This is a genomic window from Methylobacterium litchii (genome assembly GCF_038442315.1).
GTDB classification, from domain to species: Bacteria; Pseudomonadota; Alphaproteobacteria; order Rhizobiales; family Beijerinckiaceae; genus Methylobacterium; species Methylobacterium litchii.
Window position 1 is genome coordinate 165,534 of sequence record NZ_JBBXMY010000001.1, and the last position, 107,910, is coordinate 273,443.

Annotated in this window: 111 protein-coding genes and 3 tRNA genes (1 of these 114 cut by a window edge); 63 read left to right on the forward strand and 51 right to left on the reverse strand. The window is 70.5% G+C overall.

Going from position 1 to position 107,910, the window contains the following annotated elements; genetic code table 11:
* Positions 1-76 precede the first annotated feature (76 nt).
* Complete coding sequence (locus AAHF99_RS00845) at positions 77-799, forward strand: transglutaminase-like cysteine peptidase (protein ID WP_342162253.1); 723 nt, start codon at positions 77-79, stop codon at positions 797-799.
* Positions 800-805: 6 nt separating this feature from the next.
* Here the strand turns inward: AAHF99_RS00845 and AAHF99_RS00850 are convergent, their stop codons facing one another.
* The 6 genes from AAHF99_RS00850 to AAHF99_RS00875 all read right to left on the reverse strand — a co-directional run bounded on the left by AAHF99_RS00850 (position 806) and on the right by AAHF99_RS00875 (position 5,311).
* Positions 806-1,135, reverse strand: a complete 330-nt coding sequence (locus tag AAHF99_RS00850) for a DUF6949 family protein (protein ID WP_243957214.1) — start codon at positions 1,133-1,135, stop codon at positions 806-808.
* Between the two features lie 95 nt (positions 1,136-1,230).
* Entirely contained in the window at positions 1,231-1,443 is a 213-nt protein-coding gene (locus AAHF99_RS00855; RefSeq protein WP_243957216.1) for a DUF3126 family protein, read from the reverse strand.
* A gap of 89 nt (positions 1,444-1,532) precedes the next feature.
* Positions 1,533-2,378 carry a serine O-acetyltransferase gene (gene cysE / locus AAHF99_RS00860; protein WP_342162254.1) on the reverse strand — a complete coding sequence of 282 codons (846 nt, stop codon included), beginning with the start codon at positions 2,376-2,378 and terminating at the stop codon, positions 1,533-1,535.
* A 171-nt stretch (positions 2,379-2,549) separates the two neighbouring features.
* Positions 2,550-3,428, reverse strand: coding sequence for a helix-turn-helix transcriptional regulator (locus AAHF99_RS00865; protein WP_243957221.1), 879 nt, complete (start codon positions 3,426-3,428; stop codon positions 2,550-2,552).
* Positions 3,429-3,700: 272 nt separating this feature from the next.
* A complete protein-coding gene (locus AAHF99_RS00870; RefSeq protein ID WP_342162255.1) occupies positions 3,701-4,618 on the reverse strand; it encodes a lytic transglycosylase domain-containing protein in 918 nt (305 codons plus the stop codon).
* A gap of 180 nt (positions 4,619-4,798) precedes the next feature.
* Positions 4,799-5,311: a gluconokinase gene (locus tag AAHF99_RS00875; protein WP_342162256.1), complete on the reverse strand. Its 513-nt coding sequence runs from the start codon at positions 5,309-5,311 to the stop codon at positions 4,799-4,801.
* 128 nt (positions 5,312-5,439) lie between these two features.
* On the opposite strand from AAHF99_RS00875, the gene AAHF99_RS00880 reads away from it, so the two are divergent.
* The 4 genes from AAHF99_RS00880 (at position 5,440) to AAHF99_RS00895 (ending at position 8,560) form a co-directional block, all read left to right on the forward strand.
* The gene (locus AAHF99_RS00880; RefSeq protein WP_342162257.1) at positions 5,440-5,691 is read left to right on the forward strand and encodes a DUF3072 domain-containing protein; all 252 of its coding nucleotides are present in this window, start codon (positions 5,440-5,442) and stop codon (positions 5,689-5,691) included.
* 107 nt (positions 5,692-5,798) lie between these two features.
* The gene (locus AAHF99_RS00885; protein ID WP_342162258.1) at positions 5,799-5,999 is read left to right on the forward strand and encodes a Flp family type IVb pilin; all 201 of its coding nucleotides are present in this window, start codon (positions 5,799-5,801) and stop codon (positions 5,997-5,999) included.
* Positions 6,000-6,153: 154 nt separating this feature from the next.
* Positions 6,154-7,323 carry a polysaccharide biosynthesis/export family protein gene (locus AAHF99_RS00890; protein ID WP_342162259.1) on the forward strand — a complete coding sequence of 390 codons (1,170 nt, stop codon included), beginning with the start codon at positions 6,154-6,156 and terminating at the stop codon, positions 7,321-7,323.
* A gap of 112 nt (positions 7,324-7,435) precedes the next feature.
* On the forward strand, positions 7,436-8,560 hold the full coding sequence (locus AAHF99_RS00895; RefSeq protein WP_342162260.1) for a branched-chain amino acid ABC transporter substrate-binding protein: 1,125 nt from the start codon (positions 7,436-7,438) through the stop codon (positions 8,558-8,560).
* A 49-nt stretch (positions 8,561-8,609) separates the two neighbouring features.
* Here the strand turns inward: AAHF99_RS00895 and AAHF99_RS00900 are convergent, their stop codons facing one another.
* The 3 genes from AAHF99_RS00900 to AAHF99_RS00910 are packed head-to-tail and all read right to left on the reverse strand — an operon-like array spanning position 8,610 to position 9,764.
* Positions 8,610-9,197: a tyrosine phosphatase family protein gene (locus AAHF99_RS00900; protein WP_342162261.1), complete on the reverse strand. Its 588-nt coding sequence runs from the start codon at positions 9,195-9,197 to the stop codon at positions 8,610-8,612.
* Entirely contained in the window at positions 9,181-9,489 is a 309-nt protein-coding gene (locus tag AAHF99_RS00905; protein ID WP_342162262.1) for a type II toxin-antitoxin system RelE/ParE family toxin, read from the reverse strand. The genes AAHF99_RS00900 and AAHF99_RS00905 overlap by 17 nt, the downstream gene beginning before the upstream one ends.
* The gene (locus tag AAHF99_RS00910; RefSeq protein WP_342162263.1) at positions 9,486-9,764 is read right to left on the reverse strand and encodes an antitoxin of toxin-antitoxin stability system; all 279 of its coding nucleotides are present in this window, start codon (positions 9,762-9,764) and stop codon (positions 9,486-9,488) included. The genes AAHF99_RS00905 and AAHF99_RS00910 overlap by 4 nt, the downstream gene beginning before the upstream one ends.
* A 179-nt stretch (positions 9,765-9,943) precedes the next feature.
* Here AAHF99_RS00910 and AAHF99_RS00915 point away from each other — a divergent pair, with 179 nt between their 5' ends.
* The 6 genes from AAHF99_RS00915 (at position 9,944) to AAHF99_RS00940 (ending at position 16,987) form a co-directional block, all read left to right on the forward strand.
* Positions 9,944-11,074, forward strand: coding sequence for a TRAP transporter substrate-binding protein (locus AAHF99_RS00915; protein WP_342162264.1), 1,131 nt, complete (start codon positions 9,944-9,946; stop codon positions 11,072-11,074).
* Between the two features lie 60 nt (positions 11,075-11,134).
* Positions 11,135-12,550, forward strand: coding sequence for a phosphatase PAP2 family protein (locus tag AAHF99_RS00920; protein ID WP_342162265.1), 1,416 nt, complete (start codon positions 11,135-11,137; stop codon positions 12,548-12,550).
* 462 nt (positions 12,551-13,012) lie between these two features.
* Positions 13,013-14,401, forward strand: coding sequence for a deoxyribodipyrimidine photo-lyase (locus AAHF99_RS00925; protein ID WP_342162266.1), 1,389 nt, complete (start codon positions 13,013-13,015; stop codon positions 14,399-14,401).
* Between the two features lie 154 nt (positions 14,402-14,555).
* Entirely contained in the window at positions 14,556-15,836 is a 1,281-nt protein-coding gene (locus tag AAHF99_RS00930) for a chloride channel protein (RefSeq protein WP_409564754.1), read from the forward strand.
* A gap of 112 nt (positions 15,837-15,948) precedes the next feature.
* The gene (locus AAHF99_RS00935; protein WP_238247486.1) at positions 15,949-16,128 is read left to right on the forward strand and encodes a DUF1328 domain-containing protein; all 180 of its coding nucleotides are present in this window, start codon (positions 15,949-15,951) and stop codon (positions 16,126-16,128) included.
* Between the two features lie 4 nt (positions 16,129-16,132).
* A complete protein-coding gene (locus AAHF99_RS00940) occupies positions 16,133-16,987 on the forward strand; it encodes an SDR family oxidoreductase (protein ID WP_342162268.1) in 855 nt (284 codons plus the stop codon).
* A 10-nt stretch (positions 16,988-16,997) separates the two neighbouring features.
* On the opposite strand, the gene AAHF99_RS00945 is transcribed toward AAHF99_RS00940, so the two are convergent.
* Complete coding sequence (locus AAHF99_RS00945; protein ID WP_342162269.1) at positions 16,998-17,957, reverse strand: cation diffusion facilitator family transporter; 960 nt, start codon at positions 17,955-17,957, stop codon at positions 16,998-17,000.
* Between the two features lie 122 nt (positions 17,958-18,079).
* On the opposite strand from AAHF99_RS00945, the gene AAHF99_RS00950 reads away from it, so the two are divergent.
* A complete protein-coding gene (locus tag AAHF99_RS00950) occupies positions 18,080-18,511 on the forward strand; it encodes an HIT family protein (RefSeq protein WP_342162270.1) in 432 nt (143 codons plus the stop codon).
* Positions 18,512-18,527: 16 nt separating this feature from the next.
* On the opposite strand, the gene AAHF99_RS00955 is transcribed toward AAHF99_RS00950, so the two are convergent.
* From AAHF99_RS00955 to AAHF99_RS00965, 3 genes are all read right to left on the reverse strand, one after another.
* Positions 18,528-18,914: a PilZ domain-containing protein gene (locus AAHF99_RS00955; RefSeq protein WP_342162271.1), complete on the reverse strand. Its 387-nt coding sequence runs from the start codon at positions 18,912-18,914 to the stop codon at positions 18,528-18,530.
* Positions 18,915-18,994: 80 nt separating this feature from the next.
* The gene (locus AAHF99_RS00960; protein WP_243959693.1) at positions 18,995-19,225 is read right to left on the reverse strand and encodes a hypothetical protein; all 231 of its coding nucleotides are present in this window, start codon (positions 19,223-19,225) and stop codon (positions 18,995-18,997) included.
* 104 nt (positions 19,226-19,329) lie between these two features.
* Positions 19,330-21,393 carry an NAD(+) synthase gene (locus tag AAHF99_RS00965; protein ID WP_412759812.1) on the reverse strand — a complete coding sequence of 688 codons (2,064 nt, stop codon included), beginning with the start codon at positions 21,391-21,393 and terminating at the stop codon, positions 19,330-19,332.
* Positions 21,394-21,657: 264 nt separating this feature from the next.
* On the opposite strand from AAHF99_RS00965, the gene AAHF99_RS00970 reads away from it, so the two are divergent.
* The 9 genes from AAHF99_RS00970 (at position 21,658) to AAHF99_RS01010 (ending at position 29,708) form a co-directional block, all read left to right on the forward strand.
* Positions 21,658-24,738 carry a DNA translocase FtsK gene (locus AAHF99_RS00970; RefSeq protein WP_342162845.1) on the forward strand — a complete coding sequence of 1,027 codons (3,081 nt, stop codon included), beginning with the start codon at positions 21,658-21,660 and terminating at the stop codon, positions 24,736-24,738.
* Positions 24,739-24,836: 98 nt separating this feature from the next.
* A complete protein-coding gene (locus AAHF99_RS00975; protein WP_342162273.1) occupies positions 24,837-25,760 on the forward strand; it encodes an outer-membrane lipoprotein carrier protein LolA in 924 nt (307 codons plus the stop codon).
* 11 nt (positions 25,761-25,771) lie between these two features.
* The gene (locus tag AAHF99_RS00980; protein ID WP_342162274.1) at positions 25,772-26,581 is read left to right on the forward strand and encodes an exodeoxyribonuclease III; all 810 of its coding nucleotides are present in this window, start codon (positions 25,772-25,774) and stop codon (positions 26,579-26,581) included.
* Between the two features lie 182 nt (positions 26,582-26,763).
* The gene (locus tag AAHF99_RS00985; RefSeq protein ID WP_342162275.1) at positions 26,764-27,642 is read left to right on the forward strand and encodes an SDR family oxidoreductase; all 879 of its coding nucleotides are present in this window, start codon (positions 26,764-26,766) and stop codon (positions 27,640-27,642) included.
* Between the two features lie 69 nt (positions 27,643-27,711).
* Positions 27,712-27,788 (forward strand) — tRNA-His (locus AAHF99_RS00990).
* A gap of 80 nt (positions 27,789-27,868) precedes the next feature.
* Positions 27,869-28,438: a hypoxanthine phosphoribosyltransferase gene (gene hpt, locus AAHF99_RS00995; protein WP_342162276.1), complete on the forward strand. Its 570-nt coding sequence runs from the start codon at positions 27,869-27,871 to the stop codon at positions 28,436-28,438.
* A gap of 140 nt (positions 28,439-28,578) precedes the next feature.
* Positions 28,579-28,944: a response regulator gene (locus AAHF99_RS01000; protein WP_243928550.1), complete on the forward strand. Its 366-nt coding sequence runs from the start codon at positions 28,579-28,581 to the stop codon at positions 28,942-28,944.
* An 83-nt stretch (positions 28,945-29,027) separates the two neighbouring features.
* The gene (locus tag AAHF99_RS01005) at positions 29,028-29,327 is read left to right on the forward strand and encodes a hypothetical protein (protein WP_342162277.1); all 300 of its coding nucleotides are present in this window, start codon (positions 29,028-29,030) and stop codon (positions 29,325-29,327) included.
* Positions 29,328-29,339: 12 nt separating this feature from the next.
* Complete coding sequence (locus tag AAHF99_RS01010; RefSeq protein ID WP_342162278.1) at positions 29,340-29,708, forward strand: hypothetical protein; 369 nt, start codon at positions 29,340-29,342, stop codon at positions 29,706-29,708.
* A gap of 9 nt (positions 29,709-29,717) precedes the next feature.
* Here AAHF99_RS01010 and AAHF99_RS01015 read toward each other — a convergent pair whose 3' ends face one another.
* From AAHF99_RS01015 to AAHF99_RS01030, 4 genes are all read right to left on the reverse strand, one after another.
* The gene (locus tag AAHF99_RS01015) at positions 29,718-30,773 is read right to left on the reverse strand and encodes a sensor histidine kinase (RefSeq protein ID WP_342162279.1); all 1,056 of its coding nucleotides are present in this window, start codon (positions 30,771-30,773) and stop codon (positions 29,718-29,720) included.
* Positions 30,770-31,204, reverse strand: coding sequence for a response regulator (locus AAHF99_RS01020; protein ID WP_342162280.1), 435 nt, complete (start codon positions 31,202-31,204; stop codon positions 30,770-30,772). Before AAHF99_RS01020 ends, AAHF99_RS01015 begins: the two co-directional genes overlap by 4 nt.
* 14 nt (positions 31,205-31,218) lie before the next feature.
* Entirely contained in the window at positions 31,219-33,108 is a 1,890-nt protein-coding gene (locus AAHF99_RS01025; protein ID WP_342162281.1) for a sensor histidine kinase, read from the reverse strand.
* A 148-nt stretch (positions 33,109-33,256) separates the two neighbouring features.
* Positions 33,257-34,426, reverse strand: a complete 1,170-nt coding sequence (locus tag AAHF99_RS01030) for a zinc-dependent alcohol dehydrogenase (protein WP_342162282.1) — start codon at positions 34,424-34,426, stop codon at positions 33,257-33,259.
* Between the two features lie 248 nt (positions 34,427-34,674).
* Between AAHF99_RS01030 and AAHF99_RS01035 the strand changes: the two genes are divergently transcribed.
* Positions 34,675-34,902 (forward strand): hypothetical protein, encoded by a 228-nt coding sequence (locus AAHF99_RS01035; RefSeq protein ID WP_342162283.1) that lies wholly within the window; start codon positions 34,675-34,677, stop codon positions 34,900-34,902.
* 6 nt (positions 34,903-34,908) lie between these two features.
* On the opposite strand, the gene AAHF99_RS01040 is transcribed toward AAHF99_RS01035, so the two are convergent.
* Positions 34,909-35,445: a L,D-transpeptidase family protein gene (locus tag AAHF99_RS01040; RefSeq protein WP_342162284.1), complete on the reverse strand. Its 537-nt coding sequence runs from the start codon at positions 35,443-35,445 to the stop codon at positions 34,909-34,911.
* A gap of 216 nt (positions 35,446-35,661) precedes the next feature.
* On the opposite strand from AAHF99_RS01040, the gene AAHF99_RS01045 reads away from it, so the two are divergent.
* The 8 genes from AAHF99_RS01045 to holA all read left to right on the forward strand — a co-directional run bounded on the left by AAHF99_RS01045 (position 35,662) and on the right by holA (position 43,680).
* Entirely contained in the window at positions 35,662-36,348 is a 687-nt protein-coding gene (locus tag AAHF99_RS01045) for a response regulator transcription factor (RefSeq protein ID WP_243959664.1), read from the forward strand.
* A 65-nt stretch (positions 36,349-36,413) separates the two neighbouring features.
* Positions 36,414-36,860 carry a cyclic nucleotide-binding domain-containing protein gene (locus AAHF99_RS01050; protein WP_342162285.1) on the forward strand — a complete coding sequence of 149 codons (447 nt, stop codon included), beginning with the start codon at positions 36,414-36,416 and terminating at the stop codon, positions 36,858-36,860.
* A 93-nt stretch (positions 36,861-36,953) separates the two neighbouring features.
* Positions 36,954-37,796 carry a 2,3,4,5-tetrahydropyridine-2,6-dicarboxylate N-succinyltransferase gene (gene dapD, locus AAHF99_RS01055; protein ID WP_342162286.1) on the forward strand — a complete coding sequence of 281 codons (843 nt, stop codon included), beginning with the start codon at positions 36,954-36,956 and terminating at the stop codon, positions 37,794-37,796.
* A 13-nt stretch (positions 37,797-37,809) separates the two neighbouring features.
* A complete protein-coding gene (locus tag AAHF99_RS01060) occupies positions 37,810-38,667 on the forward strand; it encodes an alpha/beta fold hydrolase (protein ID WP_342162287.1) in 858 nt (285 codons plus the stop codon).
* A gap of 113 nt (positions 38,668-38,780) precedes the next feature.
* The gene (locus AAHF99_RS01065; protein ID WP_342162288.1) at positions 38,781-39,644 is read left to right on the forward strand and encodes an acid phosphatase; all 864 of its coding nucleotides are present in this window, start codon (positions 38,781-38,783) and stop codon (positions 39,642-39,644) included.
* A 128-nt stretch (positions 39,645-39,772) separates the two neighbouring features.
* Positions 39,773-41,977 carry a TonB-dependent siderophore receptor gene (locus AAHF99_RS01070; protein ID WP_342162289.1) on the forward strand — a complete coding sequence of 735 codons (2,205 nt, stop codon included), beginning with the start codon at positions 39,773-39,775 and terminating at the stop codon, positions 41,975-41,977.
* Positions 41,978-42,101: 124 nt separating this feature from the next.
* Positions 42,102-42,647 (forward strand): LPS assembly lipoprotein LptE, encoded by a 546-nt coding sequence (gene lptE / locus AAHF99_RS01075; RefSeq protein WP_342162290.1) that lies wholly within the window; start codon positions 42,102-42,104, stop codon positions 42,645-42,647.
* Between the two features lie 7 nt (positions 42,648-42,654).
* Positions 42,655-43,680: a DNA polymerase III subunit delta gene (gene holA, locus AAHF99_RS01080; protein ID WP_342162291.1), complete on the forward strand. Its 1,026-nt coding sequence runs from the start codon at positions 42,655-42,657 to the stop codon at positions 43,678-43,680.
* Between the two features lie 6 nt (positions 43,681-43,686).
* Here holA and AAHF99_RS01085 read toward each other — a convergent pair whose 3' ends face one another.
* Genes AAHF99_RS01085 through mnmG form a run of 4 tightly spaced genes read right to left on the reverse strand, consistent with a single transcriptional unit; the run spans position 43,687 to position 47,979 of the window.
* Entirely contained in the window at positions 43,687-44,583 is an 897-nt protein-coding gene (locus tag AAHF99_RS01085) for a ParB/RepB/Spo0J family partition protein (protein WP_342162292.1), read from the reverse strand.
* A gap of 23 nt (positions 44,584-44,606) precedes the next feature.
* Positions 44,607-45,464: a ParA family protein gene (locus AAHF99_RS01090; protein ID WP_342162293.1), complete on the reverse strand. Its 858-nt coding sequence runs from the start codon at positions 45,462-45,464 to the stop codon at positions 44,607-44,609.
* Positions 45,461-46,096 carry a 16S rRNA (guanine(527)-N(7))-methyltransferase RsmG gene (gene rsmG / locus AAHF99_RS01095; protein ID WP_342162294.1) on the reverse strand — a complete coding sequence of 212 codons (636 nt, stop codon included), beginning with the start codon at positions 46,094-46,096 and terminating at the stop codon, positions 45,461-45,463. Before rsmG ends, AAHF99_RS01090 begins: the two co-directional genes overlap by 4 nt.
* Positions 46,093-47,979, reverse strand: coding sequence for a tRNA uridine-5-carboxymethylaminomethyl(34) synthesis enzyme MnmG (gene mnmG, locus AAHF99_RS01100; RefSeq protein WP_342162295.1), 1,887 nt, complete (start codon positions 47,977-47,979; stop codon positions 46,093-46,095). Before mnmG ends, rsmG begins: the two co-directional genes overlap by 4 nt.
* A 282-nt stretch (positions 47,980-48,261) precedes the next feature.
* Between mnmG and AAHF99_RS01105 the strand changes: the two genes are divergently transcribed.
* Positions 48,262-48,411, forward strand: coding sequence for a hypothetical protein (locus AAHF99_RS01105; RefSeq protein WP_342162296.1), 150 nt, complete (start codon positions 48,262-48,264; stop codon positions 48,409-48,411).
* A 166-nt stretch (positions 48,412-48,577) separates the two neighbouring features.
* On the forward strand, positions 48,578-49,987 hold the full coding sequence (locus tag AAHF99_RS01110; RefSeq protein WP_342162297.1) for an EAL domain-containing protein: 1,410 nt from the start codon (positions 48,578-48,580) through the stop codon (positions 49,985-49,987).
* An 8-nt stretch (positions 49,988-49,995) separates the two neighbouring features.
* On the opposite strand, the gene panC is transcribed toward AAHF99_RS01110, so the two are convergent.
* The 4 genes from panC to bla all read right to left on the reverse strand — a co-directional run bounded on the left by panC (position 49,996) and on the right by bla (position 52,635).
* The gene (gene panC, locus AAHF99_RS01115; protein WP_342162298.1) at positions 49,996-50,844 is read right to left on the reverse strand and encodes a pantoate--beta-alanine ligase; all 849 of its coding nucleotides are present in this window, start codon (positions 50,842-50,844) and stop codon (positions 49,996-49,998) included.
* 48 nt (positions 50,845-50,892) lie between these two features.
* Positions 50,893-51,219, reverse strand: a complete 327-nt coding sequence (locus AAHF99_RS01120; protein ID WP_342162846.1) for a hypothetical protein — start codon at positions 51,217-51,219, stop codon at positions 50,893-50,895.
* Positions 51,220-51,297: 78 nt separating this feature from the next.
* Positions 51,298-51,786 (reverse strand): aminoacyl-tRNA deacylase, encoded by a 489-nt coding sequence (locus tag AAHF99_RS01125; RefSeq protein ID WP_342162299.1) that lies wholly within the window; start codon positions 51,784-51,786, stop codon positions 51,298-51,300.
* Between the two features lie 6 nt (positions 51,787-51,792).
* Positions 51,793-52,635 carry a class A beta-lactamase gene (gene bla, locus AAHF99_RS01130; protein ID WP_342162300.1) on the reverse strand — a complete coding sequence of 281 codons (843 nt, stop codon included), beginning with the start codon at positions 52,633-52,635 and terminating at the stop codon, positions 51,793-51,795.
* Positions 52,636-52,748: 113 nt separating this feature from the next.
* Here bla and mnmE point away from each other — a divergent pair, with 113 nt between their 5' ends.
* Complete coding sequence (gene mnmE / locus AAHF99_RS01135; protein ID WP_342162301.1) at positions 52,749-54,050, forward strand: tRNA uridine-5-carboxymethylaminomethyl(34) synthesis GTPase MnmE; 1,302 nt, start codon at positions 52,749-52,751, stop codon at positions 54,048-54,050.
* 6 nt (positions 54,051-54,056) lie between these two features.
* Here mnmE and AAHF99_RS01140 read toward each other — a convergent pair whose 3' ends face one another.
* Positions 54,057-55,049 (reverse strand): DUF2891 domain-containing protein, encoded by a 993-nt coding sequence (locus AAHF99_RS01140; RefSeq protein WP_342162302.1) that lies wholly within the window; start codon positions 55,047-55,049, stop codon positions 54,057-54,059.
* A 10-nt stretch (positions 55,050-55,059) separates the two neighbouring features.
* Positions 55,060-56,682: an ABC-F family ATP-binding cassette domain-containing protein gene (locus AAHF99_RS01145; protein WP_342162303.1), complete on the reverse strand. Its 1,623-nt coding sequence runs from the start codon at positions 56,680-56,682 to the stop codon at positions 55,060-55,062.
* Positions 56,683-56,821: 139 nt separating this feature from the next.
* Here AAHF99_RS01145 and AAHF99_RS01150 point away from each other — a divergent pair, with 139 nt between their 5' ends.
* Complete coding sequence (locus tag AAHF99_RS01150; RefSeq protein WP_243959807.1) at positions 56,822-57,085, forward strand: hypothetical protein; 264 nt, start codon at positions 56,822-56,824, stop codon at positions 57,083-57,085.
* A gap of 42 nt (positions 57,086-57,127) precedes the next feature.
* Here AAHF99_RS01150 and ypfJ read toward each other — a convergent pair whose 3' ends face one another.
* Positions 57,128-58,045, reverse strand: coding sequence for a KPN_02809 family neutral zinc metallopeptidase (ypfJ, locus tag AAHF99_RS01155; protein ID WP_342162304.1), 918 nt, complete (start codon positions 58,043-58,045; stop codon positions 57,128-57,130).
* A gap of 79 nt (positions 58,046-58,124) precedes the next feature.
* The gene (locus tag AAHF99_RS01160) at positions 58,125-58,982 is read right to left on the reverse strand and encodes a uracil-DNA glycosylase (protein ID WP_342162305.1); all 858 of its coding nucleotides are present in this window, start codon (positions 58,980-58,982) and stop codon (positions 58,125-58,127) included.
* Between the two features lie 147 nt (positions 58,983-59,129).
* On the opposite strand from AAHF99_RS01160, the gene AAHF99_RS01165 reads away from it, so the two are divergent.
* The 4 genes from AAHF99_RS01165 (at position 59,130) to AAHF99_RS01180 (ending at position 65,052) form a co-directional block, all read left to right on the forward strand.
* Complete coding sequence (locus tag AAHF99_RS01165) at positions 59,130-60,803, forward strand: electron transfer flavoprotein-ubiquinone oxidoreductase (protein ID WP_243959621.1); 1,674 nt, start codon at positions 59,130-59,132, stop codon at positions 60,801-60,803.
* 78 nt (positions 60,804-60,881) lie between these two features.
* Positions 60,882-61,142 (forward strand): flagellar protein, encoded by a 261-nt coding sequence (locus AAHF99_RS01170; RefSeq protein ID WP_243959619.1) that lies wholly within the window; start codon positions 60,882-60,884, stop codon positions 61,140-61,142.
* A 150-nt stretch (positions 61,143-61,292) separates the two neighbouring features.
* A complete protein-coding gene (locus tag AAHF99_RS01175; RefSeq protein WP_342162306.1) occupies positions 61,293-63,167 on the forward strand; it encodes a tetratricopeptide repeat protein in 1,875 nt (624 codons plus the stop codon).
* A 211-nt stretch (positions 63,168-63,378) separates the two neighbouring features.
* Complete coding sequence (locus AAHF99_RS01180; RefSeq protein WP_342162307.1) at positions 63,379-65,052, forward strand: formate--tetrahydrofolate ligase; 1,674 nt, start codon at positions 63,379-63,381, stop codon at positions 65,050-65,052.
* A 4-nt stretch (positions 65,053-65,056) separates the two neighbouring features.
* Here AAHF99_RS01180 and AAHF99_RS01185 read toward each other — a convergent pair whose 3' ends face one another.
* The gene (locus tag AAHF99_RS01185) at positions 65,057-65,479 is read right to left on the reverse strand and encodes a type II toxin-antitoxin system VapC family toxin (protein WP_342162847.1); all 423 of its coding nucleotides are present in this window, start codon (positions 65,477-65,479) and stop codon (positions 65,057-65,059) included.
* Positions 65,476-65,733, reverse strand: coding sequence for a type II toxin-antitoxin system Phd/YefM family antitoxin (locus AAHF99_RS01190; RefSeq protein WP_342162308.1), 258 nt, complete (start codon positions 65,731-65,733; stop codon positions 65,476-65,478). The genes AAHF99_RS01185 and AAHF99_RS01190 overlap by 4 nt, the downstream gene beginning before the upstream one ends.
* A gap of 173 nt (positions 65,734-65,906) precedes the next feature.
* Here AAHF99_RS01190 and AAHF99_RS01195 point away from each other — a divergent pair, with 173 nt between their 5' ends.
* The gene (locus AAHF99_RS01195; RefSeq protein WP_412759813.1) at positions 65,907-66,443 is read left to right on the forward strand and encodes a MarR family winged helix-turn-helix transcriptional regulator; all 537 of its coding nucleotides are present in this window, start codon (positions 65,907-65,909) and stop codon (positions 66,441-66,443) included.
* A complete protein-coding gene (locus tag AAHF99_RS01200; protein WP_243959609.1) occupies positions 66,443-67,162 on the forward strand; it encodes a response regulator in 720 nt (239 codons plus the stop codon). The genes AAHF99_RS01195 and AAHF99_RS01200 overlap by 1 nt, the downstream gene beginning before the upstream one ends.
* Here AAHF99_RS01200 and AAHF99_RS01205 read toward each other — a convergent pair.
* The gene (locus AAHF99_RS01205; RefSeq protein ID WP_342162309.1) at positions 67,152-67,886 is read right to left on the reverse strand and encodes a YggS family pyridoxal phosphate-dependent enzyme; all 735 of its coding nucleotides are present in this window, start codon (positions 67,884-67,886) and stop codon (positions 67,152-67,154) included. The two genes, AAHF99_RS01200 and AAHF99_RS01205, sit on opposite strands and share 11 nt — an antisense overlap.
* Positions 67,887-68,015: 129 nt before the next feature.
* On the opposite strand from AAHF99_RS01205, the gene leuS reads away from it, so the two are divergent.
* The 4 genes from leuS to AAHF99_RS01225 all read left to right on the forward strand — a co-directional run bounded on the left by leuS (position 68,016) and on the right by AAHF99_RS01225 (position 72,904).
* Complete coding sequence (gene leuS, locus AAHF99_RS01210) at positions 68,016-70,595, forward strand: leucine--tRNA ligase (RefSeq protein WP_342162310.1); 2,580 nt, start codon at positions 68,016-68,018, stop codon at positions 70,593-70,595.
* A gap of 102 nt (positions 70,596-70,697) precedes the next feature.
* Positions 70,698-71,285 carry a hypothetical protein gene (locus tag AAHF99_RS01215; protein ID WP_342162311.1) on the forward strand — a complete coding sequence of 196 codons (588 nt, stop codon included), beginning with the start codon at positions 70,698-70,700 and terminating at the stop codon, positions 71,283-71,285.
* A gap of 74 nt (positions 71,286-71,359) precedes the next feature.
* Entirely contained in the window at positions 71,360-72,361 is a 1,002-nt protein-coding gene (locus AAHF99_RS01220; protein ID WP_342162849.1) for an asparaginase, read from the forward strand.
* Between the two features lie 9 nt (positions 72,362-72,370).
* Positions 72,371-72,904 carry an isochorismatase family protein gene (locus tag AAHF99_RS01225; protein ID WP_342162312.1) on the forward strand — a complete coding sequence of 178 codons (534 nt, stop codon included), beginning with the start codon at positions 72,371-72,373 and terminating at the stop codon, positions 72,902-72,904.
* Between the two features lie 6 nt (positions 72,905-72,910).
* On the opposite strand, the gene AAHF99_RS01230 is transcribed toward AAHF99_RS01225, so the two are convergent.
* Together AAHF99_RS01230 and AAHF99_RS01235 are read right to left on the reverse strand one after the other, a co-directional pair.
* Positions 72,911-73,435 carry a sigma-70 family RNA polymerase sigma factor gene (locus AAHF99_RS01230; RefSeq protein WP_243959601.1) on the reverse strand — a complete coding sequence of 175 codons (525 nt, stop codon included), beginning with the start codon at positions 73,433-73,435 and terminating at the stop codon, positions 72,911-72,913.
* A gap of 59 nt (positions 73,436-73,494) precedes the next feature.
* A complete protein-coding gene (locus AAHF99_RS01235; RefSeq protein WP_342162313.1) occupies positions 73,495-73,734 on the reverse strand; it encodes a NepR family anti-sigma factor in 240 nt (79 codons plus the stop codon).
* Between the two features lie 342 nt (positions 73,735-74,076).
* Here AAHF99_RS01235 and AAHF99_RS01240 point away from each other — a divergent pair, with 342 nt between their 5' ends.
* Positions 74,077-75,480 (forward strand): ethanolamine ammonia-lyase subunit EutB, encoded by a 1,404-nt coding sequence (locus AAHF99_RS01240; RefSeq protein WP_342162314.1) that lies wholly within the window; start codon positions 74,077-74,079, stop codon positions 75,478-75,480.
* The gene (gene eutC / locus AAHF99_RS01245; protein ID WP_342162315.1) at positions 75,477-76,229 is read left to right on the forward strand and encodes an ethanolamine ammonia-lyase subunit EutC; all 753 of its coding nucleotides are present in this window, start codon (positions 75,477-75,479) and stop codon (positions 76,227-76,229) included. Before AAHF99_RS01240 ends, eutC begins: the two co-directional genes overlap by 4 nt.
* Here eutC and AAHF99_RS01250 read toward each other — a convergent pair.
* Positions 76,219-76,440, reverse strand: coding sequence for a hypothetical protein (locus AAHF99_RS01250; protein ID WP_342162316.1), 222 nt, complete (start codon positions 76,438-76,440; stop codon positions 76,219-76,221). The two genes, eutC and AAHF99_RS01250, sit on opposite strands and share 11 nt — an antisense overlap.
* Before the next feature lie 441 nt (positions 76,441-76,881).
* On the opposite strand from AAHF99_RS01250, the gene AAHF99_RS01255 reads away from it, so the two are divergent.
* The 3 genes from AAHF99_RS01255 (at position 76,882) to AAHF99_RS01265 (ending at position 78,255) form a co-directional block, all read left to right on the forward strand.
* Positions 76,882-77,115, forward strand: coding sequence for a hypothetical protein (locus tag AAHF99_RS01255; protein WP_243959592.1), 234 nt, complete (start codon positions 76,882-76,884; stop codon positions 77,113-77,115).
* 86 nt (positions 77,116-77,201) lie between these two features.
* Positions 77,202-77,399 (forward strand): hypothetical protein, encoded by a 198-nt coding sequence (locus tag AAHF99_RS01260; protein ID WP_342162317.1) that lies wholly within the window; start codon positions 77,202-77,204, stop codon positions 77,397-77,399.
* Positions 77,400-77,448: 49 nt separating this feature from the next.
* Positions 77,449-78,255 carry a universal stress protein gene (locus tag AAHF99_RS01265; protein ID WP_342162318.1) on the forward strand — a complete coding sequence of 269 codons (807 nt, stop codon included), beginning with the start codon at positions 77,449-77,451 and terminating at the stop codon, positions 78,253-78,255.
* A gap of 7 nt (positions 78,256-78,262) precedes the next feature.
* On the opposite strand, the gene AAHF99_RS01270 is transcribed toward AAHF99_RS01265, so the two are convergent.
* Together AAHF99_RS01270 and AAHF99_RS01275 are read right to left on the reverse strand one after the other, a co-directional pair.
* On the reverse strand, positions 78,263-78,985 hold the full coding sequence (locus tag AAHF99_RS01270) for a Crp/Fnr family transcriptional regulator (protein WP_342162850.1): 723 nt from the start codon (positions 78,983-78,985) through the stop codon (positions 78,263-78,265).
* A gap of 195 nt (positions 78,986-79,180) precedes the next feature.
* Entirely contained in the window at positions 79,181-79,996 is an 816-nt protein-coding gene (locus tag AAHF99_RS01275; RefSeq protein ID WP_342162851.1) for a universal stress protein, read from the reverse strand.
* Between the two features lie 308 nt (positions 79,997-80,304).
* Between AAHF99_RS01275 and AAHF99_RS01280 the strand changes: the two genes are divergently transcribed.
* Complete coding sequence (locus tag AAHF99_RS01280; protein ID WP_342162319.1) at positions 80,305-81,747, forward strand: mannose-1-phosphate guanylyltransferase/mannose-6-phosphate isomerase; 1,443 nt, start codon at positions 80,305-80,307, stop codon at positions 81,745-81,747.
* A 40-nt stretch (positions 81,748-81,787) separates the two neighbouring features.
* Here the strand turns inward: AAHF99_RS01280 and AAHF99_RS01285 are convergent.
* Positions 81,788-81,862 (reverse strand) — tRNA-Thr (locus AAHF99_RS01285).
* Between the two features lie 47 nt (positions 81,863-81,909).
* Entirely contained in the window at positions 81,910-84,030 is a 2,121-nt protein-coding gene (locus AAHF99_RS01290) for an FUSC family protein (RefSeq protein ID WP_342162320.1), read from the reverse strand.
* A gap of 135 nt (positions 84,031-84,165) precedes the next feature.
* Here AAHF99_RS01290 and AAHF99_RS01295 point away from each other — a divergent pair.
* Positions 84,166-84,242 (forward strand) — tRNA-Arg (locus AAHF99_RS01295).
* Between the two features lie 13 nt (positions 84,243-84,255).
* Here the strand turns inward: AAHF99_RS01295 and AAHF99_RS01300 are convergent.
* From AAHF99_RS01300 to AAHF99_RS01310, 3 genes are all read right to left on the reverse strand, one after another.
* Positions 84,256-84,453: a hypothetical protein gene (locus AAHF99_RS01300; RefSeq protein ID WP_342162321.1), complete on the reverse strand. Its 198-nt coding sequence runs from the start codon at positions 84,451-84,453 to the stop codon at positions 84,256-84,258.
* A 115-nt stretch (positions 84,454-84,568) separates the two neighbouring features.
* Complete coding sequence (zwf, locus tag AAHF99_RS01305; protein ID WP_342162322.1) at positions 84,569-86,047, reverse strand: glucose-6-phosphate dehydrogenase; 1,479 nt, start codon at positions 86,045-86,047, stop codon at positions 84,569-84,571.
* Between the two features lie 119 nt (positions 86,048-86,166).
* Positions 86,167-87,009 (reverse strand): SDR family NAD(P)-dependent oxidoreductase, encoded by an 843-nt coding sequence (locus AAHF99_RS01310; RefSeq protein ID WP_342162323.1) that lies wholly within the window; start codon positions 87,007-87,009, stop codon positions 86,167-86,169.
* Positions 87,010-87,102: 93 nt separating this feature from the next.
* On the opposite strand from AAHF99_RS01310, the gene AAHF99_RS01315 reads away from it, so the two are divergent.
* From AAHF99_RS01315 to AAHF99_RS01335, 5 genes are all read left to right on the forward strand, one after another.
* On the forward strand, positions 87,103-88,281 hold the full coding sequence (locus AAHF99_RS01315) for an endo-1,4-beta-xylanase (protein WP_342162324.1): 1,179 nt from the start codon (positions 87,103-87,105) through the stop codon (positions 88,279-88,281).
* Between the two features lie 88 nt (positions 88,282-88,369).
* Positions 88,370-89,875, forward strand: coding sequence for a L,D-transpeptidase family protein (locus AAHF99_RS01320; RefSeq protein WP_342162325.1), 1,506 nt, complete (start codon positions 88,370-88,372; stop codon positions 89,873-89,875).
* A gap of 136 nt (positions 89,876-90,011) precedes the next feature.
* Positions 90,012-90,545 (forward strand): Dps family protein, encoded by a 534-nt coding sequence (locus AAHF99_RS01325; RefSeq protein ID WP_243959569.1) that lies wholly within the window; start codon positions 90,012-90,014, stop codon positions 90,543-90,545.
* A 111-nt stretch (positions 90,546-90,656) separates the two neighbouring features.
* Complete coding sequence (locus AAHF99_RS01330; RefSeq protein WP_342162326.1) at positions 90,657-90,905, forward strand: AbrB/MazE/SpoVT family DNA-binding domain-containing protein; 249 nt, start codon at positions 90,657-90,659, stop codon at positions 90,903-90,905.
* Positions 90,889-91,290: a type II toxin-antitoxin system VapC family toxin gene (locus tag AAHF99_RS01335; RefSeq protein ID WP_342162327.1), complete on the forward strand. Its 402-nt coding sequence runs from the start codon at positions 90,889-90,891 to the stop codon at positions 91,288-91,290. Before AAHF99_RS01330 ends, AAHF99_RS01335 begins: the two co-directional genes overlap by 17 nt.
* Positions 91,291-91,302: 12 nt before the next feature.
* On the opposite strand, the gene AAHF99_RS01340 is transcribed toward AAHF99_RS01335, so the two are convergent.
* Positions 91,303-94,017 (reverse strand): bifunctional acetate--CoA ligase family protein/GNAT family N-acetyltransferase, encoded by a 2,715-nt coding sequence (locus AAHF99_RS01340; RefSeq protein ID WP_342162328.1) that lies wholly within the window; start codon positions 94,015-94,017, stop codon positions 91,303-91,305.
* Positions 94,018-94,129: 112 nt separating this feature from the next.
* Between AAHF99_RS01340 and AAHF99_RS01345 the strand changes: the two genes are divergently transcribed.
* Positions 94,130-94,918 carry a restriction endonuclease gene (locus tag AAHF99_RS01345; protein ID WP_342162852.1) on the forward strand — a complete coding sequence of 263 codons (789 nt, stop codon included), beginning with the start codon at positions 94,130-94,132 and terminating at the stop codon, positions 94,916-94,918.
* Between the two features lie 3 nt (positions 94,919-94,921).
* On the opposite strand, the gene AAHF99_RS01350 is transcribed toward AAHF99_RS01345, so the two are convergent.
* Both AAHF99_RS01350 and AAHF99_RS01355 read right to left on the reverse strand, forming a co-directional pair.
* Entirely contained in the window at positions 94,922-95,563 is a 642-nt protein-coding gene (locus tag AAHF99_RS01350; RefSeq protein WP_342162329.1) for a DedA family protein, read from the reverse strand.
* A 90-nt stretch (positions 95,564-95,653) separates the two neighbouring features.
* The gene (locus tag AAHF99_RS01355) at positions 95,654-96,133 is read right to left on the reverse strand and encodes a peroxiredoxin (protein ID WP_342162330.1); all 480 of its coding nucleotides are present in this window, start codon (positions 96,131-96,133) and stop codon (positions 95,654-95,656) included.
* A gap of 159 nt (positions 96,134-96,292) precedes the next feature.
* On the opposite strand from AAHF99_RS01355, the gene AAHF99_RS01360 reads away from it, so the two are divergent.
* The gene (locus AAHF99_RS01360; protein ID WP_243959553.1) at positions 96,293-96,913 is read left to right on the forward strand and encodes a YqgE/AlgH family protein; all 621 of its coding nucleotides are present in this window, start codon (positions 96,293-96,295) and stop codon (positions 96,911-96,913) included.
* A 21-nt stretch (positions 96,914-96,934) separates the two neighbouring features.
* On the opposite strand, the gene AAHF99_RS01365 is transcribed toward AAHF99_RS01360, so the two are convergent.
* A complete protein-coding gene (locus AAHF99_RS01365) occupies positions 96,935-97,930 on the reverse strand; it encodes a hypothetical protein (protein WP_342162331.1) in 996 nt (331 codons plus the stop codon).
* A 402-nt stretch (positions 97,931-98,332) separates the two neighbouring features.
* Here AAHF99_RS01365 and dnaK point away from each other — a divergent pair, with 402 nt between their 5' ends.
* From dnaK to AAHF99_RS01380, 3 genes are all read left to right on the forward strand, one after another.
* Positions 98,333-100,255 (forward strand): molecular chaperone DnaK, encoded by a 1,923-nt coding sequence (gene dnaK, locus AAHF99_RS01370; protein WP_243959549.1) that lies wholly within the window; start codon positions 98,333-98,335, stop codon positions 100,253-100,255.
* Positions 100,256-100,377: 122 nt separating this feature from the next.
* Complete coding sequence (dnaJ, locus tag AAHF99_RS01375) at positions 100,378-101,529, forward strand: molecular chaperone DnaJ (protein ID WP_342162332.1); 1,152 nt, start codon at positions 100,378-100,380, stop codon at positions 101,527-101,529.
* Between the two features lie 130 nt (positions 101,530-101,659).
* Positions 101,660-102,313, forward strand: a complete 654-nt coding sequence (locus AAHF99_RS01380) for a class I SAM-dependent methyltransferase (RefSeq protein ID WP_342162333.1) — start codon at positions 101,660-101,662, stop codon at positions 102,311-102,313.
* On the opposite strand, the gene AAHF99_RS01385 is transcribed toward AAHF99_RS01380, so the two are convergent.
* On the reverse strand, positions 102,310-103,074 hold the full coding sequence (locus AAHF99_RS01385; RefSeq protein WP_342162334.1) for an NAD kinase: 765 nt from the start codon (positions 103,072-103,074) through the stop codon (positions 102,310-102,312). The genes AAHF99_RS01380 and AAHF99_RS01385 overlap by 4 nt on opposite strands.
* A 129-nt stretch (positions 103,075-103,203) precedes the next feature.
* Between AAHF99_RS01385 and cutA the strand changes: the two genes are divergently transcribed.
* A complete protein-coding gene (cutA, locus tag AAHF99_RS01390; RefSeq protein WP_342162335.1) occupies positions 103,204-103,536 on the forward strand; it encodes a divalent-cation tolerance protein CutA in 333 nt (110 codons plus the stop codon).
* Here cutA and AAHF99_RS01395 read toward each other — a convergent pair.
* The 3 genes from AAHF99_RS01395 to AAHF99_RS01405 all read right to left on the reverse strand — a co-directional run bounded on the left by AAHF99_RS01395 (position 103,515) and on the right by AAHF99_RS01405 (position 107,010).
* On the reverse strand, positions 103,515-104,639 hold the full coding sequence (locus tag AAHF99_RS01395) for a glycosyltransferase family 2 protein (protein ID WP_342162336.1): 1,125 nt from the start codon (positions 104,637-104,639) through the stop codon (positions 103,515-103,517). The two genes, cutA and AAHF99_RS01395, sit on opposite strands and share 22 nt — an antisense overlap.
* An 8-nt stretch (positions 104,640-104,647) precedes the next feature.
* A complete protein-coding gene (locus AAHF99_RS01400; protein WP_342162853.1) occupies positions 104,648-105,391 on the reverse strand; it encodes a lysophospholipid acyltransferase family protein in 744 nt (247 codons plus the stop codon).
* A gap of 77 nt (positions 105,392-105,468) precedes the next feature.
* Entirely contained in the window at positions 105,469-107,010 is a 1,542-nt protein-coding gene (locus AAHF99_RS01405; RefSeq protein WP_342162337.1) for a phytoene desaturase family protein, read from the reverse strand.
* A 382-nt stretch (positions 107,011-107,392) separates the two neighbouring features.
* Between AAHF99_RS01405 and AAHF99_RS01410 the strand changes: the two genes are divergently transcribed.
* Positions 107,393-107,910, forward strand: partial view of a methyl-accepting chemotaxis protein gene (locus AAHF99_RS01410; protein WP_342162338.1) — the beginning only. Its footprint extends 1,162 nt past the window's final position; only the first 518 of its 1,680 coding nucleotides appear in the window; it begins with the start codon at positions 107,393-107,395; its stop codon lies beyond the right edge, outside the window.

Genomic DNA, 107,910 nt, shown 5'->3' on the forward strand with positions numbered 1-107,910 from the left:
ATCACGCCTTCATTTTTCGGTTGTGTGTGCAACCGCAGCGTGCCAGCCTCCCCTCATCACGCGACGCGGGATGAGCATGGGCGAAGGAGCGGCGGTTCCGGGCTTTCCCTTCGGCGACTGGGCTGCCGGGCGATGGCGCGCCGGCATCCTCCTCCGCCGGGTCCGCCAGGGGGCGAGCCTCGCCATCACCGGGCTGATCCTCACCCTCGGCAGCGCGACGACCCACGCCCATCGCGGCGTGGACCTCCCCGACAGCGCGACGGAGGCCAGCGGCGGGCCGACCCGCAGCATCGGCGGCTGGGCGGATTTCTGCCGCCGGATGCCGGACGAGTGCCACATCGATCCGACCCAGCCGAAGGTGATTCCCCTGACGCTCGCGGTCTGGCGGACGCTGCGCAGCGTCAACGCGCGGGTGAACGCCCGCATCAAGCCGATGACGGACAAAGCCCATTGGGGCGTCACCGACCGCTGGGACTTCCCGGATGACGGGTTCGGCGATTGCGAGGATTACCAGCTGCTCAAGCGGCGCATGCTCGCCGAGCGCGGCCTGCCCCGGCGGGCGCTGCTGATGACGGTGGTGATCGACGACATCAACGAGGGCCACGCGGTGCTGACGGTCCGCACCGACCGGGGCGACTTCATCCTCGACAACAAGACCGACGAGATCCGCCCGTGGAAGAGCGTGCCCTACGCCTTCATCAAGCGGGCGGGCCAGGAGAGCGCGGCCTGGGTATCGCTGGAGGAGGATGCCGGCGGGGGACGGGCGGAGGGCGCGCGGGTCGCGACCGCCGAGCCGTAGGGACGGTCAGACGCCGACGATCATCGCCGCGAGATCGAGGGCGACCCGGCCCGAGACGAGGCCCCAGCCGCAGGCGATCATCGTCGCCAGCATCACGAAGGGGAAGGGGCGGCCCTCGATCCGCCGTCCGCGCACGGTGTTGCGCAGGATGATGAAGGGCGCCGAGAAGGCCAGGAGCGGCAGGGCCGCCACCGCCAGGAGGCCGCCCCGCTCCAGCAGGTTGAAGCTCGCCCGCTTCGCGGCGAAGAGTTCGAAGGCGCTGGCGAGCAGCCCCGACAGAGCGAGGCCGATGCACAGGGTGCGCAGGGAATCGACGGCGGCGGGGCTGAGGGTCATGGAGCGCGGTCCCGGAATGGCCCGCGCAATCTGACTGATCGTTTACCGAACGTTAAGCAGAGAGTTTACTTAGCGTTAACCGCTGCACAGGCGGTTCAGACGTCCTCGAGGTCGATGTCGAGGATCGCCATGCGGAACACGAAGGAATCGTCGCCGTCCTCCTTGTCGTCCGCGACCACGCCGATCGACTCCTCGCCGATGAACACCTCGGCCGTGTCGCCGGTCTTCATGGCCTGGATGCGGATGTTGGTGTTCGCGAAGGTGCGGCGCATGTAGGCTTGCAGCTTCGCGATCTCGGATTTGGTCACGCTGTCTGTTCTCCGCTGGCGGCGTGGAGCGAGGCGCAGCGATTGCCACGCCCGATGCCCCACCGCAAGCGTGGCCGGACCCTCGCGCCCTAGATGCCCTCGCCCACATGGATGAAGGCGTCGAGGGCGACGAGCTGGTCCATCGCCCGGGCCGGGTCGTCGCAGCCGGCCGTGCCGACGACGCGGGCGGGCACGCCCACCACGGTCGTGTTCGCAGGCACGGGCCGCAGCACCACGGAGCCGGCGGCCACGCGGGCGCAGGCGCCGACCTCGATGTTGCCGAGGATCTTGGCGCCGGCCCCGATCATCACGCCCCGGCGGATCTTCGGATGGCGGTCGCCCCGCTGCTTGCCGGTGCCGCCCAGCGTCACGGCGTGCAGGATCGACACGTCGTCCTCGACCACCGCCGTGGAGCCGACTACGAGGCCGGTGGCATGGTCGAGGAACACGCCCCGGCCGATCCGCGCGGCGGGGTGGATGTCGCACTGGAACACCTCCGAGACCCGGCTCTGGAGGTAGAGGGCGAGGTCGCGCCGCCCCCGCGTCCAGACGTGGTGGGCGAGGCGGTGGGCCTGCAGGGCGTGGAAGCCCTTGAAATACAGCACCGGCTCCAGGGCGCGCAGGGTCGCCGGGTCGCGGTCGATCACCGCCCCGATATCCGCCCGGAAGGCGGCCCCGATGGAGGGATCCGCCTGGATCGCCTCGTGGAAGGCATGGGCGATCAGTTCCGCCGGCAGGGACGGATGCCCGAGCCGGGCGGCGACGCGGTGCGCGACGGCTCCCTCCAGGGTCGGATGGTTGAGGATCGTCGCCACCATCAGGGAGGCGAGCTGCGGCTCGGTGCGCAGCACCTCCTCGGCCTCGTCCCGCACCCGCGACCAGACGGGGTCGCAGACGGCGAGGTCCGTCTTGGTGAAGGCTGGACTTGCGCTCATGCTCCGCGCCCGTGCTGGATGGTCTCTCGGTGGATCGGGGTTTCGAAAGGGCGAGCCCTTTCGCGGGTGCAGGGCAGCGCCCTGCCCTGTCGCCCCGCCTACAGCGTGGTGCCCCACCCCGCCCCGATCAAGACCGGGACCGCTTCAGGTCTGGTCCGCGCCGGGCGCCTGTCACCCGGCGCGGACGAGGCCGAACCGGGTCTCGATGGCGGCCGTCAGCCGGTCGAGCATCACCGGCACGGGGATGTCCGAGGTGTCGACCTGGGCGGCGGCCCGCGCATAGAGCGGCTCGCGGCTCGCGAGCACGGCCCGCAATTCCTGCATCGCCGAGGCGTGATCGCCGGTAGTCGGCAGGTGCCCCTGCTCGCGCACGCGGTTCATGTGCTCCTCCGGCCGGGCGCGCAGCCAGACCGTGTAGAACGCCTGCAATAGCAAATCGTAGGTCAGCGGCTCGGCGACGATGCCGCCGCTGGTCGCGAGGATGAGCGGGCCGGGATGCTCGGTGAGCCGCCGCAGGGCGGCCTGCTCCAGGCGGCGATAGCCCTCCTGGCCGTAGATCGCGAAGATCTCCCGCACCGAGAGGGCGTTCTCGCGCTCGATCTCGGCGTTCAGCTCGACGAAGGTCCAGCCGAGCCGGTCGGCGACGAGCTTGCCCAGGGTCGATTTGCCCGCGCCGCGCAGGCCGATCAGCGCCACCCGCGCCGCCCCGGAGGCCTCGTTGCGGTTGCCGCCGGACAGGATGTCCTTGGCCGCCGCGATCTGGCTGGGATTCGCGTGGGAGAGGAGATCGCGGATGACGGGCCAATCGGGGCTGCTGTCGTCCCCGGTGATCAGGTCGTCGAGGCGCACGCCCATGGCGTTGGCGACCCGCCGCAGCAGGATGATGGAGACGTTGCCCTGCCCACCCTCGAGCTGGGCGATGTACCGCTCGGACAGGCCCGAGAGCTGGGACAGCACTTTTCGCGAGAGGCCCCGCACCGTGCGCGCATGGCGCACCCGGCGGCCGAGATCCGCGAGAAAGAGTGTCTCCTGTTCGATCACGCCGGCCATGGCGCCGTTCGCTTTCCTGCCGTTACGGGACGCCGTTCCGCCCGGACAGCCGCGGCAGCCAAGCCTCCCGACAGGGGTGGGCAGGCCCGCCACGGAGCATCCGTGCGAAGACCAGCGTACCCTACCCCAATGAATCTGATATTGACGCCGACGCCTCTCACGGGCGCATGGGCACCTGTTCGGCGCCAAGCACAGCGTGTTGCGTATGTGTTGCGGAACGTCCCGATGGTCAAGCCTCGCGACCGATGCCGTATGGGCAACGGTGCGTATCCTTATTGCGATGGCAGGGCCGCCGCTTCCTGCTGTACGGGCGCCGGGGCGGCCGGACGCGGCGCGGCGAACGCCAGGAGCTTCGGCGAGGGGCGGCGGGGCGGCAGCGGCACGGCGACGGCCTCCGCGACGACGGCCGTCGTCGGGGCGGCGGCGGCCTCGGCCGGGGCGGTGGGCGACAGGCGAAGCTCGGTGAAGGCGGCGGGCGTCGCGGCGGCGACCTGCACCGTGCCGGCGAGCGCGTCCGGGCGGCGGGGCGGCAACGGCACGTCCACCGTGGCGACCACGGCCTGCGGCGCCTCGGTGGTCAGGCTGGCGTATTGCACGGACGCGTCGCCGGCGAGGGCGGCGGGCCGGCGCGGCGGGAGCGGCACCTCCACGGCCTGGACCGGCGCCGGCTCGGCGGCGGCATAGGCCAGGACGACGGAGGCTGGGGCCATCTCGGCGGGCGAGCGGCCGGTGAAGAGGCTCGCCAGGGCGCTGGCGGAAGCGGCGACGGGGGCCACGGTCGAGGCGACGACGGTAGGGATGCCCTGGCGCTTGGCGGCGTAATAATAGCCGCGGTTATAATACTGGTAGGCTTGGTGGAGGTTGCCCTGCGCGGTGCGGTAGGCGCCCGCGAGATAGGCCACGCCGTAGCGGAGGTTGGTCTCGGGGTCGTAGAGGCCGGACGGGTCGCCCGTGTAGCCCAGCGAGCGCGCCGTGGCGTGCTTGATCTGCATGAGGCCGAGCGCGCTGCCGCCCTTGGCGTTGGGATTGTAGTTGCTCTCGCGCTTGACGACGGCGTGCACGAAGCTCGCCGGCACTCCGTTGGCCTTTGCCTGCTGCTCGATCAGCGCGTCGATGTTGTCGCGCGCCGTCTGTGCGATGGCGGCCGCTGGCGCGACCGCGATGGCGGCAGCAAGGAAGAGGCGATGCATTCCGAGACCCGGGTGCTGCTTGTTCTATGGTCAAGCTAGGTCACCGGGAAATGAGGCCGGAAAACGGCCCGGAGCCGGCGGAGTGACGGCGGAAGGGGGACGGGCCGGGTGCTCTCCCGCCTTATCGCCCGGCCGCCCGGCCCTGTGTTCGGCCTGCCACAGGTTTGCGCCGGTCCGTCGTCACGTCCCGTCCGCGAGGCGGGCGACGATGGCATCCGCGATGGCGCCGGGCGATTCGGCGATGCTCGCGACGAGGGGGTGCTCGTCGGGGCCGGGGGGTTCGAGCACCGCGAACTGGGTGTCGAGGAGGCCCGGCGGCATGAAGTGGCCGTGGCGCTGCGCGAGGCGTGCCGCGATCAGCGTCCTGTCGCCCTCCAGATAGACGATGCGCACCCGGCGGCTGCCGCCAACGAGGACGTCGCGGTAGGCCCGGCGCAGGGCCGAGCACACGATGACGCCGGATTCGCCCGCCTCCAGGCGCTGGCGGATCCAGACGGCGATCCGCGCGAGCCAGGGCGCGCGGTCCTCGTCGTCCAGGGCGAAGCCGGCATGCATCTTCGCGATGTGCTCCGGCGTGTGGAAGCTGTCGCCGTCCACGAACATCCACCCCAGCCGCTCCGCCACGAGGGCGGCGACGGTGCTCTTGCCCGAGCCCGACACCCCCATCACCACGAGGACCTGCCCACCGTCCATGCGTCCCTCGTTCTCGCCCGCTGCACGCCCATTCTAGGGTGGGGACAACGCCGCCGCACCCCGCCCCGGCACGGAACCCCGGACCCGCCGGGACGTTGGCCAGAACATTCCATGAACGGGTAAATCACATGTCCAAGTCGACCACCAAGGACACCGCCCAGTCCGAGAACCCGAAGACCGATCCGAAGGACGTGTCGAACCAGATCAAGGATCCGGACCAGTGGACCACGGGCGGCGAGCCGATGACCGGCGCGCAGGCGTCCTACCTCAAGACCCTCTCGGAGGAGGCCAAGGAGCCGGAGGCGTTCGACGATTCCATCGACAAGGCCGAGGCCTCGAAGCGCATCGATTCCCTGCGGCACAAGGCCGGCCACGCCTGAGCGTAGACGATCGCGTTAAGCCGGCGGCAAGTCGCGTCCGGTATGTCTGAGGTCCGCCCCCCGTCCCCGATCGACCGGAGGACGGGGGTGCTGACGGTTTCGGAACGATGAGCGAGCGGACAGGACAGGCGATTTCCTCCTCCCTCTATGGCCGCTTCCTGCGCGATGCGAGCGGGGCGACGGCCATCGAGTACGGGATGATCGGCGGCTTGATCTTCGCCGTCATCGCCGGAACCCTGAAGCTGTACGGTGCGAAGCTCGACACCGTGTACATGCAGATCGGCACCACCATCGGGCAGGCGAACTGAGCGCCTCGTCCTCCGATGCCCTCTAGATACCGGGGGTTGCGAGGATGAAACGGCCGCCCGGGCCGTGCGAGCGCCAGTGTGGCCGGTCCGCTACGGACTCGCCGCTGCCCATGGGTTAGGCACGATACCGGCCAGGCCCATGGACAGCGTCCGGATGCGTACAACCCCGATCCTTCTGCTCGCCACGCTGGCGATGTCGGGCTGCACGCTGCTGCCCGCGGCGGGGCCGACGGCCACGGCGATCCAGGCCGGCGCCGAGGTGCCCGAGTCCGGGGGCGGCCTGCTCGCCCGCTACGAGATCATCGACATCAACCCCGCCACCATCGAGGCGCTGCGCGGACGGCCCCTCGACAGCCTGCTCGCCTCCTTCGGCGATCACCGCCCCTCCGCCGAACCCCTCATCGGCATCGGCGACATGGTCGCCGTCTCCGTCTGGGAGGCCGGGTCCGGCGGCCTGTTCTCCGGGCCCCTCGTCGCCGACCGCTTCTCCGCCGGCTCCAAGTCCGCCCTCATCCCCGAGCAGCCGGTCGGGCGCGACGGCTCCATCTCGGTTCCCTATGCCGGCCGCATCGCCGTCGCCGGCCGCCGCCCGCAGGACGTGCAGGCGCTCATCGAGAACGAACTCGCCGGCAAGGCCATCCAGCCGCAGGTGCTCGTCTCCGTCACCAAGCCGATCTCGCAGACCGTCACCGTGACCGGCGAGGCCGTGGCCGGCGCCCGCCTGCCGCTCACCGGCCACGGCGACCGCCTGCTCGACGTCATCGCCACGGCGGGCGGCGTGCGCTCGCCGGTCTCGGAGACCTTCGTGCGCCTGTCGCGCGGTCCCGTGACGGCGACGATGCCGCTGACCACGGTGGTGTCGAACCCGAAGGAGAACATCTACCTGCGGCCCAACGACGTGCTGACGCTGGTGCGCGACCCGCAGACCTTCCTGGCGGTGGGGGCGCTGGGCAACTCGACCGAACTGCCGTTCTCGGCGGACGGGATCACCCTGGCGCAGGCCCTGGCCAAGGCGCGGGGCCTGTCGGACTTCCAGGCCGACCCGGCCGGCACGTTCATCTTCCGGTTCGAGCCGGCGGCGATCGTGCGGCGTCTTGCGCCGGGCTCGAAGCTGACGGGCACGCCGCTGGTGCCGGTGGTGTACCGGATCGACATGCGCGACCCGAACAGCCTGTTCACGGCGCAGGCGTTCCGGATGCGCAACCGCGACCTGATCTACGTCTCGAACGCGCCGTTCACCGAGATCCAGAAGGTGCTGGGCGTCTTCTCCAGCGTCACCGGCCCTGTCGCCTCGGCGGCCGCCGTGTACACCTACGCGAAGTAGCCGAGGGATACGGAAAAGAAATCGCGTTCTGGCAAGACCTCGCGTAAGGGCTGCGGCTCGTGGGCCGGAGGCCCCGCCCGCAACCTGCGAAGAGGGTGCTGAGCAGAGCCCGATGAAAGCCGGACGTGTCGTCCCCGCCCGCGGGCTCCTCGCCGCCGCGTTGCTCGTGTCCAGCCTGTGCCTCGCCCGGCCAGCCTGCGCCGACGTGACCGTCGGCGTCGCCGTGCCGCGCTCGGGCCCCTACGTCGCCGTGGGCGAGCAGGTGCTGCGCGGCGTCGAGGCGGCGGCCCGGGAGGCCAACGCCATGGGCGGGCTCGACGGGCAGCCGGTCGTGCTCGACGTGCAGGACGACGCCTGCGATTCGAATTCCGCGACGGCGGTGGCCAACCACTTCATCCGCTCGAACGTGCGGCTCGTGGTGGGCCATGTCTGCTCGAACGCCTCCATCGCCGCCTCGGACCTCTACGCGGCCAATGGCATCGTGATGATCACGGCGGCCTCCGTGGCGGCCAAGCTGACGGACCGGGGCCTGCCGACGATCTTCCGCGTGTGCGGGCGCGACGACGACCAGGCCCGGCTCTCGGCGGCGGTGCTGGCCGAGCGGTTCCGCGACCGCAAGATCGCGCTGCTGCAGGACCAGGGCGCCCCCGCGCGGCTGCTCGCCGCCGCGACGAAGGACAACCTGAACCGGATCGGCGTCAACGAGGCGCTGTTCCTGTCCTTCCAGCCCTCCGAGAAGGACGACGAGGCCCTGGCCGACCGGCTGAAGGCGGCAGGGATCGAGGTGGTCTATTACGGGGGCGACGCCACCGAAATGGGCCGGCTCGTCAAGATCGCCGCCGACCGGGGCTACCGGCCGCAATGGTTCGGCACCTCGGCCATCGCGACGCCGGACTTCGCCAAGGTGGCGGGGCCGGCGAGCAACGGCGTGCTGATGACCTTCTACCTCGACCCGAGCCGCCAGCCGGCCGCCGCCGGGGTGGTGAAGGCGTTCAAGGCGCAGGGCGTCGACCCCACGGGCTCCACGATCTACGGCTACGCCGCGCTGCAGGTGCTGGTGGCGGCGGGCAACTTCGCCCATTCGACGGAGCCGCGCCCGATCACCCAGGCGCTGCACACCGAGCGGTTCGACCTCGTGCTCGGCACGGTGGGGTTCGATTCCAAGGGCGACGTCACCGCCCAGGGCTACGTCCTCTACGTCTGGAAGGACGGCAGCTTCACCCCCGCCGGCAAATAGGGATCCCAAAGGGCAAGCCCTTTGGCGGGTGCAGGGCGGAGCCCTGCGGTCAGCGCAGCGCCGCCTCGACCTCCGGCCCCCGCCCGAGCCCGCGCAACAGATCCGCCAGATGCGGCCGCACCGTCAGTTGCAAGGCGTGCAGCCGCCGCACCGCCTCGCTGAGTTCCCCGCCCCGTCCCAGCGCCGCGTCGGCGAAGGCGATCATCCGCGCGTTGGGCCAGGCGGGCTCGCGCAGGGCGTGCAGGCGCGCGACCAGCGCCCCGGCCTCCGTCTCCGGCTCTCCCTGCGCGAACAGCATCAGCAGGGCCGCCGTCGAGCGCGACAGCCCGTAATGGCAATGGACGAGGACATGGGAGGCGTCCCGGAGGTCGCCGCCGAAGGCCAGGATCGCCGCGACGTCCTCCCGCTCCGGGGGCACGAGGGTCGTGCCGTGCTTGTCGGTGCCGGGGCCGAGGCAATCGTGGAAGCGCAGGGTCGTGCGCCGATGCACGCCGTAACCCTCGAAGGCGACCGGCTCGGGCGTGCCGGGATCGAGGAGCGAGAGCACGTGGCTGATCCCGGCCTCGCCGTGCCCCGACAATTCCTCCAGGCCGCAGACGGTGTGGAGGGTGAGGGCGGGATCAGGGGACGTGGCCATGGGCCCTCTCTTCAGGAAGCGGCGGCCATTGGCGAGCCGTATGGATCAGAACCAGGATCCACACGGTCTCGTCCACGACCTCGTAGACGATGCGGTAGCTGCGATGGGGGTTCACTTCGCGGGTCCCCGCGACCGGCCCCTCGTGCCCGAGCAGGGGAAACTCCGCGAGCCGCGCGACGGCTTCACCGAACAGACGGTCGATCTTCAGGGCGGCGGCCGGATCGCGGGCGGCGAGGTAATCCCAGATCGCCGCGCGGTCCCGCTCGGCCTCCGGGGTCCAGACGATTCTCACGTTCGGTCGGCGATCCGAGCGCGACGGGCGGCGAACTCGGCCTCGACTTCCTCGTGGGAGCGTCCCCGATCCTCCCGCACCGAGGCGCGGGCCACCGCGACCTTGCGTTCGAGGAAGGCGGCATGCTCCCGCTCCTCACGCTGGCGGCGGACGAAGTCGCGCATCAGCTCGCGCACCACCTGCGACGCGGGGCGATGACTTGCCTCGGCCTCGGCCATGAAGGCGTCGCGAAGCTCGGCTTCGAGCTTCATGGTGAAGACGGCGGCTTTCGGCATGGCGCCCTCATGCGGTGATGACGAAGTGTATACGCGCCCTGCCGCCGCGCAAAGTTCCGGCCGGGGCTGAACCGTCCTGGCTGGTGATCCGTTTCGAGACGAGTGTCGGCCATGCTACCGACGCCGGCCGATTCCCTGCGGCCCATTCCCTGCGCACGGACGACCAGCCCCCGGACGAGATGCCTTCGGACGATACGCACGCCCCAACCCGCCCCGCCTCCCCGGCCCGGCGGGGCCTCCTTTCGGCCGGTCTCGGCGCGGCGCTGACCGCGCCGCTCGCGGCGCCCGCCCTGGCGCAGGCCGCGCCGGACCTGCGCTGGCGATTGTCGTCGGCCTATTCGAAGACCCTCGACATCCTGTTCGGCGCGCCCGAATCCCTGAGCCGGATCGTCGCCGAGGCCAGCGACGGGCGCTTCCAGATCCAGGTCCAGGGACCGGGTGAGCCGGTGCCCGCCGAGGGGCTGCTCGATGCGGTCGCCGCCGGCACGGTGGAGATGGGGCACGGCCCCGCCGCCCTCGCGGCGGGCAAGGACCCGACCTTCGCGCTCGCCACCGCCATCCCCTTCGGGCTCAACGCCCGCGGCCAGGCGGCGTGGTGGCAGGCGGGCGGCGCGGCCGAGCTGTTCGGCGAGATCTTCGCCAAGGCGGGCCTCGTCGGCCTGCCCGCCGGCAACACCGGCGCGCAGATGGGCGGCTGGTTCCGCAAGGAGATCAAGAGCCTCGCCGACCTGCAGGGCCTGAAGCTGCGCATCGGTGGCCTCGGCGGGCAGGTGCTGACGAAGTTCGGCGTGCAGCCCCAGGCGGTGCCCGGCCCCGACCTCTACGCCGCCCTCGAATCGAAGAAGATCGACGCGGCCGAATGGATCGGCCCCTACGACGACGAGCGCCTCGGCCTGCAGAAGGTCGCCCCCGTCTACCACTATCCCGGCTTCTGGGAGGGTGGGGCGATGCTCCATGTCTGGATCAACGCCGAGAAGTGGAAGAGCCTGCCCAAGTCCTATCAGGCGATCCTGCGCGCGGCCTGCGCCCAGGTCGGCGCGGAGGTGCAGGCGAAGTACGACGCGCGCAACCCGCGCGCCCTGCGCCGCCTCGTGGCGGCCGGCGCCCAGCTCCGGCCCTTCCCGCAGGAGGTGATGGAGGCCGCGCTGAAGAACGCCAACGAGGTCTATGCCGACCTCGCCGCCAAGAACCCGGATTTCCGCCGGGTCTACGAAGCCCTGCGGGTGTTTCGGAACGAGGAGTACCTGTGGTTCCAGGTGGCGGAATACACCTTCGACAACTTCATGATCCGCGCCCGCGCCCGGGGCTGAGCCGTCACAGACCGGTCATGCGGCGGGCCTAGGCCGCAGGCAATCCCAGCGGAGCGTAGCATGAGACATCTCCCCGCCCTCGGGCTCGCGGCCCTGTGCCTGACGGTGTCGGTCTCGGCGCTGGCGCAGAGCCAGGCCAACCTCAGCGCCCTGCGGGGCCTTGCCGCCGTCGCGCGTCTGCCTCAGAGCCCGGCGGGCCAGGCCGCCCTCGCCGCGAACCTGACGGTGACGGGCGACATCCAGAGCGGAGCCGCGAAGCAGCCGACCCTGCTGCCGTTCGCGGAGCAGCGCCTGCTGGCCCTGAAGGATTGCTTCATAACCGACGGCAACGCGACGCAGCTCGCGGACGGCCTCGGCACGCGGATCGGCGAGGCCTATCAGGCCAAGGCGCGCTACGCCGACCACAAGACCTTCACCAGCGTCTCGCCGGCCCTCGCCAAGCTGATCGGCTACACGAACAACGTCACCAAGTCCGATTCGAACGCCGGCAAGTACTTCTTCGCCAACGCCACCCAGGACGGGAAGACGCCCGTCTCCGAGGAGGCGACGGCGATCCTGGCGAACGGAGCCGTGACGGACGTGTTCGGCCGCGCCTATGGCCGCCCCGCCGGCACGCCCGGCTCGGACGCGTTCGGCAATGCCCGCCCGGTACAGACCCTGCCCGTCCTCACCGCCTACCGGGGCGAGGATTACTTCGGCCATCCTTCGCACAGTCTCGACTGGCTGCGCGGGCCGAACCAGAACCTCACCGACAGCCCGTCCTTCCCGAGCGGGCACACGACCTACGGCACCACGGAGTCGATGCTGCTCGCGATCCTCGTGCCGAGCCGCTACCGGCAGATGGTGGTCCGCGCCGCCGAATACGGCAACGACCGGATCGTCGTGGGCGCGCATTACGCCATGGACGTGATCGGCGGCCGGGCGACCTCGCTCCACGCCCTGGCGCACCTGCTCGCCAACGATCCCGCCTATGTCGGGCAGATCCGCGTGAACCCGGCCGTGCTCGACCCCGCCAGCGCCGACACGACCAAGACCGTCTCGCTCAGCGACTACCCGGCGGTGGTGAAGGCCGCCCGCGCCGAACTCGACGCCTTCGTCGCGCAGACCTGCGGCGCCGACATCGCCGCCTGCGCCGCGCAGGACCAGAGCCGGTTCAAGGATGAGGCCGCCAACGCCGCCTTCTACGCCTCGACGCAGACCTACGGCCTGCCGGTGGTCCACCCCGAGACGGCGGGCAAGACGGAGGACGTCGCGGCACTCGCCCCTGAGGCCGGCCATCTGCTGACGGCCGCCTTCCCAGAACTGTCGCTGGCCGAGGCGAACCGCATCCTCACCGAGACCCAGGGACCCGGCGGCGGCTTTCTCGACGACGGCTCGGAATTCGGTGTCTATGCCCGGCTGAACCTCTACGAGGCGGCCGGCAAAGCGGCCACCCTCGTCGCGAGCCGGCGGAACGGCGCGGCGCCCGCGCGCTGAGCGCCCAAGAAAAAAGGCCACCCCCCGAGGGAGCGGCCCGAAGTCTAGGGAGGAAACGCCCAAGGAGGGCAGCGAAAGAACGACGCCATCGCGCTCTCGCAATGCAAAATTGAGTGCAGACGCGCCGGATGACAAGGGCTTTCGGCGCAAGATTTTACGCCTGGGCTGGCACCGGCCAAGTTTCGGGATCGGCCGTGCTGAAAATGTCGCAGCGCAATCGCAGATCGCGAATGCTGCCCCCGCACTTCGCGAAAGCTCCGAAGCAGGCGGAACGACAGGATCCAGGGCCTCGATACGGTTCAGGATAGTGCGCCGTAGCCACTGCAAACGCTAATCCCGGCCGCAGAACCCTGCGACGTCTTGTCGAGGCGGCGTCGCGAAACCGTCGTCTCGTCCTGTTCCGCCTCCCCTTCTCTCCGCACCGCCCTAGCTCGGTCGAGGCGAATCGCGGTGGGGGTCGGTGTGGCGATACAGGGCGAGCGGGTCCGGGTGCTCAATGACGTAGAGCCGGATGGCGAGGGCCGCTACGTCCTCTACCTGCTGCAACAGGCCAACCGCGCCCGGTTCAACCCGGCCCTCGAACTCGCGATCGAGGAGGCGAACCGGCTGAAGCTGCCGGTGGTGGCCTGTTTCGGCCTGCTCGACGGCAAGAGCGGCTTCCCCGAAGCCAATGCCCGGCACTACGCCTTCCTGCTCCAGGGCCTCGCGGAGGCGAAGGGGGGGCTGGAGAAGCGCGGCATCGCCTTCGTGATGCGCAAGGCCTCCCCCGCGAAGATCGCCATCGACCTCGCCGACGAGGCGGCGCTCCTCGTCCTCGACCGGGGTTATCTCGCGATCCAGAAGGCGTGGTACGCCGAGATCGGCAAGCAGGTCCGCCGCCGCATCGTGCAGGTCGAGGGCGACGTGGTGGTGCCGGTCGAGACCGCCTCGAACAAGCACGAATTCGCCGCCCGGACCCTGCGGCCGAAGCTCAACCGCCTCTGGGACACGTTCATCGAGGACCTGAAGCCCCGCCCCGTGAAGCACAAGGCGGACACGCTCGGCCTCAAGAGCGAGATCGACGTCTCCGACCCCGACAAGGTGCTCGCGGAGATGAGCCTCGACCGGGAGGTCGGGCCGGTGAAGCGCTTCGCGGGGGGCGAGGGCGAGGCGCGCAAGCGGCTGAAGGCGTTCCTGAAGGACGGATTCGAGGGCTACGGCGCCGGGCGCAACAAGCCCGAGGCGGCGGCGGCCTCGCACATGAGCCCCTACCTGCATTTCGGGCAGATCTCCCCCGTCGAGATCGCGCTTGCCATCCGCGAGGCTAAGGCGGGGGACGACGATGATCGCGGCGCCTACCTGGAGGAGCTGATCGTCCGGCGTGAGCTCGCCATGAACCACGTGTTCTACACGAAGGGCTACGACGAGTACGACAAGGCCGTGCCCGACTGGGCGCGCAAGACGCTGGCCGACCACGCCAAGGACGAGCGCCCGCACGCCTACACGGAAAAGCAGCTCGCGGCCGGCGAGACCCACGACCATTACTGGAACGTGGCGATGCGCGAGATGCGCGAGACCGGCTACATGCACAACCAGTTGCGGATGTACTGGGGCAAGAAGATCCTCGAATGGTCGCCCTCGCCCAAGGAGGGTTTCGCCCGCACCCTGCGCCTGAACAACCGCTACTTCCTCGACGGGCGGGACGCGAACTCCTTCACCAACGTCGCCTGGGTCTACGGCCTGCACGACCGCCCCTGGCAGCAGCGCAAGGTGTTCGGCACCGTCCGCTACCAGAGCGAGAACTCGCTGAAGAAGTTCGACGCGAAATCCTATGCGAAGGCCGTGGAGAAGCTCTGCGCGGCAGAAAGCTGAACACCCTCGCGCTCCGTCCCCCGGCCCGCTAAGCCTTCTGCGACGCGGGATACGAAGGACGGCGATGACGGCGCAGCGGGAGTCGGAGACGGACGAGAAGCGGAAGGTCCGTTCCCGTACCGGTCGCTCCATCGCCCGGCTTCGCTCCGCCTCCATGGACGCCTACCCCCTGTGGCGCTCGCGGCTGCTGTTCCTCGTGGGCGGCATCTGCGTCGGCCTCGCGGCGGTGGTGATGGCCAAGGGAGCCGACCTCGCGCAGGAGGGGTTCAAGGCGCTCACCGCCCCCTCGCCGTTCATCGCCCTGGTGCTGACCCCGGCGGGCTTCGCCCTGGCGGCGCTCCTCGCCAAGACCGTGTTCCCGAACTCGCAAGGGTCGGGCATCCCCCAGGTCATCGCCGCGCGGCACGCCCGCGACGCCCGGTTCCGCCACGGACTGATCTCCCTGCGGGTCGGGTTCGGCAAGGTGATGGTGTTGTTTCTCGGCCTGCTCTGCGGCGCCTCGGCGGGGCGCGAGGGGCCGACGGTGCAGGTCGGCGCGGTGATCATGGCCGCCTTCGGCCGCCTGACGCCGGACCGGCTGCCGGGCCTGCTGCTGGCGGGCGGCGCGGCCGGGGTGGCGGCGGCCTTCAACACGCCGCTCGCCGGCATCGTGTTCGGCATCGAAGAGCTGGGCCGGGCCTACGAGGCGCGCTCCTCCGGGCTGATCGTGGCGGGCATCGTCGCCGCCGGCCTGACCTCCCTGTGGCTCATGGGCAATTACACCTATTTCGGCACGACGCCGGCCGTCCTGCCCCTCTCGGCGGGCTGGATCGTCCCGGTGCTCGCCGTGCTCGGCGGGCTGGCGGGCGGGGCGTTCAGCCGCCTCGTGATCCTGTTCGCCCGGGGCCTGCCGGGGCGGGCGGGCCGGTTCGTGAGCCGTCGGCCGATCCTGTTCGCCGCCGCCTGCGGCCTCGCGGTGGCCCTGTGCGGGCTCGCCACCCACGGGGCGGCCCATGGCACGGGCTACGAGGAGGCGCGCAACATCCTGCACGGCGACGCCCCGGCGAGCCTCCTCTACGCGCCGCTGAAATTCCTCGCGACGGTGCTGAGTTCGGTGAGCGGCATCCCCGGCGGGCTGTTCGCGCCCTCGCTGGCGGTCGGGGCGGGGCTCGGGGGAATGCTGCACCCGTTCGTGCCGGACGTGCCCGTGGGCGCGGTCGTGCTCGTCGGGATGGTGGCCTACCTGACGGGGGTGCTGCAGGCGCCGATCACCAGCTTCGTCATCGTCACCGAGATGACCCAGAACCACGCCCTGATGATCCCGCTCATGGTGGCGGCGCTGATCGCGGACGCGGCCTCGAAGGCGGTCTGCCGCACCGGGCTCTATCACACCCTGGCCGAGATCATGCTGGAACGCGCCGACGTGCCGGCCGAGCCCGTCACCCGCACGGCCTGAGAATAAAGGCTTCGTTCGGGGCCCGCGCGACGGAACAGTCGCGCTTGCACGCCGGTTGTGCGTGCGAGCATGACTCGCCCGGCTGTCCCGCCGGGCCAAGGGAGTTTGCCTGATGACCCTTCTGAAATGGGCCCTGATCTGCTTCGTGATCTCGCTGATCGCGGGTGGCCTCGGTTTCACCGGCATCGCGTCGGGCGCGGGCTCGCTGGCGCGGATCCTGTTCGGCCTGTTCCTGATCGTGGCGATCGTGATCGTGGTCATCGCCTTCGCCGTCGGGCAGGTGGTGTTCTAGCCCCATGCGCGGGCGCGTCTGCCTCGTTACGGGCGCGACGGGCGGCATCGGCTACGAGACGGCCCTCGGGCTCGCGCGCCGCGGCGCGCGGGTCGGCCTCGTCGGGCGCGATGCGAACAAGCTCGCCGGCTGCGCGGAGAAAATCCGTGCGGCGGCGCCGGAGGCGCGGGTGGACACCTACCGCGCCGACCTGTCCTCGCAGGCGGAGATCCGCCGCCTCGCGCAGGAGGTCCGTGCGGCCTGCCCGCAGCTCCATGTGCTCGTGAACAACGCGGGCGCCATCTTCGACCGGCGCGAGACGACCGTCGACGGCATCGAGCGCACCTGGGCCCTCGACCATCTCGGCTACGTGCTGCTGACCCTCGAACTCCTCGACACGATGGCGGCGACGGCGGGGTCCGGGGGCAAGCCCCGGATCGTCAACGTCGCCTCGGCGGCCCATTACCGGGGCCATATCGACTTCGCCGACCTCGGCGGGGTGAAGTCGTTCGGGCCGATGCGGGCCTATTCCCAGGCGAAGCTCGGCAACGTGCTGTTCACCTATGCCCTGGCCCGGCGCCTCGCCGGACGGGGCATCACCGTGAACTGCCTGCATCCGGGTGTGGTCGATACGGGCTTCGCCAAGAACACGGGCGGCCTGTTCGGCATGGCCTGGAACCTCGTCCGCCCCTTCCTCATCACCCCTGAGAAGGGCGCGCGCACCTCGCTGCACGTCGCCACCGCGCCGGAGCTCGACGGCGTGACGGGGCGCTACTTCTCCCACGCCAAGCCCAAGACCTCGTCCGCGGAAAGCCGGGACGAGGCGGTGCAGGAGCGGCTCTGGCGGCTGAGCCTCGATCAGGTGGGCCGGGACGCCTGAGGCCAACGCCTCAGGCGGCCGCCGCCCGTGCGCCCTCGGGCTTGGCCTGGATCTCGATGAACACCCGCTTCACGTCCGGGTCGCGGGCCTTCAGCGCCTTGTCGAGCCGCGAGACCGCCGCCTCGACCGCCCCGGCGGTGAGGTCGTCGGCCATGTCGAGGCTGAGGTTCACGAGGATGTCGCTCGGCCCGAGATGCTGGGTCAGCACCTCGTTCACGTGCATCACCCCTGGCTCGTCGCGCACGATCTCGTCGATGGCTTTCACCAAAGCCGGGTCGGCGGCCTCGCCGATGAGGAGGCCGTGGGTCTCCACCATCAGGAACACCGCCATCCCCACGAGGACGAGGCCGATGCCGATGGAGGCCGCCCCGTCGAGGGCCGGGTTCTCCAGGACATGCGCCAGCAGCACGCCCGCCAGCGCGATGAGCAGGCCCGCCAGGGCCGCCGTGTCCTCCGCGAGGATGGTGAACAGACTCGGATCCTTGCTGCGCCGGATCGCGTGGATCGCCGAGTGCTTGCCCTTCTCGGCCCAGAACTGCTTCATCGCCACCGTCCACGAATAGCCCTCCGCCGCGATGGAGAAGCCGAGGATGGCGAGGTTCACATACAGGCCGGGGATCGTGTAGCCGAAGAGGTGGGCGTCCCTGTCCGGCTCGGGATGCAGCATCCGCTCGACGCCCTCGTAGACGGCGAACAGGCCGCCGCCGAGGAAAATCATCAGCGCCACGACGAAGGCGTAGAAATACACCTCGCGCCCGTAGCCGAAGGGGTGGCGGGCATCGGCGGGCTTCTCGGCCCGTTTCAGCCCGATGAGGAGCAGGATCTGGTTGAGGGTGTCCACCACCGAGTGGACGCCCTCGGCGATCATCGCCGTCGAGCCGGTGAGGAAGCCGCCTACGAACTTCGCCGTCGCGATGGCGAGGTTGGCCCCCGCCGCGGCGTAGATCGCCCCCGTGCTCTCGTGTGCCACCCGTCGCGCCCTCCAACGCCTCGTCGGCGCCGGGAGAGAAGGAGCTTGGCCTCGCTGCGGTTCCCATCCAGTGGACGCCCGCCCCCGCGCCGTGCATCGTGCCGGCCTGACTGGGAGGCAGCATGGCGGACACGGCCTACGACCCGAACAACGTCTTCGGGAAGATCCTGCGGGGCGAGATGCCGGTGCACACGGTCTACGAGGACGAGCACACCCTGGCCTTCATGGACGTGATGCCCCAGGGCGAGGGCCACACCCTCGTCATCCCGAAGGCGCCCTCGCGGGGGCTCCTCGACGCCACGCCGGAGACGCTCGCCGCGCTGATGCGCAGCGTCCAGACCGTCGCCCGCGCGGTGAAGGCGGCCTTCGCCGCCGACGGGCTCACGGTCTTCCAGTTCAACGAGGCGGCGGGCGGACAGACGGTGTTCCACCTGCACGTCCACATCATCCCCCGGCGGGAGGGCGTGCCCCTCAAGCGCCACGAGGGCGGCATGGCCGACCCGGCGCTCCTCGCCGCCCATGCGGAGAGGATCCGCGCGGCGCTCGCCGGCTGAGCGGTCCTCCCGCCCGTCAGATCGCGAGCGCGGCGGCCTCCATCATCTGCGCGAGGCGGCGGCGCAGGGCGGCGTTCTCCGCCTCCAACTCGCCGACCCGGCGCAGCAGGGTGGTCATGGTCAGGTCGGGGGCGGTCTCGGGGCTCTCCGCGCCGTTGTCGAACGTGACGCCGATCCCGTCCTCCCGGCGCCAGCGCAGTTGCGCGCGGAAGGTGCGCTCCTTCTGCGGGATGAAGAGATCGAACTTCTCCGGCAGCGTCGCGGTCTCGCTCAGCAGCAGGCGCGCCCCGGTGCTCGACATGTCGCGCACAAGACAATCGATGCTCGACGAGCCGTTGTTGAAGTGGATTCGTCCCTTCAAAAACACCCGGAGGCGGGGCTGCCTTCGTTGTTCCATGGACATGCGACGAGTTCCAATATGCGCGAACACGGCCACTGTGCCGAACGCGAGTTAAGGAATATTCGCCGTGATCGCAGACCGGCTCACGCGATGAAGCGGCGGTCGACCGTCTGGAACAGGTAGAAGCCGTTGAAGCGCACGGCGGTGTCGGCGGCGCGGCCGTCGAAGTCGAGGGGCGGACGGCAGCCGTCATCGAGCTTGCCGCCGAAGGTCCAACGGCCGGACCCGATGAAGGGCGGCACCGCGCTCGATTCGGGGACGGCGCAGCACAGGCCCTCCACCTCGGTCAGCCGGAAGAGGTTGTAGTTTCGCATCGGAAACCCTCCGCTAGGCCGCCCTCGGAGGCCGATCTTCGCTGCGTTGCGAAGAATCAGCTTGACCGTGTTCATAATGGCACAATGAGCCACGTTTGTGACGGTCAGGTTTCAGGGATGTTACGCGCCCACTCCTCCAGCCAGATGCGGGCCGATCCGTCGGACGGGGCGCGCCAGTCGCCCCGGGGCGAGAGGGCCCCGCCCGCCACCACCTTCGGCCCATTGGGAATGGCCGAGCGCTTGAACTGGCTGAAGGCGAAGAAGCGCTTCAGGAACACGCCGAGCCAGAGCCGGATCTCCGGCAGGCCGTAGGCGATGCGCTTGTCGGCGGGGAAGTCCGGCGGCCACGCGCCGCGCGCCGCGTCGCCCCAGGCGTGGAGGGCGAGGAAGGCGATCTTCGACGGGCGGAACCCGTAGCGCAGGGTGTAGAACAGGGTGAAGTCCTGCAGGGCGTAGGGGCCGATGGCGGCCTCCGTGCTCTGGGGCGCCGCGTCGGCCTCTGCCGGCACCAGTTCCGGCGAGATCTCGGTGTCGAGGACGGCCCGGAGCACCCGGCCTTCCTCGGTGCTGAAGGCGTCCGTCGCAATGACCCAGCGGATCAGGTGCTGGATCAGCGTCTTGGGCACGCCGGCGTTGACGGCGTAGTGGCTCATCTGGTCCCCGACGCCGTAGGTGCACCAGCCGAGCGCCAGTTCCGACAGGTCGCCCGTGCCGATCACGAGGCCGCCTGCGTGGTTAGCGAGGCGGAACAGGTAATCGGTGCGCAGGCCCGCCTGCACGTTCTCGAAGGTGATGTCGTAGACCTTCTGCCCCGCCGCGTAGGGATGGCCCATGTCGGCGAGCATCCGCTCGGCGGCGGGGCGGATGTCGATCTCGGCGGCCGTGGTGCCGAGCCCCTTCATCAGCGCGTGGGCGTTGGCCTTGGTGCCCGCCGAGGTGGCGAAGCCCGGCAACGTGTAGGCGAGGATGTCGGAACGCGGATAGCCCAGCCGGTCGAAGGCCTTGGCGGCGACGATCAGGGCATGGGTCGAATCGAGGCCGCCGGAGATGCCGATCACGACCTTCTTCGTGCCGGTGGCCTCCAGCCGCTGCGCGAGGCCGGCGACCTGGATGTTGTAGGCCTCGTAGCAATCCTGCGCGAGGCGGGCGGACTCGTTCGGCACGAAGGGGAAGCGCTCCACCTTCCGCATGAGGCCGAGATCCCCGGCCGGGGGATCGACCCGGAACGGCACCCGGCGCCAGGGGCCGGGGGGCGCGGCGCGGGCGTCGTCGTCGAAGCTGCCGGCCTGCAGGCGCTCCTGCGCGATCCGGTCGAGGTCGATGTCGGCCAGCGTCGCCACCGGCTTCCAGGCGAAGCGCTCGCCCTCCGCGAGGCGCTCGCCGCATTCGTCGATGCTGGTCTGCCCGTCCCAGGCGAGGTCGGTGGTCGATTCGCCGTGGCCGGCGGCGGCGTAGAGGTAGGCGCAGGCCCCACGCATGGAGGCCGAGCGCGACAGCAGGGCCCGCGCCTCCGCCCGGCCGACGGTGATCGGGCTGCCGGAGGGGTTGGCCAGCACCGTCGCCCCGGCGAGGACCGCGTCCATGCCCGGCGCCCGGGGCACCCACAGGTCCTCGCAGATCTCGATGCCCACCACGAGGCCCGGCACATCCTGCGCCTCGAACAGGAGGTCCGTGCCGAAGGGAATCGCCTGCCCCCCGACCGTGATCGTCTCGCCCGTGATCCCGCTGCCGGAGGCGAAATGGCGCTTCTCGTAGAACTCGCGGTAGTTCGGCAGGAAGGACTTGGGCACGGCGCCGAGGAGCCGCCCGCCCTGGATCGCGAGGGCGCAATTATAAAGACGGTGGCGCCAGCGCAGCGGCGCCCCGACGATCAGCAGCGGCCGCAGCGAGGCGGTGCGCGCGGCAAGCTCGCCGGCCGCCGCCGCGACGGCGTCGAGGAGCGTCTGCTGCAACAGCAGGTCCTCGATGGCGTAGGCCGAGAGCGCCAGTTCCGGGAACACGGCCAGGGCCGCGCCCTCCCCGTGGCAGGTCTCGGCCAGGGCGAGGATCTGCTCGGCGTTGCGCGCCGGATCCCCCGGATGGCTGCGCCCGGTGCAGGCGGCGACGCGGGCGAAGCCGTGCCGGTACAAGGACCGGAAGGCCGTCTGGGACTCGCTTGGGTTCGACACGTACCGGCCCGTCTCCGAAACTCCGCGCATCCTTAATATGGAGCGCCGGTTCGCTCCAGCGAACGCCCGCGCCGAAAGCCCCCGTTAACGCTGACGCTTCTAACTCTGCCGAGCCGCCGACGGCCGGTGGCCCTGTATCCAGCGTCTCATTGGAAACCCATGCGCGCATCGGGACGACCCCCGCACTCCCACCGTGACCCTGCCCGCCCGGTGCGGGGCGGTGACCGTTCCGGGCTGTCGCTCGGGGCGCTCGCCCACCGCCTGATGGCGTTGCGCGCCAGCCTCACCCGCCGCCTCGCGGGCAGCGCCGCCGGCCCGTCGCGGGTCGGCTACGGCACGCCCGGCCGCCGGGCCGAGCCGAGCTGGCTGACGCCCCCCACCGCCATGGTGGGCCGCGAGGGCCTGGAGCGCGCCCCGCGCCCCGACTGGGCGGACGAGATGGCCCCGGCCGCGCCGTCCTGGCCGTCGGACGTGTTCGATGACCGGGCGATGCCGCCCCTGCCCCGCGCCGAGAGCCGCATCGACCGTCAGGCCTCCACGCCCGGCGTGCTGGTGCGCCAGCCCCGCCGGCCCGACGCCATCGCGCCGGAGGAGCCCTTCGTCGCCGCCTCTTCGGCGGCCCCTTCGCCCGCCCCCGTCGCCGCCCCCGCCGCCCCGGTGCAGGCCTCCTCCGTGCGCTACGTCCGCACGCCCGATTCGGTGCTGCAGGAGCGCCGCCAGCGGGCGCTTGAGGCCGAGCGCGTCGCCCTGGAGCGCGCCCGCGCCGAGGCGCAGGCCGCCGCCTTGGCGGTCGAGGCCGAGCGCCGCGCCCGCGAGGACGCCTCCACCGCCGAGCCCGCCCGCGCCGAATCCCTCCTGGCCGAGGCCGGCGTGCCGCGCTGGCAGCAGCCCTTCGTCGCCAATCCCGGCGTCCGCTACTTCCGCACCCCGGACCGCCGCCCGGTCGCCGTGGCCCCCGTGCCCGTTCCGGCCCCGGTCGCCCCGCCCGAGCCGCGCGACTGGTCCGACCTGTCCGACTGGTCGCAGGCGCAGCCCTGGTTCGGCGGGGACGATTGGTCCTCCGTCGATGTCTGGGCCTCCCTCGACGCCCCGGCTCCCACACTCGAAGCCGCCGCGCCGCCGGCCCCCGAGACCGTGGTCGCCGTACCCCTCGACATCTCGCTGCTGCGCGCCCTGCCGCCCAAGCCCGCCTACGTCCTCGACCGCCTCGTGCGCTTCGACCAGCCGCCCCGCCCCGCCGACGCGCAGGACAACGGGCGCGAGCCCGAGCCGGCGGCCGGCGGAAAGCCCGGCCTGTCCCTGGTCTTCGGCCCGCATCAGGCCGCCGCGCCGGCCCCCGCTCCCGCCCCGCGCAAGCCGGCGATGCCCTGCGCCATGGCGGCGCGGGCCGCTATCCGCGCCGGCTTCCAGCCTGCCCCAGTCGTCCCGGCGGCGCCCGCTCCCGTCGCGGCTCCCGTTGCGGCCCAAATGCCGGCCCAAGCCGAGGAGCGGGTTGTGATCCCGCTCGCCCCCCGGCCCGTGCTCCTGCGCGGCCGTGCCGCCCCTGCGCCCGAGCCCACCCCCGAGCCGGAGGTGGTCGAGATCCAGCCCGCGCCCGTCGAGGAGATCGCGATCCCGGCGCCCGTCGTCGCTGCGCCGGAGGCCGCCCCGGCGAACCTGCCCCTCGTGGCCGCCCGTCCGCGCATGATCGCGGCGCCGCGCCACCTGGAGATCGCCTCCTTCGACAACGCCGATTACGAGCTGCCCTCCCTCGACCTCCTCGCCCTGCCGGCTCCCAATGCCAGCGAGGAAGTCGATGCCGACGTGCTGGAGCAGAACGCCCTCAACTTGCAGCAGACGGTGCAGGATTTCGGCGTGCGCGGTGACATCCTCGCTGTGCGCCCCGGCCCGGTCGTGACCCTGTACGAGCTGGAGCCGGCCCCCGGCACCAAGTCGAGCCGGGTCATCGCCCTCTCGGACGACATCGCCCGCTCCATGTCGGCGGTCTCGGCCCGCGTCGCCGTGGTCCCCGGCCGCAACGTCATCGGCATCGAACTGCCGAACGAGGTGCGCGAGACCGTGTACCTGCGCGAACTCCTCGCCTCCGAGGATTTCGTGGACTCGAAGCACAAGCTCGCTTTGTGCCTGGGTAAGAACATCGGCGGCGAGCCGATCATTGCCGACCTCGCCCGCATGCCCCACCTGCTGGTGGCCGGCACCACCGGCTCCGGCAAGTCGGTGGCCATCAACACCATGATCCTGAGCCTGCTCTACCGGCTGAAGCCGGAGGAGTGCCGGCTGATCATGGTCGATCCGAAGATGCTGGAACTGTCGGTCTACGACGGCATCCCGCACCTGCTCTCCCCCGTCGTCATCGACCCGAAGAAGGCGGTCATCGCCCTCAAGTGGGCCGTGCGCGAGATGGAGGAGCGCTACAAGAAGATGTCGAAGATCGCCGTGCGCAACATCGACGGCTACAACGCGCGGATGAAGGAGGCCCGCGACAGGGGCGAGACCATCACCCGCACGGTGCAGACCGGCGTGAACCGCGAGACCGGCGAGGTGATCTACGAGCAGGAGGAGATGGACCTCTCGGCCCTGCCCTACATCGTCATCGTGGTCGATGAGATGGCCGACCTGATGATGGTGGCGGGCAAGGACATCGAGGGCGCCATCCAGCGCCTCGCACAGATGGCCCGTGCCGCCGGCATCCACCTGATCATGGCGACGCAGCGTCCGTCGGTCGATGTCATCACCGGCACGATCAAGGCGAACTTCCCCACCCGGATCTCCTTCCAGGTGACGAGCAAGATCGACTCGCGGACGATCCTCGGCGAGATGGGCGCAGAGCAGCTGCTCGGCCAGGGCGACATGCTGTTCATGGCCGGCGGCGGGCGCACGACCCGCGTCCACGGGCCGTTCTGCTCGGACAACGAGGTCGAGAGCGTCGTGGCGCACCTGAAGCGCCAGGGCCGCCCGAGCTACCTCGACGCCGTGACCGCCGACGACACGCCGGAGGACGCGCCGAAGGAGACCGGCCGTCGCGGCAAGGCGGCCGAGAAGGCCGAGCGCGCCGAGGAGCCGGAAGAGGACGCCCCCGTCTTCGACATCAGCGCCTTCGCGGCGGCGACGGGCGGCGATTCGGACGACCTGTACAAGCAGGCGATCGAGGTGGTGCTGCGCGACCAGAAGGCCTCGACCAGCTACATCCAGCGCCGGCTTCAGATCGGCTACAACCGCGCCGCCTCGATCATGGAGCGGATGGAGATCGAGGGGATCGTCGGGCCGGCCAACCATGCCGGCAAGCGCGAGATCCTCGTGAACGGCGGCACCCACGGGGCCGGCGTCGCCTACGACGACGACTGAAACCGGTCGTATCTTCGCCACAGGGCGGGGCTCTAAGCGGGCTCCGCCCCCGCAATCCCGCCCGAGCCGGCACCGCACGCGGTGCAAGGAGTCCCTGGATGATCGGCCGCCGCACCCGCCAAGCCGGCACCCTGTTCGCCGCGAGCCTGTGGCTCGCGCCGCTTCCGGCGCAGGCGCAGGTTCAGTCGTTCCTCGACGGCTTGTTCGGTGGCCGCAAGGAGCAGCCGGCGCCCGAGCCCGAGGCGGCGCCCCAGGCCGCCCCCGAGGCCGCGCCCAAGAAGGCGGCGCCGAAGGACTCCGCCAAGGCCGCGTCCACCAAGGACAAGCCCACCGACAAGACCGGCAGCATCAAGCCGGGCGCACCCAAGGCGGCCGAGAAGCCCGCCCACGCGCCCGAATCCAAGGTCGCGACCGTGGCGACGCCCGCCCCCGTCTCGGCCGAGCCCGCCGACCCGGCGACCGTGCTCGCCCAGGCCAACGCCTATTTCAACGGCATCTCGACGCTGACCGGCTCGTTCATGCAGATCGGCCCGGACGGGCGGCGCATCGGCGGCAAGCTGACGCTCGCCAAGCCCGGCCGCCTGCGCTTCGACTACGATGCCCCCTCCCCCCTCGAAGTGGTGGCGGACGGCACCTCCGTGGCGGTGCGCGACAAGAAGCTCGCCACCCAGGACCTCTATTTCATCGCCCAGACGCCGCTGAAATTCCTGCTGCGCGAGAAGATCGACCTCGCCCGCGACCTGTCGGTCACGGACGTGTCGAACGATCCGGCCGGCGTGCGCATCAGCCTGGAGGACCGGGCGACCTTCGGCGGCACCTCGCGGATCCAGCTGCTGTTCGACCCCGAGGTGAAGACCCTGGCGCAATGGCGGATCACCGATCCGCAGGGCTACATCACCACCGTGCAGCTCTCGAACCTGCAGAAGGGCAAGCCGGTCGAGGCCGGGCTGTTCTTCATCAATTACGGCCGGGCCGAGGACAAGGCGGCGCAGCAGGCGATCCAGTCCTCGCAGCGCCAGTAGACCGGACCTCCGTGCGCCTCTCCGTCACCACCTGGAACATCAACTCGGTGCGTCTGCGCATCGACCTCGTTCTGCGCTTCCTGGCCGAGCACAAGCCCAACGTCCTGTGCCTGCAGGAGACCAAGTGCCCGGACGACGCCTTCCCCCTGAAGGCGCTGCGGGGCTCCGGCTACGAGCACGTCGTGTTCGCCGGGCAGAAGGGCTACAACGGCGTCGCCTTCCTCTCGCGCCTGCCGCTCCACACCCGCGACGTGATGGGCTTCTGCGGCAAGCCCGATGCCCGCCACATCTCGGCGGTGCTGGGGCCGGAGGCGGGACAGGCGGCGGGCCTCGTCCTGCACAATTTCTACGTCCCGGCCGGCGGCGACGTGCCCGACCGCGACCTCAACCCGAAATTCGCGCACAAGCTCGACTTCTTGCAGGAGTTGCGCGCCTGGGGCGGCAGGCGTCCCTCCGGCCCGGCGATCCTCGTGGGCGACCTCAACGTGGCGCCCCTCGAACACGATGTGTGGTCGCACAAGCAATTGCTCGACGTGGTGAGCCACACCCCCGGCGAGACCGAAGCGCTGGAAACCCTGCGGGGCGAGGCCGGCTGGATCGACGCGGCGCGCCACCTCACGCCCGAGCCCGAGAAAATCTACACGTGGTGGAGCTATCGCTCCCCCGACTGGAACGCCGCCGACAAGGGGCGGCGCCTCGACCATGCCTGGGTCTCCCCCGACCTCGCGGGCACGGTGCGGGCCGTCGACGTGCTGCGCGAGGCCCGCGGCTGGGAGCGCCCGTCCGACCACGCCCCCGTGACGTTGACCCTCGAACTCTGAACGGAACTCCGGCGAGTCTCGCGCGCTACCCGCTCACATATCCGTGACGCGAGGTTTACCATGCGCAAGATCCTGATGGCGTTCCTGCTGCCGAAGATCATCGAGGTCATCCGCCGCCGCTACAGCCGGTCGCATTCCGCCCGCACCCGGTCGTTCTGAGCGCGACGGGGACCGGCGACACCATGACCAACGATCCGCGCGAAGCCGGTCCCCGGCCGCCCTATCCGGGCGACCAGCAGCAGCCCCGGCCGGGGCTCACGTCCAAGATGACGCCCCGGCCCGACCACGGCGAGGAGAGCTATGTCGGCAAGGGCCTGCTGACGGGCCAGGCCGCCCTCATCACCGGCGGCGATTCCGGCATCGGCCGGGCGGTGGCCATCGCCTATGCCCGCGAGGGCGCCGACGTGGCGATCTCCTATCTCGAATCCGAGCAATCGGACGCCGAGGACACGAAGACCTGGATCGAGAAGGCCGGCCGGCGCTGCCTGCTCCTGCCGGGCGACATCCGCGACGAGGCCCATTGCCGGTCCCTCGTGGACCGCACCGTGGAGGCGTTCGGGCGCCTCGACGTGCTCGTCAACAACGCCGCCGCGCAGGTGGTGAACGAGGGGCTCGACGACCTGACGGCCCACGACATCGAGGGCTCGTTCCGCGCGAACGTCTTCGCCATGTACTACCTCGCCCAGGCGGCGGTGCCGCACATGAAGCCCGGCGGGGCGATCGTGAACTCCACGAGCGAGCAGGCCAAGATCGCCGACCCCACCATGCTGATCTACGCCGCCACCAAGGGCGCCATCGCCAGCCTGACCATCGGCCTGTCGAATCTCCTCGCGCCTAAGGGCATCCGCGTGAATTGCGTCGCGCCCGGGCCGGTCTGGACGCCGATCCAGCCGATCGTGAAGAGCCCGGAGCAACTGGAAAAGCTCGGCACCGACACGCCGCTCGGCCGCGCCGGGCAGCCGGCCGAACTGGCCCCAGCCTATGTGCTCCTCGCCTCCCGCGAGGGCAGCTACATGTCCGGCGCGCTGGTGCCGGTCACGGGCGGCGTACCGATGCTGTGACGCGCGGGGTCCGAAACGGCGACACTCGCCTTGAAATACGTTCGGACCCGCGATACACCCCCCGCCAGTGCCGCCGTAGCTCAGTTGGTTAGAGCACCAGATTGTGGATCTGGGGGTCCCCCGTTCGAGCCGGGGCGGTGGTACCATCCTTCAAGTCGGCGACCCGATCCGTTCCGCACGCGGCCCTCGCGGGCGCCGCCCGGCGAGAGGCGGGACGAGACCGACCATGAACTTGCCCGTCAAGCCCGTTCGCATCCTGTACGACGAGGATGCCATCGCCCGGCGCAATGCCGAATTGGCGAAGGACATCCTCGCGACGCAACCGCAGGACCTCCTCGTGGTGGCGGTCCTGAAGGGCAGCTTCATGTTCGCCGCCGACCTGCTGCGGGCGATGCACCGGGTCGGGCTCGCGCCGCAGGTCGAGTTCGTGCACCTGTCGAGCTACCGCACCGGCACCGTCTCCACCGGGCAGGTCGAGATCCTGCGCGACGTGCAGAGTGAGGTGCGCGGCCGCGACGTGCTCCTCGTGGACGACATCCTCGAATCCGGCCGCACGGTGGTCTTCGCCAAGGATCTGCTGATGGCGCGCGGCGCCAAGCGGGTGCTGACGGCGGTGCTACTGGAGAAGCCCGGCAAGCGCGCGGTCTCCATCGACGCCGAGTTCGTCGGCTTTACCTGCCCCGACGTGTTCGTCGTCGGCTACGGGATGGACGCCGCCCACGCCTACCGGCAGCTGCCCTTCGTCGGTGTGGTAGACTACGGAAACACCGACCCCGATTTGTTCGGCGGCACCTGAGATCGCGACATTTTGGCGTTTTGCTGCGCTGCGAAGCAGCTTTTGCGGGCCCTCTGTCTTGACAGGGAAAGGGTTCCTCCCGCGTTCTAAAGGCGGGAATAGCCTACCTCCTTGTCGCAGCGGGACGAATCCGGTTCATCATGGCGCGCATCCTTCTGGTGGATGACGAAGAGACGGTCCGCGGCTTCCTGAAGCGGGGGCTGGAGATCGACGGCCATGCCGTCGTGACCGCCACCGACGGCAGCGACGGGCTCGACCGCCTGAACGAGGCCGGCGGCGCCTTCGACCTGATGCTCACCGACATCCGCATGCCGCTGATGGACGGGATCGCCCTGGCGCTGGCCGCCAAGCGCGACTTCCCGGATCTCACCATCCTGCTGATGACCGGCTTCGCCGACCAGCGCGAGCGCGCCCGTGGGCTCGACGCCATCGTCACCGACGTGCTGACGAAGCCCTTCTCCCTCGCCGACCTGCGCTCCACCGTGCGCCGTGCGCTGGCGGCCTGAGAACCCCGCCTTAACCACGCTGCTTAGTTCCGCCTTCACGCGGGGATGACAACTTGTGCGTGTGAATCGCCGAGGGTCAGGGCATGCGGGGGCACGAGCGCGACGAGGATGCGGAGTGGGAGTGGGACGAGCGCCCGCGCCGTCGTCCGCGCCGTCGCAGGAGCGGCCTCCGGCGGGTCTTCACCCTGGTGAAGCTCGCCCTGTTCCTCATGCCCCTCGGCCTGTTCCTGTTCGGCAGCTATGTCGCCGATTGCCGGGCGCGCCCGTCCTTCACGGATTGGGCTTCGATGATCGGCGCCAGCGCCTGCGCGCGCCACACCATGATCGGCAACGCCACGACCGCCCAGGACGGCTTCGCGGCGCTGCGGCGGATCATCGACTGATCGGATCGGATCATGGCGTCACCCCTCTCCTCCGAATCGGACAAGCTCGACGAGGCCCGCTTCCGCGCCCGCATGGCGCGGGTGAGCGAGAGCGGCGGCTATCCCGGCCGCCCTCGCCCGCGGGAGGACGAGGAGGAGGCGGCCACCGGCCGTTTCCGGCTGGGCTGGTTCGGCTGGCTCCTGGTCGACAGCCTCGTGGTGATCGGCACCGTCGCCGCCGTGGTGGCGTGGCCCCCGGTCGATGCCTGCCGCGCGCAGGGCCGGACGGTGGGCTTCATGACCGGCGACACGGTCGAGAAATGCATCCGCCGGGGCATCGGCGAGCGGCTGACCAACGCCGACCAGCGCGTGAAGATGTTTTTGCGCGGCTCGGGGCACTGAGGCCCCGGCCTACCCCTCGAAGGACAGGCAGGCCCGCGTGCCCCTCGCGGCGGGAGCGTAGACCAGGGCGCTGCGCAGGTTCGTCGCCATCGCCTTGACGATGCGCGAGCCGAGGCCGGTGCCGCGCGGCTTGCCCTCGCCGGTCCAGCCCACGCCGTCATCCTCCACCGCCAGTTCGAGCCGGTCGGCGATGCGCCGCAGGGCGACGCGGATCTCGCCCGGCTCCTCCGGCGGGTAGGCGTACTTGTAGGCGTTGGTGACGAGTTCGGTGACGACGACCCCCACCGAGACCGCCTTGTCGGTGGCGAGCCGCACGGAATCGGCGCTGAGGCGGATGGCGTGGTCGCGGCCGGCGGCCTTCATCGCCGCCTGCAACTCCTCCACGAGGCTGCCGAGATAGGCGTCGAGTTCCACCGCCTCCACGTCCTCGGAGGTGTAGAGCCGGCGATGGATGCCCGCGATGGCCGAGATGCGCGCCTGCATCTCCTCCAGGGCGGCCTTGGCGGCGGGGTCGGCGACGGCGGTGGTCTGCATCCGCGCCAGCGCCGCGACTAGGGCCAGCGAATTCGCCACCCGGTGGTTCACCTCGCGCAGGAGCAGTTCGGCCCGGTCGCGGGCGGCGCGCACCTCGGCCTCCGCCCGCTCCTTGTCCCGGCGCATGGCTTCGGCGCCGAGCGCCGTGGCGACCGCCTCCCCGAGCAATTCGCGGAACTGGCCCTGCAGGTCCTTCCACACGTAGTCGGCCGCCCCCGCCTTCAGGGCGGCGACGGCGACGCGGCTGTCCTCCGAGCCGGTGACGTAGACCACGGGGGGCGCGTCCGGCAGGGCGCGGATCTCGGGCAGGAGATCGAGCCCGGTCTGGCCGGGCATGTGATGGTCGAGGGCGACGAGGTCGATGCCCCCCTGCCGCAGGCGGGCGAGGCCCGCCTCCCCGTCGGCGGCGTGCTCCACCGCGTAGCCGCGCGCGGCGAGGCTGCGCTGCACGAGGCGCGCGAGGCCCGCATCGTCGTCGATGTAGAGGATGCGGGTGGCGGGCTGGGCCGGGCCGCCTGGACCTGTCGTCATGGGGTCTCTGGGATCTGCATGACGGAGAAGAACAGGCCGAGCTGGCGGATGGCGTTGGCGAAGCCTTCGTAATTGACCGGCTTCGTCACGTAGACGTTGGCGCCGAGATCGTAGCAGCGCTGGATCTCGCGGGCGTCGTCGGTGGTGGTCAGCACGATCACGGGCGAGCGCCGCGTGTGCGGGTTGGCCTTCACCTTCTCCAGGATGTCGATGCCGGTCATGTCCGGCAGGTTGAGATCGAGGAGGATCAGCAGGTGGCGCCGCTGGCTCACCTCGCCCGAGCCGTCCGGCCCGAACAGGTAGGTGAGCGCCGAGGTGCCGTCGCGGAACGGCACGATCTCGTTGTTCACCCCCGCCCGGCGGATGTTCCGCTCGATGAGGCGGGCGTGACCCTCGTCGTCCTCGATCATCACGATGCAGACGGGATGCATGTCCGGCTCTCGATTCATTCGGCGGCCATCGACAGGGGCGCCGCCGCCCCGCGCTCCATAGCCGCACCGCGCGGCAGCGTCACCGTGAAGGTGGAGCCCCGGCCCGGCTCGGAGTCGAGATCGATGCGCCCGCCGAGCGCCCGCACCAGCGCCTTGACGTGGGCGAGGCCGATCCCCTCCCCCGGCCGGTCCTGCGTGCCGGAGCGGCGGAACAGTTCGAAGACCCGGTCATGGTCGTTGCGGGCGATGCCCCGGCCGTTATCCGCCACGGCGAAGCGCACCCGCTCCGTGCCTACGGCCTCCGTCGTGATGGTGACGCGGCCGGGGCGGGCGGGATCGAGATACTTGAGGGCGTTGTCGAGGAGGTTGCCGAAGATCTGCTCCACGGCGAGCCGGTCCGCGACGATCGCCGGCAGGCCGGGGGCGACGCTGACCACCGCGTTCTGCGAGCCGGCCTGATGCTGGGTCGCGTCCGCGAGACGCCGGATCACCGCCGACATGTCGAGCGTTTCGGGCTCGAACCGCCGCCGCCCCTCCCGCGAGAGTTTCAGGATCGCCGCGATCAGGCGCTCCATCCGCGTGACGGCGGCGCCGATGAAGCCCAGCGCCTCCCCGAAATCGGCGTCGATCCGCTCCGCCTGCGGGTGGCCGGCGAGGACGGTCTGCAGCTCGGCGCGGGTCTCGGCCAGCTCGCTCGTGAAGCCCATGATGTTGACGAGCGGCGCCCGCAGGTCGTGGCTCACGATGTAGGCGTAGCGCTGGATCTCCTCGTTCGATTCGCGCAGCTCCGCCTCGGCCTCGCGCTGGGCGGTGATGTCGGTATGGACACCGACCCATTCGCGGATCGTGCCGTCGCGGTTCAGCACCGGCACGGCGCGGATCGCGTAATGGCGGTAGCCGCCGTCCTTCGCCCGCACCCGGTGCTCGAACACGAAGGTCTTGCGGGCGGCGACGGTCTCGTTCCAGGCGGCGATGCTCGGGGCGGCGTCGTCCGGGTGGACGGCCTCCGCCCAGCCGAAGCCGCTGTACTCCTCCTGCGTCTGGCCGGTGATGGCGGCCCAGCCCGGCTGCGGCCCGACCATCCGGCCCTGCGCGTCGTTGGTCCAGAGCACGCCGCGCACCGCCGCGATGGCCGCGCGGAACCGGGCCTCGCTGGCGGCGAGTTCGCCCTGGATGCGGTGCTGGTCCACGGCGATGGCGAGCATGCCGACGAACAGGATCAGGAAGGTCGCCCCGGCCACGGCGAAGGCCAGCGCCTGGGGCGCGGCGGCGAGGCCGTGCGCGGCCGGATGGGCGCCGTGATCCCCGGAGAAGGTGGCGGCCGCCATGCCGGTGTAGTGCATGCCCGCGACGGCGAGCCCCATGACGATGGCGGCGATCACCTTCTCGCTCACGCTGTTGTGGCGGAAGGCGAGCCAGAGGGCGACGGTAGAGGCGAGGATCGCGATGGCGACCGAGGCGGCGACGAGCGGCGGATCGTAGGCGACGTGGCCGGGCATCCGCATCGCGGCCATGCCGGTGTAGTGCATCAGGGCGATGCCGAGCCCCATCAGCGGCCCGGCAACGAGCACGGCGCGGGGACCGGCGCCCTTGCGACCGGCGAAGGCGAAGGCCGCGCCGGTCACGCCCACCGCGATGAGGAAGGACAGGACCGTCAGCCCGAGGTCGTAGGCCGTCGGCATGCCCATCTCGAAGGCGAGCATGCCGATGAAGTGCATCGACCAGATGCCGCCGCCCATCGTGACGGCGGCCCCGGCGATCCAGAGCCCCCGTGAGCCCGAGCGGACGGTGCTGTCCGCGACGCCGCGCGCCCGCGCCCCGAGATCGAGGGCCGTGTAGGCGGCGAAGATCGCGATCGCCACCGACAGGGCCACGAGGGCAGGATTGAAGCCGGGGGTGGGCATCACGGTCTCGGACGGCGGCGGTTGGAACGCGCGCGGGCAGTTCTCTCACCGCGACACTGTGTCGGGGTATAAGGAACTTTCGAGCGAATTCGCGGCGGAACGCCGCTTCAGCCGTGGGTAAGTGCCGTCCGGGACCCTCCCCCGGTTTTTACGGGTGGAACACCACCTTCACGCAGCCATCCTTCTTGTCGCGGAACGTCTTGTAGAGGTCCGGCCCGTCCGCGAGGTCCGTGGAGCGGTGGGTGATGAGCGACGCGGTGTCGATCTTGCCCTCCTGGATCAGCTTCAGGAGCGGTTCGAGATAGCGCTTCACGTGGGTCTGGCCGCTCTTCATGGTCAGGCCCTTCTGGACGATGGAGCCCATGTTGATCGGCACCGGCCCGCCGTAGACGCCGGGCACCGAGACGATCCCGCAGGGCCGCACCGCCTTGATCGCATCCGCCAGCGCGAGGGGCCGCTCGGTGGTGGTGAGCTTCTCCTGAACGGCGGTGATGAACCCGGAGAGGCCGTGGCCGCCGCTGGCTTCCATGCCGACGCAGTCGATCACCGCATCCGGGCCCTGGCCCTTGGTGATCTCCTTGATGCGCTCGAACACGTCCTCGTTCGCGAAGTCGATGATATCGGTGGCGCCGGCCTTCCTGGCGAGCGCGATGCGCTCCGGCACCGTCTCGATGACGATGATCCGCTCGGCGCCCATGATCTTGGCCGACTGGATGGCGAAGAAGCCGACCGGGCCCGCGCCCCAGATGGCGATGGTCTCGCCGCCCTGGATCTCGCAATGCTCCGCGCCCTGCCAGCCGGTGGGCAGGATGTCCGTGAGGAACAGGGCCGCCTCGTCGTCCATGCCGTCCGGCACCTGCATCGGCCCCACGTCGGCCATCGGCACGCGGACGTACTCGGCCTGGCCGCCGGCATAGCCGCCGGTGAGGTGCGAGTACCCGAACAGGCCGGCGGTGGTGTAGCCGAACTGCGCGGCAGCCATCTGCGCATTGCGGTTCGACCGCTCGCAGACCGACCAGTTGCCGAGCTTGCACTGGCGGCACTCGCCGCAATTGATGTTGAAGGGCACGACGATGCGGTCGCCCTTGCGGAACTTGGAATGGCCGCTGCCGGTCTCGACCACCTCGCCCATGAACTCGTGGCCGAGGATGTCGCCCGATTCCATCGTGGGCATCAGCCCGTCCATCAGGTGGAGGTCCGAGCCGCAGATGGCGCAGGACGAGACCTTGATGATGACGTCGCGCGGATCCTCGATCCGCGGGTCGGGAACGGTGTCGCAGCGGATATCGCCCTTACCGTGCCAGCAGAGTGCCTTCATGGTCGTGGTGTCCTCGCGCGGGGCCGGCCTGACACAGGCCCTCTTCCGACCAAGCAAGGGCGGCCACGGCCAAGTTCCTGGGGGCGGCGGGCAAGGCTCCGTGCGGCGGTGTTGCGTTGGCTAAGCATGGCGGGGCTCCGCCGAACCGCGCAAATACCGGTTGTCTCTGCGCACAAGGCGTCGTCTTCTGTTCGGCGCCCGGCGCGAAAAGCCCTGGCGTTATTTAGCCGACATGCCAAGGATCGCGGATGGCCTCCCGCCCGCGCGAACGCTACACGACCTTCCTCGTCGCCCTCGGCCCGGCGCGTGGATCCGGCGCGCCCGTCTACGCGGTGCGGATGGGCAGCGCCGCCGAGGCGCTGGCCGCCGTGGCGGACAAGGCGACGAACGGCGAGGGTCCGGTGATCGTCGGCAGCCTCTCGACCCGCACCGCCAAGGCCCTTGCCCTCAAGCCCGGCGAGACCCGGCGCGTCTGACCGCCCTCAGCCGATGCGCAGGCGCGTGCGTGGCCCGAGCCGTCGCAGCAGGCGGATCAGATCGGGCTTGGCCAGGGCGACGCAGCCCTCGGTCGGCCGGTAGCCCTCGCGGGCGACGTGCATGAAGATCGCCGAGCCCTTCCCCCGGCGGATCGGGCCGCGGTTGTAGTCGATGTCGAGCACCACGTCGTAGAGACCGTCCTCCCGCCACATCGCCTCGGCGCTGACGCCCGGCGCCGGCAGGCGGATCGGCCGGTTGTAGCGGCGGTCCCTGCGGTCGTCGCACCAGCCGTCGTCCCGCTTGATCCGGCGCAGGGGCAGCGCCGTGCGCGGGCGCGTCGCGAGGTGGTCGGGCCGGTAGGCGCCGCCGCGCAGGCGGAACCGGCCTCGCGGCGAGCCGCCGTCGCCCTCCTGCTTGCGCCCGACGATGCCGCAGGCACCCAGCGCGCAGGGAATCACCGAGGAGCCCACGAGGAGGTGCCCCTTGCGCCGGTCCCCCACGGTGGGACGCACCCGGATCTCCGCGAGGGTGGTTCTCACCACGAAAACTTGCCTCCGGTTATGCAACTTCACGAAGAAATCCGAATGCGAATTGCGCGCAAGCCTCTTTCCGGTCACAAAGCTCGTCCTTTGCAAGTCCGCTCCACCCGGATCGGCGATATCTCGGTGTACAAGGATGGCCTCGACAGTCGGCCGGCGCACCATCCTTCATCGGGGGGATTTCGCGGGCTAGTGCTTTTACGCTAGGGCTTCGTGACGATGTCGAATGCCTACCGTCTGCTGATCTGCGACGACGACGAGATCCTGCGCGATACCTTGATCGAGCAGCTCGCCCTGTCCGAGGAATTTCACGTCGTGGGCGAAGCCTGCGGCGCCGACGCCATGCGCCGGGTCGCGGACGAGCGCATCGACCTCGCCGTGATGGATGTCGGCCTGCCCGACATGGACGGGCGAGAGGCCGTGCGCCGGATGCGGCAGGCGGGCTTCCGCAGCCCGGTCATCATGCTGACCGCGCAGGATTCCGAGGCCGACCACGTCGAGGGGCTGGAGGCGGGGGCGAACGACTACGTCACCAAGCCGTTCAAGTTCGGCATCCTCCTGGCGCGGATCCGCGCCCACCTGCGCAGCCACGAGGCGTCCGAGGACGCGGTGTTCCAGATCGGCCCGTACACGTTCCGGCCGAGCGCCAAGCTGCTGATCGGCGAGCGGGGCTCCAAGCTCAAGCTCACCGAGAAGGAGACCGCGATCCTGCGCTTCCTCTACCGGGCCGGGCGCGCCGTGGTGAACCGCGACACGCTGCTCGCCGAGGTATGGGGCTACAACGCCCACGTCACCACCCACACCCTCGAGACGCACATCTACCGCCTGCGCCAGAAGATCGAGCCGAACCCGGCGGTGGCGGCGATCCTCGTGACCGAGGGCGGTGGTTACAAGCTCCTTCCCTGATTTATTAGGCTTTTTCGTATAGGCCATTCTGCCGGGGACGCCGGGAGCGGAGCGGCAGGGGCAGCGTGGGGCTCGACGACGACATCGCGATCCTCGCGGCGGCGCCCGTCTTCGGTTTTCTGGACCGGGACGCCCTGCGCCTGCTCAGCTTCGCCGCCGAGCGCCGGGAATTGCGCGCGGGCGACCGCCTGTTCGGCCGGGGCGAGCCCGCCGATGGCGGCTTCGTGGTGATGTCCGGCACCATCCGCCTGGAGCCCAGGGGGTCCGAGCCCGTCAGGGCGTCGCGCTCGGCGCTGATCGGCCATCTCGCCCTGTTCGTGCGCGGCGAGCGCCCCTGCGATGCCGTCGCGGAAGGCCCCTGCGAACTCGTCCGCATCACCCCGACCCTGATGCGCCGCGTACTGGAGGAGTTCCCCTCCGCCGCCCAGGCGATCCACGACGCCATGGCCCTCGACCTCGTGACCTTCACGGACGACCTCGACCGCGTCCGCGCCAAGTTCGGGGACGCCTGAGCGGCGGGGCGTGACCGGCCCCTTCTCCCCGTCGACAGCCCTGGCGGGCGCCTGTAAGCACGGTCTCCCATTCTCGAGAAGACCGCTGCACCCATGTCCCACGCCGACCTTGCCCGGACCATCGAGACCGCCTGGGAGGAGCGCGCCGGCATCTCGTCCGCCACGACGGGCGCCGTGCGGGAGGCCGTGGACGAGGCCCTGAACCTCCTCGATTCGGGCCGGGCCCGCGTCGCCGAGAAGTCGGGCAACGACTGGACGGTCAACCAGTGGCTGAAGAAGGCGGTGCTGCTCTCCTTCCGCCTCAACGACATGACTGCTATTCCCGGCGGCCCCGGCGGCGCCCCGTGGTGGGACAAGGTGCCCTCCAAGTTCGAGGGCTGGGACGCCGCCCGCTTCCAGGAGGCCGGCTTCCGCGCGGTGCCCGGCTGCTTCGTGCGCCGAGGCTCCTACGTGGGCCCCAACGCCATCCTGATGCCGAGCTTCGTGAACCTCGGCGCCCATGTCGGCGAAGGCACCATGGTCGACACCTGGGTGACGGTCGGCTCCTGCGCCCAGATCGGCAGGAACGTCCACCTCTCGGGTGGCGTCGGCATCGGCGGCGTGCTGGAGCCGCTGCAGGCGAACCCGGTCATCATCGAGGACGATTGTTTCATCGGCGCCCGCTCCGAGGTGGTGGAGGGCGTGATCGTCGGCCAGGGCTCGGTGCTGTCGATGGGCGTCTATCTCGGCGCCTCGACCAAGATCGTGGACCGCGCCACCGGCGAAGTCACCTACGGCTACGTGCCGCCCTACTCGGTGGTGGTCTCGGGCTCCCTGCCCGGCAAGGCCCTGCCGGACGGCTCCCCCGGCCCGAGCCTCTACTGCGCCGTCATCGTCAAGCGCGTCGATGCGGGCACCCGCGCCAAGACCGCGATCAACGACCTGCTTCGCACCTGAGGAGCCGGCGGGCATGGAGACGGGCGGCACCTTCGACCTGAAGCTCGGCGGCCAGCGCGTCTCCGTGCCCTACGACCGCTACGGGCATGGGCCCGGCGCGCTTATTTTGCCGGCTCTCTCGACCATTTCGTCCCGTCGCGAGGCGACCGGGCTGGCGCGAGAGCTGGCCTGGGACCATCACTGTCTCGTGCCGGACTGGCCGGGCTTCGGCGCGCAGCCGCGCCCGCGCGTGCCTCTGGAGCCCGCCACCTACCACGCCTTCCTCGACGCCCTGCTGGCGGCGGCGCCCGGCGCCTACGCGGTCGGCATCGCCGCCGGCCATGCGGCGGGCTACCTCGTGGCGGCGGCGCGGCGGCACCCGAATGCGTTCGCCCGGCTCGTCCTCGTGGCGCCGACCTGGCGTGGCCCGCTGCCGACCGCGATGCCCGACAAGGCCGCGTGGTTCCCCCGCATCCGCGCCGCCGTCGAGGCGCCGCTGATCGGCGAGGCGCTCTACCGCATCAACATCAGCCCGCCGATCATCGGCCGGATGATGCGCGCCCATGTCTATGGCGACCGCGAGGCGGTGACGCCGGAGCTCGTGCGGGCGAAGCACGCCATCACCCGCCAGCGCAACGGTCGCTTCGGCACGGCGGCCTTCGTGACCGGCGGGCTCGATCCCGTGGCGAGCCGGGAGGCGTTCCTCGCCCTGTTCGGGCCGGACCTGCCGCCCGTGCTGCTGCTGCGCCCGGACGGCGCCCCCCGCCGCTCCGGCGGGGAAATGGATGCCCTCGCGGAGAGCGGTCTCGTCACCGCCCGGCGCGTCCCGGGGGCGCTCAGCGCGCACGAGGAACATCCCGCCGAGATCGCCGCCGCGATTCGCGCCGCCTGACACCGGGCGGCCTGGACTTGGGGCCGCACCGAAGGCAGGGATGGTCACGCCGCCGCGATCCGTCTGCCTCGTGTGACGTCCACCCGATGCCGGTCGCCAAGCGAGGATACGAGATGCGCCGCCTTTCGCTCACGACGGCCCTGTCGCTCGCCGCGTTCTTCACCGTCTCTCCATCGTTCGCCGCCCCCGATCAGGGGGCGCCACCCGCCGCCGCGCCCTCCCTGCAGGCGGACCCGCTGAAGCCCGGCAAGCCGGCCGTGAAGCCGTATCTCGCCGAAGGCGCCCTGCCGGATCCCTTACGGATCCTGCCGCCGCCGCCGGCCCACCTTTCCCCCCTCGACAATGCCGACCATGCGGCCTTCACCAACACCCGCGCCCTGAAGGGCTCCGCCCGGTGGAACCTCGCCGCCAACGACGTGGCCGAGGGCGCGGCGGCGGTGCTGGAGAACTTCGCCTGCGTGCTCGGCGTGCGCATCGACCAGGGGAAGGTGCCCGTCACCCTCAACCTGCTGGAGCGGGCGCGACTCGACCTCGCCCACATGACGCGCATCCCGAAGGTGCATTACCGCCGGCTCCGACCCTTCGTCGGCAACGAATCGCCGATCTGCGTGCAGCGGACCCAGGCCTTGGCCGACAGCTTCAGCTACCCTTCCGGCCACGCGACGCAGGGCTGGGCCTATGCCCTCATCATGGCCGCCCTGGTGCCGGAGAAATCCACAGCCATTCTCGCCCGGGGCCGGGCCTATGGCGAGAGCCGCGTCGTGTGCGGCGTGCACTGGCTGAGCGACGTCGCCGCCGGGCGCACCAATGGCTCCTCGACCTTCGCCGCGCTGATGGGCGATGCCGGCTTCCGCGCCGACCTCGACAAGGCGCGGGCCGAGATGCGTGCGGCGCTCACGCAAGGTGGCACCGCGCCGGACGCTGGCCTGTGCACCCGCGAGGCGGAGGCCCTGCGCGAGCCGCCCTTTGAATTTTGAACTGGAATGACTTCAGATTTGAAGCGTTTTAACTGTGTGATTTACAACACGTTTTCGTCTTGATCGCGGGCGCGTGATCAGGAAAGCCCGGCTCGGACGCCCCCCTTCGCGTCCGGCCGGAAGTTCCCATGTTCGTACGCACGCGTCTCCCCGCCCTGCTCCTCGCCGCGACCGCTCTGTCCGCGCCGGCCCTGGCCCAGGAACCGCAGGTCCATCTGGACGAGATCTCGGTCGAAGCGGTGCGCGCGGCGCTCGGCAACGTCGCGACCCCGCAGGACAGCGCCGCCACGAGCGGCGGCGGCGGTGGTCCGTCGGGCGTCACCGGCTACACGGCCCGCGTGTCGCCCACGGCGACCAAGACCAACACGCCCCTGATCGAGACGCCGCAATCGGTCTCCGTGGTGACGCGGGAGCAATTGAACGACCGCAACGTGCAGAACGTGAACGAGGCCCTGGCCTACGTACCCGGCACCTCGACCAACGTGTTCGGCTTCGATCCGCGCTTCGACGCGATCTACATCCGCGGCTTCTCCACCACCTATGACGGCATCTTCCGCGACGGCCTCCGGCAATCGGCGGTGGGCCTCACCGTCCCCCGCGTCGAGCCCTACGGCACGGAAGCGCTGACGATCCTGCGCGGCCCGGCCTCCGGCCTCTACGGCCTCGGCTCGCCCGGCGGCATCGTGGACATCACCACCAAGCGGCCGGTCTTCGTGCCCTTTGGCGAGATCTGGTTCCAGGCCGGCAACTTCAACCGCTTCCAGGGCAACTTCGATTTCGGCGGCCCGGTGGAGGGCTCGGACGGAACCATGGCCTACCGGCTCACCGGCATTGTCCGCCAATCCGACACGTTCCTGCCCGGCGCCACGGACGACCGGGTCAACATCGCCCCGGCCTTCACCTGGAAACCCTCGGCCGACACGACCTTCACCCTGCTCACGGAGTTCCAGTCCGGCCGCCTGCCCGGCACGGCGGCCTTCTACAACCAGCGCGGCATCGGGGCGACGCGTCTCTACATCGGCGATCCGGGCTTCAACGCCTTCACGCAGGAGCAGCACCGGATCGGCTACGCCTTCGAGCACCGCTTCTCGCCGGACCTGATCTTCCGCCAGAACTTCCGCTATTACGGCGTGAACGGCGATTTCCCCTACACGGACGTCCTCGGCATCACCGGCCTCTCGGCGCAGCGCTATGCGGGGCTGTACAAGGAAAACCTCAGCTCGGTCGCCCTCGACAACCAGATCGAGGGGCACTTCCTCACCGGCCCGGTCAGCCACACCCTGGTCGGCGGCGTCGATTACAACCACTACGACTGGACGCGCCGGTTCGGCTTCAACTTCGATGTCCCGGATCTCGACCTGACGGGCGTGACCGACTTCACCCGCTTCCGCTACCGCACGTTCATCCCCCGCCCGGCACTCACCTCCGGCAACACGCAGTCGCAGGACCAGATCGGCGTCTACCTGCAGGAGCAGGCCAAGTGGGACCGCTTCGTCCTGACCCTGACCGGGCGGCACGATTGGGTCTCGCAGAACACGACGAGTTACAGTGCCTTCGTGCCGGGCGCCCCGCAGAAGCAGGACGACACCGCCTTCACTTACCGGCTCGGCCTGAACTACCTGCTGACGCCGAGCTTCGTGCCCTATGCCAGCTACGCGACGACCTTCACGCCGCAACTCGGTGCCGACGCGAGCGGACGCGCCTTCAAGCCCGCCACCGGCGACCAGATCGAGGCCGGCGTGAAGTTCGCCGTGCCCAACACCAACATCACCGGCTCGGTGGCGGGCTTCGACATCGTGCAATCGAGCATCCTGCGGCAGGACCCGACCAACGTGGCGAATTCCGTCGCCACCGGCTCCGTCGAATCGAAGGGGTTCGAGGCCGAACTCACGGCGAATTTCGCGCCGGGCACGAACCTGACGCTCGCCTTCACCCATCTCGATTTCCGCTTCCTGCGGCAGACCTCGCTGATCACGGGCGGCCCGATCGACGGCAACGCCCTCTCCGGCATCCCCGGCAACACCTTCACCGCCTTCGGGACCTATGCCTTCCCGCCGGGCTCGCTGCTGGCGGGGCTGCAGATCGGCGGCGGCATCCGCTACGCCGGCACGAGCTTCGGCGACGACGAGAACACCTTCCGCAACCCGACCGTGACGCTGTTCGACGCCCTGATCGCCTACGACTTCGCGGCGCTCGATCCGAAGTACAAGGGCTTCCGCGCGCAGATCAACGCGTACAATATCTTCGACCGGGACTACGCGGTCTGTCAGGCCGGCTATTGCTACCGCGGCGCCCCCGCTACCGTGATCGGCAGCCTGATCTACCGGTGGTGAGTTATCCCCGAAACACGCCGACCATCCTCTCGCCGTAGAGGAATCGTAAGGCCCTGCCCTGAGAGTCGTGGCGCGGACCCCCCGGTCCGCGCTAGAACCGGAGCGGAACGGGGCGGACAGCGTGATGCGGCTTGACGTGGGATCGGTGGCGGTGCGGGCCGGACGGCTCGGCCTGGTGGCGGCCATGAGCCTCAGCCTCTCGGCCTGTTTCCGCCCACTCTACGGGCCGACGGCCTCGGGCGAATCGATCCAGGCGCTGCTGGCCTCCGTGCAGGTCGATGAGATCGTGATGGCCCAGGGCCAGGAGCGGCTCGGCCATTACCTGCGCAGCGAACTGGTGTTCGACCTCGACGGGTCGGGCCAGCCGGCCAAGAAGCAATACCGCCTGAAGCTCGCGGGCTCCGAGACGGTGCAGACGCCCATCGTCTCCTCCACCACCGGCCGCGCCGAGGCCGGCACGGTGATCGGCAACATCCGCTACAGCCTGGAAGACCTCAGCGGCACCAAGGTGATCGCGGAGGGCGTCGCCACCTCCACCGCGACCTACGACCGCTCGATCCAGCGCTTCGCCAGCCAGCGCGCCGCCCGCGACGCGGAGATCCGCCTCGCGGACACCCTGGCCGACCAGATCAAGACCCGGATCGCCTCGGTGCTGGCGGCCAAGCCGTGAGCGGCCGGTGACGGCTGTCCGGCCGGGGGATATCGAGGACCTGATCCGGCGGGGGCCCGACCCGCGCATCCCCGTGATCCTCGTCTACGGACCCGATACCGGCCTCGTCACAGAGCGGGCCAAGGCGCTCGCCGAATCCTTCCTGCCCGACGCCACGGACCCCTTCGCCCTGGTGCGGATCGACGGCGACCTCCTCGCCTCCGATCCCGGCCGGCTCTGCGACGAGGCGGGGACGGTCGGCCTGTTCGGTGGAAAGCGCTCGATCTGGGTGCGGCCCAGCAGCCGCAACTTCGCGCCCGCCATCGAGGCCGTGCTCTCGATCCCCGTCACCGACACGCGGATCGTGCTGGAGGGGGGCGACTTCGCCAAGGGCAACCCCGTCCGTGCCCTCTGCGAGAAGTCTCAGCGGGCGCTGGCCATCCCCTGCTACCCGGACGACGAGCGGGCGCTCGGCGACCTCATCGACCGGACCCTGCGGGCGCGTGACCTGCGTATCGACCGCGAGGCGCGGGAGGTGCTGGTGCGCAGCCTCGGCGGCGACCGCCGGGCGAGCCTGATGGAGATCGAAAAACTCGCCCTCTACGCTGCGGGCCAGGGCAGCGTGACCTTGGACGACGTGGAGGCGGTGGTGAGTGATGTCGCCGCCAGCGTCCTCAACACCCTGGTGGATGCGGCCTTCGACGGGCGGATCGAGGTGGTGGAGCGCGATTCCCGCCGCTTCCGGCTGGAGGGGCTGGACCCGGCGCAGGTGCTCGGCTCGGCCCTGCGCCACGCCACGGCGATGCTCGCGCTCCGCCTGGACAATCCCGAGAAGTCATCGAGCGCCATGGCGGCCGCGTGGCGCGGCTTGCACTTCAAGCGCAAGGCGAGCGTCGAGCGGCAGCTCGGCCTCTGGGGCCCTGCCCGCCTGCGGCAGGCCATCGACATCCTCGCCCAGGCGGTGCTCGCCAGCCGCCGCGCCGAGCCGGCTCTGGCCGAGGCCATCGCGTCGGCGGCCCTGCTCCGCATCGCAGAAGCCGGCCGCCGCCGCTGAGGCGCGTCAGTCGTCCGCCGGGACCTTCAGCCGGTCGAGCAGGCTCTGCAACTCGTCGCGGCTGGCGTAGCGGAGGCGGATCTCGCCCGTCTCCTCGTCCTTCGGCTTGTAGGTGACGGCGACGCCGAGCGCCTTGTGCAAGCGCAGTTCCAGCGAACGGACCGGCGCCGGGCGATCGGCCGCGAGGCGCGGGCGGCCGGGACGCGGGGTCTCGGACGGTTCGGCCTCGGCGGCGGCCAGGGCCTCGACTTCGCGCACGGACAGGCCCTCGGCCACGATCCGCCGGGCGACGCCTTCGGGATCGCGCAGCGCGAGGAGCGCGCGGGCATGGCCGGCGGTGATCTCGCCCGCGCTCAACCGGTCCTGCACCGGCTGGGGCAGGTTGAGGAGGCGCAGCGTATTGGCGAGATGGCTGCGGCTCTTGCCCAGGATCTCGGCCAGTTCGCGCTGCGTGTAGGAGAAGTCGCGCATCAAGCGCTCGTAGCCCGAGGCTTCCTCGATCGGGTTGAGGTCCGCCCGCTGGACGTTCTCCAGGATCGCGAATTCCAGTGAGGCGCGGTCGTCGATCTCGACCACGACCACCGGCACCTCATCGAGCCCGGCCCGCTGCGCCGCGCGCCAGCGGCGCTCGCCGGCCACGATCTCGAAGGCGCCCGGCACGTCGGCCAGGGGCCGCGCGACGATGGGCTGGATGAGGCCCCGCGCCTTGATGGAGCCCGCGAGTTCGGACAATTCCTCCTCGCCGAAATGGCGACGGGGGTTGCGCGGGTTCGGGCGCAGGAACTCCACGGCGACCTTGCGCTGGCCCTCGTGCTTGGGCGGCGGCTGCGCCGGATCCCCGAAATCGCCGATCAGGGCCGCGAGCCCGCGCCCCAGCCGGGGCCTTGCGACCTCTTCAGCCATCGTCTCTCACCTGTCCTCGAAACTTACGCCGCCGCCGGCACGCGGCCTTCGCGCTGGATCACCTCGGAGGCGAGGCGCAGATAGGCTTGGCTGCCGGCGCATTTCAGATCGTACAGCAAAGCCGGCTTGCCGTGCGAGGGCGCTTCGGACACACGCACGTTGCGGGGGATCATGGTCTCGTAGACCTTGTCGCCCATGAAGCTGCGCACATCCGCCACGACCTGGGCCGAGAGGTTGTTGCGCGGATCGAACATCGTCAGCACGACGCCCTGGATTGTCAGGCGCGGGTTCAGCGCGCCGCGCACCTGCTCGACGGTGCGCAGCAGCTGGCTCAGGCCCTCCAGGGCGAAGAACTCGCATTGCAGCGGCACCAGCACCGCATCCGCCGCCGCCAGGGCGTTGATCGTCAGCAGGTTCAGGGAGGGCGGGCAATCGATCAGCACGTAGCTGATGCGCTTCAGGCTCTCGGACTGCGCCATGCTCTTCAGCGCGTTGCGCAGGCGGTGCGCCCGGTCCTGCGAGGTCGCCATCTCCATTTCGAGACCCAGCAGGTCCATGGTGGAGGGGGCGATGGACAGGCGCGGCACGGCGGTTGGAATGATGGTCTGCGCGAGGCTCGCCTCGCCGGCCATGAGATCGTAGGTCGAAACCCGGCGGCGGGCCTTCTCGATGCCGAGCCCGGTCGAGGCGTTGCCCTGGGGATCGAGGTCGATCACCAGTACCTCCTCGCCGATGGCGGCGAGCGCCGTGCCCAGGTTGATGGCGGTCGTCGTCTTGCCGACGCCGCCCTTCTGGTTCGCCAGGGCCAGAACCCGCAGGGGCTTGGCCGGATGGCTCATGTCGGGGCGCTCGGAGGCGTCGACCATCGTCGCGTCGCTCATCGGGGGCTCGTTTCGGTGAGGGCAGTGACCCGCACGATCCGGGCGTCGGCATCGGTCCGACTCGGCACGAGATCGTAGGTGAATGTCCACCGCGCGGAGGCCTGGGTCAATTCCGCCTGCACATCCCGCCCCTTCGGAAACAGGCCGATGGTGCCCGAATTCAACAGTGGCGCCGACCAATCGAGCAGCTGATCGAGCGCGGCGAGCGCCCGCGCGCAGACGATCTCCGTCCCCACCGCATCGCCGATCACCGCTTCGATCCGCCCGTTGCGGATCGTCGCCGGGGCGCCGGTCAGGCGGGCGGCTTCGGTGAGGAAGGCGCATTTGCGTGCGTTGCTCTCCACCAGTGTCACCCGGATGCCCCTCTCCTTCCCGGCGATGGCCAGGATCAGACCGGGGATGCCGGCGCCGGAGCCGAGATCGATCCAGGTACGGGCGTCGGGCGCGAGGGTGAGGAGTTGCAGCGCGTCGGCGACGTGGCGGCTCCAGACCTCGGAGAGGGTCGATGGGCCGACGAGGTTCTTTACCGTTTGCCAGCGATGGAGCTGGGCGACGTAGGCGTCGAGCGCCTGCGTTGTTTCACGTGAAACATCGTAGGTCTTCAGAACTTGTTCGCGGGCTCGGTCGCTCATGCCGGTTGCCGCGCCGCGCGCTGGCCCCGCTTGGCATGGGCGGCGAGCAGGGTCAGGGCCGCCGGGGTGACGCCCTCGATCCGCGCCGCCTGCCCGAGGGTGCCGGGGCGCACACTCTCCAGCTTCAGGCGCATCTCGTTCGACAGGCCGCTGATCCCGGCATAGTCGAGCCCATCCGGCAGGCGCACGGCCTCGTCCCGGCGGAAAGCGGCGATGTCCGCGCTCTGGCGGTCGAGATAGACGGCATAGGTTGCGTCCGTCCGTAGGCGGTCAGCGATGCGCGGCGGCACCTCGGCGAGGTCCGGCCAGACGGCGGCGAGGCGGGCCCAGTCGATCTCCGGGTAGGAGAGAAGCTGGAAGGCGGAGCGGCGGATGCCGTCCTGGTTCAGGGCGATGCCCTGCGCGGCGGCCTGGCTCGGCGTGAGGCTCAGGCTATCGAGCCGGGCGCGGGCGGCGGCGAGGGCGGCGCGCGACTGCTCGAAATGTGTCGCGCGCTGGCGACCGACGAGGCCGAGGGCGAGGCCGCGCGGGGTCAGCCGCTCGTCGGCATTGTCCACGCGCAGGCTCAGGCGATACTCCGAGCGCGAGGTGAACATGCGGTAGGGCTCGCTCACCCCGTGGGTGATGAGGTCATCGATCATCACACCGAGATAGGATTCGGCGCGGTCGAAGGCGGCGAGTGGCTGATTGCCGGCCAGCCGCGCGGCGTTGAGGCCCGCCACGAGCCCCTGCCCCGCCGCCTCCTCGTAGCCGGTGGTGCCGTTGATCTGCCCGGCCAGGAACAGGCCGGGCTGGCGCTTCACCTGAAGCCCGGCATCGAGCTCGCGCGGATCGACGTAATCGTACTCGATGGCGTAGCCCGGCCGCAGGATCTGGGCTCGCTCAAGACCGGGGATCGCCTGGACGATGGCGCGCTGCACCTCCTCCGGCAGGGCGGTCGAGATGCCGTTCGGGTACACGACCGGATCGTCCAGCCCCTCCGGTTCGAGGAAGATCTGGTGCCCCTCACGGTCGCCAAAGCGCACGACCTTGTCCTCGATGGACGGGCAATAGCGCGGCCCCCGGCTGGCAATGCCGCCGGAATACATCGGCGAGCGGTGCAGGTTGGCGCGGATGATGTCGTGGACGGCCTGCGTCGTCCGCGTGATCCCGCAGGCGATCTGCGGCGTGGTGATCCGCTCGGTGAGGGTGGAGAACGGGACGGGGTCCTCGTCCGCCTCCTGCCGCTCGAGTTGGTCCCAGGCAATGCTGTCGCGGGCGAGGCGAGGGGGCGTGCCGGTCTTCAGCCGGCCGAGGCGCAGGCCGAGCCCGTCGAGGCTCCGCGCGAGGCCCACCGAAGGTGCCTCCCCCACCCGCCCGGCGGGGATCTGCAGCTCGCCGATATGGATCAGGCCGCGCAGGAAGGTGCCCGTGGTGAGCACCACCGCCCCTGCCCCGAGCGTCGTGCCGTCCGCCAGCGCAATCCCGGCGACGTGCCCGGCCGTATCCCTGAGAAGGTCTTCGCAGGCGCCCGGGACGACGTGCAGGTTCGCCGTCTCGGCCACAGCCTGCTGCATCGCGGCCGCGTAGAGCTTGCGGTCGGCCTGGGTACGGGGGCCGCGCACGGCCGGACCCTTGCGCCGGTTGAGCAGGCGGAACTGGATACCGGCCGCATCGGCCACCCGGCCCATCAGCCCGTCGAGGGCATCGACCTCGCGAACGAGGTGTCCCTTGCCGAGGCCGCCGATGGCCGGATTGCAGGACATCGCCCCGATGGTCGCCGGATCGTGCGTGACGAGGGCCGTCAGGGCGCCACTGCGGGCGGCGGCCGCGGCGGCTTCGACGCCGGCATGGCCACCGCCGACGACGATCACGTCGAAGCGGGTGGGGCGGGAAATGGGCATGCCCGTGCTTACGCGGGCGGGCGGGGGTGGGTCAACGCGACAGGGGTGATTCGCTCAACCTCGTAGCGGTGTTGCCGCCTTTCGCAGCAGCGTCCGCGTGGGTCGTGATCAGCGGGGCATCATCGCAGCGCTGAATTGATGAAGAATGCAGCGTATTTGGCCGTCATCGCCCTGCGCCAATTCAGATTGTGGTCAGAACTTGAAGCCGGCTCAATGCTCTGTAATCATGGTTAGACGGTATTGGCGATGTGAGTGGTCCTAAGACGCCTGCGGGAGGCTCCGATGTCATCCTTGTCGATCGGTTTGGGTGCGGCGTGCTGTGCGGCCGGGGCGGCCGCCCATTTCCTCGATGAGACCCACCGGAAGGAGGGGGCCTTCGGATTGGCCGGCTTCGGCTTCCTGCTGGTGGGAATGTACCTCACCCGCGCCTGAGTGTTTCACGTGAAACACCGCTCCGGGACACAGAGGGCAAAAATCGGTCGCGTGCCGGCTTGCCGGGCTTGCCCCCGTTCGAACGCTCGGCAACACTTTCGGAGCGTCGGTTTCCGGTAATCCTAGGCTTGCTGGACGCCTTGTCTCGTGACGGATGATGGTGAGCATGGCCCGGGTCTTCGGCCGGAACGTTGGGCTGTGGACCGCCGGATCGCTCGGCCTCGTCACGATTGGACCATTGGCCGTCTTCTCGCCGAGCGCCGCCGCGCTGTGTCTGGCCGCCGCCGGAAGCCTCGGCGCTGGTGCCGCATGGGCGCGGATCTCACGACTCAACGCCCGATGCGAGAAGCTGTCCCAGGAAGTGGATGTGCTCTCGCAGCGGCTCCTGAAGGCGGAAGCCGCGCCGCCGCGTCCCGCCGCCGACACAACACCGCCCGAGACTTTGCGCTCCGAGGTGCATGAACTCACCGTGGAGATCGGCCTGCTGAGCGGGATCGTACGCGACCTCAGCGCAGTGATCCGCAGCCAGGACGACGAGATCGCCGCCCTCAAGACCCGCGAGGCGCCGGTCGCGAAGGAGCCGCCGCCCCCGCCGGAGCCGAAACCGGAGCCCGCGCCGCCTCCCCCGCCGCCGGTCGAGACATCCTGGACGCCACCGGTCATCGCCCGGCTGCCGGAACTGCCGGCCGTCATCGCACCGCCGGTTCCCAGGCCGATTCCGCCGCGTCCGCCAGAACCGCCACGTAGCCCCGACGAGTCCTCAATCCTCGCTGCCTTCGATCGCGACCTGTTGGAAGTCTTTCTCCAGCCCATCGTCACCCTGCCCCAGCGCAAGGTCGTGGCCTACGAGGCGCTGGCGCGGCTGCGGGTCGAGGATCAGCCGCTCGACGCCACGCAGTACCTGCCGACCCTCGAACGGAACGGGCGCACCACGGAACTCGACCGCCGGATGCTGGCCCGCACCGGCACCATCGTCCGCCACCTCGCCAAGCGCGGCAGCGACGCGCGCGTGACCTACGGCCTGTCGCCCCTGTCGCTGTTCGAGCTGGGCTTCCTGAAGGAGATCGGGCGCATGGCCAGCGACGAGCAAGCCTTGGCCGGGCTCGACATCGCCCTGCCCCAGGCCAGTTGGCGCGGCCTCGACAGTGGGCAACTCAGCGCCCTGTCGGCCCTGCGTGGGCGGGTCGGCTTCTGCCTCGACCGGCCGACGGATCTGCGCTTCGATGCCCGCGAGTTCCTGGACTACGGCATCGGGCAGGTGAAGGTGCCGGCGGAGTTGCTGCTGCGGCCGAGCATGGCACGGGGCGCGCTGAGCGACATCGCGGTGGAGGATCTTGCGCCGGCCCTGGCCCGCGCCCGCATCCGCCTCGTGGTCAACGAGGTCGGCACCGAGGCAGACGTGCCGGACCTCATCGACCTCAACGTGCCCTACGCGCAGGGCGGGGCCTTCGCGCCGGCCCGGCCGGTGCGCGGCGATATCCTCGCCGCGCTTCCCCCGGAACCGCCGCCCCCGCCACAGGACGATCCCGGTTCCGAGCGCCGCTCTTTCCGGTCGCTCCTGCGCCGGGCCGGGTGAGGGCGGTCTCAGACCGGCACGTTGTCGATGAGCCGCGTCCGCCCGAGATAGGCCGCCGCGAGCACGCGGGCGGGGCCGGTGACGCGCTCGACCGGTGCGAGGCTCGCGGCGTCGCAGACGGACAGGTACTGCACGGTGAAGCCCGCCGCCGTGAGAGTGGCCACGCCTTCGCTCACCGGCCCGACGACCGATCCGCCGTCGCGGGCCTCGGCGGCGATGCCGGCGAGCACAGCGTGCAGCGTCGGCGCGCGGCTGCGCTCCTCGGCCGAGAGGTAGCGGTTGCGCGAGGAGAGGGCGAGGCCGTCCGCCTCGCGGATGGTGGGTACGCCCCGGATCTCGGGGGCCATGTCGAGGTCGGCCACGACCCGCTTGATCACCTGCAACTGCTGGAAATCCTTCTCGCCGAACAGGGCGATGTCCGGCCGCACTTGGTTCAGGAGCTTGGTGACGACGGTGGCGACGCCGGAGAAATGGCCCGGCCGCAGGGGGCCGCAGAGGCCATCCGTCAGCCCCGCCACCTCGATCCGGGTGGCGAAACCCGGCGGGTACATGGTCGCCACATCGGGCGTCCAGGCGGCGTCGGCCCCCACGCCCGCCATCGCCGCGAGGTCGGCGGCGACGTCGCGCGGGTAGCGGGCGAAATCCTCCGTGGGGCCGAACTGGGTCGGGTTCACGAAGAGGCTCACCACCGCCCGTGAGGCCACGCGCTTGGCTTCCGCCATGAGGGTCAGGTGGCCCTCGTGCAGGGCGCCCATGGTCGGCACCAGGGCGACGGTCTCGCCGGCGGCCCGCCAGCCGGAGACGGCGGCGCGCAGGGCGGGGAGGTCGGAGAGATGGAGCGGTGAAGAGGCAGTCACGGCCGGACCCTGGTTTCGTTCGGGCCGGGTCTAGCCGATTCTCGGGGGCTATGGGCAGTAGGGCAGCACGGACCGGCCGTAGGGATCGTCAATGCCGAGCGGCGGCGTGAAGCCGTAATAGCTCGGTTTGCCGAGGCCGTAGGGCGAGCCGACATAGCTCGGATCGTCGGGGGCGTTGGTCGGGGTCGGCACGCGCCGCGGCGTGCAGACGATCTTCGTCCGGCGGCGGGGCAGGGGGAGGGGGCCCTGCGCGTCGAGCCCGTCGCCACGGGGGAAGTAGCGCGGCAGCGGGGGCCCGCCGGGATCGCCGACGTAAGGCTCTCCGAGGTCGGCGGCGAAAGCCGGGCCGGCGAGCAGAACCAGCGCCAGCGCCATCGATCCGCCGAGCCGCACGTCGTCCTCCCATCCATCCGCAGAGCGGTCGACACTGGTGGGCGCGAGGTAAACGATCCGTTAGCGCGGCTCGGTCAGGGGCACGACCGTCGGCTTCAGGGCCGCCACGAGATCGCCCTCCCGCAGGCGGATCTGCAGGCCCCGGCCGCCGCCGTTGATGTGGATCTCCGCATCGGGATCGGTCAGGGCGTGAGCGTCGAGGGCGGTGGGGACGGGGCGCTTCTGCCCCAGCGGGCTGATGCCGCCGACATGGTAGCCCGTCAGGCGCTCGGCATCGGCGGGCTTCATCATCGCGGCGGATTTGCCCCCGAAGGCGGCAGCGACGCGCTTCATCGCGGCCTCCCGGTCGGAGGCGATGAGCAGGCACACGGTGCGCCCATCGACACTGGCCATCAGCGTCTTCAGCACGCGGGAGGGCGGCACGCCGAGGGCTTCGGCCGCCTGCAGGCCGATGCGCGGGGCGTCCGGATCGTAATCGTAGGCGTGGAGGGTGAAGCGGATGCCGGCCTTGTCGAGGGCCTGCGTCGCGCGGGTCGTCTTCGGGGCCATACGGGCTCAGGCTCCCACATGCCGGGCGATCAGCCGGCCGAGTTCGGCATGGGCGGCGTCGCAGGTCGCGGCCGGCGCGGTCGCTCCGGTCAGGTAGCTCGTGGCGATCAACGGCGGATGGCCCGGCGGGCGGAGGATCGCCACCACGTTGTACGTTCCGTTGTCGCCGCTGCCGGTCTTGTCGCCCGCGATCCAGTTCGCCGGCAGGCCCGCCCGCAAGCGCTTGAAGCCGGTCTGCGCGCCCACCATCCAGCCTTCCAGCTGCGTCCGCGCTTCCGGCGATAGAACCCCGCCGAGGAGGATCTTCGCGAGGGTTTCGCGCATCGCGGCAGGGGAGGTGGTGTCCCGTGGGTCGCCGGGCAGCGCAGTGTTGAGGGTGGGTTCGTCTTGGTCGAGGCGGGTGATCGTGTCGCCCGTGCTCCGCACCCACCGGGTAAGCGCGGCCGGGCCGCCGAGCCGGGCGAGTTGCAGGTTCGCGGCGGTGTTGTCGCTCCACACGATGGAGGCCGCGCAAGCCTCTGCGAGAGTCATCCGCCCGCCCCGCTCGGTGAAGACCTTGCGGGAGACGGGGGCGTAGCTGAGCAGATCGGATTCGCGAACGGTCAGTTCCCGGTCGAGCGGTTCGCCGCCGGCCAACACCGCCGCCGTCGCCAGGACCTTGAAGGTGCTGCACAGGGGAAAGCGCTCGTCGGCGCGCCATGCCAGGGGAGCGATGCCCTCCCCCGCGACGCTGACGCCGAGGCGGCCTCCGGTGCCGGCTTCGATGGTGCGCAGGCGATCCTCCGCGAAGGCGGGCAGGACAGCGGCCAGAAGGCCTGTGCAGGCGGCGCGGCGGGTGATGAGGCCCATGGGAATCATCTCTCCGGGGAGGATCGGGCGCAGCGGTGGTCCCGGTTTGCGGCTGTTGCGTGGCAGCGCCCGTGATAGGGAGCCGGCGAGGACGCGGCGGAGAATCGACCCGGATGACAGAGACGCTTTTCGCCCCGGCGAGCGGGTTTGGCCGCGCGGCGGTGGCGGTTTTGCGCATCAGCGGGCCGGAGGCGGGCTCGACCCTCGACGCCCTCTGCGGGCCGCGTCCCGCGCCGCGCCGGCTGTCCCTGCGCACCGTGCGTGATCCTGCGGACGGCGCGGTGCTGGATCGCGCCCTCGTCGCCTTCTTCCCAGGCCCCGAGACCTATAGCGGCGAGGACATGGCCGAGCTTCACCTGCATGGCGGGCTCGCCGTGCGGGCGCGGGTGTTGGCGGCCCTGTCGCACGCACCCGGCTGCCGGGCGGCGGGACCGGGGGAGTTCACCCGGCGGGCGGTACTCAACGGGCGCATGGACCTCGCCGAGGCCGAGGGCGTCGCGGACCTGATCGATGCCGAGACCGAGGGGCAGCGGCGGCAGGCGCTGCGGCAGCTCGACGGCGCGCTCAGCCGGCAGGTGGCGGCGTGGCGGGACGAGGCCATCGATCTTCTGGCGGGCGCGGAAGCCGCCCTCGACTTCTCCGACGAGGGCGATGTGGATGAGGCGGGGCTGGATGCCGCCCTGATCGGCCGCGGCATGGCTTTGCGGGATGCCATCGCGGCGGCCCTGGCGGATGGGCGGCGCGGGGAGCGTCTGCGCGATGGGTTCTGGGTGGTGCTGGCGGGCGAGCCCAATGCCGGCAAGTCGACCCTGCTCAACGCCCTCGCCCGGCGGGACGCGGCCATCGTGTCGGAGGTGCCCGGCACGACGCGGGATGCCATCGAGGTGCGGCTCGATCTCGACGGGTTGCCGGTGGTGCTGGTCGATACGGCGGGCCTACGCGAGACGGACGAGGTGGTAGAAGCGGAAGGCATCCGCCGCAGCCGTGCGCGGATCGCGCAGGCCGATCTCGTCCTCGCGCTCGTGCCGCCGGGGGGCATCGTGCCCGATCTCGGCGGGGCTCCGGCCCTGACGGTCCACACCAAGGCCGATCTGCCGGAGGCGAAGCCGGCGGGTCTCGCGGTCTCGGCTCGCACGGGGGAGGGGATGCCTACGCTTCTTGACGCCCTGCGGGAGCGAGCCGAGGCGGGGATGGGCGAGGGCGATGCCCTCATCACCCGCGCCCGCCACCGGGAGGCGCTGGAACGCTGCCTCGGCCATCTCGACCGGCTCTGCGCCGGATCGGGGAGTGGCCTGCCGGAACTGGCGGCGGAAGATCTGCGCCTCGCCGTGCGGGCCCTCGGAGAGGTCGGGGGTCACGTCGGCGTCGAGGATGTGCTCGACCGATTGTTTGCCGGCTTTTGTATCGGGAAGTGATGCGGATCAGGCGTCGAGGGCGAGAAGCGCGAAGCTCGCCAGCCAATGCTCGCCCATGTAATCGCCCGCGAGATGGGGCATCGCGGCTTCATAATGCCTGTCGGCGGCCACAAGCATCGGGGTCAGGCGGGGATCGCCCGGCGGCAGGGCCTTGGCGAGGGCGCGCAGGCACCACGCCCGGCTGAGATTCAGCCCGTCGAGATGGGCGATCTTGCCGTCGCTGCGGTCGGTGGCGAGGGCCGGCGTGAACAGGGTCGCGGGGTGGCCCTCGGACAGGCGTGGCAGGAACCGGTCGAACCACGCCGCGAAAGCGTCCGCCGGGAGCAGCCGGCGCATGGCTTCCGCCTCGATCAGGGCGGAGGACAGGAAGTCGTCGCCGCCCGGCTCGCCCCAGGCGGGGCAATCGACGTCGTCGCCGTACCACGCCAGCGCCGTCGTCCGCAGCAGCGCGAAGAGGTCGGCGTCGGCATAGTCGGCGGCGAGGCGCAGGGCGAAGGCGGTGTTGAAATGCGTGCCCACCCGCACGGGGTAGGGGGCGATGGGGAGGAAGGTGGCAAAGCGCCCGGCGATGCGCTCCGCGAGGGGGCTCAGGGCCTCACCCCACCGGGATGCCTCGGCGACGCGCAACTCGGCGGAGAGTTTCAGGAGCCACGCCCAGCCATAGGGGCGCTCGAAACCCCGTGAGGCAGGAGCATCGAAGGTCGAACATTCGCCGGCTATCTTATCCAATACAAGCTGCCGGTCGAACAGGGCGCGGATGTCTCCGGCCCTGTCGAGATCGGGAAACGCCCGCAGCAGGCGGGCGAGCAGCCAGTAGCCGTGGACGCAGGAATGCCAGTCGAAGCTGCCGTGGAAGACCGGGTGCATCGCGGCGGGCGGGCGCACGTCCTCCGGCCCCGCGAAGATGAGGCCGGTCTTATGCGGGTACTCGCGGGTGACGTGCCCCAGGGCGATGCCGGCGAAGCGCTCCGCGATCTCCCGCGTCAGGCGATGGCCCATCCCCGCTCCCTCAGCTGCGCAGGCCCGGCGCCTCCCGGCCGGTGCTGGCGACGTACTCGGTGTAGCCGCCGCCATATTGGTGGGCGCCGTCGGGGGTGATTTCCAGCACCCGGTTCGACAGGGCGGCCAGGAAGTGCCGGTCGTGGGAGACGAACAGCATCGTTCCCTCGAAGGCGGCGAGCGCGTCCACCAGCATTTCCTTCGTCCCGATATCGAGATGGTTCGTCGGCTCATCGAGCACGAGGAAGTTCGGCGGGTCGTAGAGCATCAGCGCGAGCACCAGCCGCGCCTTCTCGCCGCCGGAGAGCACCCGGCAGCGCTTCTCGATGTCGTCGCCCGAGAAGCCGAAGCAGCCAGCGAGCGTGCGCAGCGACCCCTGGCCCGCCTGCGGGAAGGCCTCTTCCAGGGTCTCGAACACGGTGCGCTCGCCATCGAGCACGTCCATGGCGTGCTGGGCGAAGTAGCCGAGCTTCACGCTGCCGCCGACCGTCACCGTGCCGGCATCGGGCATCGTGGTGCCGGTGACGAGCTTGAGCAGCGTCGACTTGCCGGCGCCGTTCACGCCCATCACGCACCAGCGCTCCTTGCGGCGGATGGAGAAGTCGAGCCCGTCATAGATGGAACGGCTGCCGTAGCGCTTCCCCACGTTCTTCAGCATCACTACGTCGTCGCCGGAGCGGGGTGGCGCCTGGAACTCGAAGGCCACCGATTGGCGGCGGCGGGGCGGCTCGACGCGCTCGATCTTGTCGAGCTTCTTCACGCGGCTCTGCACCTGCGCGGCGTGCGAGGCGCGGGCCTTGAACCGCTCGATGAACTGGATCTCCTTGGCGAGCATCGCCTGCTGGCGCTCGTACTGCGCCTGCCGCTGTGCCTCGTTCTGCAAGCGCTGCTGCGCGTAGAAGGCGTAATCGCCCGAATAGGTGGTGAGGGTGCCGCCGTCGATCTCGATGATCTTGTTCACGATGCGGTTCATGAACTCCCGGTCGTGGGAGGTCATCAGCAGGGCGCCGTCGTAGCCGCGCAGGAAGTTTTCGAGCCAGATCAGGCTTTCGATGTCGAGGTGGTTCGAGGGCTCGTCGAGGAGCATCGCGTCGGGGCGCATGAGCAGGATGCGGGCCAGCGCCACGCGCATCTTCCAGCCGCCGGAGAGGGCGCCGACATCGCCCTCCATCATCTCCTGGCTGAAGCCGAGGCCGTCGAGGGTTTCCCGCGCCCGGCCTTCCAGGGCGTAGCCGTCGAGCTCCTCGAACCGGGCCTGCACCTCGCCGTAGCGCTCGATCAGCGCCTCCATCTCGTCGGCGCGATCAGGGTCGGCGAGCGCCGCGCCGAGTTCGGCGAGTTCGGTGGCGATGGCGCTCACCGGGCCGGCCCCGTCCATTGTCTCCGCGACGACGCTGCGGCCCGTCATCTCGCCGACATCCTGGCTGAAATAGCCGATCGTCACCCCGCGCTCGGATTGGACCTGCCCCTCGTCGGGCTGCTCCTCGCCGGTGATCATGCGGAACAGGGTGGTCTTGCCGGCGCCGTTCGGGCCGACGAGCCCGACCTTCTCGCCCCGCTGCAAGGCAGCGCTGGCCTCGATGAAGACCAGTTGTTTGCCGTTCTGCTTTGTTATGCGGTCAAGGCGTATCATGGGTCGGGGTCGAGTCTCGGAAGAGGGGCCCGAGGCGATTACGGCATGGGCCGCGCCCACGCAAAGCATGGCAGCGCAGCGTCGCACCCGGGAAACGGCGACGGTGTCGCGAGTTGCCAAGCGCAACGAGAGGACGACGATGCTGTTCGGCTGGTGGAAGATGGGCATGGACATGTCCATGCTCGCGATGGAAGCGCAGGGGGTGATCCTGCAGCGGATGACGATGCTGTCGATGGGCGGCCCCGCCGCGCAGGTCGAGGCGCAGCGCATGGTGACGGAGAAGGTCTACGCGGCCGGCGAGGCGATGATGATGATGGCCTCCGGCGCGTCGAACCAGAAGGTGATTCACAGCTACCGCCGGAAGGTGCAGGCGAACGCGAAGCGGCTCAGCCGGCGCCCGTAGGGCTTACGCCCCCTCCCCGCAGGGGGGAGGGAGCGCAAACGATCAGTTGTTGGCGGTGCGGAACGTGTCGCAGGCCTTGGTCTGGCCGCTCTTGTAGCCGGCCGTGAACCAGCGCTGGCGTTGGGCCGAGGAGCCGTGGGTGAAGGAATCCGGCACCACGTAGCCGCGCGAGCGCTGCTGTAAGGCGTCGTCGCCGATCTGCGCGGCGGCGTTCAGCGCCTCGTCGATGTCGCCCTGTTCCAGTTCGGCGTATTTGTCGTTCGAGTTCTTCGCCCAGACGCCCGCGAGGCAATCGGCCATCAGCTCGATGCGGACCGAGAGGGCGTTCGACTCGCTCTTGCTCGATGCCTGCTGCTGGCGGGCCTGCACCTTGCCGAGGATGCCGAGCACGTCCTGCACGTGATGGCCGACCTCGTGGGCGATGACGTAGGCGTAGGCGAAATCGCCCTTCACGCCGAACTTCGTCGACATCTCCTTGAAGAAGCCGGTGTCGAGGTAAACCTTCTTGTCGAGGGGGCAGTAGAACGGCCCCATCGCCGCCTGCGCCGAGCCGCAGCCCGAGCGGGTGCCGCCCGTGTAGAGCACCAGCGTCGTCGGGGTGTATTGCTTGCCGGTCTGCTGCGGCAGGATCGTGTTCCACACGTCCTCGGTGTTGCCGAGGATCTTGGAGGCGAAGCGCCCGCTCTCGTCGGTCGGCGCCTGGCGCCGCTTGGCCTGGGTCTGCGGGTCCGCCTGCTCCTGGCGCTGGCCGCCGCCGCCGCGCGTGATCGACTCGGCGCCGCCCATCAGGATCGCCGGGTTGATGCCCGTGAAGTAGCTGATGATGAGCACCACCACGATGGCGCCGATGCCGAGCCCGCCGGCGCCGCCGCCGGGGAAGCCCATGCCGCCGCCACCGCCGCCGCCTTCACCACGCCGGTCCTCGACGTTGTCGGAGCTCCGTAGATCTTCCCAGCGCATGATCCCGCCATCCGTGCCGCACCGGCCGCATCCGGCCTGGTCTAATGGCGGGAGGGGAGACCCGGTTCCGCCCGCACCGTCAAGCTTTCCCGTCGAGCGCCGCCTTCACGGCGCGGAAATCCCGCCATGCGAGCCGCTTCTGCAGAGGCTGGCGCAGGAGGAAGGCCGGGTGCAGCGTCGCGAGGAGCTTCGTCTCGCGGGAGGGCAGGGCGTAGGGGAAGACGCGCCCGCGGGTCTTCAGGATGCCGTCCTTGGTGCCGGTGAGCGTCTGCGTCGCCGGGGCGCCGAGGCACACGATCAGCTCAGGGTCCACCAGTTCGATCTGCCGCTCCACGAAGGGCTTGCAGGTCGCGACCTCCTGCGGGGTCGGGTTGCGGTTGCCCGGCGGACGCCACGGCACGACGTTGGCGATGTAGGCCGAACTCCGGTCGAGGCCGATGGCGGCCATCATCTTGTCGAGGAGTTGGCCCGAGCGGCCCATGAACGGCTTGCCGATCCGGTCCTCGTCGGCGCCCGGCGCCTCGCCCAGAAACATCACCCGCGCCTGCGGATTGCCGTCCCCGAACACGAGGTTCTTGGCGGTGAAGCGCAGGGGGCAGGCGTCGAACGCGGCGAGGATCGCCTCCAGTTCCTCCAGGCTCGCGGCGTTGCGGGCCCGGGCGCGGGCATCGCCCGCCGCCGCCTCGGGCTCGGCGGAGGCGGCCCGGCCGAAGGTGGCGCGGGGCGCGGGGCGCGGCGCCTCCTGCGGGGGAGGGGAGGGGGCCGGAGCGGGTGCCGCCGCCCGACGCGGCGCGGGCCGGGCGCGGACGGGCTCCGGCGCGTCGGCTTCGGTGAAGCGGTCGTGCGGCGTTTCGTCGAGCGCGACATCGACCCCGGCCTCCGTCTGGAAGTCGAGGATGGCGATGAGGTCGGCCTGCGCGTCGGCGGGGTTCGGCATCGTCTCTAAGTGGGGGCGGCCGGGCCTGTGGACAACGTTCCGGCCATGGCCTCGGCGCGGTGCTGCCTTAAGTGCGCTTGCGTTTCTAGCTTGGAATCGGTTCAGACGGCAGACAAAGCTGACACAAGAAGATCAGGAGTGGTGAGGATGGCGCTGCCCGAACGGGAGAGCATGGATTTCGACGTGGTGGTGGTCGGTGCCGGGCCTGCGGGTCTTTCGGCCGCCATCCGCCTGAAGCAGCGCGCCGCCGAGATCGGTGAGGAGATCAGCGTCGTCGTGGTGGAGAAGGGCTCCGAGGTCGGCGCCCACATCCTGTCCGGCGCGGTGGTGGACCCGATCGGTCTCGATGCCCTGCTCCCCGAGTGGCGCACGGACCCCGAGCGCCCGCTCAAGACCGCCGTCGAGCGGGACGAGTTCATGATGCTTACCAAGAACAGCGGCATCACCCTGCCGAACCTGTTCTTCCCCAAGCTGATGTCGAACCACGGCAATTTCGTCGGCTCGCTGTCGAACGTGTGCAAGTACCTGGGCGCCCAGGCCGAGGCGCTCGGCGTCGAAATCTATCCCGGCTTCCCGGCCTCCGAGGTGCTGTTCGACGAGGCCGGCGCGGTGGTCGGCATCGCCACGGGCGACCTCGGCATCGGCAAGGCGGGCGAGCCGCGCGACGATTACACCCGCGGCATGGAGCTGCGCGGCAAGTACACGGTGTTCGGCGAGGGCGCGCGGGGCAACCTCACCAAGGGGCTCATTGCCCGCTACGGGCTGAACGCCCACAGCGACCACTTCAAGTACGGGCTCGGGGTGAAGGAGCTGTGGCAGCTCGCGCCCGGCAAGTTCGAGCCCGGCCTCGTCCAGCACACGATGGGCTGGCCGCTGCCGAACAAGGCCGGCGGCGGAAGCTGGCTCTACCATTTCGACGACCACCTGCTCTCGGTGGGGTTCGTCACGCACCTGAACTACGAGAACCCGACCCTGTCGCCGTTCGAGGAGTTCCAGCGCTTCAAGACCCACCCGATGATCGCCGAGACCTTCGAGGGCGCCAAGCGCATCGGCTACGGCGCGCGGGCGATCATGGAGGGCGGCTGGCAATCGGTGCCGAAGCTCGTCTTCCCCGGCGGCTGTCTGGTGGGCTGCTCGGCGGGCTTCGTGAACGTGCCGCGCATCAAGGGCTCGCACAACGCGGTGCTGTCGGGGATGCAGGCGGCGGACGCCATCGCCGACGCCCTCAAGGCCGGGCGGCAGGGTGACGAACTGACGGCCTACGACCGGGGCTGGCGCAACAGCCCCATCGGGCAGGACCTGAAGCCGGTGCGCAACGTGAAGCCGCTCTGGTCGAAATACGGCACGCTGGTCGGCATCGGGCTCGGCGGCATCGACATGTGGGCGACGAGCGTCCTCGGCACCTCGCCGTTCGGCACGCTCTCCCACGGCAAGCCGGACCATGCCTGCCTCAAGCCGCTCTCAGAGGTGACGCCGATCACCTACCCGAAGCCCGACGGCAAGCTGACCTTCGACCGGCTCTCCTCGGTGTACCTGTCGAACACCAACCACGAGGAGGACCAGCCGCCCCACCTCAAGGTCCGGGACATGGAGTTGCAGAAGCGCTCCGAGCACGACGTGTTCGGCGGCCCGTCCAACCGCTACTGCCCGGCTGGCGTCTACGAATGGGTGGAGGACGCCTCCGCCTCGGATGGGGTCCGCTACCAGATCAACGCGCAGAACTGCGTCCACTGCAAGACCTGCGATATCAAGGACCCGAACCAGAACATCGACTGGGTGACGCCGGAAGGACCGGGCGGGCCGAACTACCCGAACATGTGAGGCGATCCCTCGAATGCGACGGATTCGGTGCGCGCGATCTTCACGTCTCGCACCGATCCTCGCGGGCACGAGGTGACGATGTCCGATGCCCTGACGATCGCGACCGGCGGGATGAATACGGCGAGCCAGCGGCTGGACGCCGTGGCCGGTCGCGTCGCCGCGCTGGGAACCGAAACAGTGCCGGACCAGGGCGGCGGCGCGCTGCCGCCGGCCGCGACAATCGACCTCTCGGCGACGGCCCTCGACCTGATCGAGGCCAGGACGAGCTTCGCCCTGAACGCCGCCGTCGCGCGTACCGCCGACACCATGACCAAACGGACCCTCGACATCCTGGCCTGACGGACCCGTGAGCCCCGCGCCATCCTTTCGCCTTGCGGCGGTGGCGGGATGAGTCCAGTCTCCGGGCGCTTTTCGCCCGGGCGACGCGCCCCGCATGTTTTCAGGCGCCGGCCCTTTCGAGGCCCGGCGTCTCAGGAGCCGGAACGGTTCATGACCCATCTTCGCGCCCGCCGCACCGTCTCGGCGCTCGCCCTCCTGCTGGCTACCGGCTTGCCGTACGGCGCGAACGCCGCCCAGCCGAAGGAGACCGCCTCGGTCCCGTCGGGCGATTACGAGCCGGCCGAGTCCCTCGAAGGCAACTTCCTCTCGGCCTACATCGCGGGCGCGGCCCGCGACACGACGGCGGCGGCCACCTTCTACCGCGAGGCCGTCCGCGCCGACCCGCGCAACGCCGAACTCGTGGAGCGGGCCTTCATCTCCCTGCTCGCCGACGGCGCCCTGCCGGATGCCTTCCGCACGGCGGAGAAGCTCGTCGCCCGCGACCCGACCAACGGGCTCGCGAACCTCTCCCTTGGCGTCCGCCAGATCAAGGCGAGCCAATGGGCCGCCGCCCGCCAGAATTTTTCCCGTAGCGGCCGTGGGGCGGCGACCGACCTCACCGCCACGCTCCTGACCGCGTGGTCCTATGCCGGCGCGGGCGACAGCAAGCGGGCCCTCGACACCGTCGCCAAGCTCCGGGGCGAGCGCTACTACAACACGTTCCGCGACTATCACGCCGGCCTGATCGCCGCCGTGACCGGCGACGACAAGGAGGCCGAGGCGCGCCTCAAGGCCGCCTATGACGGCGACCGCAACACCCTGCGCATCGTGGACGCCTATGCCCGCCAGGAGGCCAGCATGGGCCACACCGACGTGGCGATCCAGGCCTATACCGATTTCGACCGGCTCTCCCCCCGCCACCCGCTGGTGCGCGACGCCCTCGACAAGCTGAAGGCCGGCAAGCCGCTGGGCAAACTCGTCACCACCGCCCAGGATGGCGCCGCCGAGGTGCTCTACGGCCTCGGCTCGGCCGGCTCGACCCAGGGCGACGAACTGCCCGCCGTGATCTACCTGCGGCTCGCCCTCTACCTGTCGCCGGACCATGCGCTGGCCCGCCTGACGCTCGCCGACACCCTCGACCGGATGAAGCAGCCCGAGCGCGCGAACGAGGCCTACGCACAGATCCCGGCGGCTTCGCCCCTGAAGCTCAATTCCGACATCCAGATCGGCCTCAACTTGGAGCAGATGGGCAAGAGCGACGAGGCGGTGGCGCAGCTCGCCGCCGCGATGAAGGCCCATCCCGACGACATCGACGTCATCACCGCGCTCGGCAACGTGCAGCGGGCGCGCAAGCAATACGACGAGGCCGCCGCCAGCTACACCCGCGCCATCGACCTGATTGGCGACCGGCCGCTCTCGAACTACTGGACGACCTTCTACTTCCGCGGCGTCGCCTATGAGCGCGCCAAGCAATGGCCCAAGGCCGAGGCGGATCTGAAGAAGGCGCTCTCCCTGGTGCCGGACAGCCAGCCCGCCGCCAAGGCGCAGGTGCTGAACTACCTGGGCTATTCCTGGGTCGACCAGAACATGAACATCGACGAGGCGTTCAAGCTGCTGCAGCAGGCCGCCGATTCCGCTCCCCGGGACGGCATGATCGTCGACAGCCTGGGCTGGGCCTATTTCCGCCTCGGCCGCTGGGACGACGCGGTGCGCGAATTGGAGAAGGCCGTCGAGCTGAAGCCCGGCGACCCGACCATCAACGACCACCTCGGCGACGCCTATTGGCGTGCCGGCCGCCGCCTCGAGGGCAAGTTCCAGTGGCAGCACGCCAAGGACCTGAACCCCGAGCCGGACGATCTCGCTAAGATCAACGACAAGCTGAAGGACGGCCTGCCGGAGACGAGCAAGCCCACCGCCACCGCCGAGAACCCGCCGGCCCCCGTGGCGGCGCCGCACTCGCCCGACAACCCGGAATTGCCGAAGGGCGCCCCCCAGCCCCACGACGCGCCGGGCTCGGCCGACAAGCCGAAGAAGACGGGCGGCTGATCCCCGCGCCGCCGCCTCCCCGCACGGGGAGGCGGCGGGACGCTCGGGGACAAGTCCTTTTTGTCCACCGCTTGAGAAAAATCGGCGCGCATTTCCCGGCGCTTCGGTCCACATTACCGGCCACGATCGCACCCTGCCGCCTCATGCGCGGCAAACCCCGCGCGGGCCTGTCCGCCGGGGGCCACCGTGCGGCTGACAGGGAGGGAACGCCATGCCGTCCGATATCGAGATCGCCCGCGCGGCGACCCTGAGGCCCATCGCCCAGGTCGCCGAGAAGCTCGGCATCCCGGACGAAGCCCTGCACAATTACGGCAAGCACATCGCCAAGCTCGACCACGGCTTCATCCAGTCCCTCGAAGGGCGGCCGGAGGGCAAGCTGGTCCTCGTCACCGCCATTTCCCCGACGCCGGCCGGCGAGGGCAAGACCACCACGACGGTGGGTCTCGGCGACGCCCTGAACCGCATCGGCGAGAAGACGATGATCTGCCTGCGCGAGCCCTCGCTGGGGCCGTGCTTCGGCATGAAGGGCGGCGCGGCCGGCGGCGGCAAGGCGCAGGTCGTGCCGATGGAGCAGATCAACCTGCACTTCACCGGCGACTTCCACGCCATCACCTCGGCGCACAGCCTCGCGGCGGCGCTGATCGACAACCACGTCTACTGGGCGAACGAGCTCAACATCGACGTGCGCCGCATCTTCTGGCGCCGCGTGGTGGACATGAACGACCGGGCGTTGCGCGCCATCACCCAGTCGCTGGGCGGCGTCGCCAACGGCTTCCCCCGCGAGGACGGGTTCGACATCACCGTCGCCTCCGAGGTGATGGCGGTGTTCTGTCTCGCCAAGAACCTCGAGGATCTGGAAGAGCGTCTTGGCCGGATCGTGATCGCCGAGACCCGCGACCGCAAGCTCGTGACCCTCAAGGACGTGAAGGCCACGGGCGCCATGACAGTGCTCTTGAAGGACGCGCTGCAGCCGAACCTCGTGCAGACGCTGGAAGGCAACCCGGCGCTCATCCACGGCGGCCCCTTCGCCAACATCGCCCACGGCTGCAACTCGGTGATCGCCACCCGCGCCGGCCTGCGGCTCGCCGACTACACGGTGACGGAGGCCGGCTTCGGCGCCGATCTCGGGGCGGAAAAGTTCCTCGACATCAAGTGCCGGCAGGCGGGCATCAGCCCCTCGGCGGTGGTGATCGTGGCGACCGTCCGCGCCCTCAAGATGCATGGTGGCGTGAACAAGAAGGACCTCGGCTCCGAGAACGTGGACGCCCTGGAGAAGGGCTTCGCCAACCTCGCCCGCCACGTCACCAACGTGCGCAATTTCGGCCTGCCGGTGGTGGTGGCGGTGAACCACTTCTACGCGGACACCGATGCCGAGCATGCCAAGCTCAAGGCGCTGTGCAGCGAGAAGCTCGGCGTCGAGGCCATCACCTGCAAGCACTGGGCGGATGGCGGCGCGGGCGCCGAGGAACTGGCCCGCGCGGTGGTGAAGCTCTCGGAGGGCGGTGCGCAAGCCATCCGCTACACCTACGAGACCGAGACGAAGCTCACCGACAAGATCCGCGCCATCGCGACGAAGCTCTACGGCGCGGGGGACGTGCAGATCGAATCGAAGGCCGCGCAGAAGCTCGCCGGCTTTGAGAAGGAGGGCTACGGGCACCTGCCGATCTGCATGGCCAAGACGCAGTACTCGTTCTCGACCGACCCGACGCTCATGGGCGCCCCCGAGGGCCACGTGGTGGCGGTGCGCGACGTGCGGCTCTCGGCCGGCGCGGGCTTCATCGTGGCGATCTGCGGTGAGATCATGACCATGCCGGGCCTGCCCAAGGTCCCGGCGGCCGACACGATCCGGCTGGACGCGAACGGCCAGATCGACGGGCTGTTCTAGGGCCTCAAGGCTCCCAAGGATTGACGAGGGGCACCCCCGTCGCCGCGAAATCGGCGACGTTCCGGGTGACCACCGTCAGTCCGTGGACGAGGGCGGTGGCGGCGATCAGCCCGTCCCGAAAGGGGATCGGGTCGGGGATGTGCAGGCGCGCGCTGGCGCGGGCGACCGGCCCATCGACCGGAAGGCATCGCCCCGCGAAGGTCGGTAGCACATGGCCGTCGAGCCATGTCTGCAGGAGCGCGCCCTGCGCCGGGTCCTGCCGTTCCAGCAGGCCGACACCGACCTCCAACTCGTGGACGGTGATCACGGAGAGGAACAAGCTCGCCGGCGAGACCGTGCGCGACCATGCGGCGACGTTCGGATGCGCCTTGCCCGTCCGAACCTTCCGCAGTTCCGAGACGACGTTGGTGTCGAGGAGGACCATCAGGAGAAGTCGGCCCCGCCGGCCAGATCCCGCGAGCGGGGGAAGACGATCTCGACATCCTCGACCCCGGCGGGCCAACCGAGGGCGTCCGCGATGTCCTGGCCTTGTCCCGTCAGGCGCCGGTACTCCTCGATGCTCAACAGGACGTGCGCGGGCCGCCCCCGGTCGGTGATGAAGACCGGGCCCTCGGCGGCCGCCTTCTTCGCGCGCCCGGTATCCTGATTGAATTCGCGGCTGGACAGGATGGTGCTCGGCATGGCCGTGCTCCCCTAAGATGAGCAGGTGTAGGAACGTTACTACCCCTGCCAAGGGCGAGACAAGCGCCGTATCGTGACCCGGCCCCGACCCCCGGCCAGGGTTGACGGGCCGCGCGTGCGCTGTGAAACGTCATAGGCACTGACCTATCGCCCGTTCGGGGAGCGGCCGCGCCGTGACACCGATAGCCCCGCGCGAGGCGCACTCCGTCTCGAAATCCGTCGTCGGCACCGTGCGGCACGAGCCTGCCGGCGACGACCTGATCGAGCTCCTGTTCTTCGCCTATCGCGACTTCGTCGGCGATCCCGACCGGATCCTCACGGCCTACGGCTTCGGGCGCGCGCATCACCGGGTGCTCCACTTCGTGGACCGCTATCCCGGCCTGACCATCGCCGAACTCCTCGACATCCTGCGCATCACCAAGCAAAGCCTCAACCGGGTGCTGAAGGACCTGATCGGGCAGGGCTACGTCGTCCAGCGCCCCGGCGAGACCGACCGGCGCCAGCGGCTCCTCACCTGCACCGAATCGGGGGCGGCGCTCGCCGCCGACCTCACCCGCGTGCAGGCCCGGCGGCTGGCGCGGGCCCTCGCCTCGCCGGACGCAACCGCCTCACCGGAGGATTTCCTGATGGCGATGATCGAGCCGGAGGACAGGCCGGCGGTGCGCCGCCTGATGGCCCGCAGGACCGTGCGCGGCGGAGGGGGGGCCTGATGTCATCCCCCGCCCGTCTCGACCCGGCCGACCTGCCCGACGAGGCCCCCCACATCCTCGTGGTGGACGACGACCGCCGCCTGCGCGAATTGCTCGCCCGCTACCTCGCGGACCAGGGCTTCCGGGTGACGGCGGCGGCGAGCGCCGAGGAGGCGCGGGCGCGCGCCCAGGCCCTGGTCTTCGACGCCATGGTGCTCGACGTGATGATGCCCGGCGAGAACGGGTTCGATTACGCCCGCAGCGTCCGCGAGACCTCGAAGGTGCCGATCCTGATGCTCACCGCCCGCTCGAACCCGAACGACCGGGTGATGGGGCTGGAGATCGGCGCCGACGATTACCTGCCCAAGCCCTTCGACCCGCGCGAACTCACGCTGCGGCTCAACAACATCATCAACCGGGGGCCCGTCCGCCCGCGCGACGCGGATGCGGCGCCGGTCTCCTTCGGGCCCTTCGTGTTCCGACCCGACAAGGGCGAGTTGCGCCGCGACGGCGAGACCCTGCGCATCACCGAGCGGGAACGCGAGATCCTGGCGGTCCTCGCCCAGGCCGCCGGGGCGGGCGTCGAGCGCGAGCATCTGGCGGGTGCCGGCGGCGCGGCGGCCGAGCGGGCGATCGACGTGCAGATCAATCGCCTGCGCCGGAAGATCGAGGTTGACCCGGCCAACCCCTCCTTCCTGCAGACGGTGCGCGGCGTCGGCTACCGCCTCGTCATCGATTGAGCCGCCGCCCGAAGATCGCGGTGCCGACCCGGACATGGGTCGCGCCCACCTGGATCGCCGCCGGGTAATCGGCGCTCATGCCCATGGACAGGATCGGCAGGTTGCGCTCGCGAGCGAGCTTCGCCAGCAGGGCGAAATGCGCCGAGGGCGGATCCTCCACCGGCGGGATGCACATCAGGCCCTGGATCGCGAGCCCGTGGGTGTCGCGGCAGGCGGCGAGCAGCGTGTCGAGCTCATCGACGGGAACGCCGGATTTTTGCGCCTCGTCGCCGGTGTTCACCTGGACGAGCAGCTTCGGGGTGCGCCCCTGGCGGGCGATCTCCTTGGCGAGGGCGGCGGCCAGCGAGAGCCGGTCGAGGGAATGGATCACGTCGAACAGGGCCACCGCCTCGCGCGCCTTGTTCGATTGCAGCGGCCCGACGAGGTGCAGTTCCACGTCCGGATATCGCTCCTTCAGCGCGGGCCATTTCGCGGACGATTCCTGCACGTAGTTCTCGCCGAACAGGCGTTGCCCGGCCTCCAGCGCCGGCAGGATGCCGTCCGCCGGCACCGTCTTCGAGATGGCGATGAGATGGACGTCGGCCGGGTCGCGGTCGCTGTCGCGGGCCGCGCGGGCGACGCCCTCGCGCACCTCCGCGAGCCCGGCGGCGACGTCGGCCTCGCCCACCGGGGGCATGTGGCCGGTCTCGGCGCGGGCGGGCGGTCCGGGCAGGGGGGCAGGCATGGAAGGCTCCTCGGTCTCGCCGATGGGGGCAAGCACGGACGCAGCCGCCATGCAAGGGCCGTTGACCCGTCGCCTCCCGGATATGCTACTGCGCCGCAAGACGCCCGTTCCCGCGACAGACCCGGCCCGATGACCGACGCTCCCCCCCCGATCGAACGCTACAACGCCAAGGATGCCGAGCCGCGCTGGCAGGCGGCGTGGTCGCAGGCCAAGATCTTCGAGACGGACAACGCGGACCCGCGCCAGAAATACTACGTGCTGGAGATGTTCCCGTACCCGTCCGGGCGCATCCACATGGGCCACGTGCGCAACTACGCGATGGGCGACGTGGTGGCCCGCTACAAGCGCGCCAAGGGCTTCAACGTGCTGCACCCGATGGGCTGGGACGCCTTCGGCCTGCCGGCCGAGAACGCCGCCATGGAGCGCAAGGTCAATCCGCGCACCTGGACCTACGAGAACATCGCCACCATGCGCGGGCAGTTGCAGTCGATGGGGCTGTCGCTCGACTGGAGCCGGGAGATCGCGACATGCGACCCCGATTATTACAAGCACCAGCAGCGCATGTTCCTCGACTTCCTGGAGAAGGGGCTCGTCGCGCGGCGCACGGCGAAGGTGAACTGGGACCCGGTGGACCACACCGTGCTCGCCAACGAGCAGGTGATCGACGGGCGCGGCTGGCGCTCGGGCGCGCTGGTGGAGCAGCGCGAGCTGACCCAGTGGTTCTTCCGCATCACCCATTTCGCGGAGGATCTGCTCACGGCCCTCGACGGCCTCGACCGCTGGCCGGAAAAGGTCCGGCTGATGCAGAAGAACTGGATCGGCCGCTCCGAGGGGCTGGAGGTCCGCTTCGGCCTGACGCAGAGCGTTGCCGGCTACGGAGATAGCATCACCGTCTACACGACGCGGCCCGATACGCTGTTCGGCGCGAAGTTCCTGGCTATCGCCGCCGACCATCCGATCGCCGCGAGCCTCGCAGAGGGCAACGCGGCGCTGCAGGACTTCATCGCCGAATGCCAGCGCATCGGCACGGCGCAGGCAGCCATCGACACAGCGGAGAAGCTCGGCTTCGACACCGGCCTGCGGGTGCGCCACCCCCTCGACCCGTCCTGGGAATTGCCGGTCTACGTCGCGAACTTCGTGCTGATGGAATACGGCACCGGCGCCGTGTTCGGATGCCCGGCGCATGACCAGCGCGACCTCGACTTCGCCAACAAGTACGGGCTCGGCAACACGCCGGTCGTCTGTCCCGAGGGCCAGGACCCGGCGAGCTTCGTCATCACCGACACCGCCTATGACGGCGACGGGCGGATGATTCATTCGCGCTTCCTCGACGGTATGACCACGGACGAGGCCTTCGCGGCGGTGGCGAGCCGCCTGGAAGGGGAGGGGGTCGCGACCCGCAAGGTGCAGTTCCGCCTGCGCGACTGGGGCGTCTCGCGTCAGCGCTACTGGGGCTGCCCGATCCCGATCATCCATTGCGACTCGTGCGGCCCCGTGCCGGTGCCGGTGGCGGACCTGCCGGTGAAGCTGCCGGAGGAGGTTTCCTTCGATCAGCCCGGCAATCCGCTGGAGCGGGATGCGGCGTGGCGGCAGGTGCCCTGTCCGCAATGCGGCGGCGCCGCCCGGCGCGAGACGGACACGATGGACACCTTCGTGGATTCGTCGTGGTACTTCGCCCGCTTCACCGCCCCGTGGCTGACGGACCAGCCCACGGATGCCGAGACGGTGAACCGCTGGCTGCCGGTGGACCAGTATATCGGTGGCATCGAGCACGCGATCCTGCACCTGCTCTACGCCCGGTTCTTCACGCGGGCGATGCGCGAGACCGGCTGGTCCGGCGTGTCCGAGCCCTTCGCCGGCCTGTTCACGCAGGGCATGGTGGTCCACGAGACCTACAAGGACGCGGCCGGCGCCTGGGTGCCCCCGGCCGACATCCGTCTCACCAGCGAGGGCGGGGAGCGACAGGCGTTTCACGTGAAAACTAACGGCTCGGTAACCATCGGGCCGATCGAGAAGATGTCGAAGTCCAAGAAGAACGTCGTGGACCCGGACGATATCATCGCGAGCTACGGGGCCGACACCGCCCGCTGGTTCATGCTGTCCGATTCGCCGCCGGAGCGCGACGTGATCTGGACGGAGGAGGGCGTGCAGGGAGCCGCCCGCTTCGTGCAGCGCGTGTGGCGCCTCGTGAACGCCGCCTGCGCGGCCACGGGCGACGGCGCGTCCGATCTGGCGCTCCGCAAGGCGGCCCACCGGGCGTTGGCCTCCGTGGGCGAGGATGTGGAGCGCCTGCGCTTCAACCGCTGCGTCGCACATATCTACACCCTGGCCAACGCCCTGGATGAAGGCTTGCGCGGGGCCGCCACTCAGGCCGCCGCCAAGGAGGCGGCCGGCATCCTCGTGCAGCTCATCGCGCCGATGATGCCCCACCTCGCCGAAGAGTGCTGGACGGCGCTGGGCCGGGACGGCATCGTCGCGGCGGCGCCCTGGCCGGAGGCTGAAGCCGGTCTGCTGGTCGATGACGAGATCACCCTGCCGGTGCAGATCAACGGCAAGAAGCGGGCGGATGTCACGGTCCCGCGCGATGCCGATGCCAAGGCGGTCGAAGCGGCGACGCTCGCCCTCGACGCCGTCCAGAAGGTCCTGGAGGGCAAGGCCCCGCGCAAGGTGATCGTGGTGCCGGGGCGGATCGTGAACTTGGTCGTGTGAGGTTCGGGGGGCGCGTCAACGCCCTCTTAAGACGAGCGTGGGTAATTTGCACACGGACCCGCTGCCGGGCGTGCCGGCGTTTCCGTGCCGATTGTGAACCCCGTGACCAGCATCTCCAGTACCAGCCAAGCCTATTCGGCCCTGGCGACGAGTCAGACCCATTCGGGCAAGAACCGGATGGCCGACGCCATCCAGAAGCAGGAGGCGAGCGGTGCTCTCAGCAGCACCGACGCCGACGCGCTGACCAGCGCGCTGTCCTCGATCGATTCGAGCCTGTCGAGCTCGTCCTCGTCGAGCACGTCCACCACCCGCCTCGACCCGTCGTCCATGAAGGACCGGATCGACAGCCTGATTTCCGATCAGGTCAGCAGCGGCACCCTGACCAGCGATCAGGCAAGCGAGCTGAAGAACCTCTTCGCCAGCCACGGCAAGAGCGTCACCAGCAGCAGCGACTCGGGCAGCGACACCGACGGCCCGCAGGGTCCGCCCCCGCCCGGCCCGCCCCCCGGGGCCGACCCCAGCGCGTCGTCTTCGTCGTCGTCCAGCAGCACGTCGAGCACGAGCGATCTCCTGAGCGCGTTCATGCAGCAGCTCCAGGCGGCGCAATCGAGCGGCACGGGCTACGCGGCGAGCGGGCAGAGCAGCAGCGCGCAATCCTCTTCGGCCCTGCTGTTCGACTTCCAGAGCTGAGGCGCGGCGCCTCTCTTGCACTCCCCCTTCGGCGGGCGCATCGCAGGCCCGTCGGAGAGGGAGTGAGGTTCAGGATGAAGGGTCAGCCGAAAGTCGCGTTCATCGGCACGGGTGGGACGATCTCGTCGCTCGGGCGCGACCCGCTCGATATCCTCGATTATACGGCCACCGACCGGCGACTCGATGCCGGCGGCATCGTCGCGGCGGTGCCGGACCTGGCGCGGGTCGCGGAGATCGTGCCGGTCCCGTTCCGGGCGGTAACGAGCCCGGCCATCGGCTTCGCGGAATGGCGCGATCTCGTCCTGCTCTGCGAGCGCGTCGCGGGGGAGCATCCCGACCTCGCCGGCATCGTCATCGGCCACGGCACGGCGACGCTGGAAGAGACGGCCTATGCCCTGAGCCTCACGCTCACGGTCGATCTCCCGGTGGTGCTCGTCGGCTCGCAGCGGCCCATGAGCGCCCTGTCCACCGATGCCGGGCTCAACCTCGTGGCGGCCGTGCGCACCGCCGCCGCGCCGGCCTCACGCGGGCGCGGGGTTCTGGTCGTCCTGAACGACGAGATCCAGGCGGCGCGGGAGGTCACCAAGACGTCCGTCACCCGGCTGCAGACCTTCCGCACGCCCGATTTCGGCGTGCTCGGCCATGTCGATGGCGACAGCGTGCGCTACTACCGCCGCACCGAGCGAGCGCACGCCCCCGGCACGCCGTTCGACATCCGTGCGCTGCCGGCCCTGCCGCGCGTGGACATCGCCTACGCCTATGCCGACGCGGACGGGACGGCGGTGCGCGCCTTCCGCGCGGCGGGGGCGCGGGGTCTCGTGGCGGCGGGTCTCGCCCCCGGCATGGTGCCCCCCGCCGAGGCCGACGCCCTCGAAGAGGCGGCAGGGGCGGGGCTGATCGTGGTGATGTCGACGCGGGCGGGCAGCGGCATCGTCCCCTTGAGCACGCGGCTGCGGGAGCGCGGCATCCTCACCGCCGACAACCTGACGCCGCAGAAGGCACGCATCCTGTTGTCCCTGGCGCTCACCGTGACGCAGGATCGCGCGACCGTCGCCGATCTCTTCGCCACCTACTGAAGGCCCTCCATGCCGCTGCCGCCCATCGATGCCGCACGCTCGCTCCTCGTCCTCGTCGACATCCAGGCCCGGCTCGTGCCGGCCATCGCGGACGCCGAGGCGATGATCGCCAACGCGCGGCGCCTGAAGGACGCGGCGGGGATCCTCGGCGTGCCGGTGCTGCTCACCGAGCAGAACCCCGACGCGCTCGGCGCCACGGTGCGAGAGTTGGCCGGCGGCGAGACCATCGCCAAGATGGAGTTCGACGTGACCCGCCGGGAGGGCTTCCTCGCCCATGTCCCGGACGGGGCGGAGGTGATCCTCGCGGGCTGCGAGGCGCATATCTGCGTGCTGCAGACGGCGTTCGGCCTGATGGCGGCGGGGCATCCGGTGCGGATCGTGCGCGACGCCGTGGGCTCCCGGCGTACCGAGAACCGCGAGGCGGCTTTGGCCCGCCTCGCGGCCCATGGCGCGGACATCGTCACCACCGAGATGGTGGTGTTCGAATGGATCGGCACGGCCGCCCATCCCCGCTTCCGCGAGGTGGTGCGGCTCATCAAGTAGCGCCGGTCAGCGGTCTTCGAGCGCGGCCCGCGTGGCACTGTCGGCGCCGATGTCGTCCGTGCCCTGCATGCCGAGATTCTCGATCAGCCGCACGCGGGCGCGGCTGACCCGGCTCTTGATGGTGCCCACCGCCACGCCGCAGATCTCGGCGGCTTCCTCGTAGGTGAAGCTCTGCGCTCCCACGAGGATCAGCGCCTCGCGCTGGGCATGGGGCAGCAGGTTCAGGGCGTCCTGAAACTGCGCCATCTCCATCCGCACCTCCTGCTCCGGCAGGGCGGCGAGGCGCGCGGCGTGGACGCCGTCGGCGTCCTCCACCTCGCGCTTGCGCTTGCGCTGCTCCGAGTAGAACAGGTTGCGCAGGATGGTGAACAGCCACGCCGTGAGGTTGGTGCCCCGGCGAAAGCTCTCGGCCCGCGTCCAGGCCCGCACCAGCGTGTCCTGCACGAGGTCGTCCGACCGGTCGAGGTCGTAGGTCAGCGAGAAGGCGAAGGCGCGCAGCGCCGGGATCGCGCCGAGCAGAAGCTCGCGCATCTCCGCGTCGGCACCGGGAGGCGTCCCCACCGGCGGGGGGCACGGAGCAAGGGACTGCATCATCGCGAAGGCTCCCGTTCGGCGCGCTCGGACATCCCGCCGGATTCGGCGAGGGTGTCCACGAGGGCGCGCAAGTGGTCGGGGATCGGCAGGGCCAGGACCTGCGCGTAGTGCCGCTGCAACTCGAGGCCGATCCGGACGCGGGCTCCGGCATCGACCGAAGCCCGGCGGGGCTCGGCCTGTCGCGGACCGGCCCTGATCGCGGCCGGTCCTGCCTCCTCATCGTAGTCGTGAGCCATCGTCTCGTCCTGCGGACGGGCGAATCCGGCTTGCCGCCATACACTCGGGTACGGCGGCGACTCGGCGCATCGCCCTGATGACGGCGCTGATATGAGGTGGGGATTTAATCGGCTCTGAACTCTGTATTCAGCAAATATTAAGTGCCGATACGAGTTAGTGTTATCAATTGTTTCAGCAATGTAACAAGTAACAAACGAGAAACATACCGAAGCTTGGCAATGACTATGGCCTGCTCAGGATGAACAGCACCTGAGCGACAAGCGTGGCCGGAATGCGGCGGCCCCTGGCGTTCCGGCGCCGGAGCGGCGAGGATCGGAGCAGGCTCCTGCGGAGATCCCGCCATGGCGTATGCGACGACGATCGAGGGGACGCGCTTCACCTTCCCCGACCTGAAGAGCCTGCTGGCCAAGGCGACGCCCGAGCGCTCGGGCGACCAACTCGCCGGCATCGCGGCGGAGGGGCCGGTGGAGCGGCTGGCTGCGCAGATCGCGCTGGCCGACCTGCCCCTCAAGACCTTTCTCGAACAGGAGCTGATCCCCTCCGAGGAGGACGAGGTCTCGGACCTCATCGCCCGGCGTCATGACGCCGAAGCGTTCGCGCCGGTCTCCTCGCTCACCGTCGGCGCGTTCCGGGAATGGCTGCTCCGCACCGAGGCGGACGGGCCGGTGCTGGCCGCCCTCTCGCCCGGCCTGACCCCGGAGATGGTGGCGGCCGTCTCGAAGATTTGCCGGCTTCAAGACCTCGTGGCCATCGCTGCCAAACGGCCGGTGGTGACGCGCTTCCGCTCGACCATCGGGCTGCCGGGGCGCCTGTCGACCCGCAACCAGCCGAACCATCCGACCGATTCCTCGGAAGGCATCCTCGTTTCGGCCCTCGACGGGCTGCTGATGGGCTCCGGTGACGCGGTGATCGGCGTGAACCCCGCCACCGACTCGCTGCCCGACTACATCCGCATCGTGGAGCTGCTGGAAACCCTGCGCCTGCGCCTCAACGTGCCGACGCAGCATTGCTGCCTCGGCCACGTCACCGTGGCGATCGAGGCGATGGGGCGGGGGGCGCCGGTCGATCTGGTGTTCCAGTCGGTGGCCGGCTCGCAGAAGGCCAATGCCGGGTTCGGGGTCGATCTCGCGGTGCTGCGCGAAGCCGCGCAGGCGGGCCGGGCGCTGGGCCGCTGCCCGGCGGACGGGCAGTTCATGTATTTCGAAACCGGCCAGGGCTCGGCCCTCTCGGCGGAAGCCCATTGGGGGGTCGACCAGCAGATGATGGAGGCCCGCGCCTACGCCGTGGCGCGGGAGTTCGATCCGCTCCTCGTCAACACCGTGGTCGGGTTCATCGGGCCGGAATATCTCTACGACGGCAAGCAGATCATCCGCGCCGGTCTGGAGGACCATTTCTGCGGCAAACTCCTCGGCCTGCCGATGGGGGTGGACGTCTGTTACACCAACCATGCCGACGCGGACGGCGAAGACATGGACGCGCTCCTCACCCTGCTCTGCGCGGCGGGGGTGAACTTCGTCATCACCGTGCCGGGGGCGGACGACGTGATGCTGAACTACCAGTCCCTGTCGCACCACGATGCCGTCTTCGCGCGACAGACCCTCGGCCGGGCGCCGGCCCCGGAATTCGAGGCGTGGCTCAGGGAGGTCGGCGTCACCGATGCGCGGGGGCTCTTGCGCGGCGGCGCGGGGGACCTGCCCGGCGCCTTCGCGGACGCCTCCCGCCTCCTGCCGGGAAAGGCCGCATGAGCCGGCCGCCCTCCCTGCGGGACCTGCGCTCCCTCACCCAGGCGCGGATCGCGCTCGGCGCGCACGGCGCCGGCTGGCCCACCGCCGCCTCCCTGGCCTTCGGCCTCGACCATGCCCGCGCCCGCGAGGCGGTGTGGACGCCCCTCGATCCGGCGGCGATCCGCGAGGCCCTGACGGCGCAGGGGCTCGCGTCGGTCGAGGTCCGCTCGAACGTCGCCGACAGGGCGGAATACCTGCGCCGCCCGGACAAGGGCCGCACACTCCATCCCGAGTGCGACGCCGTCCTGAACGAGGCCGGGACGGGCTTCGACCTCGCCATCGTCATTGCGGACGGGCTCTCCGCGACGGCGGTCGCCCTCAACGCGGTGCCGGCGGCGGCGGCGCTGGCGGCGCGGGCGAAGCGGGCCGGCTGGAGCCTCGCACCCCTCGTCGTCGCGACCCAGGCGCGGGTGGCGCTCGGCGATCCCGTGGGCGCGCGGCTGAGGGCGCGGGCGGTGGTGGTGCTGATCGGCGAGCGACCGGGCCTCTCGGCCTCGGACAGCCTCGGCTGCTACGTCACCTTCGCGCCGGAGCCCGGCCTGCCCGATTCCCGGCGCAACTGCATCTCCAACATCCGGCAGGACGGCCTCTCCATCGAGGCGGCGTCCGCGCAGATGGAGGCGTTGCTGCGGGCCATGTTCGCGCAGCAACTCAGCGGCGTCGCGCTCCGGCGGGACGAGGCCGCGCTGCCCGGCCCCGCTACTGCATGAAGGCCCAGGCGAGGCGCAGGGCGTCGAACTCCGACTCGTCCAGCGGGTCGAGCCAGTCGAGGTCGACGGTGCGGTCTTCGTCGCGGTCCGGCTGCGGCTCCGGCGGCGTCGGCTCCGGGGCACCGGAATAGGCCGCCGCGCGCTCCCGTGCCGTCCGGCAGGTCGCCTCGTGGCCGCAGGTGCAGGTCCGGGGCGGTGAGATGGTGTCCATGGCGGCCCTCCTCGCGGGCTGTCGGGGCTTTCCCGACGCCGCCGAGACTGATCCCGCGCCGAGGCCCGGGCCTTGATCCAGCGCAAACCGGGATCGCGGCGAACGCCCCGGAGGGGGTGGCGCCGATGCTTGCAATCCCTGATAGATCTTGAAGTCGTACTGCTACGCCAGCATGCATTCGCGGCAGATCCGCGCAGTTTATAATGCAAGCTGCCTCCCGCTGTTTCGGTTCTAAGTAATTTTAAAACAGGTATGTATTTGGAACCGTTCGATATCGGCGACGTTTGGGTGAAACAAAATCTCAATATGTCATCTATGAACACTGTTATGTGATCGACGCCGTCCGGTTCGCGGGGCATAGACCGGCGCGAACGGAAGATGGGAAGCAGCGATGGGCCAGGCACACGATCCGGTACCCGCCTCGGCCGCTGCGCGGACGGCATGAGCGTGTTCCGTCCCCAGACGGTCGGCGAGTGGCTGAAGACCGGCCATCGCGGCCTGCGCATCCCCCGGTGCCCGACCTGCCGCGCCACCACCTGGGCGAGCTGGGGCCAACTCGACGCCAAGGACGACGAGGACATCGTCGCCGTGGCCCAACGCCTGCGCTGCATCGCGTGCGGCGAGGCTCCGGCGGGGCTTCCCATCGTGGCGAGCACCAACCCGCCCGTGCAGTAGCGCGGTGACGATCCGGCCCTTGCGCTGGATCAAGGCGTGCCGCGCCCGGCACGCCACGATGGGGGCCTCACCGAGGAGGTTTCCCCATGACGACGCAGCCCATTCCCCTGTCCACGCCGGTCGTGCGGATGCCGCGCGGCACCGCCGCCTCGGGGCGGACCCTGCCGGAGACGGCGCGGAACGGCACCGGCCACCTGAACGGTCGCCTCGCCAGCGCCACCTGCCTTATCTTCGCTGTGCTGGCCTCGCTCCTCGTCACCGCGCTGATGCGCATCGCCCTCTGAACGGCGCCGCCTGCCCGAGGGGCCGGCGGCGCGATCCGTGGAGGTCACCATGTCCTACGCGAAGATCCTGGTCTCGGTGGACCTGTCGGCGGGCGCGCCCGGCCGCATCAGGCTGGCCGCCGGCCTCACGCAGCGGTTCGAGGCGATCCTGTGCGGCGCGGCCGCCCGGACGGTGCCGGCGCCGGTGCTCGTCAGCGACATCTACGACGCGCAGCGGCAGGAGGAGCGCAACCGTGAGGCGGTGCTCGCCGAACTCAGCCACGCCCGCGAGGTGTTCGCGCGCAACGCCGAGGGCGCCTACGACACCGAATGGCGGCCCGCCTATGAGGGGGCCATCACCCATCTCGTCGGCCTCGCCCGGGCGGCCGACCTCGTGGTGGTCGGGCAGGATGGGGAGGGCGGGCCGGCGCCGCTCTGCGTGCCGACCGGGCCGGTGCTGATGGAGGCCGGGCGCCCCGTCCTCGTGGTGCCGCCGGAGACCGACACCCTGAAGACCTCGCGCATCGTCGTCGCCTGGAAGGATACGGTCGAAGCGCGCCGGGCCGTATCGGGCGCCCTCGGCTTCATGCGGCATGCCGATCAGGTCTTCGTCGCCACGGTGGGCGACGGGGCGGGCGTGGAGCATGCGGAGGAGGTGGCAGCCTACCTCGCCCGGCACGGGGCGGCGGTGACGACCCATCGGCTGCACGACCGCCGGGGCGCGAGCGAGGAAATCCTCGATTTCGCCCGCCGCCAGGAGGCCGACCTCGTGGTGATGGGGGCCTACGGCCATTCCCGCCTGCGCGAATGGGCCTTCGGCGGCGTCACCCGCGACCTCATCCGGCGCAGCCCCGTCTGCTGCCTGATGAGCCATTGAGGCCGGTTCAGCCGGCGGCGAGGCGGTCCAGGCGGGCCGGATCGAGCAGGCGCACGCCGCCGGGGACGATGAGGACGATCCGCTCGCGGTCGAAGCGGGTGAGCATCCGGCTCACCGTCTCGATGGTGAGGCCGAGATGATCGGCGATGTCCTGCCGCCCCATCGGCAGTTCGAGGGTGATCGAATCGTGGCCGATGCGCAGGTAGCGCTGCCGCAGGCCCACGAGGAAGAGGGCGACCTTCTCCTCGGCGGTGCGGCGGCCGAGCAGCATCATCTGGTCCTGGGCCAGGGTGAGTTCGTAGCCGGCGCGCTCGTGCAGGCGCTGCAGCAGGTGAGGCTTGTCCGCCACCAGCGCCCGGAAGGCGCCGCGCTCGAACCGGCACAGGGTGGTCTGTCCCAGAGCCTCGGCAGTCACGCCGAACCGCTCCGGCAGGGCGAGACCGAGGAAATCGCCGGTCAGGGCGAAGCCCATCACGTGCCGTCGCCCGTCCGGCAGCAGGCGGGACAGGCGGATCGCCCCGTCCGTGACGTTGTAGACGGCCGTCGCCTCGTCGTCCTGCGCGAACAATGCCTGCCGGGGGGCGAGGCTGATCGGCCGGCTCAAGGCTTCGAGTACGTCGAGCTCGTCGGAGGTGAGCGCCGCGCAGACGCTGAACAGCCGCGCCTTGCACTCCCGGCACCCTTCACCCTGCCGCCCATGGTGGCAGGTGTGTGACGGCGCAGACATCATTTCGGTGGAGATCATGCGCCCGCACCCCGTCCCGCGCCATGAAACTGCGCATCGACAGGAGATTATCGCAAACAATCGGTCAGGCCAATCGGGTGGTCTGCAGAGCGTCTTCGATCACAGATGCAGTCAAGTCTCCAGATGTGCCCGAAAAGCTTCCATAGTCTGGGATATTGTTCGTATTCGAATAAGTTTTCGCTAGTGGCTCATCAGGCAGCAGAGCGGGCACGCCCGCAGCAGATCGCGGGTGACGCCGCCGAAGGCCCATTCGCTGAGGCGGGAATGGCCGTAGGCGCCGGTCACGAGCAGGCCGGCGGCGTGTTCGCAGGCGAGGTCCACCAGCGCCTCGGCGGTGGCCGCGCCGTCGCCCTTGGTCCGGGCCGCGCTGGCCGCGATGCCCCTGGCCTCCAGCACGCGGACGAGGTTGTCCGCCTCGTCGGGGCCGCTTCCGTCCGCCACGTGGCAGACCACCACCCGTGAGGCCCGGCACAGGAGCGGCATCGCATCGGCCACCGCGCGCCGCGCCTCGCGGGTGTTCTTCCAGCCGATGGCGATGCGGGTCGTGTCGCAATAGGAAAGGCCCGGCGGCGCGATGAGGACCGGGCGCCCGCTCTGCATCACCGCGTCGGCGGGGGCGATGGCGAAGCGTTCGGCCGGGTTGTCCCGCGCCTGCCGGCCGATCACCACGAGGTCGGCGGCCATGGACTGCACCAGGAGGAACAGCAGCGGGTCGGCGAGATCGGAGCGCCAGGCCAACCGGCTGCGCCCGGCGGCGGCCTCCGCGAACAGGGCCTCCGTCCGCCGCATCCGCTCCAGGCAGTTCTCGTGCAGCACCGGGAGGACGTCGGGGCCGCCCGCACCGGGATCCGTGGTGAAGAGGCCGTAATCCGGCCGCTCGGCCGCGACGCCGATTAGCCGTGCGCCGAACAGGTCGGCGAGGTGGCCCGCCATCCTCACCCGGTCGCGCGATCCCTCCTCCGCATCGACCGCCACCATGATGCTCGCATAGCCCATGACCGCCTCCCGCAGTGCAGGCCGTAGGCTGGCCCCTGCGGCGCGGAGCGCCTTGATCCAGCGCAAGTTGCAGAAGGACTCGACCCGCCGCGTGCGATGCGGCATGAGGTGCGCGGTATCCCGCCGGGCCGTTCCCCTGGCCCGGTTATTGCCGGCGTGACGTGGGCTGGGGTGCCATCGTTAAGTCCAAGTTGGCTTTTTTACCGGGCCAATTCTGCTTTCTGATACAGAGCCCAGAATTCGTTGCGCCGCCATGACAGTCCTCATGCGGTCTGGTGCAGATCCAATGTGACGGCAGGAGCGAGCCGATGTCGGGTGACAATGCAGACTTCATCCATCCGGTCATCCTGTGCGGCGGCTCCGGCACGCGCCTGTGGCCGGCCTCGCGCGAGAGCTTCCCGAAGCAGTTCATCCCCCTGGCCGAGGCGCATCGCTCGTCCTTCCAGGCGACCGCCGCGCGCGTGACCGACGCGACCGTGTTCGCGCGGCCCGCGATCATCACCGCCAACGACGCCCGGTTCATCGTGGCCGAGCAGCTGGCGCAGGCCGGTCTGTCGGCCGACATCCTCCTCGAACCGGCCCGGCGCGACTCGGCGGCGGCGGTGACGGTGGCCGCGCTCCACGCCGCCGCCCGCCAGCCCGACGCGCTGGTGCTGATCCTGGCGGCGGACCACGTCGTGGGTGACGACGCCGCCTTCCTCGACGCCGTGCGCGCCGCGAGCCTCGGCGCGAAGGCCGGGCGCATCATGACGCTCGGCATCGTGCCGACCTCGCCCTCGACCGCCTATGGCTACATCCAGCCCGGTGAGCCCCTGCACGGCGCCGCCGGCGAGGCGGGCGCGCGGGTGGTGGAGCGCTTCCTCGAAAAGCCGAACGCTGCCCGCGCCGAGCGCCTGATCGCGGAGGGCGCCCTGTGGAACAGCGGCTACTTCCTGTTCCGGGCCGACGTGATGCTGGAGGAACTGCGCACCCATGCCCCCGAGGTGCTCGCGGCGGCGGAGGCCTCCCTCGCGAAGGCCACCCACGACCTCGACTTCCTGCGCCTCGACACGACGGCGTTCCTGACCTCGCCGCAGATCTCGATCGACTACGCGGTGATGGAGCGGACCTCCCGCGCGGCCGTGCTGCCGGTCTCGTTCCCCTGGTCCGACATCGGCACCTGGGGCGCCCTGTGGGAGGTCTCGCCGCAGGATGCCAGCGGCAATGCCACGCGCGGCCGCGTCGCGCTGCACGGCACCCGCAACAGCCTCGTGCACAGCGAGGGCGAGTTGCTGACCACGGTGGTCGGCCTCGACGACGTGGTGGTGGTCGCCACCTCCGATGCGGTGCTGGTCACGAGCCGCGAGCGGGGCGGCGAGGTGAAGAGCCTCGTGGAGCAGCTGCGCGCCCGGCGCGAGCCCGAGGCCGACGCCCACCGCCTGATGTACCGCCCCTGGGGCAGCTACCAGCGCATCGACATCGGCGCGCGCTTCCAGGTGAAGCGGATCACCGTGAAGCCCGGCGCCCGGCTCTCGCTGCAGAAGCATTTCCACCGGGCCGAGCATTGGGTGGTGGTTCACGGCACCGCCGAGGTGACGGTGGACGACCACGTCACCCTGGTCCACGAGAACGAGGCGATCTACCTGCCGATCGGCTGCGTCCACCGCCTGTCCAACCCGGGCAAGATCCCCCTCGAACTGATCGAGGTGCAGGTCGGCTCCTATACCGGCGAGGACGACATCATCCGCATCGAGGACGTCTACGGCCGCTGAGGCCGTCGCGTCCGGCCCCTCGCCGCGCGCGCGGCGAGGGTGGTGCCGGCGGAGGGGATCGAACCCCCGACCTTCGGTTTACAAAACCGCTGCACTACCGCTGTGCTACGCCGGCCCGGCTGCTCGTGAGCCCTCGCTTGCTAGCAGCCGCAGGGCGGCGGCTCAACCCGGCGCGAGGGCGGCGGCGCGGTTGCTGCCGGGGCGCAGGGTGCCGGTCAGGAGATCGACCTGGGCCGAGAGCCGCGCCAGGGAGGGACCCTGCGCGGCGTCCGGTCGCCCGGGCAGGGTCGGGGCGTCGGTGCCGAGCGCCTTCAGCGTCTCCACGATCCAGTCCTTCCAGGCCGGGGCGACCGGCCCCGCCGCATCCGGCGCGTGGCGCAGGACGGAGAGCCGGGCACTGATTCGGCGCAGGGTCGCGTCGGCGACCATCGCCGATTCGACCTCCGGATGGTGCCCCGCGCGGGGCTGTTGCAGGGCGCGGGAAAGGGCGGCTTCCAGATCGTTGAGGGCGAGGCCCGCCGCGCGGGCGGCCGCCTCGATCGCCGCCTCCCGGTCGTCGCCCGCCGCGAGCACGGCCCGGGCGAAGGCGGCATGGGTGGTGAGGGCGCGCCGCAATTCCCGCCGCACCTGATCGGGCTCCCAGATCGGCCAGAGCACGAGGCAGCTCGCCACGGCGATCAGCCCGCCGAGCACCGTGAAGCCCGCCCGCTCGGCCACGATCTCCCAGGAGGAATGGCCGGGCTCCAGCACCTCCACCAGAAGCACCACGAGGGGCGTAAGGCAGGTCACGAAGAAGCCGTAGGAGATCTGCCGCGCGGCGAAGCCGACGATGCTGAGCGCCAGGATCAGCCCCGCCTGCCACAGGGGCGTCGCCGCGAAATAGGCGAGCACGGCCCCCACCAGCCCGCCGAGCACCGTCCCGCCGATCCGCTCCAGCGCCCGCTGCCATGTGGCGGCGTAATAGGGCTGCATGGTCAGCACCAGGGTGATGACGAGCCAGTGGGCGAAGGTGCCGCCGTAGCTCAGCGTGCCCGCGAGCGCCGGCGCCGCCACGGCGGTGGCCCGCACCGCGTGGCGCAGGTTCGGCGAGGAGGTCGTGAAGTTCTGCACGAGCGGGTCGAGGGTGCGCGCCCGCCAGCCGAGCCGTCCGCCCTCGTCGAGGCCGCCGGGGCGGTAGCCCTCCGGCGTCGAGAGCTTGGCGCCGATCCGTACCCGGCCGACGATCCGCTCCGCGAGGCGCGCCAGCGTCGGCTCGGCGGAGAGCCCGTCCGTGGCCCGCGCCAGGGCCGGTTCCAGGCGGGCGAGGTCGAGGCTCGCATCGTCGCGGATCGCGCGGGCGATCACCACGAGGAGCGGGCGCAGGCGCCGCAGGAAGCGCTGGGCCGCCGCGCGCTGCTCCGGCGAGGGCCGGCTGTCGAGCAGTTCGGTGATGGCGATGAGGTTGGAGAAGATCTGCTCGGCGCTCTCCAGCCGCAGCAGCGCCTGCGCGGTGCGCTCGGAGACGCGCTCCCGGCTGCGGGCGAGATCGAGGATCATCGTGCGGGCGGTCTCGATCCCCGTGCGCACGCCTCGGCGGTGGGCGCGGGAATGGCCGTCGAACGCCTCGGTCTCCGGCTCGGGCAAAGCGGCGAGCCGTTCGAGGTCGCCCACCAGCCGGGCGAGGCCGCGCCAGACGTCCGCCACCGCCCGGTGCGCCGGCCGGTAGGGGTGCAGGCGCCAGATCACCAGGGCGAGGAAGGTCGCCCACAGGCCGCCAGCCGCGAACATCACGGCGGTGAGCCCGGCCTGTTCGGGCGTCAACGCGCGGTCGAGGGCGATGCACACCACCACGACGAGCACGTTGCCCGCCGCCTGGGCCTGGATGCTCCAGACGCGGATGTAGGTGCAGGCGAAGATCACCGCGCAGGCGACGGGCACCACGACGGGCAGGCCCACCGGCCGCAGCAGGCCGAGCCCGCCCCAGACGAGGCCGCCGACCAGCGAGAAGGCGGTCAGCGCCCGCAGGCGCACCCGCATCGGCCCGCCCGTGTCGCAGAAGCAGGCGAGGTTGGCCGCGAAGGCCATGGAGAGCAGCGGCGGCCACTCCACGATGGCGTGGAGCAGGAATACGACGCCGAAGGCGAAGCCCGCGCGGATGCCCTCCGACACCTGGACGCTGCGCAGGTCGAGGGCGATCGGCAGGCGGGCGAGGTCGGCGCCCGGCTGTCCGAGGCTGCCGCGCCCGTCGTTCCTCCGGCGCCGGACGCGGTGGGGCGAGGGGGCCTGCGGGGAGGGGGCGGACAAGGGGACGTTCCTAGGGGGCGCTTGGCCCGTGAGGTGTCGAAAACCGGCTCCGCGCGCAAGCCGTTCCGCCGCAGGGCGGGTGCCACGCCTTGACCGAAGGGCTCCCCCGTGGCTTTTCGGGGGCGGCCGGCACCAGACTCCGTAGCTCAGCTGGATAGAGCAGCCGCCTTCTAAGCGGCAGGTCGTAGGTTCGAGCCCTACCGGGGTCGCCAGCCGCAGCCCGCCTCAGGAGGCGGAGAGCCGCTCCTTCGCCCGTGCGAGGCGCGTCGCCCGGTAGATCTGCCCCAGATGCTGGCGGGCCGCGCGCACCGGCGGCGCCTGCCGCTCGGCCTGCGCCGCGTGGATGATCCGCAGGACGGAGGCCACCGAGCGCTGCAGCCGCCGCTCGGCGTCGAAATGGTCGTGTCCGCTGCGCTCCTGCATGGTCTCGTCCCTGTGCCGTGCCGGTCTCCCGGGTGGCCCAGTGTCGGGACCAGGCTTGGCCGGAAAAGGGCAGCTTGGCCGTAAGGCAACCCGCCGCCCTGTCCCGTCCCCTGTCTTAAAGCCGCAGCTCCTCGTGCCAGGTGCGGCCGTCGCGCTCGATCAGGGCGATGGCGGCGGTCGGCCCCCAGGAGCCCGCCGCGTAGGGGCGCGGGGCCTCCGGCCGTTCGGCCCAGGCGTTGAGGATGGTGCCGGCCCAGGCCCAGGCCGCCTCCACTTCGTCCCGGCGCATGAACAGGGTGGCGTTGCCGCGCACCACATCCATCAGCAGCCGCTCGTAGGCGTCGGGGTAGCGCTGCTTGAACGTCTCCTCGAAGGAGATGTCGAGGTCGGTCGGCCGCAGGCGAAGCCCGCCGGGACCGGGATCCTTGGTCATCACCTCCAATTTCATGCCCTCCTGCGGCTGCAAACGGATCACCAGCCGGTTCGGCTCGCGGCCGAAGGCCTCCACGGGGAAGATCGAGAAGGGCGAGGCGCGGAACTGCACCACGATCTCGGACAGCTTCTGGGGCAGGCGCTTGCCGGTGCGCAGGTAGAACGGCACCCCCGCCCAGCGGCCGGACTGCACCTCCACCTTCAACGCCACGAAGGTCTCGGTGCGGCTCTCGTGGCCGAGTTCATCCAGATAGCCGGCAACAGGTTGCCCGCCTACCGCCCCGGCGACGTACTGGCCACGCACCGTCACCGCCTGGATGTCGTGGCCGGTGATCGGCTTCAGGGCGCGCAGCACCTTCAGCTTCTCGTCGCGGACGGAATTGGCTTCGAGGTTGAGAGGGCTCTCCATCGCCGTCAGGCAGAGGAGCTGCAGGATGTGGTTCTGCAGCATGTCTCGCAGGGCGCCCGACGTGTCGTAATAGCCGGCGCGGCCCTCGACGCCGACGGTCTCGGCGACGGTGATCTGGACATGGTCGATCACGTCCGCCGTCCAGAGCCGCTCGAAGATGGTGTTGGCGAAGCGGAGCGAGAGCAGGTTCTGCACCGTCTCCTTGCCGAGATAGTGGTCGATCCGGAAGATCTGCGATTCGGGGAAAACCTCGCCCACCGCGTCGTTGATCGCCTGGGCGGACTTGAGATCCTTGCCGATCGGCTTTTCCAGCACGACGCGGGACTTCTCGCCGATCAGCCCATGGTCGGCGAGGTTTCGGCAGATCGCGCCGTAGAGGTCGGGCGAGGTGGCGAGGTAGTAGGGCCGCACCTGATCGGGGCGCTCGGCGAGCTTGGCCACCAGATCGTCCCAGCCGTCGTCGCCCGTGCCGTCCACGGCGACGTAGTCGAGATGGGCGAGGAAATCGGTCAGCGCATCGTCCGGCAGGTCGTGGCCCGGCACGAATCGCTTGAGGGCGTCGCGGGCATGCTCGCGGAAGGCCTCGACCGAAAGGTCCGAGCGGGAGGCGCCGATGATCCGGCTGGTGCCGGGGATCTGGCCGTCGCGGAACCGATAATACAGGGCCGGCAGGAGCTTGCGCGCAGTCAGGTCTCCGGTCGCGCCGAAGACGACGCAATCGAACGAGGCGACGGGAATGATCGTCGTGGCCAAGGGCGGCTCCCGGTCTGTGGCGGCATACCCCGCGTGGCGGCTCCCGAACGAGCCTGGGAGGGGCTGGGCTTACCCCGCTGCAGGAGCCGCGCCAAGGGCGGCTCCCCGAGGGCGAGGGTCTACCCCTCCATGGACCGCTTGAACGCCTCGGCATGGTCGGGATGCCAGCGGGACAGGGCGGGGCGGTTCTCGATGATGTCGCCCATCGCCCATTCCATGCGCTTCTCGTCCTGCTCGCGCGTGGTCTCGTTGTCGGGGCAGAGGATGTAGAAGTCGCCCTGTTCCATGCGCTCCAGCATGAAGGTGATCGTCTCCTCCGGCGTCCAGGCGCCGGCCGGCTTCTCGGCGACGCCCCGGGCCTTGGCGAGGCCGGTATAGACGAAGCCGGGGATCAGCAGATGCGCGCTGGTCCGGCAGCCCTCGCGGCTGCGCAGCTCGTGGGCCAGCGCCTCGGTGACGGCCTTCACCCCCGCCTTCGAGACGTTGTAGGGCGCGTTGCCCGGCGGCGTGGTGATGCCCTGCTTCGAGCCCGTGACGATCACCGCGCCGGGCCGCCCTGAGTCCGCCATGGCCAGCGCGAAGGCGCGGATGCCGTTGACCACGCCCCAGAGGTTCGTGCCGATGATCCGCTCCCAGGTGGCGGCGTCGGAGAACAGCTTGCCCCCCGCCTCGACTCCCGCATTCAGCATCACGAGGGTGGGCGGACCGCCGCGCAGCACGGCCGCCGCCAGCGCGTCCATGGCGCTTCGGTCGGCAACGTCGGTCGGCACGGCGCGCACATCCACCGCCGCCAGGGCGCCCACCTCGGCGCGGGCGGCGTCCAGCGCCTCCCCCGGCAGGTCCGCGAGCCAGACGTTCATGCCGGCGCTGGCGAAGGCCTTCGCGGCGGCGAGGCCGATGCCGCTCGCGGCGCCCGTCACCACCGCGCTGTGGCCCGGGCTGATCGCGGGGTGTCGGGACATCGCTTCCTGCTCCATCTTCATGCGAAGGCGTGAGATGGGGCAGGGTGGCGGGAAGGCCATCGCCCCGCAAGGCCGGCGGCGGCAAGGAAGCGCATGTCGATCCCCCTGAACCGCCGGAACCTGCTCCTGGGGGTTGCGGCATCGGGCTTGGTCCAGCCTGCGGTCGCGGCCGCGCCGGATTTCGGGCCGCTGGTCAAGCCGTCATGGTCGCCGGAGGGGCCGCAGGGTGCGGCGGCGCGCAAGGGCCTTGGGTTCGGCGCGGCGGTGCCCTCGAACCTCCTGAACCGCAGCGCGGAGTTCCGGACCCTCCTCGCGCGGGATTGCGGGCTGCTTCTCGGCAACAACGAGATGAAGATGGCCGTGGTGCTGCCGGAGCCCGGCCGCACCGATTTCGCCCCGGCCGATTCCGTGGTGCGCTTCGCCCGCGCCCACGGGCAGCGCCTGCGGGGACACGCCCTGGTCTGGCACGAGGCCCTGCCGGGCTGGGTCGCGCCGCTCCTCGCCGGAGCGGGGCCGGCGAAGGCGGAGGATTTCCTGCGCCGCTGGGCCGAGACGGTGATGGGGCGCTACCGGGGGCTCATCGCCTCGTGGGACGTGGTCAACGAGGTCATGGCCGGCTACGGCCCCGTGACGCGGGCGGACGGGCTGCGCCCCTCACCCTGGCTGACGGCCCTGGGGCCGGACTACATCGACCTCGCCTTCCGCATCGCCCACGAGGCCGATCCGCGGGCGGCGCTCGCCTGGAACGAGGATTCCCTCGAACACGACTTCCCCTGGGCGGAGGCCAAGCGGACGCGCGTCCTCAAGCGGCTGGAGGCGATGCGTGCGAAGGGCGTGCCGATCCGCCGGTTCGGCATCCAGGCGCATCTCGTCAGCGATCAGCCGTTCGATGCCGGCAAGTTCCGGCGCTTCCTGCGCGAGATCGGCCAGATGGGACTCGGCATCGAGATCACCGAGCTCGACATCGACGACAAGGCCTATCCCGGCGACCCGAAGGCGCGCGACCGCGCGGTGGCCAATTTCGCGCGGCGCTTCCTCGACGTCGCCTTGGATGAGCCCGCGCTCCTCGATGTCGTCACCTGGGGCCTGTTCGACGGCGACACGTGGCTCAACGATCATCCCGACCATCGCCGCCGGGACGGGCTCAGGCAGCGCCCGCTGCCCTTCGACGAGGCGATGCGGCCGAAGCCGTTCCGCGAGGCGCTGATCGCGGCCTTCCGTCACGCGCCGGACCACTCCGCGTTGCGAGCGCGCCTGCGCGGTACAGCGTGAGCGGGTATGCCGGAGGGGATTGGTAACCATCGGCCCCTCATTCTCCCGAGCGACCGCGCCGTCCCCGGCGCCGTCGGGAGTTTTGCGTATGGTCCCGACCCAGAGCCGCCCCCGTGCCGCCCTTGCGGCCGGCCTCTGCCTGTCCGCCCTGCTGACCGGAGCCGGTCCCCTCGGCGCCCAGGACCTGGCCGCCGCCCCACCGAAGGAGCAGCCCGCCCCCGAGGCGCCGAAAGTAGAGCCGGCAAAGGATATCGCGATTAAGCCGGTCGACGTTGCCCCCGCATCGGCTCCGCCCACCGCCGAGGCGGCGCGCAAGAGCCGAGAGCCGGCGCCCCTCGTCTATGCCAAGGTCTCGACCGATCCCGTCCCGGCGCTCTCGCCGCAGACCTTCCTGAACACCCTGCGCGCCGCCGAGCGCTATGCCGCCTTCGTGGAGGCCGGCGGCTGGGAGAAGGTGCCGGACAGCCTCATCACCCTGAAGCCCGGCGAGCGCCATCCGGCGATCCCGGCCCTGCGCCACCATCTGACCCTGGAAGGCGACCTTCCCGCCGACGCCCCGCCGAGCGACCGGCTCGACCCGCCCCTAGTGGCGGCGATCTCGGCGTTCCAGGCCCGCCACGGCCTGCCCGACAGCGGGATACTTGGCCGGCTTACCATCAATGCGTTGAACATTCCGGCTGAAACGCGCCAGAAGCAACTCGCCGCCTCGGCCGCGCGGCTGATGGGCGCGAAATTCGCTTTCGGCGAGCGCTACGTCGCGGTGAACATCCCCTCGGCCACGGTCGAGGCGGTGGAGAACGGGCAGGTGGTCCGCCGCTACGTCGCCGTGGTCGGCTCCCCTGACAAGGCGACGCCGACCATCGAGACGCGCATCACCGACATCAACTTCAACCCGACCTGGACGGTGCCGGTCTCGGTGGTGAAGAACGAGATCATCCCGCAGATGCGGAAGAACCCCGGCTACCTCGCCAAGAACCGGATCCGCATCCTCGGGCCGGGCGGAACCGAGGTCGACCCGACCAAGGTCGATTGGGCGACGGAGAAGGCGGCGAACTACACGCTGCGCCAGGATTCCGGCCTCGACAATTCGCTGGGGCAGGTCCGCATCGACATGCCCAACCGCTTTGCCGTCTACATGCATGACACGCCGGCCAAGTCGCTGTTCGCGCGTTCCGTGCGCTTCCACAGCCACGGCTGCGTCCGCGTGGGGCAGGTGAAGGAACTCGTCGGCTGGCTGCTGCAGGGCGTCGAAGGGCCGAACGGGCCGGGCTCGACCTGGGGCCCGATGGAGATCGAGACCGGCATCGCCGACGGCGAGCGCCGGGACATCAAGCTGCCGAAGCCGGTCCCCGTCGCCTTCGTCTATCTCACCGGCTATGCCGGGCCGGACGGGCGCGCCCAGTTCCGGGACGACATCTACGGCCTCGACAGCCCCAAGCCGGCGCCCCTGCCCGCGCCGGCCGCCGCCGCGCCGAAACCCACCGAGCCCGCCGCCACCGGCTCCGTCGGCGCCCGCCCGGCGAGCCCCCGGCCGGTGCCCCAGGCCGCCGCGGCCGAGCGCCGCAACGGCGAGGCGCCCTCGACCGTCCGCTGAAGGGGACCCAGCCATGCGGTGAGGGGAAAGATCGGAACCAACAGGGCGCGGTGCGATTGCAGGTGAGAACGCGGTCGGACCCCCCGTCAGAGGCCGACCCTATCCGTTTTACCACCTGCATATGGGAGCCTGAACGATGGCTAAGGCCAATCCGGTCAGCCGCATCGAGAGCGATCGCCTCAACACCCCGACCGACCTCGATCCGAACGACACCAAGAAGATCGCCGAGGGGCTCACCGTCCTTCTGTCGGACCTCTTCGCCCTCTACATCAAGACGAAGAACTTCCACTGGCACGTGAGCGGCCCGAACTTTCGCGATTACCACCTGCTGATGGACGAGCAGTCCCAGCAGATCTTCGCGATCATCGACGCCGTGGGCGAGCGCGCCCGCAAGATCGGTGGCACGGTGCTGCGCTCGCTCGGCCAGGCCAAGAGCCTGACCCGCGTCGCCGACAACGACGCCGAGTATGTCAGCCCGCTCGACATGCTCAAGGAGCTGCGCGACGACAACAAGGCGCTCACCGCGCACATGCGCGAGCTTCATGAGGTCACGGACGAGGCGAACGACGTCTCGACCACCTCGCTGCTGGAAGAGTGGATCGACCAGTCTGAGGAGCGCACGTGGTTCCTCTACGAGGCCACCCGCAACGCGACCGACAGCGGCCACTGAGCCGACTTACGTGAGATGAGGAAGCCCTGCGCAGCGATGCGCGGGGCTTTTCTTTGCGCCGCCTTGTGAGGCATCCTTCTTGGATCCGATGCGTCCAAGTGGGAGTTCGCGATGCCTTCGCAGGCGGTGAAGATCGGCGACGACGGCAAGTTGCTGATCCCGAACGATTTCCGCCGAGAACTCGGTCTGGACGCCGGCGACACTGTGACGGTCGAACTGACGGAGGATGGGTTGCGTGTGCGCTCCCTGTCCGCCGCCATCCGCACCGCGCAGGCCATCGTGCGCGGCTTCGCACCGGCCGAACGAAGCCTGTCCGACGAACTGATCGCAGAACGGCGAGCGAATGCCGAACGTGAGTGAGACTTACGTTCTGGATGCGTCTGCCCTGTTGTGTCTGCTGCATGCGGAGGCCGGCGCGGAACGGGTGACGGATATCCTGGATCGGTCGGTGATCGGTGCGGTCAACCTGTCCGAGGTCGTCGCCAAGCTCGCGGATACGGGGGGAACGGAGGCGCAGATATCGCGGGCACTCGGTGTACTGCGCCTCAAGGTCGAGCCCTTCGATGACGAACAGGCGCGCGTCGCGGGGCTGATGCGGACGGCGACGCGCCCCTTCGGATTATCCCTCGGCGACAGAGCCTGCCTCGCCCTCGCCCGCCAGCGCACTGCCGTTGCGGTCACGACCGATCGGGCATGGAGCAAACTTCCGGACCAGATCGGCGTCCCGATCCGCGTCGTCCGCTGACGCGAATGCCGGTCAGCCCGAGGCAGCGCGCTCGGTGTCGGCGGCTTGCCCGAGATCCAGCTGCACCTTCATCACCCCCGGATCCTCCGGGTCGCGCTTCTGGGTGAAGCCGAGGCGGCGGCAGACGGCGAGCATCGGGCGGTTCTCGGAAAGCACGGTGCCCTCCACCCGGCCGATCCCCTCCGAGCGCGCCCAGTCGATCATCAGCCGCATCAGCGCGAAGGCGAGCCCCGTGCCGCGCACGTCCTGGCCGACGCCGATCGCGTATTCGCCGCTGTCGTTGTTGGCGTCGGCGTGGAGGCGCACCGCGCCCAGCATCCGCTCGCGGCCGTCCGGGCCGATCTCCACCGCCACAAAGGCGATGGCGCGGGCGTAGTCGAGCTGCGTCAGCCGGGTGAGGAAAGCGTGGCTGAAGGCCCGCACCGGGCCGAAGAAGCGCAGGCGCAGGCTCTCCGGGTCGAGGTTCTCGAAGAACACCCGGAACAGGTCCTCGTCCTCCGGCCGCACGGGCCGCACCCGCACGGTCCGGTCCTTCAGGTTGAGCACCCGCACCCATTCCACCGGATAGGGGCGGATCGCGAAGCCCGGATGCCCGCCGCCGCGCCGGTCGCGGGTGCCGAAGCGGCTCTGCGGCACCCGGCCGATCCGCACCCGCGCGTCGAGGGCGAGCACCCCCGTCTCGTCGGCGAGCAGGGGGTTGATGTCGAGTTCGCGCACCTGCGGGAGGTCGGCGGCGAGCTGGGCGATCTTCACCAGGGTGAGGGCGATGGCCGACAGGTCGGCGGCGGGCACGTCGCGGTAGGCGTCGAGGCGCCGCGCCACGCGCGTGCGGCCGATGAGGTCGCGGGCGAGGATCATGTCGAGGGGCGGCAGGCCAAGCGCCCGGTCGTCGATCACCTCGACGGCGGTGCCGCCCCGGCCGAACACCACCACGGGTCCGAAGACCGGATCCTCGGCAAGACCGGCGATCAGTTCCCGGCGGCGGCCCCGGCGCACCATCGGCTGCACGGCGAAGCCGGTGACGCGGGCATCCGGCCGCTCCCGACGCGCCCGGGTGAGGATGCTGCGCGCCGCCTCGCGCACGTCGGCCTCGCTCGTCAGGTCGAGATGGACGCCGCCGATGTCGGATTTGTGCACGATGTCCGGTGAGACGACCTTGAGCGCCACCGTCTGCCCCGCCGCGATCAGCGGCCACGCGGCGGCGGCGGCGGCGTCGATGTCGGGGGCGAGCGTCAGCGGCACCGCCGGGATACGATAGGCCGAGAGCAGGGCGCTCACCGCGATCGGGTCGAGCCAGGACGCCCCCTGGCGCAGGGCGTCGGCCACGATCCGCCGCGCCGCCTCCGTGTCGGGGGAGAAATCGCGCGGGAGCGAATCGGGCGTGCGCATCAGGTCGTCCTGCGCCTCCCGGTAGCGGACGAGGTGCAGGAACCCTTCGATCGCCTCAGAATCGGAGGAGAAATGTGGGATGCCGGCGCCCGCGAAGGTCTCGCGCACGGCCTCGGCCTCCCCGAGGGAGACGGCGAAGACCGGCTTCTTGCGCGATTGGCCCTTGCGCGCCTGCGTCACCGTCTCGGCGATGGCGCCGGCCACGGCCTTCGCATCGGAGCGGATCGTCGGGACGTGGATCGCCAGCACCGCATCGCCGGCGGCATCGGTGAGCAGCGGCGCCAGTGCCTCCGCGAAGGCGGGGCCACCCGCATCCATGCCGAGATTCACCGGGTTGCCGGCGGGGATCGCGGCGAGGAGGCCGGATCGGTCGGCGAGCTTGTCGGCGGCGAGCCAGCCGATGCCGAGCCCGTTGGTGAGGATCGAGAGCCGCTTGCCGGGGAAGGGCCGCTGCCGGCCGAGCGTCTCGACGGCGGCGAACATCTCGTCGAGATCCTGAACGGCGAGCAGGCCCGCCCGGCGGAAGGCGGCGGCATAGACCGCGTCCGGCCGGGCCAGCGCGCCGGTATGGGTCACGGCGGAGCCGGCCCAGCCCGGCGCGTCGGGCCGGCGGCGTCCCGCGCGCAGCACCACCACCGGCTTCGCCCGTGCCGCCGCGCGGGCGGCGGACATGAACCTGCGGGCATCCTCCACCCGGTCGAGGCAGAGCAGGATTGCGCGGGTGCGGATGTCGGCGGCGAAATGGTCGAGGCAATCGGAGGCGTCGATGTCGAGGGCGTTGCCCAGCGCCATCACCGCCGAGAAGCCGTTCCCCCGCCGGCTCGCCCATTCCACGATGGCCGCTGCCACCGTGCCCGATTGCGAGATCAGCGCGAGGTCCCCCGCCGAAGGCGCGTGGGCGAACAGGCTCGCATCGAGTTTTCGCGATGGCACGCACAGGCCCGCGCTGCTGGGGCCGAGGAGGCGCAGGCCATGGGCGCGGGCGGCGATCCGCGCCCGGGGGCCGGGATCCTCCGGCCCGCGTCCGAGCCCGGCGCTGAGGATGATGGCCGCCGCCGCGCCGATCCGCCCGGCCTCGTCCACCACCTCCGGCACGCCCTCCGGCGGCACCGCCACGATCACGAGGTCGGGCACGGCGGGCAGCGCCGAGAGGGTCGGGGCGGTGGCGAGCCCTTCGATGGCGGCTTCCGTCGGATGAACGGGGAGGATGCGCCCGGGATAGCCCGAGCGGCGCAGGTTCGCGAGTACGCTGCGGCCCACGCTGCCCTCGCGGGCGCCGGCGCCGACGAAAGCCACCGCGCGGGGGGCGAGTAGCCTGTCGAAGCGATAGGTGCTCATGCCGTCCCCGGGCGTGGCGGGCGATCCACAGGTTTTCCCCGCTGCTTCAGGATCGGGCAAGGGGGGCTTGCGAGGCTCATCGCCGCCACCACCGATCGAGTTGCCGATGTCGATGCCGTCCGCGCGCCCCGTGTCCCCCGGCGCGGGCGAGGCGCCCGCCCGCCCGCCGAACCTCGTCGCCCGCCTGTTCTGGACGGGGGTGACGGGCGCGTCCATCGCCTTCTGGTACGGGCCGGCGGCCTTCGCCGGCACGGGGCTGGCGCTCGCCGCCGTGCTGGCCCGCCATCTCGACAGGCCGCGCCGCCTGCGCGCCCGCGTCCGCCGCATCGCCCGGCGCCACGGCGAAACCCTGGCGCTCCGCCGCCGCCAGGAACGGTTCGAGGATGCCTACGGCAACCTGATCGACGACGGCTGGCTGCGCGAGTGCGACTATTTCCTCGACCGCACGGTCCTGCCGCAACTCGGCGCCCGCGACGCGGACCTGTTCGACCGGGAGCGCCCCCGGATGCTCGCGGTGATCGAGGCGGCGGCGGCTGACATCGACCTGCCCGACGAGGACGAGGCGCCGGAGGACGGCATCGCTTACGAGCGCTTCTGCGCCGGCCTTCTGACGCGGGCGGGCTGGCGCACTCACCGGACTCCGCCGAGCGGCGACCAGGGGGCGGATGTCGTGGCCGAGCGGGAGGGGATCCGGCTCATCGTGCAATGCAAGCGGCTCGGGCGCCCGGTCGGCAACGCCGCCGTGCAGGAGGCCGCCGCCGCCCTGCGCTACTGGGAGGGGGATCGCGCGGCGGTGGTCTCGAACGCGGGCTTCACCCCCGCCGCCCGCCGCCTCGCGGGGGCCACGGGCGTGTTGCTGCTCCACCATGGGGATCTGGCGGAGCTGGAGGTCGAGGTTTGAGGCTCAGGCCAGCGGCCCGGGGATCGCGCTCTCGGCCTTCACGAGCAGGCGCGCCTCGTGGCGGCGCACGAAGGCCCAGAGGGCGATGCCGCCGAAGATCACCAGGGCGAGGAGGGTGAGGCCCACCGGCCCGGCGACCTTCTCGATGGAGCGGCCGCAATAATACGAGCCGAGGCCCATGCTCGCGGCCCAGGTCACGCCGCCCAGCGCGTTGAAGATGAAGAAGCGGCGGGCATCCAGGCGGTTCACCCCGGCGAGCAGGGCCGCGTAGGCGCGCAGCATCGCGGTGAAGCGGCCGAAGAATACGATCTTCCCGCCATGCCGCCGGAACAGGTACTGCCCAAGCTTCAACCGGCCGTGGTCGAGGGCGATCAGGTGGCCGTAGCGGAGCAGCAGGGGCATGCCCCAGCGCCGCCCGGCCCAGTAGCCGAGGTTGTCGCCGAGGATCGCGGCCGTCGCTGCGGCGGCGATCACGCCGGCAATGTCGAGATTGCCGGTGCTGCCGGCATAGACGGCGGACGAGATCAGCACCGTCTCGCCGGGGCAGGGCACGCCCGCGCTTTCCAGCGTGATGATCACGAAGATGGCGATGTAGCCGTAATTCGCGATCAGGTCGGCGATGGGCAGATCGTGCAGGAAGGCCATGGGTCCTCGGGGGCCGGCTGCGGGTAATCGCCCGCTGCCTTAGCCCGCAGAACATGGCCTCACGAGGGCGCGCCCGTCAGGGCCCCTTCGTCAGAGGACCTTCAAGAGGGCCTCGGCGCCGGACGCCTCGGCCTTCGAGGGCGATTCCTCGACGTTGAGGACCCGCACCACGCCGTCCTCGACGAGCATGGAATAGCGCTTGGAGCGGGTGCCGAGGCCGAAGCCCGTGCCATCCATTTCCAGGCCGATCGCCTTGGCGAAGTCGGCGTTCCCGTCCGCCAGGAACTCGATGCCCTCGGCCGCGCTCGCCTTGGCCCAGGCGTCCAGCACGAACACGTCGTTGACGCTGGTCACGGCGATGGCGTCGACGCCCTTGCTCAGGATGGCCTCCCGGTGCTGCACGAAGCCCGGCAGGTGGTTGCGGTGGCAGCTCGGGGTGAAGGCGCCGGGCACGCCGATCAGCACGATCCGACGGCCCTTGAACACGTCGTCCGTGGTGCGCGCGATCGGGCCTTCGGGGCCGATCACCCGGAAGGTCGCCTGAGGCAGGTGTTCGCCGACCTGGATCATCTGGTCTCTCCGCTGGGGCGGGGTTCCCCGCTGGCTCGGGGCTGACGTAGCGTGGCGGACTAGGCCTGTCGAGGCGGCCGGTCTCGGCGGGCGGAAATCGAAGCCGCACAATCACGTTGTCCGCTGGACAACACGCCACCTGAAGGCCAGCATACGATCATGCCGACCACCCTTCCTCCCCGGCAGACGGCGCTCTCCGGCACGAATTTCCTCGACGGTCAGTTCCTGGTCGCGATGCCCGGGATGGCGGACGAGCGGTTCGCGCGCTCGGTGATCTACATCTGCGCCCATTCCTCCGACGGGGCGATGGGAATCATCGTCAACAAGCCCGCCACCGACATCAGCATGCCGGACCTGCTGGTGCAGCTCGACGTGGCGCCCGAGGCGGACGCGATCCGCCTGCGCGAGCGCGTCGGCCACATGCCGGTGCTGATGGGCGGACCGGTGGAGGGGCGGCGCGGGTTCGTCCTGCACTCGGACGATTTCCACATCGCGCAATCGACGCTCATCATCGACGATGGGATCTGCCTCACCGCCACGGTGGAGATCCTGCGCGCCATCGCCAGCGGCGAGGGCCCGGCCAACGCCGTGCTGGCCCTCGGCTATGCCGGCTGGCAGGCCGGGCAACTCGAAAGCGAGATCATGGCCAACGGCTGGCTCAACTGCCAGGCGGATCCGAGCCTGATCTTCGCGCCGGACCTCGAATCCAAGTACGAGCGGACCCTGCGGGACAACGGGATCGATCCCGCCATGCTCTCCGCGAGCGTCGGGCGGGCCTGACGGGCCGCCCTCCGCAATCCGTTACTCGGGTTCGGGGCCGCCGAACGCGTCCGGGTTCATGCCCTCGACGGAGGGCTTCGGCTTCGGCTTGCGCGGGGCGGCGACCGTCGTCGTGGGCGCGGCGGTGTTGGCGCCGAGCCGCGTCGCCAGCGCCAGCGAGCGGTTCTCCGTGAAGCGCAGGTGGCAGAAGCCGTGCGTGCCCTCGCGGGCGTAGCTCCGGCAGAACTGCTCCCGGTCCGCCGAGAAGGCAGCCTGCTCGGCCACGATCGGGCGGACATCCTCCCGCCGGGCCCGCTGGGTCATCAGCTTGTAATTGTCGCGCACCGACTTGTCGGCGACGCCCCGGGCCGTGTCGAACTCCCCCGCACGGGGGATGAGCGTGGCGGCCGGCGGCCCCCACAGCCCGACCGGCGTCGTCGCGCAGTCGGCGGCCGAGAAGGTGCAGGTCTGGCCGGATTCGACGGTCGTCACCATCACGCCGCCCTCGGCCACGTCCAGCCGCAGCGGGCATTCGGCGGCCGGCGCCTCGTAGCGCGGCACGCCCTCGGGCTTGCCGGCGGCAGTCAGGGTGATCGGCTTGCCGCCGCCGAGCTTGACGCTGCACGTCTCGGTCGGCTGCGAGACCTTCGTGCCCGGCAGGGTCACGGTGGCCGTGAGGCCCGTGCCGGCCCGTTCGAGCTTCAGGGCGCCGGTCGTGCCGTTGAGCTGCAGGTCCTGGTTGAGGATTCCCTCCTCGCTCGGGGCCTTCAGCACCACCGGCGCGCGCGGCACCGGGGCGGGGCGGGCCGCCTCGGGGGCCGCCGATCCCGGCTGGCCCGGCTCCTCCGGCGCGCCGGGGGCGGGGCCGCCCTCCGGGATGCGCTGGGGCGGCACGGGCGGACGCTCCGGCTTGATGCCGAACAGCCGTTCGAGAAAATTCTGCGCCTCCGCCGGGCGGACAGGCGCCCCCAGGGCGAGGCCCGCCGTCAGGGCGGTGAGCAGGAGAAGGCGGGTCGGTCGGGGCTGGCGCGCGGGCAAGGACGGCTCTGTCGAGTGATTTTCCTGCGGGGGCCGGTCTCGATCCCACGGGACAGGGTTAACACGCCATCGGTGGCGCTGACGTGGCAGCGGAGCAACAAATTGCGGCTGTGCGGAAGGGCCTTGCCCCTGGTGGGGGTTGAAAACCCCTGGCGGCCGAAGGCACTGGCCGTGGAGACCGCGTTCATGCCAAGGCTTCTTGCGGCGTCGGGCGGCGGTTCTTATATCGCCGACGACGCGGGATTATCCGCTGGATTTCGGCCGTTCGCGGCCCTTGATCCGGCCCGGGTCCCGTACTCACATCAGATGCGTCAGTCTCCATCGCGAGTTCTGAAATGCCATGGGCCGAGCTGCTTCGGGGCTCGGCGGTCTGCTTGAACGCGACAGAAGAGGGATCCCACCATGGGTAAAGTAATCGGTATCGACCTCGGCACCACCAATTCCTGCGTGGCCGTCATGGAAGGCACGCAGCCGAAGGTCATCGAAAATTCGGAAGGCGCCCGCACCACCCCGTCGATCGTGGCCTTCACCGACGACGGCGAGCGGCTCGTCGGCCAGCCGGCCAAGCGGCAGGCGGTGACGAACCCCGAGCGGACGTTCTTCGCCATCAAGCGCCTGATCGGGCGCACCTACGACGACCCGATGACCCAGAAGGACAAGGGTCTCGTCCCCTACAAGATCGTACGCGGCGACAACGGCGACGCCTGGGTCGAGGCCGACGGCAAGAAGTACTCGCCGTCCCAGATCTCGGCCTTCACCCTTCAGAAGATGAAGGAGACGGCGGAGGCCCATCTCGGCCAGCCGGTCACGCAGGCGGTCATCACCGTCCCGGCGTACTTCAACGACGCCCAGCGTCAGGCGACCAAGGACGCCGGCAAGATCGCCGGCCTCGAGGTCCTGCGCATCATCAACGAGCCGACGGCGGCGGCGCTCGCTTACGGCCTCGACAAGAAGAAGGCCGGCACCATCGCGGTCTACGACCTCGGCGGCGGCACCTTCGATGTGTCGATCCTCGAGATCGGCGACGGCGTGTTCGAGGTGAAGTCCACGAACGGCGACACCTTCCTCGGCGGCGAGGACTTCGACAACCGCGTGGTCGAGTACCTGACCGCCGAGTTCAAGAAGGAGCAGGGCATCGACCTGACCAAGGACAAGCTCGCCCTCCAGCGCCTCAAGGAGGCCGCCGAGAAGGCCAAGATCGAGCTGTCGTCCTCCACGCAGACCGAGATCAACCTGCCCTACATCACCGCCGACCAGACCGGCCCGAAGCACCTCGCGCTCAAGCTCTCGCGCGCCAAGTTCGAGTCCCTGGTGGACGACCTCGTCCAGCGGACCATCGAGCCCTGCCGCAAGGCCCTCAAGGATGCCGGCGTCACCCCCGCCGAGATCGACGAGGTGGTGCTCGTGGGCGGCATGATCCGCATGCCGAAGATCCAGGAGGTGGTGAAGTCCTTCTTCGGGAAGGAGCCCCACAAGGGCGTCAACCCGGATGAGGTCGTGGCCATCGGCGCGGCGGTGCAGGCCGGCGTGCTCCAGGGCGACGTGAAGGACGTGCTGCTCCTCGACGTCACTCCGCTGTCGCTGGGCATCGAGACGCTCGGCGGCGTGTTCACCCGCCTGATCGACCGCAACACCACGATCCCGACCAAGAAGTCCCAGACCTTCTCGACGGCGGAAGACAACCAGAACGCGGTCACGATCCGGGTCTTCCAGGGCGAGCGCGAGATGGCGGCGGACAACAAGCTGCTCGGCCAGTTCGACCTCGTCGGCATCCCGCCGGCCCCGCGCGGCATGCCGCAGATCGAGGTGACGTTCGACATCGACGCCAACGGCATCGTCAACGTGACGGCCAAGGACAAGGCGACGAACAAGGAGCACCAGATCCGCATCCAGGCCTCGGGCGGCCTGTCCGACTCGGACATCGAGCGGATGGTAAAGGACGCCGAGGCCAATGCCGAGGCGGACAAGCGCCGCCGCGAGCTGGTCGAGGTGAAGAACCAGGGCGAGAGCCTCGTGCACTCCACCGAGAAGTCGGTGAAGGAGTACGGCGACAAGGTCTCGGCCGCCGACAAGGGCACCATCGAGACGGCCATCACGGCCCTCAAGACCGCCCTGGAAGGCGAGGACGTCGAGACCATCAAGGCCCGCACCACGGACCTGATGCAGGCGTCGATGAAGCTCGGCGAGGCGATGTACGCCGCGAGCCAGTCGGCTGGGCCGGACGGCGCGGCGGCCGGTGGCGAGGCGTCGGCCGAGAAGAAGGACGACGTCATCGACGCCGACTTCCAGGAAGTCGACGAGAAGGACCAGAAGAAGCGGGCTTAATCGCCACGCTCGTCTGAAACTTTACGGGGCCGGAGCGATCCGGCCCCGTCTTCGCTTGTGCGTGCGCACGCTCTCCGTCATCGGAAAGCAAGGCGCGGACGGGAAGGCACCTGAGGGCAGGGATGTCGAAGCGGGACTATTATGAGGTGCTGGGGGTCGCGAGGACCGCCACGGACGGCGAGATGAAAACCGCCTTCCGCAAGCTCGCGATGTCCTATCATCCGGACCGCAATCCCGGCGACAAGGAAGCCGAGATCAAGTTCAAGGAGATCAACGAGGCCTATCAGTGCCTCTCCGACGGTCAGAAGCGCGCCGCCTACGACCGGTTCGGCCATGCCGCCTTCAGCCAGGGCGGTGGCGGCGGCCCGGGCTTCGGCAACGAGTTCGGCGACTTCATGTCGGACATCTTCGACAATTTCTTCGGCGATGGCCGCGGCGCCGGCGGGGCCGGCGGCGCGCGGCGCAGCAGCACCCCCGGGCGCGAGCGCGGCGCGGACCTGCGCTACAACCTCGAAATCACCCTGGAGGAGGCCTTCACCGGGAAGGCCGAGACCATCAAGATCCCGACCTCGATCACCTGCGAGACCTGCTCGGGCTCGGGCGCCAAGCCCGGTTCCAAGCCGCGTCCTTGCGCGACCTGCGGCGGCTTCGGCCGGGTGCGGGCGGCGCAGGGGTTCTTCGCCATCGAGCGGACCTGCCCGAACTGCCACGGGCGCGGCGAGATCGTGGACGACCCCTGCCCGAACTGCCAGGGCGCGGGCCGGGTCAACCGGGAGCGGACGCTCTCCATCAACGTGCCGGCGGGCGTCGATGACGGCCTGCGCATCCGCCTCGCGGGCGAGGGCGAGAGCGGTCTGCGCGGCGGCCCCTCGGGGGACCTCTACGTCTTCCTCTCGATCAAGCCGCACGAGTTCTTCCAGCGGGACGGGGCGGACCTGTTCTGCCGGGTGCCGATCTCCATGGTGACGGCGGCGCTGGCGGGCGAGATCACCGTGCCGGTGATCGACGGGTCGCAGACCCAGGTGCGCATCCCGGCCGGCACGCAGACGGCCAAGCAGTTCCGCATCAAGGGCAAGGGCATGCCGGTGCTGCGCTCCCGCGAGGTCGGCGACCTCTACATCCAGGTCTTCGTCGAGACCCCGCAGAGCCTGACCAAGCGCCAGCGCGAGCTGCTGCTCGAGTTCGACCAATCCGCCTCACCGGAAAATCATCCGGAATCGGCAGGGTTCTTTTCCAAGGTTCGCGAGTTCTTCGGGGGCGCCGCGAAGGCATGAGCCCCCGAACGGTCATGCGCGGACGGCGCCCTGCCGTGGCGCAGACACCCTAGGCGGCGCCTTGACCGGACGATAGATACGTTAGCCTGCCACACACTTTCGACTCTCCACGGCATCGGGAATCCAGGACTTGCCGCCGCTGCGCCACTCCAGTGCAAAGGTCCCCGGCCTCGAAGGCCGTCTCCGTGAGGGCCGCCTCCTCGGGCCCCGCCGTGATCCACTGGAGGACGAAGCGAGGTTCCTGCGCTCGTGGCTGGAACGGCCCCTCGTCACCGGGGCGGTGACGCCCTCGGGCCGGATGCTGGCCCGGACCATGGCCTCCTATGTCGATCCGCAGCAGGACGGCCCGGTGATCGAGCTGGGACCGGGCACCGGCCCGGTGACGGAGGCGCTGATCCGCCGGGGCATCGCCCCGGAGCGGCTGATCCTCGTGGAGTTCAACCCGGATTTCTGCCGCCTTCTCGCCCGCCGTTTCCCCGGCGTCACGGTGATTCGGGGCGATGCCTACAACATCCGCGCGACGCTCGATTCGGTGCTCGCGGAGCCCGGCGCGGCGACGATCTCCAGCCTGCCGCTGTTCACCAAGCCTTTGGAGCAGCGCCTCGACCTGCTCAACGCCGCGCACGACCTCATGCGGCCGGGCGCGCCCTTCATCCAGTTCACCTACGCGGTGGTGCCGCCGATCCCCGCCAAGTGCGAGGCCGGCAGCTACACCGCCGCGCCCTCAAATCGGGTGTGGCTGAACCTGCCGCCCGCGCGGGTCTGGGTGTATCGCCGGCCCTAGCCGAATTGCTCCCGGAGAATCCGCTCGTCGAGGCTGTGCCCCGGATCGTGCAGCAGCACGAGGTTCGTGGTGCGGTCGAGCGAGGTCTCCACGGTGCAGACCCGGCGGAACTCGGTGTGGTCGGCCACCGCCGCCACGGGTCGGTGGCCGGCATCCAGCACTTCGATCCGGATGCGCGCGTAATCCGGCAGCAGCGCCCCGCGCCAGCGCCGGGGCCGGAAGGCCGAGATCGGGGTGAGCGCCAGCAGCTTGGCGTCGAGCGGCAGGATCGGCCCCCCCACGGAGAGGTTGTAGGCCGTCGAGCCGGCGGCGGTGGCGCAGAGCACGCCGTCCGCGATGAGCTGTTCAAGCCGCACCTGCCCATCGACGGAAATCTTCAGCTTCGCCGTCTGGTGCGTCTGGCGCAGGAGGTAGACCTCGTTGATCGCCCGCGCGGTATGGGCGCGGCCCTCCGTGTCCGTGGCCTGCATGAGGAGCGGGTGGATGACGCTGCGATGGGCGTTGTCCAGGCGCTCGCGCAGGTCGTCCTCCCCGAACTCGTTCATCAGGAAGCCGACCGTGCCCCGGTTCATGCCGTAGATTGGCTTCGGCGCATCCATGAAGCGGTGCAGCACCTGCAGCATCAGGCCGTCGCCGCCGAGCGCCACGACGACGTCCGCCTCCTCGGGCGAGACGTGATCGTAGCGCCGCATCAGCAGGGCGGCGGCCTCGCGGGCGTCGCGGGTCGGGCTCGCCACGAAGGCGATGGTCTTGCTGCGCATGACGCTAGACGGACACGGGCCGGCGGATCGGGGTCACGGGCGGGGCTCCCAAACTGTCGAGCGGACCCGCCCGGTTGACGTCGGCCGTCGCGGCACCCACTCAGGGGAACCGCACGATGGAGGCATAGCATGGAGCGCCCGCTCCTCGTCTATACGACCTTTCCCGATGAGGCTTCCGCCCTCAACATCGGCGAGGCCCTGGTGCGCGACAGGCTGGTCGCCTGCGTCAACGTCCTGTCGGCGATGAGTTCGGTCTTTGCCTGGAAGGGCAAGGTCGAGCGGGCGAACGAGGTGGCCGCAATCCTCAAGAGCCACGAGGGGCTGAAGGACGCGCTCTTCGCCGCCGTGAAGGCCCGCCACCCCTACGAGACGCCGATCCTCCTGACCCTGCCGGTGGAGGGAGCCGACCCCGATACCCTGGCGTGGATCCTGGAGGAGACTCAGGCCCCGCCGACCGGGTAGCTGCGCCCCTTCCACGTCGCCGCCCCGGCGCGCTCCCGGCGGAGCAGCACGTTCCACTGGATCGCCAGCGCCACGGCGATGGAGGCCGGGTGCAGGAGGATCGTCGCCGCCGGCTCGCGGGTCGCGACGGTGATGGCGGCGCGGGTCGCGAGAGAGAGGGCGAGCGCCAGCGCGGCGAGCCACGCGGCCTCCGGCGGCAGCAGGCCGAATAGGCCGGCGAGGACGAGGAGCACCGGCAGCAGGTGGCCGAGGCCGAGCAGCGCCGTCCAGAGGGGCAGGGCGCGGGCCGTGGCAAGGCCCTCGTGGGCGTTCTTCGAGAACCCGGCCCAGGCGGCGGGGAAGCCGTCATACATCCGGCAGGTGGCGATGCGGGCGCCTGCCACGAGATCGGTGTGGTAGCCCGCCCGCCGGAAGATCGGCGCGAGGCGCACGCCGTCGTGGAGGAAGGCCCGCACGGCGCCGTGGCCCCCGGTGGCGGCATAGGCGTCCCTGTCGAACAGCACGAGCTGCCCGCAGGCGGTGGCGAGCGACGGGTTCGGCAGCCGTCGCATCAGCGGCATCGGCAGGTAGCCGACGAGGAGGAAGTTGATCATCGGCACGGTCAGCCGCTCACCCAGCGTGTCCATGCGCTGGCGCGGCACGGCGCTCACCAGGGCCGCGCCCGTCGCGCGGGCATGGGCCGAGAGGGCGGCGGCGGCCTGCGGTTCCAGGGTGACGTCGGCGTCGATGAAGAGGAGCCGCCGGCCCCGGGCCTGGCTCGCGAGATGGGCGCAGGCGTGGTTCTTGCCGGTCCAGCCCTCGGGCAGGTCGGGCACGGGGGCGAGGCGCAGGCGCGGGTCGCCGAGGCCCGTGACGATCGCGGCGGTGTCGTCGGTCGAATGGTCGTCGCCGACGATCACCTCCACCGGCACGCCCGTGCTTGCCAGCGCCGCGCGCACGGTGCCCGCGATGTTGCCGGCCTCGTTGCGGGCGGGGATCAGGATCGAGACGAGGTCGTCGCCGGGTTCCGGTTCGGGGCTCCTGAGGACGAGGAGGTTCGCCATCGCCAGACCCGCCGGGAGGAGGGCGGCGAGCAGGCAGAGCAGGGCGAGGACAGTCAGCATGGCCTCGCTCAGGGGCTGGGGCTGCGATGGGCGGGGTCGAAATGCCGGCCGCGCAGCCGGGCGGCTCCGCGCCGCCACAGGTCGTAGAGGCCGCCGACGCCCTTCCGCCCGGCCAGCAGCGGCCGGAAGCGGGCGGGATCGCGGGTCATCACGTCGGCGCCGAGGCGGTCGAGGGTGTCGGTGAGCGCCCCTTCGAGGCGGGCGAGGCGGTCGGCGCGGGGCAGGGCGGCGAGGTCGGCCGCGCTCATCGCCGGCCCGAAGGCGGCGAAGGCCTCGGCGCCGCGCTCCTCCCAGAAGGCGTATTCCAGGGCGAGGGGCACGAACAGGGCGTCGGGCGCCAGTTCCGCCAGCCGGGCGACGCCGGGGCGCAGGCCGAGGGGGCGCACCCGCACGTCCTGAAAGCGGCCCTGCGCGGTGATCCACATCAGGGCACCGGGCCGGGCGAGGATGTCCCGTGCGGCGGCCAGGAACTGCGCCCCGCCCCGCGCGGTCTCGAGATCGACGCCGAAGGCGCCCATCCGCTCGAAGATCCGGTACTTGGCGAGCATCGCCGCATCGAACGGCGCGCGGTGGTCGCGGCCGGGAAACAGCCGTCCGGCGAGCAGGATGATCACCGCCGCATCCCACCACGCCGGGTGGTTGCAATAGATCACCACCGGGCCGGGATGCCCCGTCACCGGCGGGGCGCTCCACAGCGGCAGGTTCAGCCCGTCGAGATGGCGGCGCAGGTAGCGATCGAACCACGCCACCATGAACCGCCACAGGGCGGGGGACGTGCGGGGCAGGGGGCGCCGGTCCCTCGTCCCTCCCTGCCTCGCGACGGCCCGGCTCACGCCGACTTGCGCTCCGGCGCCGCCCCTTGCCCGCGCGCATCCGCGTCGAGGGCGTCGGCGGCGATCCAGCCGGACATCATCACCATCGGCATGCCGGGGCCGGGATGGGCGGCGCCGCCCGCGAGGTAGAGGCCGCGCACCTGCCGCGAGCGGTTGCCCGGCTTGAATGCGCCCATCACCTTACCGTGCGAGGCCAGCCCGTAGATCGCGCCGTTCAGCACCTTGTAGCGCTCGTGGATGTCCTGGGGCGTCAGGTGACGCTCCACGACGATCCGGTCCTCCAGGTCGGTGAGGCCGGCGGTGCGCTTCAGCTTGTCGAGGATGGTGCGGCGGTAGTTCTGGAACAGTGGCCCGTCCGGGCGCCAATCGTGGTGCGGGCGCAGGTACGGCGTGTGGACGAGGACGTAGAGCGCTTCGCCGCCCTCCGGCGCCACGGACGGATCGGTGGAGGAGGGCGCCGCGAGGTAGGCGGTCGGGTCCGGGGCGGGCTCGCCCTTGCGGTAGATGTACTCGAACTCCTCCTCGGGATCGCGGGAGAAGACGAAATCGTGGTGCGCAAGGTGCTCGTAGCGCTCCTTCAGCCCGAGATAGAGTACCACGCCGGAGCAGGCCGGCTCGGGGTTCTTCTTCTCGAAGGACTTGCCCGGCTCGCCGCCGATCAGCTCCTTGTAGGTGCGCACCGAATCCATGTTGGAGATCACGGCGTCGAAGGGCGTGGAGCCCTCGGCGGTGCGCACGCCGCGCACGGCGCCGCCCGTGGTGTCGATCCCCGTCACCTCGATGCCGGGCTTCAGCGTCGCGCCGAGTTCCTCGGCGAGCTTGGCGAGACCTTCGGCCACGGCGCGGGTGCCGCCCATCGGGTACCAGACCCCCTCGGAGGTCTGCATGTGGGCGATGGCGCAGAGCACGGCCGGCGCGCCGTAGGGCGAGGAGCCGACATACTGGACGAAATGGTCGAGCATCTGCGCCAGCCGCGCGTCCTTGACCTTGCCCCGGATGGTGGAGGCCACCGAGGCGTGCATCCGCAGGGAGAGCACGTCCCGCAGGGTACCGGGGTTCATGTTCTCGCGGATGTTGATCGTGTCGAACAGGTCTTCGACCGGCTTCCAGAAGAAGAATTTTTCCGAGACGCCGTGCAGGTGCTCGGAGATGTCGATGAACTTCTTGTAGCCCTCCCCAGTGCCGGGGGCGAAGCGGTCCATGGCGGTGGCCATGGTGGCCACGTCCTGCATCAGGTCGATGCGGGTGCCGTCCTCGAAGAAGCAGCGCCATTGCGGGTCGAGCCGGCGCAGGTCCATGTAATCGTGCACCGAGCGCCCGGCCTCGGCGAAGATGCGTTCCAGCACCCGCGGCACGGTGAGGATGGTCGGCCCCATGTCGAAGCGGAAGCCGCCCTCGTGCAGGACGGCGGCCTTGCCTCCGAGCCAGCCGTTCTTGTCGTAGACGGTGACGCGATGGCCCCTGGCGGCGGCGACGCAGGCGGCGGCAAGCCCCCCGAGGCCTGAGCCGATCACCGCGACCCTCGAATCCTGGCTCATGAACTGGGCACGCTCCGAACGGGCGGGACGAACGGCCCGGCCCTCTCTGGGAAGCTAGACCTGACACGGCGTGGGTCAACGTGCCCTGCCGTCGCGGGAGGGCACATCCACCGGGTTTCGCCGCCGTCAGCATTCGTTCCGGCCCGGATAACCCTGAGGCCGCCGTCCCGGCTTCGGGCCAGCATTGGGGGCGAAATCTCAGCGAGAAAATCGGATCGAGGATCCGATCGACTGTCATAAAAACTAAACTCGAGAGCTCAAGAATTATATTTCACTGGCTGGTTGTTATAGGCTGCGCAATGAGACTGACGGATGTCAGATGCCTTAATCGTTGCTTAGCACGGACGATCTAATTTCTACCCGTCGTCGCAGGATCGTTCCCATGTTCGCCCACGTAACCATCCGCGCCCGCCTGATCGGTGCGCTCCTGGTGCTGCTGCTTCTCATCTCCGGCCTCGGCGGGTTCAGCTACCTGCGGCTTCAGGCGCTGAGCGCCGCGACGAACGATCTCGGCGCCAACGCGCTGCCCTCGAGCCGCGTGCTCGGCAAGACGGCGGCGGATTTCGAATCCCTCCGCAGCCGGCAGCTGGCCTATCTGGTCTCCAGCGAGGAGCGCCGTCCCCAATCCCTGACGCGGCTGAAGGCGACCCTCGCCGAGATCGACAAGGATCTGCAGGATTACGCCCCCCTCGTGAGCCCCGGAGAGGATGCGCTCTGGGCGGCGGTGAAGACGACGGTGCCGGCCTATTCCGGCATGACGAAGGAGTTCCTGCAGCTCCTCCACGGCGGCGACACGAGCGGCGCCAGGGATTACCTGCTCGACGCGATGCTCCCGACGCTCAACGCGGCGCGGGCGGCGCTGAAGGCCGACCTCGACTTCAACGAAGCCCTCGGCAAGCG

What these genes read in the sequence shown, in the direction of transcription:
- AAHF99_RS01000 (WP_243928550.1), top strand. Translation starts at nt 28,579, where the DNA reads ATGGCGCGCATCCTTCTGGTGGATGACGAAGAGACGGTCCGCGGCTTC.
- AAHF99_RS01315 (WP_342162324.1), top strand. Translation starts at nt 87,103, where the DNA reads ATGTCGATCCCCCTGAACCGCCGGAACCTGCTCCTGGGGGTTGCGGCA.
- AAHF99_RS01235 (WP_342162313.1), bottom strand. Translation starts at nt 73,734, where the DNA reads ATGGCTCACGACTACGATGAGGAGGCAGGACCGGCCGCGATCAGGGCC.
- AAHF99_RS00920 (WP_342162265.1), top strand. Translation starts at nt 11,135, where the DNA reads ATGAGACATCTCCCCGCCCTCGGGCTCGCGGCCCTGTGCCTGACGGTG.
- AAHF99_RS01180 (WP_342162307.1), top strand. Translation starts at nt 63,379, where the DNA reads ATGCCGTCCGATATCGAGATCGCCCGCGCGGCGACCCTGAGGCCCATC.
- AAHF99_RS01200 (WP_243959609.1), top strand. Translation starts at nt 66,443, where the DNA reads ATGTCATCCCCCGCCCGTCTCGACCCGGCCGACCTGCCCGACGAGGCC.
- cutA (WP_342162335.1), top strand. Translation starts at nt 103,204, where the DNA reads ATGGAGCGCCCGCTCCTCGTCTATACGACCTTTCCCGATGAGGCTTCC.
- AAHF99_RS01005 (WP_342162277.1), top strand. Translation starts at nt 29,028, where the DNA reads ATGCGGGGGCACGAGCGCGACGAGGATGCGGAGTGGGAGTGGGACGAG.
- AAHF99_RS01355 (WP_342162330.1), bottom strand. Translation starts at nt 96,133, where the DNA reads ATGATCCAGGTCGGCGAACACCTGCCTCAGGCGACCTTCCGGGTGATC.
- mnmG (WP_342162295.1), bottom strand. Translation starts at nt 47,979, where the DNA reads ATGCCCATTTCCCGCCCCACCCGCTTCGACGTGATCGTCGTCGGCGGT.
- ypfJ (WP_342162304.1), bottom strand. Translation starts at nt 58,045, where the DNA reads ATGCGCTGGGAAGATCTACGGAGCTCCGACAACGTCGAGGACCGGCGT.
- AAHF99_RS00910 (WP_342162263.1), bottom strand. Translation starts at nt 9,764, where the DNA reads ATGCCGAAAGCCGCCGTCTTCACCATGAAGCTCGAAGCCGAGCTTCGC.
- AAHF99_RS01320 (WP_342162325.1), top strand. Translation starts at nt 88,370, where the DNA reads ATGGTCCCGACCCAGAGCCGCCCCCGTGCCGCCCTTGCGGCCGGCCTC.
- AAHF99_RS01010 (WP_342162278.1), top strand. Translation starts at nt 29,340, where the DNA reads ATGGCGTCACCCCTCTCCTCCGAATCGGACAAGCTCGACGAGGCCCGC.
- AAHF99_RS01025 (WP_342162281.1), bottom strand. Translation starts at nt 33,108, where the DNA reads ATGCCCACCCCCGGCTTCAATCCTGCCCTCGTGGCCCTGTCGGTGGCG.
- AAHF99_RS01090 (WP_342162293.1), bottom strand. Translation starts at nt 45,464, where the DNA reads ATGAGCGACGCGACGATGGTCGACGCCTCCGAGCGCCCCGACATGAGC.
- AAHF99_RS01060 (WP_342162287.1), top strand. Translation starts at nt 37,810, where the DNA reads ATGGAGACGGGCGGCACCTTCGACCTGAAGCTCGGCGGCCAGCGCGTC.
- AAHF99_RS01035 (WP_342162283.1), top strand. Translation starts at nt 34,675, where the DNA reads ATGGCCTCCCGCCCGCGCGAACGCTACACGACCTTCCTCGTCGCCCTC.
- AAHF99_RS00935 (WP_238247486.1), top strand. Translation starts at nt 15,949, where the DNA reads ATGACCCTTCTGAAATGGGCCCTGATCTGCTTCGTGATCTCGCTGATC.
- AAHF99_RS01190 (WP_342162308.1), bottom strand. Translation starts at nt 65,733, where the DNA reads ATGCCGAGCACCATCCTGTCCAGCCGCGAATTCAATCAGGATACCGGG.
- AAHF99_RS01260 (WP_342162317.1), top strand. Translation starts at nt 77,202, where the DNA reads ATGACGACGCAGCCCATTCCCCTGTCCACGCCGGTCGTGCGGATGCCG.
- AAHF99_RS01340 (WP_342162328.1), bottom strand. Translation starts at nt 94,017, where the DNA reads ATGAGCACCTATCGCTTCGACAGGCTACTCGCCCCCCGCGCGGTGGCT.
- AAHF99_RS01160 (WP_342162305.1), bottom strand. Translation starts at nt 58,982, where the DNA reads ATGCCGAACCCCGCCGACGCGCAGGCCGACCTCATCGCCATCCTCGAC.
- AAHF99_RS01280 (WP_342162319.1), top strand. Translation starts at nt 80,305, where the DNA reads ATGTCGGGTGACAATGCAGACTTCATCCATCCGGTCATCCTGTGCGGC.
- AAHF99_RS00875 (WP_342162256.1), bottom strand. Translation starts at nt 5,311, where the DNA reads ATGGACGGTGGGCAGGTCCTCGTGGTGATGGGGGTGTCGGGCTCGGGC.
- dapD (WP_342162286.1), top strand. Translation starts at nt 36,954, where the DNA reads ATGTCCCACGCCGACCTTGCCCGGACCATCGAGACCGCCTGGGAGGAG.
- AAHF99_RS00850 (WP_243957214.1), bottom strand. Translation starts at nt 1,135, where the DNA reads ATGACCCTCAGCCCCGCCGCCGTCGATTCCCTGCGCACCCTGTGCATC.
- AAHF99_RS01085 (WP_342162292.1), bottom strand. Translation starts at nt 44,583, where the DNA reads ATGGCTGAAGAGGTCGCAAGGCCCCGGCTGGGGCGCGGGCTCGCGGCC.
- AAHF99_RS00985 (WP_342162275.1), top strand. Translation starts at nt 26,764, where the DNA reads ATGACCAACGATCCGCGCGAAGCCGGTCCCCGGCCGCCCTATCCGGGC.
- AAHF99_RS01345 (WP_342162852.1), top strand. Translation starts at nt 94,130, where the DNA reads ATGCCGTCCGCGCGCCCCGTGTCCCCCGGCGCGGGCGAGGCGCCCGCC.
- hpt (WP_342162276.1), top strand. Translation starts at nt 27,869, where the DNA reads ATGAACTTGCCCGTCAAGCCCGTTCGCATCCTGTACGACGAGGATGCC.
- AAHF99_RS00960 (WP_243959693.1), bottom strand. Translation starts at nt 19,225, where the DNA reads ATGCGAAACTACAACCTCTTCCGGCTGACCGAGGTGGAGGGCCTGTGC.
- AAHF99_RS00880 (WP_342162257.1), top strand. Translation starts at nt 5,440, where the DNA reads ATGTCCAAGTCGACCACCAAGGACACCGCCCAGTCCGAGAACCCGAAG.
- dnaK (WP_243959549.1), top strand. Translation starts at nt 98,333, where the DNA reads ATGGGTAAAGTAATCGGTATCGACCTCGGCACCACCAATTCCTGCGTG.
- AAHF99_RS01105 (WP_342162296.1), top strand. Translation starts at nt 48,262, where the DNA reads ATGTCATCCTTGTCGATCGGTTTGGGTGCGGCGTGCTGTGCGGCCGGG.
- AAHF99_RS01275 (WP_342162851.1), bottom strand. Translation starts at nt 79,996, where the DNA reads ATGGGCTATGCGAGCATCATGGTGGCGGTCGATGCGGAGGAGGGATCG.
- AAHF99_RS00885 (WP_342162258.1), top strand. Translation starts at nt 5,799, where the DNA reads ATGAGCGAGCGGACAGGACAGGCGATTTCCTCCTCCCTCTATGGCCGC.
- AAHF99_RS00970 (WP_342162845.1), top strand. Translation starts at nt 21,658, where the DNA reads ATGGCGTTGCGCGCCAGCCTCACCCGCCGCCTCGCGGGCAGCGCCGCC.
- AAHF99_RS00895 (WP_342162260.1), top strand. Translation starts at nt 7,436, where the DNA reads ATGAAAGCCGGACGTGTCGTCCCCGCCCGCGGGCTCCTCGCCGCCGCG.
- AAHF99_RS01145 (WP_342162303.1), bottom strand. Translation starts at nt 56,682, where the DNA reads ATGATACGCCTTGACCGCATAACAAAGCAGAACGGCAAACAACTGGTC.
- AAHF99_RS01065 (WP_342162288.1), top strand. Translation starts at nt 38,781, where the DNA reads ATGCGCCGCCTTTCGCTCACGACGGCCCTGTCGCTCGCCGCGTTCTTC.
- AAHF99_RS01310 (WP_342162323.1), bottom strand. Translation starts at nt 87,009, where the DNA reads ATGTCCCGACACCCCGCGATCAGCCCGGGCCACAGCGCGGTGGTGACG.
- AAHF99_RS01030 (WP_342162282.1), bottom strand. Translation starts at nt 34,426, where the DNA reads ATGAAGGCACTCTGCTGGCACGGTAAGGGCGATATCCGCTGCGACACC.
- eutC (WP_342162315.1), top strand. Translation starts at nt 75,477, where the DNA reads ATGAGCCGGCCGCCCTCCCTGCGGGACCTGCGCTCCCTCACCCAGGCG.
- AAHF99_RS01205 (WP_342162309.1), bottom strand. Translation starts at nt 67,886, where the DNA reads ATGCCTGCCCCCCTGCCCGGACCGCCCGCCCGCGCCGAGACCGGCCAC.
- AAHF99_RS01385 (WP_342162334.1), bottom strand. Translation starts at nt 103,074, where the DNA reads ATGCGCAGCAAGACCATCGCCTTCGTGGCGAGCCCGACCCGCGACGCC.
- AAHF99_RS01405 (WP_342162337.1), bottom strand. Translation starts at nt 107,010, where the DNA reads ATGAGCCAGGATTCGAGGGTCGCGGTGATCGGCTCAGGCCTCGGGGGG.
- AAHF99_RS01240 (WP_342162314.1), top strand. Translation starts at nt 74,077, where the DNA reads ATGGCGTATGCGACGACGATCGAGGGGACGCGCTTCACCTTCCCCGAC.
- AAHF99_RS01110 (WP_342162297.1), top strand. Translation starts at nt 48,578, where the DNA reads ATGGCCCGGGTCTTCGGCCGGAACGTTGGGCTGTGGACCGCCGGATCG.
- dnaJ (WP_342162332.1), top strand. Translation starts at nt 100,378, where the DNA reads ATGTCGAAGCGGGACTATTATGAGGTGCTGGGGGTCGCGAGGACCGCC.
- rsmG (WP_342162294.1), bottom strand. Translation starts at nt 46,096, where the DNA reads ATGAGCGACCGAGCCCGCGAACAAGTTCTGAAGACCTACGATGTTTCA.
- AAHF99_RS01070 (WP_342162289.1), top strand. Translation starts at nt 39,773, where the DNA reads ATGTTCGTACGCACGCGTCTCCCCGCCCTGCTCCTCGCCGCGACCGCT.
- AAHF99_RS00900 (WP_342162261.1), bottom strand. Translation starts at nt 9,197, where the DNA reads ATGGCCACGTCCCCTGATCCCGCCCTCACCCTCCACACCGTCTGCGGC.
- AAHF99_RS00955 (WP_342162271.1), bottom strand. Translation starts at nt 18,914, where the DNA reads ATGTCCATGGAACAACGAAGGCAGCCCCGCCTCCGGGTGTTTTTGAAG.
- cysE (WP_342162254.1), bottom strand. Translation starts at nt 2,378, where the DNA reads ATGAGCGCAAGTCCAGCCTTCACCAAGACGGACCTCGCCGTCTGCGAC.
- AAHF99_RS00930 (WP_409564754.1), top strand. Translation starts at nt 14,556, where the DNA reads ATGGACGCCTACCCCCTGTGGCGCTCGCGGCTGCTGTTCCTCGTGGGC.
- AAHF99_RS00975 (WP_342162273.1), top strand. Translation starts at nt 24,837, where the DNA reads ATGATCGGCCGCCGCACCCGCCAAGCCGGCACCCTGTTCGCCGCGAGC.
- AAHF99_RS01250 (WP_342162316.1), bottom strand. Translation starts at nt 76,440, where the DNA reads ATGGACACCATCTCACCGCCCCGGACCTGCACCTGCGGCCACGAGGCG.
- AAHF99_RS01175 (WP_342162306.1), top strand. Translation starts at nt 61,293, where the DNA reads ATGACCCATCTTCGCGCCCGCCGCACCGTCTCGGCGCTCGCCCTCCTG.
- AAHF99_RS00870 (WP_342162255.1), bottom strand. Translation starts at nt 4,618, where the DNA reads ATGCATCGCCTCTTCCTTGCTGCCGCCATCGCGGTCGCGCCAGCGGCC.
- AAHF99_RS01165 (WP_243959621.1), top strand. Translation starts at nt 59,130, where the DNA reads ATGGCGCTGCCCGAACGGGAGAGCATGGATTTCGACGTGGTGGTGGTC.
- AAHF99_RS01140 (WP_342162302.1), bottom strand. Translation starts at nt 55,049, where the DNA reads ATGGGCCATCGCCTGACGCGGGAGATCGCGGAGCGCTTCGCCGGCATC.
- leuS (WP_342162310.1), top strand. Translation starts at nt 68,016, where the DNA reads ATGACCGACGCTCCCCCCCCGATCGAACGCTACAACGCCAAGGATGCC.
- AAHF99_RS01395 (WP_342162336.1), bottom strand. Translation starts at nt 104,639, where the DNA reads ATGCTGACTGTCCTCGCCCTGCTCTGCCTGCTCGCCGCCCTCCTCCCG.
- AAHF99_RS01230 (WP_243959601.1), bottom strand. Translation starts at nt 73,435, where the DNA reads ATGCGCGAGCTTCTGCTCGGCGCGATCCCGGCGCTGCGCGCCTTCGCC.
- AAHF99_RS01300 (WP_342162321.1), bottom strand. Translation starts at nt 84,453, where the DNA reads ATGCAGGAGCGCAGCGGACACGACCATTTCGACGCCGAGCGGCGGCTG.
- AAHF99_RS00950 (WP_342162270.1), top strand. Translation starts at nt 18,080, where the DNA reads ATGGCGGACACGGCCTACGACCCGAACAACGTCTTCGGGAAGATCCTG.
- AAHF99_RS01225 (WP_342162312.1), top strand. Translation starts at nt 72,371, where the DNA reads ATGCCGCTGCCGCCCATCGATGCCGCACGCTCGCTCCTCGTCCTCGTC.
- AAHF99_RS01270 (WP_342162850.1), bottom strand. Translation starts at nt 78,985, where the DNA reads ATGATGTCTGCGCCGTCACACACCTGCCACCATGGGCGGCAGGGTGAA.
- AAHF99_RS01120 (WP_342162846.1), bottom strand. Translation starts at nt 51,219, where the DNA reads ATGGCGCTGGCGCTGGTTCTGCTCGCCGGCCCGGCTTTCGCCGCCGAC.
- AAHF99_RS01020 (WP_342162280.1), bottom strand. Translation starts at nt 31,204, where the DNA reads ATGCATCCCGTCTGCATCGTGATGATCGAGGACGACGAGGGTCACGCC.
- AAHF99_RS01325 (WP_243959569.1), top strand. Translation starts at nt 90,012, where the DNA reads ATGGCTAAGGCCAATCCGGTCAGCCGCATCGAGAGCGATCGCCTCAAC.
- AAHF99_RS01350 (WP_342162329.1), bottom strand. Translation starts at nt 95,563, where the DNA reads ATGGCCTTCCTGCACGATCTGCCCATCGCCGACCTGATCGCGAATTAC.
- AAHF99_RS01330 (WP_342162326.1), top strand. Translation starts at nt 90,657, where the DNA reads ATGCCTTCGCAGGCGGTGAAGATCGGCGACGACGGCAAGTTGCTGATC.
- mnmE (WP_342162301.1), top strand. Translation starts at nt 52,749, where the DNA reads ATGACAGAGACGCTTTTCGCCCCGGCGAGCGGGTTTGGCCGCGCGGCG.
- AAHF99_RS01265 (WP_342162318.1), top strand. Translation starts at nt 77,449, where the DNA reads ATGTCCTACGCGAAGATCCTGGTCTCGGTGGACCTGTCGGCGGGCGCG.
- AAHF99_RS01220 (WP_342162849.1), top strand. Translation starts at nt 71,360, where the DNA reads ATGAAGGGTCAGCCGAAAGTCGCGTTCATCGGCACGGGTGGGACGATC.
- AAHF99_RS01360 (WP_243959553.1), top strand. Translation starts at nt 96,293, where the DNA reads ATGCCGACCACCCTTCCTCCCCGGCAGACGGCGCTCTCCGGCACGAAT.
- AAHF99_RS01400 (WP_342162853.1), bottom strand. Translation starts at nt 105,391, where the DNA reads ATGGTGGCGTGGTTCGATCGCTACCTGCGCCGCCATCTCGACGGGCTG.
- bla (WP_342162300.1), bottom strand. Translation starts at nt 52,635, where the DNA reads ATGGGCCTCATCACCCGCCGCGCCGCCTGCACAGGCCTTCTGGCCGCT.
- AAHF99_RS01335 (WP_342162327.1), top strand. Translation starts at nt 90,889, where the DNA reads ATGCCGAACGTGAGTGAGACTTACGTTCTGGATGCGTCTGCCCTGTTG.
- lptE (WP_342162290.1), top strand. Translation starts at nt 42,102, where the DNA reads ATGCGGCTTGACGTGGGATCGGTGGCGGTGCGGGCCGGACGGCTCGGC.
- AAHF99_RS00865 (WP_243957221.1), bottom strand. Translation starts at nt 3,428, where the DNA reads ATGGCCGGCGTGATCGAACAGGAGACACTCTTTCTCGCGGATCTCGGC.
- AAHF99_RS00890 (WP_342162259.1), top strand. Translation starts at nt 6,154, where the DNA reads ATGCGTACAACCCCGATCCTTCTGCTCGCCACGCTGGCGATGTCGGGC.
- AAHF99_RS01125 (WP_342162299.1), bottom strand. Translation starts at nt 51,786, where the DNA reads ATGGCCCCGAAGACGACCCGCGCGACGCAGGCCCTCGACAAGGCCGGC.
- AAHF99_RS01150 (WP_243959807.1), top strand. Translation starts at nt 56,822, where the DNA reads ATGCTGTTCGGCTGGTGGAAGATGGGCATGGACATGTCCATGCTCGCG.
- AAHF99_RS00845 (WP_342162253.1), top strand. Translation starts at nt 77, where the DNA reads ATGGGCGAAGGAGCGGCGGTTCCGGGCTTTCCCTTCGGCGACTGGGCT.
- AAHF99_RS00915 (WP_342162264.1), top strand. Translation starts at nt 9,944, where the DNA reads ATGCCTTCGGACGATACGCACGCCCCAACCCGCCCCGCCTCCCCGGCC.
- AAHF99_RS01015 (WP_342162279.1), bottom strand. Translation starts at nt 30,773, where the DNA reads ATGACGACAGGTCCAGGCGGCCCGGCCCAGCCCGCCACCCGCATCCTC.
- AAHF99_RS01045 (WP_243959664.1), top strand. Translation starts at nt 35,662, where the DNA reads ATGTCGAATGCCTACCGTCTGCTGATCTGCGACGACGACGAGATCCTG.
- AAHF99_RS01170 (WP_243959619.1), top strand. Translation starts at nt 60,882, where the DNA reads ATGTCCGATGCCCTGACGATCGCGACCGGCGGGATGAATACGGCGAGC.
- AAHF99_RS00940 (WP_342162268.1), top strand. Translation starts at nt 16,133, where the DNA reads ATGCGCGGGCGCGTCTGCCTCGTTACGGGCGCGACGGGCGGCATCGGC.
- AAHF99_RS01255 (WP_243959592.1), top strand. Translation starts at nt 76,882, where the DNA reads ATGAGCGTGTTCCGTCCCCAGACGGTCGGCGAGTGGCTGAAGACCGGC.